Below are 112484 nucleotides of genomic sequence, written 5' to 3'. Positions count from 1 at the left end.
CGGATTAAAATCCGGCCTTCAGCAGTTCCTCGCGCAAGTCGTCGATAATCGCTGGTTCGATGTCGGGGAACTGCTGCTGAATATCGGCGATGGCTTCGGCCACGCTGGGGCCGGCGAAGGTGCCGGAGAAGGGCAGCAGCGGCAGGTTGGCGTCGCTGTCCGGCAGTTCACCGCGGATGGTGCCGGTGATCATGCCCGCTTTTTTTTCCGCCGTGAGGTCGTACTCTCCCACGTTTTTGTCGATCGGTTTCATTGGCCGCCTCGCTGTCGGTGAGTGTTTACCCTGTCTGTTAAAGCATAGTGTTTCAGGCAATGAATACCAATCAATGTATATAATATTAATATAAAACAATGTGATGCGCGTTTTGTCGTTTGACGTTCGCCGGGAGCCAGCGCTATGCTCTTGGCGCTAAAGGAACCTTCCTCACTGACAGGGACAGACGACATGAAAAGACTGAAAAGCGCGGCGCTGTTGCTGCCGCTGTTGGCGCTCAGCGCCTGCACCCATCACCTCAGCAGCGCCGAGCTGCATGCCAAGCACTACATTTATCAAACCCGCGACGACTTCGAGCCGGGGTTCCGCACCGATGTGAACGGCAGTATTAAGAACGCCGTGCCGATGTTCGAACAGTTCTACCAGCTGGGGAAAAAGGATCGCGCGGCAGGCGTGGCGCGCAGCGAAGCGCAGAAAAAGGCCGATTATCTGGCCAGCCCGGAATTCCAGCAGAACATGGAACACAAAACCATTTTCATCAACCGCACTTACAGCGGCTCCGACAACCCTAAACGCCGCCAGGTGCTCTCGCAGGAAGCGGTGGGCGCTTATTGGGACGGCTACGAAGGGCGCTGAACATAATCCCTCACAAATAGAAGGTAATAAAAACTGGTCTTCTGGCGGTTATTTGATTATAAAAACCGCCGCTAAGGACGATGTTCATAGATGAAACCAGGAGTGTTTATGTTGGCAAAAGTTAAGCGTTCGTTCGCCGCCGCCGTCGTATTGATGTTGGCGCTGCCCGCGGTTCAGGCCGCGGATTACCGCGCGGGCGAGCAATACACCCGGCTGGATAAGCCGGTGGCCGCCGCGCCGGCGGTGGTGGAGTTCTTCTCCTTCTACTGCGGCCCTTGTTATCAGTTCGCCGAAACTTACCGCGTGGGCAGCACCGTGGCGCAGGCGCTGCCCGCGGGCGAGAAGGTCACCAAATATCACGTCAGCCTGATGGGCAAACTGGGCAATGCGCTGACCGAAGCCTGGGCGGTGGCGACGGTGCTGGGCGTGGAAGACAAGATTGAAGGGGCGATGTTCGACGCGGTGCAGAAACAGCGCGCCGTCAACAGCGCCGACGATATACAGCGGGTGTTCACGGCGGCCGGCATCGATGCCGCCACCTATGAAAACGCGCGCCACAGCCTGCTGGTCAAAGGGTTGATCGCCAAACAGAATGAAGCGGTGAAAGCGTTTGACGTGCGCGGCACCCCGTCGTTCTACGTGGCCGGCCAATACAAGATAGACAATGCCGGCATGGCCGCCAGCAGTGTTGAAGGCTACGCCAAAGAGTACGCGGCGGTGGTGCGTTACCTGTTGGACAAACAACCATAAACCAGGCCGTCAGGGCCCGGTGTCAGCCGCCGGGTCTATTTCGCCGCGGGTAAATCCAGCGCCTGACGCAGCTCATCACGGGCTTGCCGATACTGCTGCTGGAAATCCTGCTGTTGCGAAAGCTGCTGGCTGATCACGCTGCCGGCGATGCGGCCCATCTCGATATCGGAAGGGTAGTGGATCCCCGCCACCACCCGGTTGTCGCCATATTGCCAGGCGCGCGTCATGATGGCGGCGCGCTTCTCCGGCACCATGTTGGCCAGGGTGATGCCCATCAGCGTGCCCAGCGTGGTGTGGCCGGAAGGCCAGGAGCCGGAGCTAGAGCGCTTGACGATCGGCTCGATGCGGCTGTCCAGCATATGCGGGCGCGGGCGCTTCCAGAAATCTTTCGCCGGATCGACCACCGCCGCTTCGGTCGCGACGATGCGATCGAAGAAGGCGCTCACGGCCGGCAACGCTTCGGCGTTGAACTTCGGCCCCATCACATTGCTGTACACCCAGACGTTCTCTTCCGCATCCGCCTTGGCCTGGCTGGCCATTTCCGGCGTGCGTTTTTGCTGCATGTCGAGGACTTCCCGCAGTTCGCGCTGGGTCTGCGCCGAGTCGTTGGCCGGCGGCGGCGGCAGGATGTGGGTCAGATCCACCTGCTGCGCGGTGGTGAACGGTTGGGCTTCCTCTGCCGCCTGCGCATGGAACGCGGCCAGGGCGCTGGTGGTAAACAAACACAGCGCTAAAACAGATTTTTGCAATGATTTCATCGGGTCATGTCCAGGGTGTCAACGTGAAGGGGGAGCAGCCTGTATCTTTGGCGAGGCCTGTGAAGATGAGATGACGATTTCGTGACGGATTGATGACGACGCGCCGGGCGAACTGTGATCGCGGTGCCAATTCCCCCGCTCGCCATTGATTGTGTGTTAACGGATTGTTATGGTGATTTTCTGTTCAACGGCGCAGCGCCGCCGGCGTTTGAAGGGAGAGATCATGACGGCATTGGCAATGCTCCGCGACGCCGGCTTCGAAGAGTGGCTAGGCAAAATCAACACCGCCTGCGGCAGGTTCTGCGCGAAAACGCTGGGGCCGGGTTTCAGCGGGGCGATGCAGGAGTTCCGCGCCCATGCGCTGCGTCTGAGCGTGGTCGACGTGGCCCAGGCCCGGCTGTATCGCACGCCGCGTGAAATCGCCCGCAGCGACGGCGCGCACTTTTTTACCGTCTTCCAGCTGCGCGGCAGCGCGTTGATGGAGCAGGGCGATCGCCAAACGCTGCTCTCTCCCGGCGACATGACGCTGATCGACGCCTCACAGCCCAGCAGCTTCACCTTCCAGCGCGATTCGCGCCAAATCTCTTTGCTACTGCCGCGCGGCTGCCTGCCGCTGCCGCCGCCTTGCGCGCAGCGTCTGGGGGCGGAGCTGAGCGCGGTGCGCCTCAGCCGCCAGCTGGTGCTGAGCAGCATGCAGGATCCTCAGCTCGCCGCAGCGGAAAGCGAGGCGGTGCTGAATGCGCTGGCGGCGCTGCTGCGCCCGGCTCTGGCGCTTGAACAGGCGCGGCCGGAGGGGCAACACTCGGTCTTTGACAAGGCGCTGGCGTTGATCGACAGGCATATCCAGTCGGCGCAGCTGCGTCCTGAGTGGGTGGCGGCCGAGCTGGGGGTATCGTTACGCAGCCTGTATCGGCTGTTCGCCCGTCAGGGGCTGGTGGTGGCGCAGTACATCAGGAACCGCAGGCTGGATCTGTGCGCGCAGGCGCTGCGCAGCGCCGCCGGGCAGGAAAAGCTGGCCGTCATCGGCCTTGATTGGGGTTTCGCCGATCACAGCCATTTCTCGACCGCTTTCAAGCAGCGTTTCGGCATGTCGCCGAGCGAGTACCGTCGGCAGTATCAGTAAGTCAGGGCGCGGGCCAGGCCCGCGCCGCTGCACTCAATAGCGGATGCAGACCGATTTCGACTCGGTGTAGGCATCCAGCCAATCCGGGCCGAAATCGCGGCCGCTGCCCGACTGTTTGAACCCGCCGAACGGCATGTTCGGGTCGATCAACGTATGGGTGTTGACCCACACGGTGCCGGCCTGAATACGCGGCGTCAGCGCCATCGCTTTTTGCAGGCTGGTGGTCCACAGGCTGGCGGTCAGCCCGAAGTCGGTGTCGTTGGCTTTGCTCAGCGCCTCTTCGGCGCTCGCCACCCGGATCAGGTTAACCACCGGGCCGAACACTTCCTCGCGCGTCAGGTTCAGCCGGTCATCCGGGTTGATCACCAGCGTCGGCGGAATGTAGAAGCCGTTGGCGTCCGGGCCGGCCGCGCCGCCGATAAGCTCGGCGTTTTTCGCCCGGGCGTCGTCCAGGTAGGCCGCCACCTTGTTGCGGTGCGCGAGCGACACCAGCGGGTTGATTTGCGCCCCGGTATCCATCCCCGGCCCGACCGACAGCGATTTCACCGCCTGTTCGAATCCGGCCACCAACCGATCGTAAATCGGCGCTTCGATATAAATTCGCGAGCTGGCGGCACATACCTGCCCCTGGTTGAGGAAGCTGCCGAGCATCAGGCCTTCGATCACCTGCTGCGGATCGGCATCTTGCAGCACGATGGCCGGGTTTTTACCGCCCAGCTCCAGCGTCACGCGGGTCAGGCGATCCGCCGCCGCCCGCGCGATGCTTTTGCCCACCGGCGTGGAGCCGGTAAAGCTGACTTTGGCGATCAGCGGATGTTCGGTCAGCGCCTTGCCGCACACGGTGCCGCGGCCGGTGACCACGTTGAACACGCCCGGCGGCACGCCGGCTTCGCTCGCCAGCTCGGCGATGCGCAGCAGGGTGAGCGGGGTGGTTTCCGACGGCTTGATGACGATGGAGCAACCCGCCGCCAGCGCCGGCATTACTTTCCACATGCCGATCATCAGCGGGAAGTTCCAGGGCACGATGCCGGCGACCACGCCGATCGGCTCTTTGCGGGTATAAACCTGATATTTGGCGCCCGGCGGCATCGGAATGGACACGTCCAGCGTCTGACCGGTGATTTTGGTCGCCAGCCCGGCGGTGTAACGCATCCAGTTCAGGGTGCTGCCGACTTCGAAAGCGCGGGCGATGTTGATGGATTTGCCCTGCTCCAGGGTTTCGAGCTGCGCCAGCTCTTCGGCGTGCTGCTCCACCAGATCGGCGAAGCGCAGCAGGATGCGTTCGCGCTCTACCGGCAGACGCTGCGCCCAGACGCCTTCGCTGAAGGCTTTGTGAGCGGACTCCACCGCCTGCGCCACGTCGTGTTCGTTGGCGTCGGCGGTGGTGGCGATTTGCTGCCCATTGGCGGGATTATACACCGCCAGGCGGCCTTCTGCGGCGGACGCGCGCCACTGGCCATCGATATACAGCCCATGCTGACGATCGAGAAAACGCGACACGCTATCCAGCACGGCTACGGTATTGTCAGACATACATCCTCCGATCAGATTCATCAGGTTATCGTTAACCCTGAGAGTCTAGATCAGCGGTAAAGCGGCGGCTTTGCTCTGCCTGACATTCGATTTGTCCTGCGTGTCATTTTGCCGTGACGGAACAGTAAACTGCGGCCGGCGGGCGCCGGCCGGGAAGGATTACGAACTCAGGGTCGCCAGACGGGTGGCGAAACCGAGGAACAGCAGGCCGATCAGGCCGTTGCCGAGCTTCGCCAGGCCTTTCTTGTGGTTGAAGAAATGCGCCAGCATCGCGCCGGAGAAGATCAGCGTGCTCATGTAGATAAAGCTGACGGCTTCGAGGATCAGCGCCAGAATGGTGAACGACAGCCCGGTGTGCGCGTAGTTGAAATCGATGAACTGCACGAAGAACGACACGTAAAACAGAATAGCTTTCGGGTTGGTCAGGCTCAGCGTCAGCGATTTGCGCAGAATGCTGTGGCCGCCTTCAATTTGCTGCTGTTGCGCCTGCGCCTTCTGCACGAAGGTGGCGTAGAGGATTTTTGCGCCAAGGAACAGCAGGTAAATCGCGCCGAGAAAACGCACCAGGGTAAACAGGAACGGCGTGGTGCGGATCAGCGAAGCCACGCCGATATAGGCGCAGAAGATCAGGATCGCATCGCCGATAAACACGCCCAGCGCCGCGGTATAGCCGGCGCGCACGCCGCGCGATATGCCGGTTTTCAGCACGTACAGCGTATTCGGCCCCGGCAGAATGATGATGAAGACCACCCCGGCCAAATAGGTCCATAAATTCAGGACGCCAAAACTCTCTAACACAATAACCTCTCCATGCGCGCAACTAACAGGCAGAAACACTGGCCACGCCCGTGGCCGGCCGCGATCCTAACGCCGTAAAACCGGGTTGGCAACGTAATAAACTTCATGTTGTTGGTTAAAAATTGTCGAAAGATTGTTGAAAACGTCGGCGCAGAATTAAAAAGCAAGAGTCGGCGTGTTTCGCCAACGACCCGTCACTATGCGGGTTAACACTGAAACCGCAGTGAGGAACGGAGGATGAAAAACGTAATCGACAGCGCCGATCCGCGCTGGCTGGCGATTGTCAGCCGCGACAAGTACGCCGACGGCCGCTTTATCTACGCGGTGAAAACCATCGACGTGTATTGCTCGCCTTCTTGCCCGTCACGCCAGCCGAATACGCGCCGGCCAACGCCACACGCTGGGGATTATCTTTCACGACGCGCTATAGCTTGCGCGCCAGCAGGGTGGCGAAGCGCAGCGAGATGCGGTTGCCGGCGGCGTCGGTCTTGTGCAGTTGGCCGACGTCTTCGTTGTATTTGAGGATCTCCCAGTCGCGATAATAATGCTTCAGCTCACCCGGCCGGAAGGTAAACGGGAACGGCAGCGGGCAGGGATAATCCTCGGTATCCATTGCCGCCACGATCAGGTTATGGCCGCCGCGCACGGTGCTGTCCTGCATGTCTTGCACGATATGCGGGATCTGCTGCCGTTCGAGGAACATCAAGACCACGGTGGACAGGATAAAGTCGTATTCGCCGCTGAAGCGGTGGGTGTTGAGATCCTGCATCCCGGCGCTCAGGCGGGTTAATTGCTCGGCGTCGACGATCTGGTTGAGGCGGGCTATCGACGGCGCGTGTTTGTCCCAGGCGGTGACGTCGAAACCTTTCAGATTGAGGTAGAGCGAATTGCGCCCGCCGCCGCAGCCCAGATCCAGCGCCTTGCCCGGCGCGATGCGCGCCGCCGCCTCGATCACTTCCGAGTGAGTGCGCGTCAGTTCGTATTTCTTGTGGTAGTAATCTTCCGGCGTGCAGTAAAACGCCAGCCGGCAGGTCATGTCGTCCGAGAAGGAAACGATGCGGTGCCACTGTTGGGGGGCGATAAACGGCGGCTGGCTTTCAGGGCTAAACTGCCAGGTCTCGGTGGTGGCGCCGTCTTCGGTCATCATGGCGAACGTCAGGCTGCCGCTCAGCACGGTGAGTTTCGCCCAGGTGCCGCTCTGGGTGTTGTGGCGCTGACGAAAGGCTTCCGGCAGCGTGTCGCTGTTCCATTCCGGCAGGGTTTTATAGCAAAGCAACTGCTGCTCCATAGGGGGCTCCTCTGGCTGGGCAAGCAAAGTGATTTATATGATGCATATAAAATACATCTTTATCGATCGTTTGAACATAGCAGCCTGAAGGAAAGGCGCGGGGAGATCTTTATGCTGGATTGTGCGCGGCGGCTGGGCTAATTTCAGTGCTGTTCATGTCATCACGTTCAGGGAAAAGATGCCGATACGCCGTTTATGCCACCCGAAGCCCCTCCGTTTGCTGAGCCTGGCCGCGCTGCTGGCGCTGGCGGGCTGTACCAGCAAAACCACCACCACCTCGCCGGCGGCGCGCCCCGCCGACGTCAAAGCGCGACTGATGACGCTGATCCCGGCCAATGCCGGCGATCGTCAGGGGTGGGCCACCGATATCACCGCCGCGTTCGCCGCGCAGGGCATCGAGCCGAGCGATGAGAACCTGTGCTCGGTGCTGGCGGTCACCGAACAGGAGTCGACGTTCCAGGCTAACCCGCAGGTGCCGGGGCTGCCGAAGATCGCCTGGAAGGAGATCGACCGCCGCGCCGATCAGATGCATATCCCGAACTTTTTGGTGCATACCGCGTTGAAGATCTCGTCGTCGAACGGCCAGAGCTACAGCGAGCGCCTGGATAAGGTGCGTACCGAAAAGGATCTGAGCGATATCTTCGATGACATGATCGACCGCGTGCCGATGGGGCAGAAGCTGTTCGGTCATTTGAACCCGGTTCATACCGGCGGCCCGATGCAGGTGAGCGTCGCCTTCGCCGAGGCGCATGCCAAAGGGTATCCTTATCCGGTTGATGGTTCGATTCGGCGCGAAGTCTTCAGCCGACGCGGCGGCATGTACTTCGGCATTATGCATTTGTTGGGGTACCCGGCCGATTATAGCCGGCCGATTTACCGCTTTGCCGACTTCAACGCCGGCTGGTACGCCAGCCGCAACGCGGCGTTCCAAAACGCGGTCAGCCGGGCGAGCGCCATTCCGCTGGCGCTGGACGGCGATCTGATCGACTTTGGCAGCGACAAGCCCGGCTCCACCGAGCTGGCGGTGCGCACGCTCGGCAAGCGCCTGAACATGAGCGACAGCGCCATTCGCCGGGCGCTCGAGAAAGGCGACACGGCCGACTTTGCCGATACCGACCTGTATAAGAAGGTCTATGCGCTGGCGGGCGGCAAGCTGCCGCGCGAGATGCTGCCGGGCATCCAACTGGAAAGCCCGAAAATCACCCGTAAGCTGACTACCGCCTGGTTCGCCAAGCGGGTGGATGAACGCCGCCAGCGCTGCATGGCGCGCGCCGGCGGTTAACCCTAAAGAAAACGCCGCCGGTGGCCTGAGTCACCGGCGGCGCGATCGCGCATCAGGCGCTGCGGCGCGGGTTGGTCAGGCCGAAGTTAAAGCTGTTGCAACGGTTGCAGAACTCTTTCATCACCGGCGGCGTGTCCATCATCGGCACTTTCACCTCGATAAACGCCAGCCTATCCTGCCGCGAGGCGTGTTCCAGGGCCATTTCCAGCTGTTGCGTGGTTTCCACTGCCACGCTGAACGGCTGCGATCGAGTATTCAGCACCGCCGGCAGTTTGGCGTAATCCCACGGGCTGATGTCGTTGTAGGACGAGCTTTCGCCGAGGATATAGCGTTCGATGGTGTAACCGTCGTTATTGATCAGGAAGATGATCGGCTTTTGCTCGCAGCGCAGCAGGGTGGAGACTTCCTGCGCGGTCAACTGGAAGGACCCGTCGCCGATGAACAGCAGGTGGCGGCGTTCTGGGGCCGCCATCAGGGTGCCGAGCAGCGCCGGCAAGGTATAGCCGATCGAGCCCCAAATCGGTTGGTTGACCACCTTGACGCCGTCTGGCATGCGCATGCCGCCGATGGCCGCGCCGGAGGTGCCGTTTTCCACCACCACCACGTCATCCGCCCGGATGAAGCGCTGGATACGCCGCCACAGATAGGCCTGGTCGATAGGCGCGTCGCTCGGCGTCGCCAGCTTCTCATGCGGGTTGGGCAGCGGCGCCAGGGGCTGCGTCGGCGCGTCTTCGCTCAGATCCAACAGCGCCTGCAGCAGATCCGCCGTCGACACCGCCGGGTAGGAGGTGTTGTCCAGCTTCATCGAAAACGGCTGGATGTCCACCTGAGCGGCGGCGGGAATGTGCTGCGAGAAATAACCGGTGGTGGAATCCACCAAACGCACGCCGAAGCTCAGCACGCAGTCCGAGTGGGCCATGTGTTCATACAGTTCGGGACGCGACAGATTGCCGCTGTAGCCGCCCATCCAACCGGCGGTGTTTTCCGGGATAATGCATTTGGCGGTGGGCATATTGGTCAGCGGAATGGCGAAGCGGTGAGCGACCGCGATAACCAACTGCTGCAACTGGTAGCGATCCACCATTTGATCGACCAACATGATTGGGCGCTGTGCGCGTTTGATTTTGGTTAACAGCGCCATCGCCGCTAATTGCACATTGTATTTATCGCTCGCTGGTAATTGCGGTGCCGTCGCCGCCGCGGCGATTTCAATTTCCACATCGCATATATCCGACGGCAGCTGTAAATACACCGGTTTCTTCTCTATCCAGGCACGGGAAATAACGCGTGGGATTTCTTGTGCGGCATTTTCTGGCGTAATCAAGGCTTGCGCAACGGTGAATTGTTTAAAGCAGTTCATGACGTTGTCGAAATTGCCATCGCCCAGGGTATGGTGCAAGAGCTGGTGATTTTTCATCGCGTGCAGCGGCGGCGTGCCGGCGATGCAGATAACCGGCGAAGATTCGGCATAGGCCCCGGCGATGCCGGACAGCGCGGCCAGATCGCCGACGCCGTAGGTGACGATCAGCGCGCCGGCGCCTTTCATGCGGGCGTAACCGTCGGCGGCGTAGGAGGCGTTCAATTCATTACAGTTGCCGATAAACGCCAGCCGCTCGTCGTTTTCCAGCAGCTCCAGCAGGCTGAGGTTATAGTCGCCGGGCACGCCGTAAATACGATCGACGTTCAGGGCGTGAAGCTGTTGCAGAATGAATGACCCGATAGTTATTTTCATTGATTGCTCCGAATTATTTATCTTTATTTTGTCAGGCGAAAATCAGCAAAAATAAATTGCTGGCGATGTTGTGTCGTTAGCATTAACAGTTATTTAAAGTGTCGGCTTGTTCAAGACAGGTGTGGCAGCCGGTGAATAGGCGGTTTGTATTCGGCGCTTTACGCGATTGAATAATGTATAAATAGTGTGGTTATTATGTTGGAGGGCAGTGCGGTATTTTTCCCTGGCGGTATATCGACAGAAAAATGTCGGCGTATTGGCATTTATCATGATGCAGGGCGAATCATCCGGTACTTTTGACGCCGCGTTAAATCCCATCGGGTGACGTAACGCTACTTTGCTGGTAAAGAAAGGCAGAAGCCGGCGCAAAGGGGCATTTTGGTGATCTGCCGCACGCTTATTTCACGAAACCATCCTGCAACCAATAAAAAACAATAAATTAACAATATCGCTTTTTTATTCGCGCCGTGTTGTCAGCTTTACTTTACGGGGCTGCAATGCGCGCCGCCTCGGGCCGGCGTAAAAAAGCGTCGTTACGGGCGCTAATAGAACGTGGCGACCATCACATTCCGTGGGGCCGATACGTAAACTTTTCTCTACGTGCGCCTGGATGGCGTATACCTACCAAAGGGCCTGCGTCCCAGCGGGGCTCGTTTGAGGGGGGAAATAGCCATGAAAAGCTATCGACATGTGCTGGTGCTGATCCACGACGAGCGTGATGGGTTGCCGTTGCTGCGCCAAACGGCGGCGATGGTGCGTGGGCTGCCTGTCGCCATCACCGTCGGCCATCTGAACGCCGACTATGCCGAGCTGGAGTACGGCAGCGATGCGTTAATCAAGGATCGCCAGGCGCAGGAGGTGATCGCCGCCAAGGCGATGCTGAGCCGGCTGGTGCGCGCCGTCGATGCGCCGGTGGCGGTGAAGCAGATCGTTACCATTCGGCGCTTTAAGGACGTGAGCGATTTTATTCACCAGGCCGGCATCGATCTGGTGGTGGTCGGGCACCAAAACCGTCTGTTCGGCCTTTATTCCTCGTATTCTCTGGCGTTCGTGAACCGCCTCGATGTCGATGTGTTGGTCAAGCACCTGGCCCGCGAGTAGCGAACGACAAAGCGGACTTTTCCCACGGTTTTGCCGTCCGAAAGGCGCTAACATGCAGATGTCGGTGCAACCCGTTATAAACCAATGCGAATTTTTCGATGCTAAGCTTAACCAAGGCGAAACGGGCGTTGGATAAATTGGATACAGCTTGATCTTGCCTGGGCTATCGGTAAAAATCTTCGGCCGTATTTTTACAGGAGCTTTACCATGTTTCTCAAACGGACTCTGTTGGCATGTTCTCTGGCGTTGATATTTCCTGCACTGCCTTCTTACGCTGAGGTTAGTACAGAAAGTGGCAATACCGCGCAGGCCGAAAAGCCGGGTCTATGGCAGCGCTTTACCCATAACGTGTCGGAGACCTGGAACAATTCGCCGAACCACGATCTCTATATTCCGGCCATCACCTGGCATAACCGTTGGACTTACGATGATGAACATATCGATAAGTACAACGAGCGCCCGTGGGGCGCCGGTTACGGCATCTCCCGCTACGACAGCGACGGAGACTGGCACGGTATCTACATCATGGCGTTCAAGGACTCCTTCAACAAGTGGGAGCCGATCGGCGGCTACGCCTACGAGAAGATCTGGCGTCCATTGGATGACAAGGATTTCCGCCTGGGGCTGGGTTTCACCGCCAGCGTCACCGCGCGCGATAACTGGAAATATATCCCTATCCCGGCACCGCTGCCGCTGGCTTCTATCGGCTATCAGCGGCTGACGTTCCAGGCGACCTACATTCCCGGCACCTATAACAACGGCAACGTGTTCTTCGCCTGGCTGCGCTGGCAGTTCTAAACTTCCTGTATTCCGAAAAACGGCGCGGCGGCGAGATAAAAGGAACTTGTCGCCGCAGGCGGCGTCGGAGAGGTATCCCGGCGCGCTGCGCCGATTGCATGCCGTTCTTACAGGAGTTTTACCACTATGATCACCAAACATCGTTTACTGCTGGCTTTGGCGCTGTCCGCGACCCTGGCCAGCGGCGCCACCCAGGCCGCCGGTCTGATGGATTCTCTCAGCAGCGCGGCGGGCGAACTGAGCAAGTCGGGCGGCGAAAGCGGCAGCGGCATGTCGCTCTCCTCGTTGACCGGCCTGCTGAACGGCGGCGACAAGGCGTTAAGCTCCAGCAGCATGACCAACGCCGCCGGCATCCTGCAGTACTGTGTGAAAAATAACGTGCTGTCGGCTAACGGCGCCGAAGGGGTGAAAGATCAGTTGCTCAGCAAACTGGGCATCACCAGCACTGAAAACGCCAAGAGCCAGGATTATCAGCAGGGCCTGGGCGGCTTGCTGCAGACCGGTGAAGGCAAGAGCCTGGATCTCAACAGCCTGGGCACCTCGCAGATCACCGAGAAGGTGAAACAGAAAGCCTGCGATCTGGTGCTGAAACAGGGCAAATCCTTTATTTCATGATCAACCCACGGCGGAGCGTTCAGCCGTGGGTATTTTGCATAAGCTGGAAAAATGAAAAAAACGTTGATGCTTTCCCTGTTGGCAGGGATGACGATGTTGCAGGGGTGTTCCGTGAAATCCAACGATGCGCCGCCACCGCCGCAGGTGAAACCGATCGGCATGGCGAACCCGGCCGACGTGTATTGCACCAAAATCGGCGGCAAGCTGAACGCCAAAGAAAACGCGGCGGGCCAGTATTCGACCTGTACGCTGCCGAATGGGCAGGAAATTGAAAGTTGGGCGCTGTTCCGCCGCGATCATCCGGTGAAAAAGTAACCTCTGCGGCGCCGGTGACTCTGCCCGGCGCCCGATCAGAATTGCCGATCGCCTATCGACTGCAGCTGCAGGCTGCCGTCCTTTTGCAGCGATAACGGTATGCGCCAATCGCTCCGTTTATCCAGGTTGAACGGCCTGGAGCGGAACATGCAGCCGGTCTTGATGTTCTTGATTTTCATTACGTGTTCCGCATCCGCATTCATTTTAACCTCGAAGCTGCCGGCGGCCGGAATAAAGACTTCCGCCAGCTGCTGCGGCGCGGCGGGCGTTTCCATTTTGACCAACACCGCGAAGTCGTTGCCTTGATTGTCCAGCGTCAGCCGATGCAGGCCGGTTGCGGGCAGGCCGGTCGGCTGATGCAGATAGCCGGCTGACGCGGGCCAGGGTTGGCCGGCATTATCGTGCAGCGGCCCGCCGCATTGCTCACGCGCTTCGCGCTGCGGCATTTCGCGCTTGATGGCGCGGTTGTAATCGGTGGGGGCGGCGAGGCTGAATTCGTCGTCATACTGGTGGGTGAGCAGATAGCGCTTGACGCCGAGCACCCCGAGGGCGACCAGCATGAAGAACAGAAATACCCTCAGGCGATTTTTAAAAATCGGCCCAAACAGCTTCCCAGGTAATTGAAACAGCCACCTTGCGATCGTCAATAACATCGTTTTCCCTTTACGCCCAAGCCGTTACGTCTGCGGTAACTTCGCTTGCCTCAGTATAGCCAAAGCGTTGCCACCGGGCGGCATGCGCCATGAAATTCCTGTTTTTTTATCCTAAGCCTTCTTCCAACAGCAACAGCAGCAGGAAGCCGGCAAAGAACATCGCGGCGGCGAACGGGGTTTCCTTTCCGCCTTCATGCGCTTCGACCAGCAGCTCTTCGGTCACCAGGTAGAGCAGGGCGATCAGGCCAAAGGCCAGAAAGGCGGTCAGCCAAAATGCGCCCAGCATGGCCACCGGGGCCCCCAGCAGGCCGCCGATGGGCAACAGCAGCGCCAGGCCGACTATCGCCGCCATGACGCGCAGCCGCCTGCCGAGAAAGTCTTGCAGATCGCCGACGATCGACAATCCCAGGAACAGCACTTCCAGCGTTAACGCCAGCGTCAACAGCAGGCCGGCTTTGACGCCGGCCGCGAAGGCAATGCCCAGCACCAGCCCATCGATAAAGATATCGACGCCGACCGCCGCGATAAAACCGACCGGCCCCTGCGCTTTTTCGCCCAGCCGCCGAACCAGCAACATTAACAGCACCCCCACAGCGCCGCCCAGCAACACCGCCAAAGGCGACTGCTGTTTGAGATCGGGCAAGATTTCGGTGGCGGCGGCGGCGAACACGATGCCGGCGGTAAAGTGATGGATGACGCGCATCGCGGCGTCGCCGGGGCGGCGATAGAGCGCCACCGCTGCGCCGACGACGGTGGCTGCGGCGGGAAACAGCGTATAAAGCACGGCGGAGGTCATCGCGTCATAATCCCTTATCTGTGATGTCACTTTCAGTCTAGACGAGCGCCGCCGCTTGAGTGTTACCAAAAAAGTGTTTGTTCGATTATGTACGTTTGTGTACATTTATGATCACTTTAGCATCACCGGATTGACATGATGTCCAAACTGTTACCGAATGAGCGCCATCAGGCCATTCTCGACACGCTCCGCCAACAGGGGCGTGTGCTGGCTCTGGAGATGGCGCAGCGGCTGAATACCACCGAAGCGACCATCCGCCGCGATCTGCGTCAGCTGGCGGCGCAAAATCTGTGCAAACGCATCTATGGCGGCGCGCTGGCGCCGACGCCGGCCGAAGGCCCCGTTGCGGCGCGCATTGCGCTCAGCGGTGATGAGAAGCTGGCGCTGGCGCAGACCGCGCTGGGGGTGATCGGCGAAGAACAGCTGATCTTCCTCGATGCCGGCAGCACCCATCTGTATCTGGCGGATCTGTTGCCGCGCGATCGGCGTTTGACGGTGGTAACCAATGCGTTGAGCATCGCCGGCAAAATGCTGGAACGGCCGGGGATCCGCACCATCCTGATCGGCGGCGAACTGGATGCGCAGGTCGGCGGCTGCGTGGACGCCAAGGCGGCGGAAGAGATCGACGGATTTCATTTCGATCTGGTGTTCACCGGCATTTGCGCCTACGACCCGGCCGGCGGTTTCTCCGCGTTGAGTTACCAGGACGCCACGTTCAAAAAGCGGTTGCTGACGCGCGCCGGCAGCGTGGCGGTGCTGTGCACCCGCGACAAACTCAATACCTACGCCCCTTACCCCTTCCTGCCCGCCGGGCGGGTGGATCATCTGGTGACGGCGCGCGGCGCTCACCCGCAGCTTGAGCAGCAGGTGGCGCAGGGCGGCGGCCAGATCTGGCACAGCGATTTATCGACCGGAGAATGATGATGAAAATAGCCCATGTTGCCCTGTGGACCCGTGACATCGACGCGCAGCTGGCGTTCTGGCAGCGCTATTTCAACGGTGAAGCGGGCGAGGAGTACGTCAGCCGCAATCGGCCGGGGTTCGTTTCCCGCTTCGTCAGCCTGGCGGCCGGGCCGACGCTGGAGATCATGCGCGTGCCGACGTTGCTGCCGGCGCAGGCGCAGGAGGAGCGGGTGGGCTGGGCGCACATCGCGCTGTCGCTGGGGGATGAGCGGCAGGTCGAGCGGTTGGCGCAGCGCGCACGGCAGGAGGGCATCTTGCTGTCCGCGCCACGCTGGACCGGCGACGGCTTCTACGAGGCCGTCATTCGCGATCCGGACGGCAACGCGATCGAAATCACCGCCTGATCACTCTTCTTCAATGCTGGCGAACTGCTCGCCCAGATAATCGAGCAGCAGCCGCACCGCCGGCAACAGGCCGCGGCGCGACGGGTAGACCGCATGCACCACGCCGCCCTGCGGCTGCCAGCCCGGCAGCAGCTGCACCAGCTCGCCGCGCAGCATATCGTCGCGCATCATCATCGCCGGCAGCTGAACGATGCCGGCGCCGGCGATGGCGGCGGTGCGCAGCATCAGCATGTCGTCGGTGACCAGCCGCGGCGTGTGCTCCCATTCCACCTGTTCACCCTGCGGGCCGGTCAGACGCCATTGGTGCTGAGCGCGCGCCGGGCCGAGATCGAGCGTCGGGTATTTGCGCAGGTCTTCCGGCGTTTGCGCCGGCCCGAAGGTGCGCACCAGCGCCGGGCTGGCGGCGACGCACCAGGTGCGCTGCGCCAGGATCTTCAGCACCAGATCGCTGTCTTCCAGCGGTGGCGGCCGCACGCGGATCGCCAGATCGAGCCCTTCACCCACCACGTCCACCCGGCGGTTAGTGGCCTCCAGGTGCACCGTCACCTTGGGGTAATCGGCCATAAAGGCCGCCACCATGCTGCCGACGCGGGTGTGCAGGATCGCCACCGGGCAGGACATGCGCACCGTGCCGCAGGGTTCGGCGCGCGTCTGTTCGATCGCCTGCTGTGCCGCTTCCGCTTCCACCAGCATCGCCTTGCAGTGCGCATAATAGGTTTGGCCGATCTCGGTCACCGAGAAACGCCGCGTCGAGCGCTGGATCAGGCGCACGCCCAACCGCTCTTCCAGCAGCGCCACGCGGCGGCTGAGCTTGGATTTGGGAATGCCCAACGCCCGGCCGGCGGGGGCGAATCCCTGGTGATCGACCACGCTGGCGAAGAAAAACAGGTCGTTCAGATCGGTCAGCATCGCATCCCTTATCGTTCTACCAGTAGAACGCTGAGTGTACATCTTGCCTACTACTGCAGCAAACCCCGGCAGATTAAACTTCTGGCATCAACTTAAGGCCGTGAGGTCTGAAACGGGAGTTCAAGATGAAAAACATCCTCGGTATTCACAACAGCCCGGAAGCGCACTGGGTCGGTAACGGTTTCCTAGTGAATTCGCTGTTCTCTTATAACGATTTGGGGGCGGAAATGAGCCCGTTCCTGCTGCTGGATCACGCGGCGCCGACCAAATTCCGCTCCGCCTCCGGCACCCGCGGCGTGGGTCAGCACCCGCATCGCGGGTTTGAAACGGTGACCATCGTCTATCAGGGCGAAGTGGAACACCGCGACTCGACCGGCAGCGGAGGGGTGATTGGCCCCGGCGACGTCCAGTGGATGACCGCCGCCTCCGGCATTCTGCACGAAGAGTTCCATTCGCGGGACTTCTCGCGCAACGGCGGCACCATGGAAATGGTGCAGCTGTGGGTCAACCTGCCGGCCAAGGACAAAATGGCCGAGCCGGGTTACCAGACGCTGCTGAACGCCGACATTCCGGTGGTTCCGCTGGCGGGCGGCGCAGGGCAGGTGCGGGTGATCGCCGGTGACTTCGGCGGCCATGCCGGACCGGCGCGCACCTTCAGCCCGCTCAACGTGTGGGATATGAAGCTGAATGCCGGCCACACCACCACGCTGACGGTGAAAGAAGGCCATACGCTGGCGCTGGTGATGCTGCACGGCGCGATCCTGGTCAACGGCGAAGAAGTAGTGCGCGAAACCCAAATGGTGCGTTTCGACCGGGCGGGGGACTCGATCACTATCGAAGCCAACAACGACGTCACGCTGCTGGTGCTGAGCGGTGAACCGATCGATGAGCCTATCGTCGGCTACGGCCCGTTCGTCATGAACAGCGACGCGGAAATCCAGCAGGCGTTCCGCGACTTCAACAGCGGCAAGTTCGGCAGCATGAAGGCCGAAGCGAGCGTCGGTTGATGCCTGCGCCTGGGGCGGGAAGTGCTCCCTGGCTCAGGCGCTACACTTAAACCTCAATGCCCCGTCACACCGGCGGGGCATTTCATCCGCAATATCAAACCCCACAGGAGTAAAACCATGACTGCAAATTACAAGCGCCTCGACAAAGACCAGGCCGCCGTATTGCTGGTGGATCATCAGGCAGGGCTGCTTTCGCTGGTGCGTGACATCGATCCCGATCGGTTTAAAAACAACGTGCTGGCGCTGGGGGATTTAGCGAAGTACTTCAACCTGCCGACTATTCTCACCACCAGTTTCGAAAACGGCCCCAATGGCCCGCTGGTGCCGGAACTGAAAGCCCAATTCCCCGATGCCCCCTTCATTCCGCGCCCTGGCCAGATCAACGCCTGGGACAACGACGACTTCGTCAAGGCGGTGAAAGCCACCGGCCGCAAGCAGCTGATCATCGCCGGCGTGGTGACCGAAGTGTGCGTGGCATTCCCGGCGCTGTCTGCGCTCAATGAAGGCTTTGAGGTATTTGTGGTGACCGACGCCTCCGGCACCTTCAATGAGCTGACCCGTCAGTCGGCCTGGAGCCGCATGGAGGCCGCCGGCGCGCAGCTGATGACCTGGTTCGGCGTCGCCTGCGAGCTGCACCGCGACTGGCGCAACGACATCGAAGGCCTGGGCACGCTGTTCTCCAACCATATCCCGGACTACCGCAACCTGATGACCAGCTACAACACGCTGACCAACGGCAAGTAACGCAGCGGCCCTTTACCCAACCTTTTGCCTCTCATCACGTTAAGCGCGTGTAAGCAAAGCGCAGCGGGGCGAAAAGGTAGCGAAAAGCGGCTTTCTCATGGGCCGGGGGCGGGGTAGCGTAATCCCGAACCCGGCAAATGAGGCTAATTCAATGAAACAAGCAATCAAGATCCTGGCGCTGCCCTGCATGGGCATGGCGCTGTTGTTCAGTGCGAGCGCGATGTCTGCCCCCGAGGCGCCTGCGGCCAAAGCGTTGCCGCCTGTGGCGGATGAACCGATGCGCATGCCGCCTTTCCCGGGCGGGCACCCGCCCAAGCCGGGGTTCTGCCGCGGCGGTGAGCTGTTCTGCGCCACCTCGGCCAGCGACAATCCGGTGGAAACCATCAACAAACTGACGGCGGTGATCCCGGCGGGCAGCGCCAAACATTACGAAGTGCGCGTCGCGGTGGTGGCGGTGCCTGACGCGCCGCCCGCGCCTTAACACGCCCCGTCATCCCGCTCTGGCCTGGGCGCGCCAGGCGCGTTAGGCTAAGGCGAGCATTTTTCGGGAGGCGGGATGACCCCTTTATCACAGCTGCCTTATCTCCAGCCCGGCGATCGCGCGTTGTTGTTCGACGGCGAATGCAATCTGTGTCATGGGTTGGTGAGATACCTTGTTCGCGCCGATCGGCAGCGGCGCATTCTGTTGGCGACGGTGCAATCCGTCGAAGGGCAGGCAATCCTGCAGGCGCTGGGATTGCCGACCGACCGTGTTGATTCCGTGGTCTATGTGGAACAGGGGCGCTGTTGGCTGCGTTCGGCGGCGTTGTTTCGGGCGCTGCGCCAATTGGCTTGGCCATACCGCGCGCTGGCGCTGGGGCGTTATCTGCCGTCGAAGCTGGCGGACAAGTTGTACGACGCGGTCGCCAGCAATCGCTACCGGCTGTTTGGCCGCAACGACGGCAGCGGTCTGCCGGGTGCCGATCAGCCCGGGCGCTATCTGCCGCGGCGACGGGAACCGCCGGCCTGAGCTTTACGCTTCTTTACCATCCAACCGCTTGAAATATCAGCACTCCAGCTCCATATAATGGGACATTCAGCCAACAAGGAGCGCGTATGGGAATCAGTGAAGAAGAGCACATCCGCCGTTTGACCCAGGAGAAAAACGACATGGGCAATACGGCGAAATGGGTGGCGATCGTTTCCGCCGTCTACTTTGCCTTGATGGTGTTTTATGGCCATCCAACCGGCGTGTTGGCGATGTCGGGCGCGGTATTCATCGTCTCTACCGCCACCTGGTTGAAAAAGCGCCAGAAGGTCAAATCTTACCGCATGGCGTTGGCCAAAATCAGCGACGATCAGTCCTGATAGTCGCAGCGCTTTAGCGTATACACCAGGCTCGGCGCCGCGCCGGGCACGTCATCCAGCGTATCCACCCGCTGCATGCCGATCTTTTCCAGCACTCGCCACGAAGCCTGATTCTCCGCACGCACAATGGCGGAAATCTCCTCCAGCGCCAATCCGACAAAACCGTATTGCAGCGACGCCCGCGCCATCTCGGTGGCCAATCCCATGCCCCACACGCGGGTGTCGAAGCGATAGCCGAGGTTCACGGTGCGCTGCGCCCCGAGCGGTTTCCGGGACAATCCGCCAAAGCCGATAATCCAATCCGGCCGTTCGCGCAGCGCGATCGCCCAGGAACCGTAACCGTGTTGTTGCCACCCGGAAATCCTTTCTTGCAGCGCCGATGCGGCCTGCGCTTCGCTGGTGAGTGGGCCGGCGGGGTTGAAACGCTGCGTTTGCGGATCGCCGAAGATGGCGTAGAAACGCGCGAGATCCGCCATCACCGGTGGGCGCATCTGCAGGCGTTCGCTGAAGAAAGGGGTGGAAGGATTAAAGCTTGTCATCGTTTCTCTCCGCTGGATAAATGAACAGTATTCACTGTAGACCAGATTGGCGAAACGGGAAATCCCCCTCTGCGGGTGAGAGGGGGCGAAGGGGATTACAGGAAGGAGTCGTCGTCGTCGCTATAATCGTCGTCGGCGTAGTCCGTGTCGTCCTGATAGTTGGCGTTCTGGAAGCCGTTGTCCTGGTTGAGGAAGCTGCCGCCATCGCCGTTGTTGAAGGTATCCAGGTTGTTGGAGGCGTCGAAATTGCGCATTGCGCTGTCGTCCAGCGGCGCCGGGGTTTCCTCGATAATATTCACGATTTCCTGCGGCTGAGAATGGCGGAACATGCCGGTCAGCATGTCGGCCAATACCACGCCGCCGGCGACGCCCGCCGCCGTTTGCAAGGCGCCTCCCAGGAAGCCGCCGGCGCGCGAAGGCGCCGCCTGCTGCGGTGGGGCATAGGCCGGTTGCTGAGGCTGTTGCTGCGCGTTGTTCCAGGCCGCCGTATTTTGTTGCTGCGCCTGATACTGTTCGCGCGGGCTTGGCGTACTGCGGCTGCCGCCGCCGAACAGGCCGGCCAGAAAGCCGCCGCTGCTCTGCTGGCTGTTGGCGGTTTGCTGCAGCTGCGCCACCTGGGCCTCCAGCTCTTTGACCCGCTGATCCATCTGCTTGAGCGCCGCTTCCTGAATAATCATTGCCTGCGCCATGTAATAAGGGGCGGAAGGCTGCTCGCGAATATGCTGGTTGATTTGCTGCTCTGCCTGGAGATCCCGTGGGCCCGTCTTGGTCTCGGCTTCTTTCAGGCGGCCAAACAGACCATCGATAAGGCGTTGTTCTTCGGATTGCATAGGAGTACCTCAGGAGATAAATAACGGTGCTGGATGATCACTATCATCGGTATCAATTACCCTAGCGCGTTTACATGAACCAATAAATAAATGGCGGGTAAACCTGCCTATGAATTTGTTACCAATTGCGGCAGCGGGATCAGCATCACCAGCTTTAGACCGGCGTGCTCCGCCGGGTGGAAGGTGAGCTGGCGATAGCGCAGCGCGCCTTGCTGAGGATGCTCGAACGCTCTTTCGCCGCCTTCGCGCGCCATGACGTCATGTTGCTTCCACCAGTGATTAAAGTCCGCGCTGTTGTGCGTCATGTTGCGCACGAAGGCGCGCATCTCTTCGGTGTTTTGATGATGGCTGGTCTCGGCGCGAAACTCGGCCACCACGCGCCGCGCGCGCTCTTCCCAATCGCTGACCAGCGTTTTCGCCAACGGGTGGAAGAACATGAAGTGCAGCAGGTTGGGGCTGTTGGCCACATCCAGCCAGCCGCTGAACAGCGCCGCCGCCTGCGGGTTCCAGGCGACGACGTTCCAGGTCACGTCCAGCAGATAGCAGGGCACCGCCATCTGATGCACGCTTTGCAGCACCGCGTCATTGGCGGTTTCGCGGTGCGCTTCCTGCTCGGGGTCGGCGATTCGCGCCAGGGTAAACAGGTAGTGGCGTTCGGCCGGGCCGAGCCGCAGCGCTTTGGCGATGCGCGCCAGCGTGAAAGGGGAAATGGACACCTCGCGGCCCTGTTCGATCCAGGTATACCAGGTGGCGCTGATGCCGCTGATTTGCGCCAACTCTTCGCGGCGCAGGCCGCTGGTGCGGCGGCGCGAAGAGCTGGGCAGGCCGATCATTTCCGGCGTGATGCGTTCGCGGTGCGCGCGCAGAAACGCGCCGAGGGCTTTTGGCCCGGATAAGGCTTCTGATGACATAGCATGGTACCTATTTATACCAGGATAACTGCTCATATTGTACCCGTATAGTAGCCTGATTATAGTAGCCGAAAGCCTTCAGGCACAGGCGCAAGCCGGATAATAACAGGAGCAAACATGAGCAACAGCAACAGCCATAACGATGCGGTAGACCGGCAGTTCGGCGAGCAGGCCAACGCCTATTTAACCAGCGCGGTGCATGCGCAGGGCAAGGATTTGCAACGCCTGGCGCAGTTACTGGCGCCGCACGCCGAAGGGCGCTTGCTCGATCTGGGCTGCGGCGCCGGGCATGCCAGCTTCACCGCGGCGGCCAGCGTGTCGCAGGTGGTGGCCTACGATCTGTCGGCGCAAATGTTGGCGGTGGTGAGGCAGGCGGCGGCGGAAAAAGGCCTGAACAACATTCAGCAACAGCAGGGCGTGGCGGAGTCTTTGCCGTTTGAGGACGCCAGCTTCGATCTGGTCATCAGCCGCTATTCGGCGCACCACTGGCGCGATGTCGGCCAGGCGCTGCGCGAGGTCAGGCGGGTACTCAAACCGGGCGGCAGCGCGATCTTTATGGACGTGGTCTCGCCGGGGCACCCGCTGCTGGATATCTACCTGCAAACCGTGGAAGTGCTGCGCGACACCTCGCACGTGCGCAACTATGCGCCGGGCGAGTGGCTGACGTTGCTGACCGAGGCCGGGCTGATGGTACGCGAAGTGACGGCGGATCGATTGACGCTGGAGTTCGGCAGTTGGGTGGCGCGCATGCGCACGCCGGCGCATTTCGTCACCGCGATCCGCGCGCTGCAGCAAAGCGTGTCGCAGGAGGTGGCGGCGCATTTCGCCATCCAGCCGGACGGCTCCTTCACCAGCGATATCATGATGTTTGAAGCGACGAGAGGCTGAAAGCAACGGGGCAGCCGATAAAGGCTGCCCCGCGAAACGCTATCGACAAGATGCGCTTATTTTTTGTCTTCCAGCAGGCAGCGGTAGATCAGGCCGCCGATAATGCCGCCGACCAGTGGCACCAGCCAGAATACCCAAAGCTGCTGCAGCGCCCAGGTGCCCTGAAAGATCGCTACGCCGGTGCTGCGCGCCGGGTTGACGGAGGTGTTGGTCACCGGGATGCTGATCAGGTGGATCAGCGTCAGCGTCAGGCCGATAGCCAGCGGGGCAAAGCCTGCTGGCGCGCGCTTGTCGGTCACGCCATGAATAACGATCAGGAAGAAGGCGGTCAGCACCAGCTCAATCACGATTGCGGCTTGCAGAGAGTAACCGCCTGGCGAGTGTTCGCCGTAACCGTTGGAGGCGAAACCGCCTGCCGTGGCGTCGAAACCGGCTTTGCCGCTGGCGATCAAATACAGCACCGACGCTGCGGCGATACCGCCGATCACCTGTGCGATAACGTAAGGGATTACGTCTTTCGCCGCGAAACGGCCGCCGGCGAATAAGCCGACGGTGACCGCCGGGTTAAAATGCCCGCCGGAAATATGGCCGACGGCATAGGCCATCGTCACTACGGTCAGACCGAAAGCGAGCGCGACGCCGAGGAAACCAATACCCAGCTGTGGGAATGCCGCTGCTAATACTGCGCTACCACAACCACCAAACACCAACCAAAATGTGCCAAAAAATTCAGCAAAAAGTCGCTTTGACATAGATTCCATCCTGCGGAATAGACTAACGGGCGTTAGCACTAAAAACTATAGAACAGCTTTTTCAGTTCATGCAGATATTCTATAGAATTTTCTTAATGCACCTTGAATAACGGCGGTATTAAATCCCCGGTATTTTATTTTGTCTATGGGAAAAACACTGTTTTTCACCGCACTGGCGCGCGTTTGCCGATTTTTTTATCTTCGCTATGAGAATTTACCCTAAGCGAAATGACGGGCTATTTCCGGGCATTTTTTTCCAGCGGTTTTCTCCATTCAATACGCTCGGGTTAATTGCTAATTTCTATTTGCCAGCCAATCATATTGCCTGTTTTACATTTGACGAAGCGCCTATTGTCATCTAAGTGTCATGCTAAATTAATATCGTCTTCTGCCTGACAACGCTTCATTCAACCTCGGGTAAAAAAACATGAAAATAAAATCGCTCTCCCTGCTGTTGGCTTCACTGTTTCCTGTATTGGCTCATGCTGCTGATATTGAGGTGGCGCGTTATGTGGTCGGCTTCCCCGGCGGGGAACGCGTCGCCTATCAGGGGGCGTTCGCCAAGCATTTCCCGCAGGGATTGCCGGTAGGGATCGGCTCCGGATTGATGTTCAACAAGAAGCAGGGCGACGATTTGGTGTTGACGACGCTGACCGATCGCGGTCCTAATGCCGATGCCCCGGCGGTAGGCAAGCAAGAGGCCAAGATTTTCGCCAATCCGCAATTCACGCCTCTGTTGATGGACATTCGTATCGGCGGCGGCAAGGCCGTAGCCGAGAATGCGCGGCCCTTGCACGATGAGAAAGGGCCGATCGGCGGGCTGCCGTTGCCGAGCGAGCTGATTGGTTCTACAAACGAAGTGGCGTTGAACGACGCGTTGCAGCCGCTGTCCGGCGATCGCCGCGGGTTGGATACCGAAGGGGTGACCGGTGACGGCAACGGCGGCTATTGGCTGTGTGATGAGTACGGCCCGTTTCTGATCCATATCGACGGCAAAGGTAAAATCCTCGCCAAATATGGCCCAACGCCGCAGGCCGGCGAACAGGCGGTGGCGGGCGGTTTGCCGAACATCCTGAAATGGCGTCAGCCCAACCGCGGTTTTGAAGGATTGACCCGGATGCCGGACGGGCGAATTCTGGCGGCGGTGCAGAGCACGCTGGATGTCGATGGCAAAAGCAAAAACAAGGCGCAGTTTACCCGGCTGGTGAGCTTCGATCCGCGCAGTGGCAAAACCGCCATGTACGGCTATCCCATCGATATCGACAGCTATAAAAAAGCCAAAGACGCCAAAATTGGCGATGTCGTGGCGTTGGACAACCAGCGCATCCTGTTGATTGAACAGGGAACCGGTAAAGATAAGTCGATGATCAACAAGATCTATCTGGTGGATCTCGCGCAGGCCAGCGATCTGAGCGCGTTTGACGGCCAGGGTAAAGCGCTGGAGTTCGACGATGCGAAAGAGCTGGCTAAACGCGGCGTTAAGCTGGCGCAGAAACGGCAAGTGGCGGATCTGCGTCAGTTGGGCTGGCGCCAGGAGAAAGCGGAAGGGTTGGCGCTGATCGACGATCGCACGCTGGCGGTGATCAATGACAATGATTTCGGCTTGCAGGCCACGCTGGTGGATGCGTCGCCAAAGAGCAAGAAAATCGGCGACTATCAGCTGGAGAAAGGAGGGCGGTTGAGCCTCGACGGTGACAAAACCGACGCCCGCATCGAATTGCGCCCGCTGGAGCAGCCGGAATCGCTGAGTGAGCTCTGGGTGCTCACCTTGCCGCAACCCTTGCAGTGACCGACATCGGGGGGCGATTGCGCCCCCGTCAGACCGTTGACAAAGGAGGAAAAAACGTGGTTTTTCCTCCTTTGTGGCCATCAGCCGAAAATCAATAAATTGATTTTCCTTGTTTTTTTATCCGATGCTCTCTGCAACCCGGCAATGGCATGAGGTTTGTCATCAATCTCACAGCGGGGGCGGTGACGCCCCCGTTTGATTCAGGCTTCCGCCTGCCGCTGCGGCGCTTTGCCGCGCGAGATGCTCTCCCACGCCGCCACCACCACCATGATCAGCGTCGTCAGGCCATTGACCATCAGCAGGTCGGTTAAATAGGCGATCGGGGCCAATACCGCCAGCGCCAGCAGCCCGACCAGATGCGACAGCGGGAAGCGGCGATACACCAGCCGTTTGTACAGCGCGTTGGCGAACAGGTAAATCGCCGGGCCGAGCAGCAGCACCGCCGCCGTGGCGTGTTGGATGCGGCCGTCGGGATGGGCGATCACCAGCTCGTTGGCCACGGCGCAGACGATGATCGCCCCCACCAGCGCGACGTGCACATAATGGAAATAAGCGCCCAGCTGGCCGGGGTTTTCCGCCTGGCTGATGGCGTGGCTGCCGGCTTTGCTGCTGGTGTCGAAGTAAACCCACCACATCGCCAGGCTGCCGAGAAAGGCCACCAGCGAAGCGATGAGCACCGGCAGGCTCCAGCTTTCCATTTCGCTCAGGGTGGCGCCGGTGATCAGAATGGTTTCCCCCAGCGCCACGATCACGAACAGCTGGCAGCGCTCCGCCAGATGGTGGCCTTCGATGGTCCATTCGCTGCTGCTGTCCGAGCGCCCCAGCACCGGCAGGCGAAAACCGAACATCGGCGAGACGTACTCGCACAAGACGGCGATCGCCCACAGCGCCAGGCGAGCATGGCCTTCCGCCAGCCCGCCGGCGATCCAGAAGACGGCGGAGATGCATAGCCAGCCGAGAATGCGACGAAAGTTTTGTTTTAACGGATGATCGGGCGCCAGCAGGCGCAATACCGTGGCGGAGCGCCCGACCTGAATGGCGACGTAGAACAGGGCGAAGATCAGACCGCGTTCGCCAAACGCCTGCGGCAACGCGGCGGCGGCGAACAGCCCCAGCAGCATGATCGCGAACAGCAGCAGGCGGATCTGACGGGTATCCGGATTGAACCAGTTGGTGACCCAGGCGGTATATTGCCAGGCCAACCAGATGGCGAACCACAGCAGAAGGGTTTCCAGCGCGCCGGTCAGCGTCAGGTGATGCAGCAGATAGTGGGAAAGTTGGGTCACGGCGAAAACGTAGATCAGATCGAACAATAGCTCGGAGAATGAGACCGACGCGCCCTGACCGTCACGCACGCGCAGCAGGTTTTGCGACATAAGCGTTCTTCCTTAAAAGGGTAAGCCACAAAATCAGCGTAGCTCAGCGCGCTCCGGCGGGTAAAAAATCTTAAATAGACGCGGCGCCCATTCTTTATCACGCGCCGTCTTTAATTGTTCATCAAATAGGGGTAAGGTGAGGTCTATAAAGTCATTCCCGCCTGAAAATACACACCCGCTCTCACTTCCTCCTTATTCTCCTCACAATGATTGATGTTCTTTACGTTGCATGACGTCCGTTTTCATTGGCTAGCGGATAATTAACATCACTGACCACGAGCTAATAAACAAGAACACCTGGAGTCAATCATGAAACTTATCCCAAGCATCGCAGCCGTATTGATCGCCGCCGCTTCATTTTCCACTTTCGCCGCGCCGCTGTCGTCGGTAAAACAGGTCAACAGCGAGCAGGCCGCCAATCTGCAAAGCCTCGGCGTGGTGTCGGTTTCCGGCATTAGCGGCTCACCGCATGACGCCATCACCGCCCTGAAAGAAAAAGCCGCGGCGGACGGCGCCAGTCATTATCGCATTATCGGTCTGGACACCCCCGGGGACTCCAGCAACTGGCGCGGTAATGCGGAAATTTATCGCTAAGCGTTAGCTTTTTCCCCTTTGGCCGCGGCAACGCGGCCAAAAAAATAAACGGTCGTAATAATTATCTGGTAAGTCGGCGTATAAGCGGCTTATTTTCAGGTCATTATTGCGACCGTTTTTCTTTGCGCGCCGCTGATGAGGTTGCATTTAATTACAACTGTGTCCGCCGCTTTCGGAATCATGTTAATGATTACTTAAGAAATTCGGCTCACATTGAGGGCTTAACCCAAGGAGGCCTCAATGTTAAATGCGACCCGACTGCAACTGATGAATCACTTCGCTTACCTGCAGCAATTTATGGCTTCACCGCGCACCGTCGGTACGCTGGCGCCTTCTTCCCCGTGGCTGTGTCAGGCGATGCTGAACCAGGTGGAGTGGACCCGGGCGCTGTCGATCGCGGAACTGGGCGCGGCGGACGGCGTGCTGACCAAACGCATCCTGGGGCGGATGCGCGCCGATGCGGCGCTGGAGGCTTTCGAGATCCAACCCCATTTCGTGCATCGGCTGCGCGGGATTGACGATCGGCGGCTGCAGGTGATGGGCCATTCGGCGACCCGGATGGCCACGGATTACGACGTGGTGTTTTCCTGCCTGCCGCTGCTGTCGATCCCGCTCAGGATCAGCGCGCGCATTCTTCAGCAGGCCCGGCAGCGGCTGCTGGCGCGCGACGGCACGTTGGTGCTGTTCCAATACAGTCACCTGTCGGAAAAATTGCTGTCACGCTATTTTCACTGGAAGCGCCTGCGGGTGGTGCGCAACTTCCCGCCGGCGCTGGTGTATGTCTGTACGCCGCGTTAGCTACAGTTTTTTCTCCATCACTACCACCTCTTCGTCATGCTGCCGCCGGCGCTCCAGAGGTTGCCAACCCCAGCCGGCGTACAGCGCTTCCGATTTGTCGGTGATGAGATGCAGAACCGAGTGATGGCGCTGCCGCGCCGCCTCGACGATCGCCATCTCCAGACGGTGGGCGATGCCCTTGCGGCGGTGATCGGGATGCACGAATACGCCGGCCAGCCACGGGGTGAGATCCTGGCGCTGATGATCGTCGCTGGGCCACAGGCTGGCCATGCCCACCGGGCGATCGCCGTCGATCATCATCAGCGTCAGGTGGTCGTCGCTCGGCCGGCTGCATTGGGCGAAACGCAGCTGGGTGCGCTCCAGCGAGCCGCCGCGCTGTGAACCCCACTGGCCGAATGCCCAGGCGGCGCACACATCGGCAAACTGCGGGCACTCCGACAGCGGAATGATGCGTTGAGTCATGGAGATCTCCCGGTTTTTAGCTGTTTCCCCGTTCTATTTAACCGATTTTTCCGCCATTTTTTTAACTTTTTAAAGCCGTTATTTTAGCGGTTTCGCCGTGTTTGCCGCGCGCCCGGCGCCGTTTCCCGGATTTCTTTTGGCAATGGCGGCGCGGGATTGCAAGTGCTAATGAGAGTGATTATCATGCGCGCACTGTTTCCCCGTTTTGGCTCAATCATGCGCAATTTCCTCATTTTACTGCTGCTTTCTCTGTGGTTCGGCGTGTTCTCCGCCCAGGCGAAGACGGTGACCGATATCACCGGCCGTCAGGTTGTGGTGCCGGACAATCCGCAGCGTATCGTGCTGGGAGAGAGCCGCATGTTGTATACGCTGGCGCTGCTGGAGCCGGGCAACCCGGCGCAGCGTATCGTCGGCTGGCCGGCGGATCTGGCGCGTTTCGATGCGCAAAGCTGGCAGCTTTATACGCAGAAGTTTCCGCAGATAGCCCAGATCCCCGTCATCAGCGGCAATAATTTTCGCCAGGTCAATGTCGAAAGCCTGCTGCAGCTGAAACCGGATCTGGTGATCCTGGCGCGCTATGCGCGTGAAGACGGCGACAACGATCGGTTGGTTTCTGCGTTGAACAAGGCCGGCGTGGCGGTGATCTACGTCGATCTGCGCATCGATCTGCTGAACAACACCGTGCCGAGCGTGCGGCTGCTGGGCGACGTGCTCAATCGCCAGCAGCGCGCCGAACAGTTCATCCAGTTTTATCAGCAGCATATGGCGGTGATTCAGCAACGCCTGGCGGGCTATCAGGGGCCGAAGCCCAAAGTGATGCTGCACCTGCATCTGGGGCGGCGCGAGACCTGTTGCACCACCGCCGCGCACGGCAATCTCGGCGATCTGCTGACCTTTGCCGGCGGCGACAACATCGCCAACGCCAGCGTCAAAGGGGTTTATGGCGAGCTGAACCCGGAAACCATTCTGAGTGCCAATCCCGACGTGTACCTCGCCACCGGCATGGCCGGGCCGCAGGGCAAACGGCTGTCCGATCTGCGCCTCGGGCCGCAGGTCAGCCGACAAGAGGCCGCCGACAGCTTCCGCCGGCTGATCGCCAAACAGCCGATGCTGACCAACCTGCAGGCGGTGAAAAACCACCGCGCCTGGAGCGTCTGGCACAACTTTTACCTCAGCCCGTACCACGTGGTGCTGGTCGAGGTGTTCGCCAAAGCGTTTTACCCGGATCTGTTCGCCGACATCAACCCGCAGCAGACCTTCCAACAGCTGTATCAGCAGTTTTTGCCGTTACCTTTTTCAGGGACCTATTGGAGTCAGTTAGATAATGAATAACAACAAACGTGGTTGGTGGTGTGCATTGCCGTTGGCGGCCTGCGCGACATCGCCGACGTGGGCGGCGGAAAAAACCGCGTCGCAGGAAGAAAGCCTGGTGGTGATCGGCCGCAAAGACGCCGACGGCGTGCAGAGCTATCAGCCGTTGACCAGCGTCACCGGCACCCGCAGCGAAACCAACCTGCTGAACGTGCCGCAGGCGATCGACGTGGTGCCGCAGCAGGTGATTGCCGATCAGGCGGTCAGCAGCCTGGATGAAGCGCTGTATAACGTCAGCGGCATTACCCAGGCCAACACGCTGGGCGGCACCCAGGACGCGGTAATGAAACGCGGCTTCGGCGACAACCGCGACGGCTCCATTCTGCGCGACGGCGTGCGCTCGGTGCAGGCGCGCAACTTCACGCCGACCACCGAGCGGGTGGAGGTGCTCAAGGGGCCGGCCTCGATGCTGTACGGCATGGGGGAACCGGGCGGGATGATCAATATGATCACCAAGAAGCCCCAGCTGCAGCAGCATACCCACGTGGAAGGCTGGGGCAGCAGCTTCAACGGCGGCGGCGGCCAGCTCGACGTCACCGGGCCGCTCGGCACGTCGGGGTTTGCCTATCGGATGATCGTCGATCACGATGAAACCGATTACTGGCGCAACTTTGGCCGCAATCGCCAAACGGTGATCGCGCCCTCGCTGATGTGGTACGGCGAGAACACTACCGTGCGGTTGGCCTATGAACATATGGAATATCTGGTGCCGTTCGATCGCGGCACCATTATCGATTCGCGCACCGGCAAACCGGTGAATACGCCGCGCGATCGCCGTTTCGACGAGGCCTATAACGCCACCCGCGGCGATCAGGACAGCGTCACTCTGCAGATCGATCAAACGCTCAATGAGCGCTGGAAAAGCTCGCTGACCTACGCCTACAGCCGCAACAGCTACAGCGACAACCAGGCGCGCGCCACGGATCTGAACCCGGTCACAGGCGTGTTGGTTCGCCAGGCCGATGCGACCGCCAACGCCGTCAGCCACGCCAACGCGGTGCAGCTGACGCTCAATGGCGACGTGGACTGGGGCAGCATCAACCACCAGATGCTGTTCGGCTTCGATTTTGAAGATAACCGCACCTACCGCGGCGACATGATCCGCGGTAAAAAGAACAGCGATTTCAACATCTATCATCCGGTATACGGCCTGATGCCGCCCTCGACCGCGGTCAGCGCCAAAGACAGCGACCAGCGGGAAAACCTCACCAGCTACGGCTGGTTTATGCAGGATTCCATCCAACTGACCGATAAATGGCTGGTGATGGGCGGGCTGCGCTACGACGCTTTCGACGTCTATGCCGGCAAGGGGCGGCCGTTCCTGACCAACACCGACAGTTCGGACGGCAAGCTGGTGCCGCGCGCCGGGGTGGTCTACAAGCTGACGCCTTACGTGTCGCTGTACAGCAGCTATACCGAGTCGTTCAAGCCCAACTCCTCCATCGCCACCCAAATTGGTTCGCTGCCGCCGGAGCAGGGCAAGTCGTGGGAAGTTGGCGGCAAGCTGGCGCTGCCGAACGGCGTCACCGGCACGTTGGCGCTGTTCGACATCACCAAGCGCAACGTCATGGTCAATGAGCTGGTGGCGGGCGAAACCGTGACGCGCACCGCCGGGCGCGTGCGTTCGCAGGGCGTGGAGCTGGACGTGGCCGGTAACCTCACCGACTCGCTCAGCCTGATCGGTTCCTATGCGTATACCGACGCGCGCGTGGTGGACGATCCGGACAACAAGGGCAAAGAGATGACCAACGTGGCGCGCCACACCGCCTCGCTGTTCCTGACCCAAAACCTGGGCAGCCTGGGCCTGTACAGCGGCGATGAAGTGCGTATCGGCGCCGGCGCGCGCTACGTGGGCCGCCGCCCGGGTGACGCTGCCAACAGTTTCTACCTGGATAACTACACCGTTGCCGATGCGTTCGCCGCTTACACCATGCCGATCAACGGCTATCGGGTGAAATGGCAGCTGAACGTGAAGAACCTGTTCGATAAAACCTATTACCCGTCCAGCGGCGGCAATTTGCGCGTGGCGGTGGGGGAACCGCGTGAGGTGGTGCTGCGCGGCAGTATCGATTTCTGAGCCGCGGGCGGTGAAATTTGCTTAAATAACCGCCCCAACGTTAAGGAGAACCCATGAGCCTGCAAATTCGTTTGGCGCAGCAGCGGGATATCGCGCACCTGATGGCGGTTGAACGCTCGGCGGCGCAGCTGTTTCGCCAGCAGCCGGCGTGGCGCTTTATCGCCGAAGGCGAGGTGATGAGCCCGCAACAGCACGCCGCGTTTATCGCCGAGCGCCGTGAATGGCTGGCCGAAAGCGACAACGGCGAGTGCGCCGGTTTTATCGCCGTGCAGGCTCAGGGGGAAGACTGGCATATCGCCGAATTGTCGGTCGCCGGTGCCTGGCAACGGCAGGGCGTCGGCCGCCGCCTGATCGGGGCGGTGGCGGAAGAAGCCAAACGCCAGGGCGCCGCTCGCCTGACGCTCACCACCTTCATTGACGTGCCGTGGAATGCGCCTTATTACCGGCGGCTGGGGTTCCGGCCGCTCGACGACGCGCGGCTCACGGCCGCCTTGCGGCGGCATCTGGATGAGGATCTGGCGCACGGCTTTGCCGCCGGCAGTCGCTGTGCCATGGAATTTACACTATCGTAAATATTGAAATACAGAGCGGGCAGGGTATGATGCTGCCACCACGCCATCGCACCCGCTCGGTATTTTGGTATGCAATGCACTCAAGTCACCGCATAAGGGACAACCCGTAATGACACAAACCCTGTTCATGATAGGCGCTCGCGGAGCCGGCAAGACCACGGTAGGCAGCGCATTGGCGCTGGCGTTGGGCTATCAGTTCGTCGATACCGATCTGTTTATGCAGCAGGCGGCGCAGATGAGCGTGGCGGAAATGGTCGAGCGCGAAGGCTGGCTGGGGTTTCGTCGCCGCGAGACCATCGCGTTGCAAACTGTGACCAAACCGTCAACTATAGTTGCCACCGGCGGCGGAGCGATCCTGGCGGAGGAAAACCGTCAGTTTATGCGTCAGCATGGCACCGTTATCTACCTGCGCGCGCCGGCCAGCGTGTTGGCGCAGCGGTTGGAAGAGTACCCGGAAGATGCGCAGCGCCCGACGCTCACCGGCAGGCCGATCGCCGAAGAGATGCTCGAGGTGCTGGCCGCGCGTGAAGCGCTGTATCAGGATGCCGCGCATTACGTGATGGACGGCACCGCCGATCCTCAGCGGGTGGTGGAACAAATCCTCGCGGTGCTGCCGCGCGAGACGGTGAAATAACCTTTTCTTCTCTTCGGGCGCTGGGCGCCCGTTTTCTTATTCCCTTTGCCGAGCGGCTGCAAAGTACGCGCCGGGCGTGACGCCGAAGCGGCGGCGAAAGGCGGCGATGTAGGCGCTGACGTTGTCGTAGCCGCAGGCGTCGGCCACCTCGCTGACCGCTTCGCCGCGTGATAATCCCTCCAGTGAACGCAATACCCGCGCCTGTTGGCGCCACAGCGCGAAGCTGATGCCGGTTTCCTGCAGAAAGCGGCGGCTCAGGGTGCGCGGGCTGAGTCCGGCCCAGGCGGCCCAGTCGCGCTGGCTGTGCAGGCTGGCGGGATCGTTCAGCAGCGCCCGGGCGATGTTCAGCAATCGGGCGTCCTGCGGTAGCGGCAATTGCAACGGCGCGCGGCTTGCCGTGTGCATTTCATCCAGCAGCACCTGCAGCAGCCGCCGTTGCGGCGCGCTCATCGGGCCGGCGGGGAACTGCGCGATGCGTTCCACCAGGGCCTGCATCAGCGCGGAGGCGGTGAACAGCTGCGGCTGCTGCGGCATCTCCGGCGCGTTTTCCACCGGCAGATACAGACTCCAGCCCGCCACATCGCCACAGGCCAGCGCCTGATGGGGGCACCCCGGCGGCAGCCAGCCCAGCGCACCGCCGGTGATCGCCCATTGCCGGCCAGGCAGTTCCAGCGCCAGCATGCCGCGCGTCAAGAGATAGATCTGGCCGCCGTCGTGCCGGTGCCAGGGCGTCAGGTGCTTTCTTTCATGTTGAAGGCGTTGGCTGCGGATCTGCGTCATGTTGGCCGTTTAACGTTATTAAAAGTCTTAATGTGGTTATTATGCCATCGCCTGGCCGGGATAGGATCGCCATTCACCCCATTTCGGAGAAACGTGATGACTCAACTTACCCCATTGAACCTGGTGCTCGATACGCTGCAGCAGGTGGTCGCCAGCCCGGAGCATCGGCCGACGCAGCTCGCCGCCCGTTTCAGCGCAGGCTACCGCCAGCAGGTGGATGGCAAAGTGCTGAACTTCGAGCAGTTTGAGCAACATATGGCGCTGCTGAAGCGGCAAACCCGCCGCATGACGCTGGAGGTGCTCGCGGCGGCGGCGCAGGATGAGTCGGTGCTGACCCACCATCTGGTCGAGGTGGAAAAGCGTGACGGCACCTGCAGCCGCGTGCGGGTGCTGGCGCACTTCACCGTGCGTGAAGGCCGCATTTGCGCCTGCGATGAATTGACCGAGCTGCTGACGGGCGCCCCCGGCGATCGCGATCTCGGTTCGCGCGTGCCGGAATGAGGGCGGCTGCTATACTTGCTACTGTGTGAAACACACGGGAGAACGGCATGCGCGAAAATGATCAACCTGCTTATCCACGGAGCGCCCGCGTCGTAGAGGTATTTCGAGGCGACCCGAACCTGCATCTGCGCCGCTTTGAGGTGCGTACCGACGACATTGAGCCGAATACGCTGCTCAGTGAACATGAAACCGAGCAGGAAGCGCTCGACGCCAAGCACCGCTATGAGGACGAGGCGTTAGAGCATTGACCTGCAGCCCAGCGGAAACCGGCGTCAGGCCGGTTTCCTGTTTATCCCCGCCTTAGCACATATTTCCCAGAACAATATTGATAATGATAATCATTTATGTGATTTTTATCGCCCCTATTGGGTGTTTCACTTCTGGGAAAAGAGATGTCCAATTCCGAGTTGCAGGCGCTGTTTCTGCGCCATATGCGGCCGCTGCAAGCCTACTTGAACGCCAAACTGCGCGACCCTCAGCTGGCCGCGGATTTGGCGCAGGAAAGTTTTACCCGCCTCACCGAGCAATACCCGCAGGGCAATATTCTCGATATCGAGGCTTACCTGTATAAAACCGCCAAGAATCTGATGCTTGACCATCTGCGGCAGCAGCAGCGGCGACAGACTGATGCGGTAGAGGATGACATTCTGGCGCAGTATCCCTCCGGCGAACCGGCGCTCGAGCAGTTGGCGATTGACAGCCAAATGCTGCAGCTGTTGCGACAGGCGCTGGCGGGCATGCCGCCGCGCACGCAGCAGATTTTCCGGCTCAACCGGCTCGACGGGCTGACCCAGGCGCAGGTGGCGGCTCAACTGAGCGTATCGCTCAGTACGGTGGAGAAGCATCTGGCCAGCGCGCTGGAGCGGCTGATGACGTTGATGGACGATCAATAATGACAATTTTTTTACGGGTTTATCCACCTTCAGACGTCTTAACCTATAACCAGAAAAAACAGGGGTCTATGCCATCATGAATCCGCTAACCGCGCAGTCGCGGCAACAGGCGGCCGCCTGGGCCGTGCGCCTGGCCGAAGGGGCGCTGGCCGCCGACCAGCGGCGAGCGTTGGAGGCCTGGCTGGCCGATGATCCGCAGCATCCGGCGGCGCTGCGTCAGGCTCGCTTGCTGTGGGCGACGCTGGGGCAACTGCCGCCAGAACAGCGACAGGCGCTGCAGCCGCAGGTAGCGGCGCTGAAAACGCCATTTCGCCGTAGAGGAGCCCGCTGGGCGATGGCGGCGGCGGTGGCGATCGCCGTTTCCTTCGGCGTTTATCGCGGGCCGGATATATGGATCGGCATGCAGGCGGATTATCAAACCGTTCGCGGCGAGGTGCGCGAAGTCACGTTGCCGGACGGCAGCCGGGTGGCGCTGGACAGCGGCAGCGCGATCGCGCTGGCCTATTCCGCCAATGAACGCAAGGTGCGGCTGCTGAGCGGCGCCGCCTATTTTATCGTCGCACCGGTGAACGGGCCGGAAAAGCGCCCGTTCAGGGTAGAGGCGGAAAACGGCGTCACCCAGGCGCTGGGCACCGAGTTCAGCGTGGCGCGCACCGGACAGGGCGTCGACGTCAGCGTGCATCAGCACAGCGTGCGGGTGACGCTCGAGCGCGGTGAGCGCTCGCTGGTGGTCGCGCAACGCCAGGCGGCGCATTACCGCAGCGGCCTGCTGTGGCTGACGCGGCAAACGGCCGGCGATGATGCCTGGCGGCGCGGCTGGCTGGTGATCGACCGCCAACCGCTGACGCAGGCGCTCGCGCAGCTCAACCGCTATCGCGAGACGCGCATCGTGGCTGTCACCCCTGCGCTGAGAGCGCGCACGGTAAGCGGCGTGTTCGCGCTCAATAAACTCGACGATGGTGTCAGCGCCATTCGTCAGGAACTCGCCGCCCGCCAGCTGAATCTCCCCGGCATCACGCTGCTTTACTGAGCGGCGCAGGTGGGCCGGGACACCCGTTTCGCCGCTATTTTTACTTTCTGTAAAAAATCTTTACGGGTTTTCACCCTCCGGAACGTCCTTATGTTTAAACGAGATTGATTTCCATTATCACTTGGTTTGGCATTCTTTCGGGTGGAACACACACGCATGTTTATTCACAAGGGAACCACGCCGGCCGGCCGCTTGGCCACGGCGGTACGCGCTGCGTTGGCGGCGATGGTGCTGACTCAGCCTGTTGTGGCGATCGCCGCGCAGGCTGAAGCGAGCGGCGCGCAGGCCGCACAGCAAAAGAATTTCAACATTGAGGCGCAGCCTCTGCAGAGCGCCATGCTGCGCTTCGCCGAGCAGGCAGGCATGCAGGTGTTTTTCGACGAGGTGAAGCTCGACGGCATGCAGGCGGCGGCGCTGAACGGCAGCATGAGCGTTGAACAGGGCCTGCGGCGCTTGATCGGCGGCAATCCGGTGGCTTTCCGCCTGCAGCCGCAGGGGCAGATCGTATTGAGCCGGCTGCCGACGGCGAACGGCGATGGCGGCGCGCTGGCGCTGGATAGCCTGACGGTGCTGGGGGCCGGCGGCATGAGCGTCAACGACTGGGTTTACGACGAACCGCGCTCAGTCAGCGTCATCAGCCGCGAACAGATGGACAACCGCCCGGCGCGGCACGCGGCCGATATTCTGGAACAGACCACGGGCGCCTATTCCAGCGTCAGCCAGCAAGATCCGGCGCTGTCGGTCAACATCCGCGGCATACAAGACTATGGCCGGGTGAACATGAATATCGACGGCATGCGGCAGAATTTTCAAAAGAGCGGCCATGGACAGCGTAATGGCACCATGTACATCGATTCTGAACTGCTGTCCGGCGTGACCATCGACAAGGGCACCACCGGCGGCATGGGCAGCGCCGGCACGCTCGGCGGCATCGCCACCTTCAATACCGTCAGCGCGAGCGATTTCCTGGCGCCGGGCAAAGAGCTGGGCGGCAAGCTGCACGCCAGCACCGGCGATAACGGCACCCACTTCATCGGCAGCGGCATACTGGCATTGGGCAACGAAGCCGGCGATATCCTGCTGGCCGCCAGCGAACGCCATCTCGGCGACTATTGGCCCGGCAACAAGGGCGATATCGGTAACATTCGTATCAATAATGACACCGGCAATTACGATCGCTACGCCGAGAGCATCAAGAACAACAAAATCCCCGACACAAATTACCGTATGCACTCGCGGCTGGCCAAGGTGGGCTGGAATCTGCCCGCCAATCAGCGCCTGCAGCTGAGCTATCTGCAGACCCAGACTGCGTCGCCGATCGCCGGCACGCTGACCAACCTGGGCACTCGCCCACCCTATGAACTGGGCTGGAAGCGCACCGGTTACAGCGACGTGATGGCGCGCAACGCGGCGTTTGATTACAGCCTGGCGCCGGAAGGCGTCGACTGGCTCGATTTTCAGGCCAAGCTGTATTACGTCGATACTCAGGACGACAGCGACACCTACAGTACCAGCTCGCTGCTGGACAACGGCTACGCGACGCGTACCCGGCTGCGTACCTATGGCGCGCAGGCGCAAAACACCTCGCGCTTCAGCCTGGCACCGGGGCATGACTTCCGCACCAACTACGGGTTGGATTTCTATTACGACAAGGCGACCAGCGACTCTTCTCGTCAGGGCATGGAAGGGGTGACGCCGGCCGGTAACCGTTCGGTCGCCAGCCTGTTCGCCAACCTGACCTACGACTACGACGGCTGGTTGACGTTGGAGGGCGGGCTGCGTTACGACCGCTATCGCCTGCGCGGCCAGACCGGCCTGAGCTATTCGGATTTGGCCAAGGATGGGCAACGCTACACGATTGACAATCCTTGCAAAGCGCTGCGTCTGACCGGTTGTTCAACCACCACCCGCGAAGATTGGGCGGTTGACCGCGATCAGGGCAAGCTGTCGCCGACGCTGGCGGTGGCGGTGCGTCCCGGCGTGGAGTGGCTGGAGCTGTATTCCACCTACGGCAAATCCTGGCGGCCGCCGGCGATCACCGAAACGCTGACCAACGGCAGTGCGCACGGCTCCTCCACGCAATACCCCAACCCGTTTCTGCAGGCCGAACGCTCGCGCGCCTGGGAAGTCGGGTTCAACGTGCAGCAGCCGGATCTGTGGTTTGAGGGCGATCGGCTGGTGGCCAAGGTGGCCTACTTCGATACCAAAGTGGATAACTACATCAATTTGGCGATAGACCGCAATAAACCGGGGCTGGTGCAGCCGAGCATCGGCAATGCCGCTTACGTCAACAACCTGTCGAAAACCCGCTTCCGCGGGCTGGAGTACCAGCTCAACTATGACACCGGGGTGTTCTACGCCGATCTGACCTACACCCACATGATCGGCAAAAACGAGTTCTGCTCGAACAAAGCCTGGCTGGGAGGACGCCTGCGCTATGGCGACGGTTCGCGCCGCGGCAACTTCTATGTTGAACCGGATGCCGCGTCCAATGATGCCGTCACGTGCGACGGCGGCTCGCAGTTCGGCACCGCCGCTTACCTGCCGGGCGATCGCGGTTCGGTGACGCTGGGCGGCCGCGCTTTCGATCGCAAGCTGGACGCCGGGGTGACCGTGCGCTTCGCGCCGGGCTATCAGGACAGCTCGGTGCCGTCCAACTACCCGTATCTGGCCGACTGGCCGAAATACACCCTGTTCGATCTGTACGCCAGCTACAAGCTGACCGACAGCCTGACGCTGCGCGGCTCGGTGGAGAACCTGACCAACCGCGCCTACGTCGTCAGCTACGGCGAGACGCTGGCTAATACCCTGGGGCGCGGCCGCAGCGTGCAGGGCGGGGTGGAGTACCGTTTTTAAGCAGTAAAAGGGCGTTGCTCATCGTTGAGCACAGAGGTCGCCTCGCAAGGGGCGCCGTTCATCAATGGAGATAGAGAAATGGCATTTTCAGTCAATTATGACAGCAGTTTCGGCAGCTACAGCATCCATAACTATCTGAACGAGTGGGCGTCGTCGTTTGGCGATATCAACCACACCAACGGTAATGTCACCGACTCCAACAGCGGCGGTTTCTACGGCGGCAGCCTGTCCGGCAGCCAATATGCCGTGACCAGCACCGCCAATAACATCACCTCGTTCGTGGCGGGCGGCAACCTGACCTACACCCTGTTCAACGCACCGGCGCACACCCTGTACGGCCAGCTGGATTCGCTGTCGTTCGGCGACGGCCTTAACGGCGGCGGCTCTACGCCGTACAACATCCAGGTGCCTGACGTCAGCTTCGGCGGCCTGAATCTCAGCAGCCTGCAGGCGCAGGGCCACGATGGCGTGGTGCACCAGGTGGTGTACGGCCTGATGTCCGGCGATACCGGCGCGCTGGAAACCGCGCTGAACGGCATCCTCGACGACTACGGCCTGAGCGTCAATTCCACCTTCGATCAGGTGGCGGCGGCGGCGGCGGTGGGCGTGCAGCATGCCGACAGCCCGGAACTGCTGGCGGCCTGATCGCGGCCGTTTGCCCGCCGGAGCCGCGCGCCCCGGCGGGCGTTTTCTCGTTTTTAGCCGATGGAAAACGCCATGAAAAACGCCGTCAGGCGCGGAGAAGTGATGAGCGTGCTGGCCGCATACCGGCGCGGATTTTGGGGCATCGCACTGTTTACCGCGGTGATCAATCTGCTGATGCTGGCCCCGGCGCTGTACATGCTGCAGGTCTACGATCGCGTGTTGCCGTCGGGCAACCGCATGACGCTGGCGATGCTGACCCTGATGGTGGTCGGCCTTTACCTGTTTATGGGGCTGCTGGAGTGGGTCCGCAGCCAGGTGGTGATCCGCCTCGGCGCCCAGATGGATATGCGCCTCAATCAGCGGGTCTACGACGCCGCCTTCGAAACCAATCTGAAAACCGGCAACCCGTTGGCGGGGCAGGCGCTGAACGATCTGACCAACCTGCGCCAGTTCGCCACCGGCAATGCGCTGTTTGCGTTCTTCGATGCGCCCTGGTTCCCGGTTTATCTGCTGGTGGTGTTTCTGCTCCACCCCTGGCTTGGCGCGTTGGCCAGCGCCGGGGTAATCGTGCTGGTGCTGCTGGCCTGGCTCAACCAGCGGGTGTCGCAAGCGCCGCTCGCGGAGGCTGGCCGGGTCGCGCTGAGCGCCACGCAACAGGCCAACGGCAACCTGCGCAACGCCGAAGCCATTGCCGCCATGGGGATGCTGACCGACTTGCGCCTGCGTTGGTTGCGGCAGCATCAGCAGTTCCTGCTGTTGCAGAACCGCGCCAGCGAGAAAATCGCCGCCGTCACCGCCTGGTCGAAAACCGTGCGGCTGGCGCTGCAGTCGCTGATGTTGGGCTGCGGCGCGCTGCTGGCGGTCAACGGCGACATTACGCCGGGCATGATGATCGCCGGATCGATCCTGATCGGCAGGGTGCTGGGGCCGATCGATCAGCTGATCGGCGCCTGGAAGCAGTGGTCGTCGGCGCGCCAGTCCCTGCAGCGGCTGGAAGTGATGCTGGCCGCCAACCCGCCGCAGGCGGCGAGCCTGCCGCTGCCGGCCCCCAATGGCACCTTGACCGTGAATCAGCTGGCCGCCAGCGCGCCCGGCGGGAGCGCACCGGTATTGCACGGCGTCAGTTTTCGTCTGGAGGCCGGTGAGGTGCTGGGCGTCATTGGCGCATCCGGCTCGGGCAAAACGCTGCTGATGCGCCAACTGGTCGGCGCGCTGACGCCGCTCAGCGGCGACGTGCGGTTGGACGGCGCGGATATCCGGCAGTGGGATAAACAGCAGCTGGGGCCGCATATCGGCTACTTGCCACAGGATATCCAGCTGTTCGCCGGTACCCTGACGGAAAACATCGCCCGCTTTGGCCAGGTTGACGCCGAGAAGGTGGTGGCCGCGGCCGCGCTGGCCTGCGTGCACCAATTGATACTGCATTTGCCCAAAGGGTATGAAACTGAGCTGGGTGAGGGCGGCAGCGGCCTGTCCGGCGGTCAGCGTCAGCGGGTGGCGCTGGCGCGCGCGCTGTACGGTTCTCCGGCGTTGGTAGTGCTGGATGAACCGAATGCCAACCTCGATCGTGAAGGGGAAGAGGCGCTGCAGCGGGCGATCGAAGCGTTGAAGGCGCGCGGCACCACCATCGTGTTAGTGACTCACAAACCGGCGATCCTGGCGACCACCGACAAATTGCTGGTGCTGGCCGCTGGCCAGGTGCAGCACTTCGGCCCCAGTGACGCCATCCTGAAAAAGTTGCCTGGTTTTGCGCCCGCTGCCGTACCGGCCAACGTCGGCCGCAGCAGCGGTGGCTTCAACGTCAACTACGCCAACTTTGCCAAAACGGCCAGCGGTGAACGAAAAGTATGAGCAATCAGAGTGTGATCCCCGGCGATATCGACGCCCTTTCACGACAGTTCGACGAAGGGCGCCATCTGCGGCTCGGCGGCTGGCTGGTGCTGTTGGGGTTTGGCGGTTTCCTGCTGTGGGGGCTGTTGGCGCCGCTGGACAAAGGCGTGCCGGTCTCCGGCAGCGTGGTGGTGGCCGGTAACCGCAAGGCGGTACAGCACCCGAGCGGCGGCGTGGTGTCGCAAATTCAGGTGCATGAAGGCGACCGGGTCCGCGCCGGGCAGGTGCTGTTGCTGATGGATACCGTCGACAGCCGCACCCAGCGCGATGCGCTGCGCAGCCAGCAGTTGAGCAACGCCGCGCAGCGGGCGCGGCTGCAGGCCGAGCGCGACGGCCTGCAGGCGATCGCCTTTCCCGCGTTGTTGCAAGCGCGGCGGGAGGAGCCGGAGGTGATGTCGTTGATGCTGTTGCAACAGCAGCTGTTCACCAGCCGTCGTGCGGCGTTGCAGAGCGAGCTGGCGGCGATCGCGGAGAGCATCGCCGGATCGCAGGCGATGCTGGAGGGGATCCGGCAGTCTTACGCCAGCAAACAGCGGCAAAAGGCCATGTTGCAGGAGCAGCTGGGCGGCATGCGCAAGCTGGCGGCGCAGGGGTATGTGGCGCGCAATCGGCTGTTGGATCTGGAAGGACAGTATGCGCAGATTGACGGCCAGGCGTCCGAGGATACCGGCAATATCGGCCGCCTGGTGCGCCAGATCCTGGAGCTGAAGCTGCGGGCGATCCAGCGGCGGGAAGAGTATCAGAAAGAGGTCAGCAGCCAGCTGGCCGAGGTGCGGATGAAGCTGGACGAACTGGATAACCGCCTGGCCAAGGCGGAGGCCGATTTGGGCCATACGCAGGTGAAAGCGCCGGTGGCGGGTACCGTGGTGGGGCTGAGCGTGTTCACCGAAGGCGGCGTGATCGGCGCCGGTCAGCAGCTGATGGAGATCGTGCCCAGCGATCGGGGGCTGCAGGTGGAGGCGCGTATCCCGGTCGAGCTGATCGACAAGGTGCAGGTGGGATTGCCGGTCGAGCTGTTGTTCTCGGCGTTTAACCAAAGCACCACGCCGCGCGTTGAGGGCGAGGTGACGCTGGTCGGAGCCGATCGCCTGACCGACGAGAAAAGCGGCGCGCCCTATTACAGCGTGCGCGCCAAGGTCAGCGAAGCGGGGCTGCAACGCCTGAACGGGTTGGAGATCCGCCCGGGGATGCCGGTCGAAGGCTTCATCCGCACCGGCGAGCGTTCGATGATGAACTACCTGTTCAAACCGCTGACCGATCGCCTTCATCTGGCGCTGACGGAAGAGTGAGCATGTCGGTTTCGTCGCTGCCTTTCGCCGCACCCGGTGCCGCCATGCCCTGGCGCCGCTGCCTGGTGCTGGTGCTGACGCTGCATCTGCTGGCCGCGGCGCTGCTCTGGCCCTGGCGAGACAAGGCCGCGCCGCCGTGGGTGCCACCGCCGGCGGTCATGGTGCTGATGGCCGCCGCACCGCAGGCTCCTGCCGAGGTAAAACAACCGCCGGGACAAAGGACGCCGCCGCCTCAGGTTGAACCGCCGGCACCGCCGGAACCCTTGCCGACGGTGAAGGTGCCTGAAGCCGTACGGCCGAACATCGCCGTACCGCCGAAGCAGAAAAAACCGCCCAAGCCGGTGAAGAAAAAAAACCTGCCGCGCACGCCGCCGCAGGAGAAAACGATCGCGCCGCCGAAGGTTCAGGAGCAAAGCGCCGGCGCGCCGCCGCCGGGCCGGGCGGATAAAACGGCCGCGCCGCAAACCCGCCTGATGCCCTATGCGCAGACAGGAGAGGATAGCTGGCGCAGCCGCATCAACAGCCGCCTTAATCGCTTTAAGCGTTACCCCAAAGACGCATTGCGGCTGAAGCGCCAGGGCGTCGGGCAGGTGCTTTTTACGTTGGACAGGCAGGGCCATGTGCTGGCGGTAACGCTGGTCAGCAGCGCCGGGCTGCCGTCGCTGGATCGTGAAATCCAGGCGCTGGTCAAACGCGCTTCGCCGCTGCCGACACCGCCGGCGGACGCTTACGTCAACGGCACGGTGGAATTGACGTTGCCGATCGATTTCAGTTTACATTGAGCGCTTGCCGACGCTGCGGCGTTTTACAATAGACCCTGTATGCTAAGGCAAAGCAATTCGCGGGTGTTTTTTATGCCGAGCCTGTCCAGCGCTGTTCGCCGTTGGGTATAGATCGTTTTCGCTGTAACGCCTCTCTCACGCGCCAACGAAGAAATGGGAATACCTTGCAACGTGGCTAATACGACCTGACGCTCTTTGTCGGACAGTGATGCCGGCCGTACGCCGTGTCGGGCTATCTGTTTCTCTTTGCCATGCATCCAGGCTAAAAGGTTGCGTAGTAATATGTCGATTGGCAGATGAAGGTGGAAAACAATCGGTGATCCTACGTTTTTTGTCAAAGAACACCCATTGGTTGAGGCTGGATCCATCAGTAATGCAGATCGCCAATTCGGATGGCATGGTAGGCGACGATATAGTTGAACGATATTTCTCAGATAAGACACATTGCGCGGGAAAATGTGAAACAGTAACAATCCTGAATGCCCCTTTAGGCTCTGCCCCCGTATAAATGCCGCAGGCGAAGCGTAAGCGCTGAACTTTTCAACATGCGGCGTCAATAACTCTGCCAGCCCCACTTGTGTCAAGGCGCAGCTACTGATAATGCTCAGGCTGCGTGGTGTTGTCACTGCTGCAGCGACGGCGTTAACACGCGTTTTATCCTGTCTCTTTATATGCATTTCGTTTTTGGCTTCTTGGAAAGATATCCGCTATGACATCAATAACGGAGGTTTTTCACTATCAGGCCATTACCTGATTTTCCGCTCGAACCACTGGTCTGCGGCGTTAATATCAGGTGATGACCTGATACCCCATCCATGGTCTGTTTTCTATCATTAATCCCGCTTGGCGCATGCCGCCTGATTAGTCGAGGTGGCATTCTCCTGCAACGTTACGGGGGCTTTGATGACCCGCGAGCGGTTTAAATTTTCGCGAGAATCCATATTCATAGAGGGTGCTGTATGTGCATTGATGTTGTCGTTCCCGTTTTTAATCAGCTGGAGAAAACAATTCTTTTTGTTAATTCATTAGATAATCAAGTTAGCAATAGACTTATTATTGTCGATAACGGTAGCGATGAAGATACGCGGAATTATCTTGGCGGTTTGGATGCGACGTTGATTACTAATGCCATTAATTTTGGCTATACCAAAGGAATGAATCAAGGTTTATTGCAGGTGAAAAACGAGTATGTGCTTTTTGCCAATAACGATGTGATCTTACCTGCCAATGTGCTGCAGCGCCTGCTCGCGCATTTAGAAAATTATGACATTGTCGCCCCGTTAACGAATAAAGCCTCCGGAACCCCTGAGGCCGTTACGCCATTGCTTATTGAGTTCGATTCTCGGACTGGCGACATCGAGCCATTTTCCGAAGCGCTCTACGAAAAAAACAAAATGCGTTCGATGCCAATCCCCAGCGCCTATGGTCACTGTTTATTGATGAAGCGAGATGTGCTCGAAAAGGTGGGGCTGCTGGATGAGTCTTTCGAATCAGGCTACCACACCGATGACGATTTTTGCCGTCGAGCGATTGATATGAATTTAAAAATAGGTCTGGCGCTTGACTGTTTTGTTTTCCATTTTTGTCATTCTACATTCCGTTCTTTAGGTATTGATTCTAAGGATGAAATTGAAAAATCAACGCGCCTCTTCAAGGATAAGTTCAAATGATATTTATCGAAGGGTTGCCGTGCGCGGGGAAAAGCTTATTGGTTAATGCGCTGGCGGCGCAGGGGACGAGCGTCTGTTTTGAGCTGGGGAAGGTGTTGAGTAGGGCGGATTTTCCAGGCAACGGTCTTTCTGTGGCAGAGGTTGAAAAAATCAACGAGTGGTTTATCGCTAAGGAATGTGAACGCATGCGGGGAAAGGCACATTACTTTGATCGTTCATATTTCACCCATCTTTGTTACGCCTATGCCTACGGAAGATTTATGTCGCTCGATATTTTTCCAGCAACGGTGAAAAAATATGCAGAAAAAATCTCTGATGGCGGTTTACCCCTGCCGTGGGGGATTGTTTATGTCGATATAGAAAGCAAAGAGTCGATTGCCAGACAAGAAAACAAGATAGCCACGCGCGTTTCTCGTGGCCTGCCGGCATTCTGGCGAAACGAACAGTTTTTGAATGACACATGCGATGCCTATCAAAATCTGTTTTCTTCTTGTTTTGACATTCCTGTTCTTTCTATAGATGCGAGGCTTAGTACGCAGGCGAAATTGAATCAGTTGAATGAGTGGATGTCAGGCGTGGTGGCGCGGCATGGCGCAGCCATTGATTGCAATGCGTTTATAGAAAAAAGCCTCAGGGATGAAACCAGATGATGATGGTCTATTATTTTTCTTTTGCTCTGATCTTTCTCTTTTTGGTTGTTAATGTGTCACAGTATATCAATATCAGTAAGAGTCAGAGATTTATTAGAAAAGAGATACAGGTTACGTTAACGGGCGAGAGACGAAATCGTCTGATTGTTTTAATTCCGGTTATGGATGAGCATAAAATAATTAATGATACGATCATGTATTTTAATCGTATTCTTTCATCTCATCCAGACAGTCTTTTAGTCTTTGTGACAACCCAAAAAGAAGGCCGCGCGGAGAAGAATAAAACCTATCAGAAAATATTGCCTTATTTATCTGAGAAAACGTTAATCATTCATTATCCCTTCCTTTCGGGAAATAAGGCTCATCAGATCAACTATGCGGTTGAACGGTTGGGACGTATGCAGAAAATGGGTGGGGGGCCAACCTACTATGGCGTGTTTGATGCAGATTCTCGGCCGGATCCTCGAGGACTTGATTATGTTGCTCAGAGTCTCGAGGAAGCAAACGTGTATCAAATGCTGCCGGTGTATTCGACCAATTTTGATGAGCTTTCTCTTTTTGGCAAAGCGTCCGCCATTTTTCAAACGCGCTGGATGATGAGCTACGAGTTGCCGACTCTGTTGAAAAATTACCAGATGCAAAAGGCGACTCACTTATCTTATTGCATTGGTCATGGCTTATTCATACGGCAGCAGTATTTTGAGGAGAATCTCTTTCCGGTTGAAACCGTTACGGAAGATCTTCTGTTCGGTTATCGGGCGGTTATGCACAGTGTATACGCCAAGCCTGTGCCTTATTTTGACTATTGCTCCTCCGTGAGCCGATTTTCTGCCGGCGTGCGGCAGTCAGCGCGTTGGCACGCAGGGGATCTTTCCTCGTTGATGTTGCTGATGGGAGAGAAAAGCAGCGGCAGCGCGAATCGTTTTCGTTGCTTGAAAATGAAGCGTATGTTCACCATGTTACAGTGGCCTCTGGGGCCGGTTTTCACGATCGCCGTATTGTGTGTTCTGCTCGCATTGCAATGCTGGCCGGGTGTTATGGCTCTGTTGATCCTTATCGGCAGCTATGTATTCCTATTGCACTCCCCGGTAATTAAATATTTTTTTCCCCGTCGAAGGGATCTGCCTTCACTTTATGGCGCGCTTTTGGTAAAGAGCGCTGCGAATTGCCTTGGGGCGCTTTATAGTTATTTTCTTAGATTGAATCCGAAAGTGGATTTATGGTTTAAAACCCCTCGTTAAAAGTTTGACTGCGTGAATTTCTGCTTTTTAACAGGTCTGTTTTCGGAATTTTTACGGTGCGGATATGGAATATAAGAAAGACGGTTCTGGCGATGTGACCCTGACGGCGATATTTTTATTTGTTTTCAAACAATGGGCAGAGCACCCTTGGCGAATGATGCTTGTTGTCATTCTGGCGCTGTCTTCTGCGCTGAGCGATATATTGGTTCCGGTATTTGCCGCCGATTTTGTCAACGTTCTGACGGAGGGAGGGAGCCCATTCCTGTCTTTTTTTATGATGATGGGGCTGGGAGCCGCTGGCGCTCTGCTGCGTCAATGCCTGAACTTAAATATTGCTTCATTGACGTTGACGATGATGAGCCTGGCCGGTGCGCGTGCTTTTAAACAAATACAATCCTTGACGGCAGATTGGCACGCCAATGGGTTTGCCGGCTCGACCGTGCGGCAAATTACCCGTGGGATGTGGGCTTTGGTGGCGTTTAATGAAACTCTGCTGGCAGGTCTGTTGCCTATCGGGGCCATGCTGATCGGTAGCACGGTGTCCGTGTGGCTGCACTGGCCAATGGCCGGCGGCGTTTTCGGCATCGGAGGGGTATTGTTCAGTATCGTGGCCGTGTTGTTGACCGTTCTGTATGTTGCGCCCGCAGCCCGCACTGGCAATGCATGGGATAGCCGCATTGGCGGAGCTTTAGCCGACGCACTGAGCTGCAATTCGGTCGTAAAAGCTTTCGGCGCGGAAGTTCGGGAAGAAGAGCGGCTGGCTCGGATCCTGGCCGCCTGGCGTCGTCATACCTCATGGGCCTGGATGCGCAGCAATGTTAATGGCGGCGTGCAGGAAATAATGCTGGTTGCACTGCAAACTCTGGTATTGGGGGTGCTGCTGTTGCTCTGGCGGCGTGGGGTAATCAACGTCGGTGATATCACGTTTATGTTAACGACGTTATTTATGCTGCAGGGGTACCTGCGCCGCATCGGAAGCAATTTCCGCCATCTCCAGCGAGCGATGAATGAATTGGAAGCGATGGTGGCGTTTAAACGCATTCCCGCCGAAGGGCGCGCGGATGACAAGGGAAATGCGGTGACGATCAGCCGCGGCGAAATTTGTTTTTCTGATGTCGACTTCAGCTACAGCGGCTCTGGCGTTCCACGGCTTTATCAGAAGATGAATGTCATTATCAACGCCGGGGAACGGGTTGGGCTGGTGGGCTATTCCGGTTCGGGAAAATCAACGTTCGTCAGGCTGATTCAGCGTCTTTATGAGGTTCAAGGCGGAAAGATCACCATTGATGGGCAAGATATCACTCGAATGCAGCTTGCCTCCCTGCGCCGCCAAATCGCGACGGTTCCACAAGAGCCCCTGTTGTTCCATCGTTCTCTGGCCGAAAACATCGCTTACGCCAAACCTGACGCAACGCAGGACGAGATAGAGCGGGCAGCGAAATTGGCTGGGATCCACACGTTGATCGGCCGATTGCCGGAAGGATACGACACGCTGGTGGGGGAGCGGGGCGTCAAGCTGTCAGGGGGGGAGCGTCAACGCGTGGCGATCGCGCGCGCTTTTTTAGTGGATATGCCGATATTGATTCTCGATGAGGCGACTTCCAGCCTGGACAATGAAAGCGAAGCGCACATTCAACGCTCGATGAATGAGTTGATGAAAAACCGAACGACACTGGTGATAGCGCATCGGCTGTCTACATTGCGTCGAATGGATAGGATCCTCGTTTTTAGCCATGGGCGCATTGTAGAGCAAGGATCACATGATGAGCTTATTGCAATCGAGAGTGGCGTGTATAGGAAATTATTTGAGCGACAGCAGATGACGGAGAAAAATACGCAATCCTCAAGCTAATCTCATGCTGGTGAATAATATTATATTCCCAGGTTCTAGTTTCAATCAATAATAGGCATTTTTATGAGAGCGGTAACCACATGCAGTGAAATAGAAAGCGGATTGACGGTAACTCAGTTCGAATACCAGCAATTAAAACGCTTGGCGCTGACGATAATGGATAAGGTTTCAACGTCATGGCCTGTCGTTTTTATCGGCGTGGGACGTTCCCCGACGCCATTGATGGCATTTCTCGAGTGTTATCTAGGAAAGGCGTTTGTGATTAACTTGCCGCTGAGTGGCTTTCGTCATAATTACCTCGGGGAGAATGTTTCTCTGCTAAGAGAACCGTTGACCGATGATCAGAACAAAGCACTACTGCTTCACTTTCAACGCTTTATTCCAATTGAAAAGGTGCGCAATAGTCACGTGGTCGTGATCGACTTTATCGACTCTGGGGCTTCTTTAGTGGCTGCCACCCATTATATCCGGCATTATCTTCGCCGATACGACGATACCGAGAACATTAGTGCGGTATCGCTGCGAGCTACGGCGCTGCCTGAATGTTTTCGTTCTGCCATGCAGACGTTGGAACTGGACTATGCAGATTTCCCTATTCACGCCGATACTGAAGCGTGCTCTGAAAAACATTTTAAGTTAGGCCGCGGTAATTATTATGACGCTATCTCAGCGGTAAAAGGGGCATTTAAAATATCGGAAGGTCACCTCACGGAGATGTTGGTCGAGAATCATGTGGCGTATCGGGACTATATGCGGCAACTTGCCGAGCATATGTGCAGGGATGGCGATATCGAGGATCCGATTCGCGGGCCTGTGCAAACCGTGATTGACGGTAAGCGAAGCGTTAATAAGAACTGCCATTCCTGGAGTGATGCCAGGGCATTGTATCGTCAATACAGCACTTTTCCCTCGCATGTGAGCTGTCAGTTAAAGGGAAACATCGTCAACTATTCTTACGTGACCGGTGAGACGTTGGAGAGCGTGGTGTTGCGAAAGGATGAACGTGCGCCATTATTACTGACACAACTCGCCAGGGCGCTGGGCCAGCTGCATTGGAATCATGTACTGATAATTAAACATTATGAGAGAATCTGTTCGGAGAGACGAAAGGACAGCATTCCGCGTATCAATAATATCACATATGGTTATTTTTCCCAGATCCATGGCGATGCACACTTGAGAAATATGCTGGTGACGCCGGAGTATAAATTGGTCTTTATCGATAGGATGCGGCAGTGTGGCGATGTATTGTACGACTTCCCCTTTATTCTCTCATTGCTTTGTCTGGAGTTCAGGCAGCGGGATGGTTATTTCTATTCGTTGGTGAGCGTGTTTTTTCAATGTTATGAGAATTATGTTGATGATAAGGCTAATTTTTATCGTGCATTTATGGTTAACTTTATAAATTACGCAAAAATAGCGTATGAAAATTATAATTGCACCATGCCTCCTTTTAATGAATGGAAAGTGGCGCAGGAGTTGCTCGAGGCGGCTAAAGGCTATGGCGATTTTAAAACGTTTTTAATCTCATACTTCGGTCATGATAAAGCGTGACGGCCGCTTTTATCTTTTTTTATTTCATGTTTGATAAGGCTATTTTATGATACGTAAGTGCTTAAGTACTGCGGTTTGCTGTTTTCTTTTTTTGGGTGGCGCACAGGCGTCCGAAATGACGAAAGACGGCGAGCCGAATTCTTTTATGACTCGAAGCCAATTGCCGGACAGCCTGTCGATTCTTCCTTCTCCCCCGAGCAATGACAGCGTGGCCTTTCTTTTGGATAAGGCCGCATACGAACAAGGCCGCAGCCTGGCGGGGAGTGACAGATGGTTGCAGGCTATTAATGATGCGAATTTATCTGACGAAAATATTGGGAAGCCGTTTTCTCAAGCACTGGGAGTTGATATTTCTGAAGATAAAACACCGATTACCTATTTACTGTTAAAAAAAATTCGTACCGATGCTGGGCGATTTGCAGCGGCTTCGGCAAAGCGATATTACATGCGGCCAAGGCCGTTCATGTTTTTCAATACACATACCTGTACGCCACAGGATGAGGGGAAGTTGCGCATGAACGGCTCTTATCCCTCCGGACACACTACGTTGGGATGGACAATGGCGCTGGTGCTGGCGGAAATCAGGCCGGAACGGCAGAATCAATTATTACAACGCGGTTATGAATACGGTCAAAGCCGAGTAATATGCGGAGCGCATTGGCAGAGTGACGTCGATGCCGGACGTATTTTGGGCGCAGCGGTTTTTGCACGCCTGCATGCTGATGAGCGGTTTGTTGCGGCGCTGAATGAGGCAAAAAAAGAAATGCATAATCAGGCTGGGCTTTTGCAGGATACGGAATAATTTCCTGACTGGCCGCATAACCTCTAATCTTTTGCCGCTGGCGTTATGTGGCCGGGTTTTTCCCAGCATGAACTACGCCACGCCCCGTGCGTTGGCTCATCGGGCGCGTCTTACCATGATATTGAGCGATTATGGCCGGCGTGGGCGGTGGTCATGTATAAATGCACAATCCGTTTAGGTATTGTATGGGTTTGCGTTTTTCTTATCTAGTATCATTATCCCGTACGACTCTCCTGGCGTGTTGTTACCAAATGAACCGTGGATTCTCGCACCGATATTCGCTCTCTCCGCATTGCGTTCAGAATTGTTCCGGCATTTCATAAGGATGGTATGCCGTAGTACTACAGGGATAAGAAAATGAGAATGCATTCGTCATTAGTTTTTAGGCTAACGATATTCTTATCGTTGAGCCTGATGCTGATATGGTTGGTTTCAGTCGTGACGACCGTGTTCTTTTCATTAAGCCACGCAGATAGGCATGTTATTGACGAACTTTCGCATTTGGCGTCACTTCGTGTTGAGCTAAGCAACCATCGCTTTGAAGGTGCGGAAAGAGACGCGCAAGATCTGGCAAGGCGTTATGATAGCTTCTGCAAGAAACATGATCTGAATAATAATATATCGGCAAAAAGTGACAGTCGATACTTGCCGATAAATAGCAAGGCCTGCCATCTCAATCATGCGATTCATCGTGATAATTGGTTTATCCAGGCATATGGAACCGCAGGTCAAACCTATTATTTAGACAGTTTTCTCATCAAGCCCTCTCAGGGGATTTCCCTTTACCCGCCAGAGAAAATTACTGACGATTACTTTTCCCAGCGTCGATTGGGGTTATCGCAGTTCCAAACGTATCCGCATCACGATAATATCTATTGGGGAAATCCGGAGTACCTTTCTGGCAGTGGCTGGAGCATTTCGGTAGCGGCAGGCGATAAAGCGGGCGGTCTGATAGGTTATGCCATAAGATTGGATGACCTGTTGTCCTATGGGCATGCGGTGACAGATTTTGACGTCAATATTTGGCTGGATCGCAACCAACAGCCATTACCTTTTTTTCGAGGAAAACTCCCGGCGGAAGAAGAAGAGCGCATTGTCAACGCGCTGCAAACAATACAATTGCGTGACGGTTGGCAACGGATCCCGGGTTACCGGGTATTGCGCATTCAGCTCAAAGGCCCCGGCTGGCAGCAAGTGGTTCTTTATCCCGATCGCGGCATATTGGAAGAGGCAGTTGAACAGGCAAAAACGCAGTTGCCTTTTGCATTGGGCATTTTGTTATTGATAACGTTGGCGCTCTTTTGGATGCTGCGCCGTTATTTGGCACAGCCGTTGTGGCAATTCGTTGACGTTATTTGCCAAACCAGCGCCGAGAATTTTTATCCTCGTCTTCTCGAGCACCGGCGAGATGAATTGGGGCAAATCGCCATCGCTTATAATCGGCTGCTGGACAAGTTGAATCAGCAATACGCGACTCTGGAAAAAAAGGTGGTGGAAAGAACGCGTGCGCTGAAAGAGGCGAAACGTAAGGCTGAGTTGGCGAATAAAAGAAAAAGCCGTCATTTAACCGCAATCAGCCATGAATTGCGCACACCGCTCAATGGAACTTTAGGGGCGCTGGAACTGTTGAGAACCGGGGATATGGATCAACAACAGCAGTGGCTTGCAGATAGCGCACATCAGTGCACGCTGTCTTTAATTGAGATTATTAATCAGTTGCTCGATTTTTCTCGCATTGAAGCGGGGCAAATAGAACTGCAATCCGCCCCCTGCCAACTTCTACCGCTACTCGATCAGGCGATGATGACGATACAGGGGGCTGCTCAGAGCAAAGGGTTGGTGCTGTCGGTCCATTTGGCGGCCAATGTGCCGCACCATCTTTGTCTGGATGCGCTGAGAGTGCGGCAAATTCTGGTGAATTTGCTCGGTAACGCCTGCAAGTTCACCGACCATGGCCATATTGCCATGCAGGTAGAACGCGTCGGCAAGACGCTGGTTTTCAACGTGGAAGATAGCGGCCGCGGTGTCTCTGAGGAACATCTCGCCTCCATATTCATGCCTTTTTACCAGGCGCAGACGCATGCTCAGGGGACAGGGTTAGGGCTTACGATCGCCGCCACGCTTGCCAAAATGATGGGAGGCCGGTTGGACTTCAGCAGCATTTTAGGCCGTGGCAGCCGTGTGGCGTTCCATATGCCGCTGGGGCAGTTCAGCGAGCCCGAGCCGCTGTGCGGCGTTGTTGGCGCTCCGGCGGCGCTGCATCCCCAATTGCTGTCTTGGGGGATATCGTGCCTGACACAAGATCCTGCCGAAGGGGGGCTCAATACCGATCTGGCATTTTTGCCGGGGCGTCTGCATGACGCGGTGAAATGCCTATTGACCGGCAGCGCTCCGCAAAGCCGGAACCTGCTCCCCCTTCAACCCTGGCGTCTGCGCGTGTTGTTGGTGGACGATACGGCCACTAACCGCGACATCATCAGCGTCATACTTGCAAGCCTGGGGCAAGAGGTTCATCAAGCTGAAAACGCCACGCAAGCGTTGCAATTAGGTCGTGAACATCGCTTTGACGTGGTGTTGATGGATCTGCAGATGCCGGACTGCGATGGGCTGACGTTGGCGCGGTTATGGCGGGATGATGCGCAGGTGCAGGACGGCGGTTGCATGATTGTGGCTTTGTCGGCGCATACCGGCGCGGAGGAGAAAGGGCGCGCCATTCGGGCTGGGATGAACGACTACCTGGCAAAACCGGTTACGCTCAGCCAGCTTTCGCAACTGCTTGAACTGGTTGCCGAATATCAAATAAGTCGCGATATTAGCATTATAAATCAATTAGATACCGGAAGACCCATATTGGCGATGGACGACGGGCCGATAGGCGCCACCGTCGTTTGCGAATTACGCAGACTTCTGGTGGAAGCTGAGCAAACCTGTGGCCGAATGACGGATTTTGCGAAAACGTTGCACACGATCAAAGGGATATGCGGCCAAGCTGGGTTGACGCAGGCTACGCAGTTGATCGTTGAATTGGAGCGTCAAATCCTTGCGAAGGAGACGCCGCAGCAAGAACGATTGGTATCTCTGCTCCGATTGATTCGCACTCAACTGAACATTGATTGAAAACCCATAAAAATAGACGGGTACTGGGCCTATTATGAACGCTTATCGTGTGTTGATCGTTGACGATCATCAGTTGATTATTCATGGTGTGCGCACGCTGCTTTCGGCGTATCCACGTTATCAGATAGTTGGATATATCGAAAATGGTCTGTCGGTATATGCGGCCTGCAATGAGTTTATGCCGGACATCGTGGTTCTGGACTTGGGGTTGCCGGGGCTGGGGGGACTGGAGGTCATCGAACAACTTTGCCAGCGCTGGCCAAGGCTGCGCATATTGGTGCTTACGGCAGTGCAGGACGAAATAACGGCCAGCCGGGCGATACGCGCCGGGGCCATGGGATATGTGTTAAAGACCAGTTCTCAAATGGTGTTGCTGAGCGCGATTACCCACGTGGTAGCCCGCAAGTGTTATTTGGATCCTGATTTGGATCCCCTCCTCATTGCTCAATTAAGCAATGAGGAGGGCAGCGGCGCTTTGCTTACGCGAAGAGAACGTCAGGTGTTGCAACTTATCAGCGAAGGTAATGCAAATCGCAATATTGCGGAATTGCTGAATATCAGCATCAAAACAGTCGAAACTCATCGTCTTAACACCATGCGTAAACTCAATGCACACAAGGTAACTGAATTGTTGCAGTCGGCCCGGCGATTGGGGCTGCTGAACGCTGTGTAGGGAAGGGGAGAGGGGAGGCATCTCCCTGGAAAATCGGAATGCTACCTGTCACTGTCTGCGAGCGCTTTCCTCTGCGACGCGATCGCATTTCGCGCGAAAAACCAGTGACAGATCAACCGTAATCCCCCAATATGGATTTTCCATCAAGATGATTACGCGGGTGCCAGTCTATGCTGAAAGTGAATGAGTATTTTGCCGGAAAAGTGAAGTCTATCGGTTTTGACAGTAGCAGCATCGGTCTTACCAGCGTGGGCGTGATGGAAGAGGGCGAATATACCTTCTCCACCGCGCAGCCGGAAGAAATGACGGTGATCACCGGGGCGCTGAAAGTGCTGCTGCCGGGGGCGCCGGACTGGCAGGTGTTTACGCCGGGCGAGAAGTTCTTCGTGCCGGGGCACAGCGAGTTCAACCTGCAGGTGGCCGACGCAACCGCCTATCTGTGCCGCTACCTGAGCAAATAAAGGTTGCTCGTTAGGGGAACGCAGGGCTCAGCGAACGCTGGGCCCTGGTCGTTTCTGAGGCGGGATTAACGCTGGGCTTCGCCGCCGAGCGCTTCGATGGTGTTTTTGATCAACGCCGCCAGCTCGCTGGTCATCAGGATAAAGTCGGCGTCAAAGCGCTGGGCGAAGTCGTCGCGATCGATGTCGTCGTTCTGCTCGCGCAGCGTGTCGGCGAACTTCAGGCGCTTGAGCGAACCGTCGTCCGACAGCATCAGCTGAATGCGCTCCTGCCAATCCACCGCCAGCTTGGTCACCAACTTGCCGGCTTCGATGTGCACCGCGATTTCGTCGCTGATCAGATTCTGTTTCTTGCAACGGATCACGCCGCCTTCTTCCAGAATCGCTTTCAATTCCGCTTCATCCTGAATGGCGAAGCCGGCCGGCATCTCGCCGGAACGCACCCATTCGGTCAGCGTCAGTTCGATCGGGCTTTCCATGGTCAGCGGCACCACCGGCAGCGAACCGAGGCTTTTGCGCAGCAGCGCCAGCGTATCTTCGGCGCGTTTGGCGCTGGCGGCATCGACCATGATCAGATCGTTGACGGTGTCGATCCACATGAAAGTCTGGTTGAAGCGGCTGAATGCGCGCGGCAGCAGGCTGTGCAGCACTTCATCCTTCAGCGCGTCCTTCTCGGTTTTCTTCAGTTTGCGGTGTTGTTCCGCCTCCAGGCGCTCAATCTTGGCCTGCAGCTCTTGCTTGATGACCGGCGACGGCAGGATTTTCTCTTCCTTGCGCGCGCAGATGACGATTTGGCCGTTGACCGCGTGCGTCAATGCATCGCTGTGCGAACCCATCGGGGAGACCCAGCCGGTCTTCGCCATGTCCTGGCTGCCGCACGGCGTGAAGGCGAACGCGCTGAGTTGTTTTTCCATTTCATCCGCGTTTAGCGCCACTTCGCGGCTCAAACGGTAAACCATCAAATTCTTAAACCACAGCATAATGTTATCCCAGGCTGGGCGTGCGTTCGGCACGCTGATTCGTCAAAAGCAGGGCGGCATGATAACGAATTGACGCTGAAAAATCGCCCCATTCTCTCTGAATTGCGTCGCTTTACGCAGCGAGAAAGGACGGGACGGAGGGTGGGAAACAGGTGATTCATTCGCGCGCTTACATTAGGCTGTGGCAACGCTGCGCGGCATCGAGGAGAAAAATACGTGCGCATTGGCATCGACTTGGGTGGAACGAAAATTGAAGTGATTGCGTTGGCGGACGACGGGCGGGAGCGGTTTCGCCATCGTATCGCCACGCCGCGCCATGACTACCGGCAAACTTTGGCGGCGATCGTCGGGTTGGTGAAACTGGCCGAGGATCATACCGGCGAACGGGGATCGGTCGGGATCGGCATTCCCGGCACGCTGTCGCCGTTTACCGGGCGGGTGAAAAACGCCAACTCGGTGTGGCTCAACGGCCAACTGCTGGACGAGGATCTGTCTGCGCTGCTGACGCGAGAGGTGCGCATCGCCAACGACGCCAACTGTCTGGCGGTGTCGGAAGCCACCGACGGCGCCGGCGCCGGCGCGAAAACCGTGTTTGCGGTCATCATCGGCACCGGCTGCGGCGCCGGCGTGGCGCTGAACGGCCAGGCGCATGCCGGCGGCAACGGCATCGCCGGTGAATGGGGGCACAATCCGCTGCCGTGGCAGGATGACGATGAGCTGCGCTACGCCCGCGAAGTGCCGTGTTACTGCGGCAAGCCGGGTTGCATCGAAACCTTTGTTTCCGGCACCGGTTTCGCCACCGACTATGCGCGCCTGAGCGGCAATGCGCTGCAAGGGCATGAGATCATGGCGCTGTGCGAGCGGGGCGATGCGTTGGCGGAGCAGGCGATTGGCCGCTACGAAATGCGGCTGGCGAAATCGCTGGCGCACGTGATCAACATGCTGGATCCGGATGTGGTGGTGCTCGGCGGTGGCATGAGCAACGTGGATCGTCTGTATCGCACGGTGCCGCAACTGGTGAAAGGCTGGGTGTTCGGCGGCGAGTGTGAAACGCCGATCCGCAAGGCCGTTCACGGCGATTCCAGCGGCGTGCGCGGCGCGGCCTGGCTGTGGCCGCAACAGCAGCGCTAAGCGTTGCAACAAAGCGCGAGGCTGCTCGCGCTTTAAACCCTTCGCTGTACAAAAACTGGACGGCGCTTTATGCTTTAGCTAACTTAGCTAAGGAGGACGCGTATGCCGATTCAGGCCAATATGCACGAAGCCAAATCCAATCTGAGCCAGTTGGCGGACAGAGCCGCGGAGGGAGAAACCGTGATTATTGCAAAAGCAGGGAAGCCGTACGTACAGCTGGTCGCCATCAAGGGGGAAGCGCGCCGCCCTGGCGCCGCCAAGGGCAGGTTCACCGTGCCGGCGGATTTCAACGCCGGGGATGCGGCCATTGCGGCGTTGTTTGAGGGCGATGAATGAAGCGCCTGTTGCTGGATACTCACGCGTTGCTGTGGTGGCTGATCGACGACGCCTGCCTGGGCGTGAACGCCAAAAGGCAGATCGCCGATCCGGGCAATGCGGTGTACGTTAGCGCGGCCAGCATTTGGGAGATCTCGATCAAGCAGGCGCTGGGCAAACTGGCGCTGCCGGAAGACATCTTTGCGATCATCGAGGCCGAGGATTTTCTGTCGTTGCCGATGGACGCCTTTCACTGCCAACAGGCCGGGCAGCTGCCGCCCCATCATCAAGATCCTTTCGATCGCATGCTGATCGCACAGGCGCAGGCCGAGGGGCTGACGCTGATTTCCGCCGACGCGGTGTTTCCGCAGTACGGCGTGCGGGTGGCGGACGCCCGCCGTTAAGCCGGCTTTTCCTCGCTTTCGCTGCGCACCCGTTCGATATGAATGGTCAGAAACATCATCTCTTCCGTGGTGAGCTGATGCTGATAGTGCTTTTCGATGTGGCGGTTGATCTTGCCGGCGCAGGCGAATGACTCGCGGTACTTCTCTTTCACCACCTGATACAGCGAGTCGTCGTCGCTGTCGACGTAGTTTTTCCCCAGCAGCCGTTGGGCGAAGAATTTCAAGTGGGTGACGAACCGGTGGTAGCTCAGGGATTCCTCGTTGTAATCAAAGCGGAAATGGTATTTGACCAGGTTGAGGATCTCTTGCATCACGCGGGTAATGTGCAGCGTGTTGTGCATCTCGTCGTTAAGCTGGGCGTTGACCAGGTGCAGGGCGATAAATCCGGCTTCGTCCTCCGGCAACGCGGTATCCAGCCGCTGTGCGATCAGGGCCAGCGCCTCCAGCCCGACGGCGAATTCGGCGGGATAGAGTTTTTTAATCTCCCATAGCAACGCATTTTTGATATCCAGCCCTTGCGCATGGCGCTGCAGGGCAAAGTGGATGTGATCGGTCAGCGTGATGTAGACGATGTTATGCAGCTTGCCCGGCAGGCGTTCGCGGGCGAGAGTAATAATCCTGTCGGCAGTGGTGACGCAGGCCAGCGGGATCTCGGCGAGCAGCTCTTTATAGCGCTCGGCGATTTCTCCGCCGTTATGGGTGAAGACCTTTTCGATCAGGCTTTCGTCCAGCGTATCGCCGGGCTTCTTTTTAAAGCCGATTCCTTTTCCCATCACCACCGTCTCTGCCTGACGGTCGTCCAGCGTAATCACCACGTTATTATTGAGTATTTTAGCGATTTTCATGGTTTTTCCCGGTGTTTCAGCATCCTGAAAACGAAAAAACCTGACGCCCGGAAGCGATCCCGGGCGTCAGGTTTTGCCTGTATTTTATCTTTCTGCCCTGCGGCCTGAGCGGCGGAGGGGATACAGTAACAATCCTGTTATGCTGGCATAATAACCCGTGCCCGCCGCGGCTCAACGCTTTTCACCGCGGAGTGCCGCCGCGGTCACACTTCTGCGCCGCAAGCCGCGGGATCATTCCAGCCTGAAGTGCGCCTCCAGCCGGCTGACGCCGAGCCCGTTGACCTTTTTCACCTTGATCTGCACCGGAATGCGTTCTTTCATCGCCTCGACGTGGCTGATCACGCCGATGGTTTTGCCGGAGGCGTTCAGGCTGTCCAGCGCATCCAGCGCGGTGTCGAGGGTTTCGGCGTCCAGCGTGCCGAAGCCTTCGTCGAGGAACAGCGAGTCGATGCTGGTTTTATGGCTGACCAGATCGGACAACGCCAGCGCCAACGCCAGGCTGACCAGGAAGCTCTCGCCGCCGGACAGGGTGCGGGTATCGCGCAGCGCGTCCGCCTGCCAGGTGTCCACCACCTGCAGCTCCAGCGCATCGCTGGTCTTACGCTGCAGCAGGTAGCGCCCGTGTAGCCGGCCGAGCTGCCGGTTGGCCAGATAGACCAGATGATCGAGCGTCAGCCCCTGAGCGAAGCGACGGAACTTGTCGCCTTCTTTCGAGCCGATCAGCTGGTTGAGGTAGCTCCAGTCGTCGTAGTCTTGCTGGCTGCGGGTGATTTGCTCGAACAGCGCCTGCTGATTGAGGCGGCGGGCGGCGTCGCTTTCCAGCTGATTGCGCAGTTCGCCCTGACGCAGCTGCAACGTTTTCAACTGCTGTGCCAGCTCGGCCAGCGATTGAGTGAGCGCATCGATATCCGCATTGGCCTCATCCAGCCCTTCAGGACGGTGCTGCCGATGCTGCTCCAGCGTTTGCGTTGCCTGTGTCAGCAGGGCGGCGGCCTCCACCTGTCGCTGTTGCAGCCGCTCTTTGCGCTGCTGCAATTCGCGGCGCAGGGCGTCGTCCAGCAGCGCGGCGGCGAAGGCGGTTTCATCGGCGAACTCGCTGTCGGCCAGCGCCTGCTGCCACTGCTGCTGCGCCTGCTGCAGCCGCTCCTGCATCTGGGTGAGCTGTTGTTGCAGCCCGGTCTGCTGGCCGGCCAGGCGTTCGCGCAATTCCTGCGCCTTTTGCCACTGCTCGGCGGCCTGAACGCTGGCCTGTTCGCAGGCGATTTGTTTGGCACGCAGCTGTTCGCGCACCTGAGCCACCTGCTGTTCGCCGAACAGCGCCAGCCGCTGCGCACGCCGTTCAGCGAGGGTTTTCTCGCCTTCTTGCCAGCGTTGTTGCAGCTCTTGCTGCTGTTGCAGGTTGTCGGCGTGGGCTTTTTGCAGCAGCGTAAAGCGTTCTTCGAGCAACGCCAGCTGTTGCTGCGTCTGCTGCTGCTGCGTTTGCAGAGCGATGAGCGCGTCTTTCGCCTGCTGTACCGCCTGCGCCGCCTGTTCATGCTGCTGCAACGCCTGTTGCCCGCGCCGTTCTTCGTCGTCGCAGCCGTTCAGCCAGGCGCTGAGTTGCTCGCTATCCGCCAGCGTAAAGTCGAACGCCAGCGGTGCGCTGAGCTGTCGCCACTGCTGCTGTTGGGCAGCCAGCTGCTGTTCATCCTGCGCGATGGTTTGCTGCTGGCGCTGCAACTGCTGTTGCAGGTTGTCGTAACGGGCTCGCAGCTCGACGCCTTGTTTTTGCAATGCTTCGGTCTGGACTTTCATTTGCTCCAGACGTTGCGCAGTTTCCGACAGTTTTACCTCTTGATATTGTTCTACCGCCGGATGCTCGCATGAGCCGCACAGCGGGCAGGGGGCGCCGGGTTGCAAACGGGCGCGCTCGGCCTCAAGACCCACGATCCGTTGTTCCAGCGCATAGGTTTTTTCAACATCGGCCTGGTGCGCTTTCTGCTGCTTAAATTGCTGACGGATAAGTTCTAGCTGTGGTTCCAGCTGGATCAGTTCATGTTGACCGATGTTTAGCTCTTGCCGCTGTTGTTCCAGCCGTTTAACGATTTGCTGCGACAAAGAGGATAGAGTAAACAGCTGCTGACGCGTCGGGCGCAGATCTGCCAGGGCGCTCAGGCGCTGGCGCAGCGGGGCCAGCGGCGTTTTCGCCTCCAACGCCTGCTGCTGTTGCTGTTGAGCGGCCAGCGCTTCGTTCAGCGCATTCAACTGCTGCTGATGCTGTGCGCCCTGTGCCGTCAGCTGGCTGTGTTGGACGGTGAGCTGCTCCAGCGCTGTCTGCTTTGCGGCGCACTGCTGCGCGGCGGCATCGCCGGCCTGTCGCCGCTCGGTCTGGGTCGATAGCAGTTGGGCTATCTGATGATCGAGCGGGGCGACCTGCTCGTCAATCAGCTGTTGCTGTTGCCGCATATGCTCGGCATGGGTTTGCTGCGCCTGGCGAGTTTTCTCCACCGCCTGCTGCAGCGGGGTCAACTGCGCTGACTGCTGTTCCTGCTGCTGCGCCAGTAGAGCCGCTTGCTGCTGTATCGTCTGCAGCTCGGCGCGGCAGCGATCGCGATCACCGCGCAGCGGCCGCAATTTCTCGGCCGGCTCGCTGAGCGCCAGCCGCTGCAGCTGTGGGGCGGCCTCCGCTTGCTCGCGCTGGGCGGTGTCCAGCCGCAATTGCCCCTCGTTTTGCTGTTGCCGGAGGCGTTGCCATTGCTGTAGCCAGCTCAGCGCCTGTTGCTGCCGCTGGGTTTGCTCGCCGAGGGCGCTTTCCTGCGTGCTCAGCGCCGCCAGCTGTTCGGTCAGAGACTGGCGCTGCTCGTCGTTCAGCAGTTCGATGCCGCTGGCGCGTTGGTGCAACGCATCCAGGTCAGTTTTGGCCTGCTTGTGCGACTCGAACACCTGCTCGGACAGCCGCCCATAGATTTCGGTGCCGGTCAGCTCTTCCAACAGCTCGGCGCGATCGTTGGCGTCGGCGTTGAGGAAGGCGGCGAACTGCCCCTGAGACAGCATCATCGATTTGGTGAAGCGGCCGAAGTCCAGCCCGGTGATGGCGGCGGTGAGCTCCAGCTTGTCGCGCACTTTGTCCGCCAGGATCTTGCCGTCCTCGCGGCGCGCCAGTTCGACCTTCGGCGCCTGCAGGTTGCCGTCCGGCGCATTTTTGGCGCGGCGCTGGCTCCAGAAGGCGCGATAGCCGACGCCCTTGACCTCGAACTCGACCTCCGCCAGCGACTCGGCGGTGTGGCGGGTCATCAGCTCATTCTGGCTCGGCGTGACGTTGAGGCGCGGCGTCTGGTGATACAGCGCCAGGCAAATGGCGTCCAGCAGGGTGGTTTTGCCCGCGCCGGTCGGGCCGGTAATGGCGAACAGACCGTTGCTGGCGAAAGGCTCGGCGGTGAAGTCAATTTTCCATTCGCCCTGCAGCGAGTTGAGGTTTTTTAACCGCAGGCTGAGGATCTTCATGAATTCGTCTCCTCGGCGTTGCGCTGCACCGCCTCGACCACCTGGCAGAACATCTGGCGCATCCGCTGTTGGCGCGTTTCGGGCATCTCAGCCTCCTGCGCCAACCTGCGTTCGAACACCTCGTTGACGCTCAGCTCGTTCAGCGTTTCCTTATCCTGCTGCGCAATCGCCTGGCGGCGCTGCTCTTTGCTGCGCCGCAGCAGCACCACTTCCACCGGCAGCTCATCCGCCAGCAGCTGGATGCGGCGTTGGATATCGCTGAGGTAGTCCTGCGTCGCCACTTCGATATCCAGCCACACCGGCAGCTCGCCGGCATAGTCGGCAAATTGCCGCAGTTGCCGTTCGATCTCGGCCAGATCGCCTTTGATCAGCTGCATGGGCTGGAACTGCGGGATCGTTAACGCGTCAACCCGCTGCAGGGCGCCGTCGGCGAAATCCACCAGGAAGACGCTTTTGGCTTTGCCCAGCTCATCGAAGCTGAGCGGGATCGGCGAGCCGCTATAGCGAATATGCTCCGATTTGGCGACGTTCTGCGCGCGGTGAATGTGACCCAGCGCGATATAGTCGGCGGGCGGGAAGGCCTGCGCCGGGAAGGCGTCTAGGGTGCCGATATAGATGTCGCGCACCGAGTCGGAGGTGGTGACGCCGACGGTGGTCAGGTGGCCGGTGGCGACGATCGGCAACGGCAAGCCCAGCTGGTCGCGGCGCTCGCAGGCCGCCTGATACAGCGTCTGATAATGTTCGGCGATGGCTTCCTGCAGCGCCTGCTGCTTCTGCGCGCCGGATTCGCCGGCGCGGCTGGTGAGCAGATCGCGCGGCCGCAGGAACGGAATGGCGCACAGCACCGCGCCCGGCTGGCCGTCGCGCCGGTTCAGCACCACGATTTGCTGTTCCGGGGCGCCCTGCGCGCTGGCGATCACCGTGGTGTTCAGGCAGGAGAGCAGCTCACGCGATTCGTTCAGCGTCGCCACCGAGTCGTGGTTGCCGCCCAGCACCACCAACTGGCAGCCGGTGCGCTGCAGTTCCACCACGAAGCGGTTGTACAGCTCGCGGGCATAGCTGGGCGGTGAGCCGGTATCGAACAGATCCCCGGCGACGATCAGCGCATCCACCTGTTGCTGTTCGATCTGTTCGATCAGCCAGTTCAGAAAAGCCTGGTGCTCGGCGGCGCGGCTTTTGGTGAAAAAGTACTGGCCAAGGTGCCAGTCAGAGGTGTGGATCAGGCGCATGACACTCCCGGATGCAAAGATAATGGCGATGATTATAAAGGCCGCGGCGGCGGCTGTCCCGGCGCAATGATGATGACAACCGGATGATTTTTCTTTACTGCGGGAAATAATCGCTATGCTTACTGCCTATAACAGCCGGTTTTTTTCATAAAAGTGTCACAAAACTGACGCATAATGGCGCCCGAAAAGTCGCTAACACATTGGCAGGATTGACGATGGCAAGACGCATACTGGTGGTGGAAGACGAAGCGCCGATCCGTGAGATGGTGTGCTTTGTGTTGGAACAAAATGGTTACCAACCGTTGGAAGCCGAGGATTATGACAGCGCCGTGACGCGTCTGTCTGAGCCGTTCCCTGATTTGGTGTTGCTTGACTGGATGTTGCCCGGGGGGTCCGGCATTCAGTTTATCAAACATATGAAGCGCGAAGCGCTGACCCGCGATATCCCGGTGATGATGTTGACCGCGCGCGGCGAAGAAGAAGACCGGGTGCGCGGCCTGGAAGTGGGGGCGGATGATTACATCACCAAGCCGTTCTCGCCCAAGGAGCTGGTGGCGCGCATCAAGGCGGTCATGCGCCGCATTTCACCGATGGCGGTGGAAGAGGTGATTGAAATGCAAGGGCTGAGCCTGGATCCGTCCTCCCACCGCGTGATGGCGAACGATCAGGCGCTGGACATGGGGCCGACCGAGTTCAAGCTGCTGCACTTCTTTATGACCCACCCGGAGCGGGTTTATAGCCGTGAGCAGTTGCTTAATCACGTCTGGGGCACTAACGTTTATGTGGAAGACCGTACCGTTGACGTGCATATCCGTCGGCTCCGCAAGGCGTTAGAAACCAGTGGGCATGATAAAATGGTTCAAACCGTTCGGGGCACCGGCTACCGGTTCTCAACGCGCTACTGATCGCGCCGCGCTGGAGAATATGCCGTGTTAGAACGTCTGTCGTGGAAGAGGCTGGCTCTGGAGCTGGCTCTTTTTTGTTTGCCCGCCTTACTGTTGGGGCTGATTTTCGGTTATCTGCCCTGGTTCCTGCTGGCTTCCGCGCTGGCTGCGCTGGTGTGGAATTTCTACAACCAGCTCAAACTCTCCCATTGGCTGTGGATCGACCGCAGCATGACGCCGCCGCCCGGCCGCTGGAGCTGGGAGCCGCTGTTTTATGGCCTGTATCAGATGCAGCAGCGCAATCGCCGCCGCCGGCGCGAGCTGGCGCTGCTTATCAAGCGCTTTCGCAGCGGGGCCGAATCGCTGCCTGACGCGGTGGTGATGACCACCGTCGAGGGCAACATCTTCTGGTGCAACGGGCTGGCGCAGCATTTGCTCGGCTTCCGCTGGCCGGAAGACAACGGCCAGCACATCCTTAACCTGTTGCGTTATCCGGAATTTAGCCACTATCTGCAACAGCAGGAGTTTTCGCGTCCGCTGACGCTGCAGTTGAACAACGAACACTACGTCGAATTTCGCGTGATGCCGTATTCCGAAGGGCAGTTGCTGATGGTGGCGCGCGACGTCACCCAGATGCGCCAGCTGGAGGGCGCGCGGCGCAACTTCTTCGCCAACGTCAGCCATGAGCTGCGCACGCCGCTGACGGTGCTGCAGGGCTACCTGGAGATGATGGGCGACGAAGAGCAGGACGGTTCGCTGCGCAGCAAGGCGCTCAGCACCATGCAAGAGCAGACCCGCCGGATGGACGGGCTGGTCAAGCAGCTGCTGACGCTGTCGCGCATCGAGGCGGCGCCCAATGTCGACATGAACGAGCGGGTGGATATCCCGCTGATGCTGCGGGTGTTGCAGCGCGAGGCGCAATCGCTGAGCGGCGGCAATCATGAGATCACTTTCCGGGTGAACGAACAGCTCAACGTGTTCGGCAATGAAGACCAGTTGCGCAGCGCGGTGTCTAATCTGGTGTACAACGCGGTCAACCACACGCCGAAGGGCACCCATATCGAAGTGAGCTGGCAACAGACGGCGCAGGGTGCGCAGTTCCAGGTCAGCGACAACGGGCCGGGCATCGCCGCCGAACACCTTCCGCGCCTGACCGAGCGTTTTTATCGCGTCGACAAGGCCCGCTCGCGCCAGACCGGCGGCAGCGGGCTGGGACTGGCGATCGTCAAGCACGCGCTCAGCCATCACGACGCGCGGCTGGAGATCCTCAGCGAACCGGGGATCGGCACCCGCTTTATCTTTACCTTGCCCAATCGGTTGATTGTTCCCGCCGCTTTATCAGAGAATGCGGTGAAAAATTAACGCGAGACACCGGTATGACCCGAATAACCCGAGGGCTGTTGCTTTGCCTGGCGCTGCTGGCCGGACGCGGCGCGCTGGCGCAGCCTGACGGCATGTTGGCGGGCAACCTGTCCAGCGTCGGTTCCGACACGCTGGCGAATCTGATGGCGCTGTGGGCGCAGGATTTCAGCCAGCATTATCCCAACGTCAACTTGCAGATCCAGGCCGCCGGCTCCTCGACCGCGCCGACCGCGTTGGCCGCGGGCGCCGCGCAGCTCGGCCCGATGAGCCGGCCGATGAAGGCGGCCGAGATCTCGGCATTCGAACACCGTTACGGCTATGCGCCGCTGGCGGTGCCGGTAGCGGTGGATGCGCTGGTGGTATTGGTGCATCAGGATAATCCGCTGCGCGGCCTCAACCTGCAGCAGCTCGACCGCATTTTCTCCGCCACCCGGCGCTGCGGCGAAAGCCAGCCGCTGACGCGCTGGGGCGAGCTGGGTCTGCGCGGCGACTGGGCGTCGCGTTCGCTGCAGCGCTTTGGCCGCAACTCGGCGTCCGGCACCTATGGCTACTTCAAACTGCGCGCGCTGTGCGGCGGCGATTTTATGCCGCGCGTCAATGAGCTGCCCGGCTCTGCCTCGGTGGTGCAGGCGGTGGCCGGTTCGCTCAACGGCATCGGCTATGCCAGCATCGGCTTTCGCGCCAGCGGCGTGCGGCTGCTGCCATTGGCGGAATCGGGAGAGGACTATGTCGCGCCTACCGCCGCCAACGTGCGCAACGATCGCTACCCGCTGTCGCGCTATCTGTATATCTACATCAACAAAGCCCCCCATCAACCGCTGGAGCCGCTGACCGCCGCATTCCTCGATCGCGTGCTGTCGACACCAGGCCAAAGCCTGGTCAACCACGACGGCTATCTGCCGCTGCCGCCGGCCACCTTGCAGAAGACCCGTCAGGCGCTGGGGCTGCCACCGCTCGCGCCGGCCATGGCGCAATAAGCGACAAAAAACGGCGTAATTTTCACCTTTTTTTATGGCGAAACGAAGCTCATACCACGCGAGAATCGGCTTTTTATTAGCGATTTCGAGCGGTAAAGCGATATATGCTTCACGTTTTGTGAATTCGTTGTTCAAAAATGATACAAATCATGTAGTGTATATTTATTGATAGCCAATATGATCGACTGGTGGCTAAAGTTTATATGGTCGATAGCTCTGCTTTTCGCCGTGCGTCTTGCCTTGAAGCGCTATAAACGTTTACCTTAGCCTTCGTTGTCGGATTAAACCTCCATTTTTATAACTCCTAAAATTTTGCCCATCTTTATGAGCGGCCACTTTCGAATAGGGACATAAACGCCGGATCGTCTGCGTTTAGGGTGCTTATTTGGCGCGGCGACGATCGGGCATGCCGGCAACCGGGTGGGGCGTCACGCCACCACGCTATCGGACACTATTTTTCATTTGAACAGGCAACACGACATCGTATGAGTCATCGTTTAACGTCAAAAGATATCCTGGCACTGGGCTTTATGACCTTTGCCTTATTCGTCGGGGCCGGGAACATCATCTTCCCGCCGATGGTCGGTTTGCAGTCCGGTGAACACGTCTGGACTGCGGCGCTGGGCTTCCTGATCACCGCCGTGGGCCTGCCGGTCATCACCGTCATCGCGCTGGCGCGCGTCGGCGGCGGCATCGACGCCCTCAGTTCGCCAATCGGCCGCGGCGCCGGCTTGCTGCTGGCGACCGTCTGCTACCTGGCCGTCGGCCCGCTGTTCGCGACGCCGCGTACCGCCACCGTGTCCTTCGAAGTGGGCATCGCCCCGCTGACCGGCGACGGCGCCATGCCGCTGTTCATCTACAGCCTGGTGTACTTCGCGCTGGTGATCGGCATCTCTCTGTATCCGGGCCGCCTGCTCGATACCGTCGGCCATGTGCTGGCGCCGCTGAAGATCGTCGCGCTGGCCGTACTGGGCATCGCCGCGCTGCTGTGGCCTGCCGGCGCGCCGATTCCGGCGACGACGGCTTATCAGAGCGTGCCTTTCTCCTCCGGCTTCGTTAACGGCTATCTGACCATGGATACGCTGGGCGCGCTGGTGTTCGGCATCGTTATCGTCAACGCGGCGCGCTCGCGCGGCGTGAAAGACGCCGGCCTGTTGACCCGTTACACCATTCTGGCCGGTTTGATCGCCGGCGTGGGCCTGACGCTGGTGTACCTGAGCCTGTTCAAGCTGGGTTCCGGCAGCGGCGCGCTGGTGCCTGACGCCACCAACGGCGCGGTGATCCTGCACGCTTACGTTCAGAACACCTTCGGCGGTCTGGGCAGCTTCTTCCTGGCGGCGCTGATCTTCATCGCCTGCATGGTGACCGCGGTAGGCCTGACCTGCGCCTGCGCCGAGTTCTTCGCGCAATACCTGCCGTTCTCCTATAAGACGCTGGTGTTTATTCTGGGCCTGTTCTCGATGGTGGTGTCCAACCTCGGCCTGAGCCACCTGATCCAGATCTCCATTCCGGTGCTGACCGCGATTTACCCGCCGTGCATCGTGCTGGTGGTGCTGAGCTTCACCCTGCGTTGGTGGCACAGCGCGCCGCGCATCATCGCGCCGGTGATGCTTGTCAGCCTGTTGTTTGGTATCCTTGACGCGGTGAAAGCGTCCAGCTTCCAGCAGCTGCTGCCGGCCTGGACCACTCACCTGCCGCTGGCGGAGCAGGGGTTGGCATGGTTGCCGCCTTCGCTGCTGATGCTGGTGCTGGTCGCGATTTATGATCGGGTGTGCACGCGTTCCCAAGTGACCGCGCACTGATAATCCCCCGGCTTAATCTAGGGCCACGGACATGTCCGTGGCTTTTTTACGTTTAAAACTATGGGTCATTTTCATGCAACAACAGTCACCCACCACTGTCCCCGACAATAAGCTGAAACGCGGCCTCAGCACGCGTCATATCCGCTTTATGGCGTTGGGGTCGGCCATCGGCACCGGGTTGTTCTACGGCTCGGCGGACGCCATCAAAATGGCCGGCCCGAGCGTGCTGCTGGCTTACCTGATCGGCGGCATCGTGGCCTTCATCATCATGCGCGCACTGGGGGAGATGTCGGTCAACAACCCGCAGGCCAGCTCGTTTTCCCGCTACGCGCAGGACTACCTCGGCCCGATGGCGGGTTACATCACCGGCTGGACCTACTGCTTTGAGATCCTGATCGTCGCCATTGCCGACGTGACCGCCTTCGGCATTTATATGGGGGTCTGGTTCCCGGAAGTGCCGCACTGGATCTGGGTGCTGAGCGTGGTGCTGATCATCGGCGCCATCAACCTGATGAGCGTCAAGGTGTTCGGCGAGCTGGAGTTCTGGTTCTCGTTCTTCAAGGTCGCCACCATCATCATCATGATCGTGGCTGGCATCGGCATCATCATCTGGGGCATCGGCAACGGCGGGCAACCGACGGGCATTCATAACCTGTGGTCGAACGGCGGCTTCTTCAGCAACGGCTTTATCGGCATGATCCTGTCGCTGCAGCTGGTGATGTTCGCTTACGGCGGCATTGAAATCATCGGCATCACCGCCGGCGAAGCCAAGGATCCGAAAAAATCGATTCCGAAAGCCATCAACTCGGTGCCGTGGCGCATTCTGGTGTTCTACGTCGGCACGCTGTTCGTCATCATGTCTATCTACCCGTGGAACCAGGTGGGCACCAACGGCAGCCCGTTCGTGCTGACTTTCCAGCATATGGGCATCACCGTGGCGGCGGGCATCCTCAACTTCGTGGTGATTACCGCTTCGCTGTCGGCGATCAACAGCGACGTGTTCGGCGTCGGCCGCATGCTGCACGGCATGGCCGAGCAGGGCCATGCGCCGAAGATGTTCAGCAAGGTGTCGAAACGCGGCATTCCCTGGGTGACGGTGGTCGTGATGATGCTGGCGCTGCTGCTGGCGGTATACCTCAACTACATCATGCCGGAGAGCGTGTTCCTGGTGATCGCCTCCCTGGCGACCTTCGCCACCGTGTGGGTGTGGATCATGATCCTGTTCTCGCAAATCGCCTTCCGCCGCAGCCTGAGCAAAGAGCAGGTGAAGCAGCTGGCGTTCCCGCTGCGCGGCGGGGTGTTCACCTCGGTGGTGGCGATCGTGTTCCTGGTGTTCATCATCGGTCTTATCGGCTACTTCCCGACCACGCGCGTCTCGCTGTACGCCGGCCTGGTCTGGGTAGTGTTGCTGTTGGCGGGGTACTGGTTCAAAGTCAACCGCCAGAAAAAACGCGCGCTGCTGGCGACGCAGCAAGACTAAATGGAAAAACACCGGCTGAGGCCGGTGTTTTTTTAGGGGCAGGCGTCAAGAGAAGTCCAGCTTGCGCAGTTTGGAAACGTCGATGGACTGCCTGGCCTGCCACAGGTCGTAAGCATCTTGCATTCCCATCCAGACCTGTTCGGAACTGCCTATTACGATGGACAGGCGGATGGCCATTTCCGGCGAGATATCGGATTTACCGCTGATCAGGCGTTGAACCGTAGACGGCGCGACGTCCAATGCTTTGGCCAGCGCGCGCGCGCTGAGATTCAGCGTTTCCATGGTTTCTTTGATCAACTCGCCAGGATGAGGAGGATTATGCATGCGGTTCATTAGTGATAGTCCTCATAATTCACGATATAAACATCACCCTCGACCAGTTCAAACGTGATGCGCCAGTTACCGGTCACGGTGACGGACCATTGCCCATTGCGAGCGCCCGTTAGCGGATGCAAGAAGAAGCCGGGTAAATCCACGTCATCAATCACTTTCGCTAAATCCAGCACGCTCAGCCGCAGCGCGATTTTTTTCGCCTGTTTGGCGTCGATACCTGCTGTTGAACCGGTTTCGAAAAACTTTTTGAGTCCCTTATGCTTGAAGCTTCTTATCATCCTGATGGCTCCATGAGTGTTGCGCTATACGCATCATAGTAGGGTGTTGCGTATCACGCAACAAATTGGGGCGTTTTTTAACCCACTATGTCTGGCGTTTTTCTTCCGCTTCATCATCCCCGGCGGCGCGCGCTTCGATGCGTATGCCGCCGTCGTTCAGGCGTTCCTCCTCTTCCTCGCCGGCGCAGCGCGCCAGCACTTCGCGAATGTCCTGCAGGTTGCTGCTGAGGGCGCTCAACGAAGGTTGCAGATTGCGGGGCATGCGGCTTTCATCCAGCAAAGCGTTGTGCAGGCAGCCGATAAACAGCAGCGTGGCCATCAGGGTGAACAGCCGATGACGTAACCGTTTCAGCAAGAGCTTTCCCTCTCGGTGGTGAAGGTGATGCCGCATTAACGCCGTTTTCGCCGGGGAAAAGAAGGGGATGGAGATATCTGCTGGCAATTGAAAGCGAATAATTACCAGCAGACACAGTTACGTCAGCCGACGTCAGGAAGCGTTCGCGCTTTGTCGCAGCATGCCGCGCAGGTCGTTGCCGGTCGGCGTCTGATGCACGCGCAGGCCGAACTCGTCGATCACCGCCAGGATATGGTCGAAAATATCCGCCTGAATGCTTTCATACTCCGCCCAGACCGTGGTGTTGGTGAAGGCGTAGATTTCCAGCGGCAGGCCCTCCGGCGTCGGCGCCAGCTGGCGCACCATCAGCGTCATGTTTTGGTGAATGCGCGGGTGAGCGCGCAGGTAGGCTTCCAGATAGGCGCGCAGCGTGCCGAGGTTGGTCAGGCGGCGGCCGTTGAGCGGCGAGGCCAGATCGACGGCGATCTCCTGGTTGTGCTGGCTCAGTTCCTGGGTCTTAACGTTCAGGTAGCTGTGCAGCAGCGGGTTGCGCTGCAGGCGGCGCTGTTCCTCTTCCGACAGGAAGTGCACGCTGCCGGTGTCGATATTCAAACTGCGCTTGATGCGGCGCCCGCCGGATTCCGACATCGAACGCCAGTTTTTGAACGAGTCGGAGATCAGCGCGTAGGTCGGTATGGTGGTGACGGTGTTGTCCCAGTTACGCACTTTGACCGTGGTCAGGCCGATGTCGGTGACCGCGCCGTCGGCGCCGTATTTCGGCATTTCCAGCCAGTCGCCGATCTTCAGCATGTCGTTGGCGGAGAGCTGAATGCCGGCCACCAGCCCGAGGATCGGATCCTTGAACACCAACATCAAGACCGCCGTCATGGCACCCAGGCCGCTGAGCAGCAACAGCGGCGATTTGCCCATCAGCAGCGAGACGATCATGATGCCGATCAGGATCGCCGCCACCAGTTTCAGGCCCTGGAAAATGCCGCGCAGCGGCAGCTGATTGGAAATCGGGCTTTGGCGCAGCAGCGCCAGCAGCGTATCCAGCAGCGAGAACAGCGACAGCAGGGTGAAGGCGAGTATCCACACCTGCGCCGCGGTAACGATCACCGCCTGAGTCTGGCTGCCGCTCTGCAGCCACAGCGTCGCCTGAATGCTGATGATCACCCCTTGCAGCAGCAGCGCCACGCGCTGGAACAGTTTGTATTGGGTGATGGCCTGTTGCCAGACGCGCTGCGACTGCTGGCCGCGGCGCTGAAGGGCGGCCAGCACCACCCGGTGCAGCACCAGGTGGATCACCACCGAGATCAGGACGATCAACCCCAAGACCATCAACAGCGACATCACTCCGCCGAATTCCAAACCAAATTGTTCCAGCCAGCGCGTTATCTGTTGTTGCATTACCGCTCCTTAAAAAATGCGCAAAAAATATCCTGTATGCTCAAAACGCGTTAGCCTAAGGGGTAACGTGCAGGATTTGTGCCTGTTTACCTTTTTTTACATCGAGTTAGCGTTATTTTTCGGTCTCCGCCCCCTGGCTCATCCCTGGGTTTTGCGGTCAGAGAGGAGGGGGAGTTGCACTTAACGTGGCATTGTTCGCTTCTTGAAGAATGCCGTCGATTTCGTTTGGTACAGCAGGAGAACAGTATGCTTAACGCCTGGCATCAACCGGTTCCGCCTTTTGTGGTGAAGCAAGGGCAACGTTTGGATATCACGCTGTGGTTACAAGGGGATGAACTGCCGGAACGGGTGTTTTTGCGCGCCGAACCGGACAATGAAGAGTGGCTGCTGGTGATGAAAGCGCAGCGTCACGAGGGGATGCGGCGCTACCAGGCCAGCCTGACGCTGAATGAGGGCGAGCCGACGCGGCGATACTGCTTCAAGCTGCTGTGGGCCGATCGCCAGCAGTGGTTCGGGCCGCAGGGCTGGTCGCCAACGCCGCCGGGCCAGCTGGCGCAATTCGCCGTCGACGAACCTGACAACGGCCCTGAGTGGGTGGCGGATCAGCTGTTCTACCAGATTTTCCCCGATCGCTTCGCCAGCAGCGGCGGCGAGCACGGCATCCAGAGCGGCAGCTACCGCCATCACGCGGCCGGCGCTGAGGTGATCCGGCGCGACTGGCAGCATCCGCTGGAGGATAGCCACGCCGCTTCGACCTTTTACGGCGGCGATCTGGACGGCATCTGCGCCAAACTGCCGTACCTGCAGCAGTTGGGCGTGACGGCGCTGTACCTGAACCCGATTTTTACCGCGCCGAGCGTGCATAAGTACGATACCGAGGATTATTACCAGGTCGATCCGCACTTCGGCGGCAACGCGGCGCTGCAGCGTTTGCGAGTGAGCACTCACAAGGTAGGCATGAAACTGGTGCTGGACGGGGTGTTCAACCACACCGGCGACTCGCATCCGTGGTTCGACCGCCATCGCCAAGGGCAAAACGGCGCCTGCCACCACCCCGATTCGCCGTATCGCGGCTGGTTCAACTTCTACCCGGACGGCCGCGCGCTCGACTGGAAGGGCAACGCCAGCCTGCCGAAGCTCAACTTCGCCGAGCCGCAGGTGGCGGAAGCGATTTATCAGGGCGAAGGCAGCGTGGTGCGCCATTGGCTGCGCCCCCCGTACAGCATCGACGGTTGGCGGCTGGACGTGGTGCATATGCTGGGGGAGAACGGCGGCGCTGCCGGCAACCTGCGTCACCTGGCGGGCATCTATCAGGCGGTGAAGCAGGAGAATCCGCAGGCCTACGTAGTGGGCGAGCACTTCGGCGACGCGCGTCGCTGGCTGCACGCCGGCGTGGAGGATGCGGCGATGAACTACATGGGCTTCGCGCTGCCGGTGCGGGCTTTTTTAGCGGGGCTGGACGTGGCCTATCACCCGGTGCGGCTGGACGCTGCCGGATGCGCACAGTGGATGGACGGCTACCGCGCCGGGTTGCCGCATGGCCGCCAGCTGATCCAGTTCAACCAATTGGACAGTCACGATACCGCGCGTTTCCTCACGCTGTTGCAGGGGAACGCGGCTCGCATGCAGATGGCGGCGGTGTGGCTGCTGAGCTGGATTGGCGTGCCTTGTCTCTACTACGGCGATGAAATTGGTCTGGACGGCGGCAACGATCCGTTCTGCCGCAAGCCGTTCCCGTGGGACGTCGGCGACTGGGACCGGCCGCTGTTGGCGCTGTTCCAGCGCATGGCGGCGCTGCGTAAACAGAGCCTGGCCTTGCGCCGTGGCGGCTGCCAGGTGTTGTACGCCAGCGGCGAAACGCTGGTGTTCGTGCGCCTGTATCAGCAGGAGCAGGTGTTGGTGGCGCTGCAGCGCGACGGCTGCGGCCAGGCGCAGTTGCCGCATAACCCGCTGTTGGCGCGCGGCCCGTGGCGGCGTGTGGAAGGGCGGGGAGAGTTGAGCGAAACGGCGGGTGGGTTGCGCCTGCAGCTGGCGGAAGAATCGGCCACCGTGTGGCGCTGTGAAGGCTAAGGGAACTGCGGGGGCCGAAGGGCCCCCGCGATTAAGGTGAGTGGGCGTTTACATCAGTAACCGACCGCGGAGCCTGCCGGGCGACGCACGTCGTTGGCGCCGTACAGGTAACCTTCGCGCACTTTGCCGGAAACCGCCGAATCGTTACCGGAGTTGGCCGGGGTGACGCCCGCCGCGCCTGGCAAGCCGACCAGAATCAGTTCGGCGGCGCCCCACGGCGTTTGTTCGCCCATCTTATAGCCCATGCCGCTCAGTAGTTTTAGCGTATCGGCGGAAACGCCGCGCTGTTCGTAGTACACCTCATCCGGCAGCCATTGGTGATGGATGCGCGGCGCGTCCACCGCTTCCTGCGGCGCCATGCCGTGGTCGATCACGTTCAACGCGGTCTGCAGGGTGATGGTGATGATGCGCGAACCGCCAGGCGAGCCCAGCACCATAAAGATCTTGTTGTCCTTGGTCACCAGCGTCGGGCTCATTGACGATAGTGGGCGCTTACCGGGGGCAATGCTGTTGGCGGTGCCCTGCACCAGCCCGTACAGGTTTTTCTCGCCCACTTTCACCGTAAAGTCGTCCATCTCATCGTTGAGGAAGAAGCCGGTGCCCGGCGCGATCACCACGGCGCCGAAGCGGCCGTTGACGGTATAGGTGGTGGAGACCGCGTTGCCGTCGTGATCGACGATCGAATAGTGGGTGGTTTCCGGTTTCTCATGCGGTTCCATGCCGGGCTGCACGTTTTCCGACGGCGTGGCCTTGTCCGCGACGATTTTCTTGCGGATCTGCTCGGCGTAGCTCTTGCTCACCAGCCGGTCGATCGGGTTCTTGATGAATTCCGGGTCGCCGAGGTAGGTGTTGCGGTCCATGTAGGCATGGCGCATCGCCTCGGTCATGGTGTGAATGGCCGCCGCCGAGTTGAAGCCCATGCTTTTCAGGTCATAGCCTTCCACCACGTTGAGGATTTCGCACAGCGTCACGCCGCCGGAGCTGGGAGGCGGCGCCGAGACGAACTTGTAGCCGCGATAGCTGCAGGTGATCGGTGGGGTTTCGGTGACTTTATAGTTGGCGAAGTCGGCCGCCGTCAAAATGCCGCCGCCCTGTTTGGCCGCCGCCTCTACCGCCTGCGGGATCTTGCCTTTGTAGAAGGCGTCGGTTCCCCCTTTGGCGATGGCTTCCAGCGTATTGGCCAGATCGGTTTGCACCAGTTTGTCCCCCGGCTGCAGCGGGCTGCCGTCCGGGCGCAGGAAGATTTTGGCCGACTCGGGATCCTGTTTGAAACGTGCAACGGTGGTGTCGAGAATATCGGTATCGGCGCGGGTCAGCACAAAGCCTTCGCGCGCCAGCCTGATCGCCGGCGCCAGCACCTGTTCGCGGCTCAGTTTGCCGTACTTCTCACGTGCGGTTTCCATCCCCAGCACGGTGCCCGGCACGCCCGCCGCCAGATAGCCGTACAGGCTGGCATCTTTCTTCACCTTGCCGTCGGCATCCAGATACATGTTGGCGCTGGCCGCCGCCGGTGCGGTTTCGCGGAAGTTGATGAAGGTGTCGGTGCCGTCCGCCAGGTGGACGGTCATAAAGCCGCCGCCGCCGATGTTGCCGCAGCAGGGGTTAACCACCGCCTGCGCGTAGCCGACCGCCACGGCGGCGTCGATGGCGTTGCCGCCCATTTTCAGAATATCCACGCCGACCTGCGAGGCCAGGTGCTGCGAGGTGACCACCATGCCGTTTTTGGCTTCCACCGCCGGGTTAGACGCCGCATACAGGCTGCCGCTGACCAGCAGCGCCGCCATGGTCAGGGGTTTGCTCCATTTCTGTAAAAACATAGTTATTCCTACCCTGTCAGTTTTTTATTGTGTTGTGTTTGCTTGCCGTTACTCGCTTGCAAAGCGCGAGCCAGCGTTATTGATAGTAGTCGCAGATGGGCGCACGCGCGGCGATCAGGGTAGGAAATGTGAGCGGAAACAGGGAAATAAAGCACTGAAGGTGGGCATATTGCCCTAAAAAGGGGCACAAAAAAACCGGCCCGTGGGCCGGTTGATTCACTATCAGGCTGAAATTACAGCTTGGCAGCGTTTTCAGACAGGTATTTTGCTACGCCGTCTGGGGAAGCGCCCATACCTGCTTTGCCTTTTTCCCACTGAGCCGGGCACACTTCACCGTGCTCTTCGTGGAATTGCAGCGCGTCAACGGTACGGATCATTTCGTCGATGTTACGGCCGATTGGCAGGTCGTTAACAACCTGAGCACGCACGATGCCGTCTTTGTCGATCAGGAAGGAGCCGCGCAGCGCAACGCCGGCTTCCGGGTGTTCGATGCCGTAAGCTTTCTGGATTTCACGCTTAACGTCAGCAACCATTGCGTATTTCACTTCACCGATGCCGCCTTTGTCGACAGGGGTTTTACGCCATGCGTTGTGAACGAATTCTGAGTCGAAGGAAACGCCAACCACTTCAACGCCACGCTTCTGGAACTCTTCATAGCGGTGATCGAAAGCGATCAGCTCGGAAGGGCATACGAAGGTGAAGTCCATTGGCCAGAAGAACAGCACGGCAGGTTTGCCGTTCAGGTGCTTCTTCAGGTTGAAGTTTTCAACGATTTCGCCGCTACCCAGTACGGCAGCTGCAGTGAAGTCAGGGGCTTGACGAGTTACCAGGACCATAATTACTCCTGTAATAGGTGTTAAAGGGTGGATGTAAAAACAAGGGCCAGTATAGGGGCCGTGACTTGGTGAATAAAGGGTAAAAGACCAATCGATGAGATAGCTTTCACCTATCAAAGTCGTTGATATAATTTATCGAGCTTTAAAAATAACCTTTTCCCACAAAAGGGCAAGCGGCAAAACGTAAATTCTTGCAAGGCGCTGCAATTTCAAACGCTTGGGCTTGACCTCAGAGCGTTTTATCCTTCGCCTGCCGCATCATTTGCGGGTAAAACTGCCAGAACTGTGTTTCAAGCTGATGATAATGCCGCTCGACGTCGGCGAACGAGCCGGCCAGCGCCTCAAGACGCGGACGGCGGCTGGCCATGCCCTGCAGCACTCGGGCGATGAACGGCAATTCGGCGTAGCGTTCCAGCCAGCGCTCCGGCCACAGATAGCCGTTCAGGTTCTGAAAACGCGGCGGCGTGAGCGGCAGGTAAGGTTCGATCTGGCTGCGGGCTTCCTGGGTGAACTGGTGCAGATCGCGCGAAGGCTCCAGCTGCTGCCAGTGGCGCGCCAGAAAATGGTCCCACACCACGTCGAGGGTAATTGGCGCCACGCGGCGGTAGGGGGCGCTGAAATAGTCGCGGCAGGCTTTCACCTGCGGCAGGCTGTCGGTCAGCACGTCGACGCGGCGGTGCATCATGATGCCGGCTACGACCTCGGGCTGGTAGTCGGCGGCGGGGTTGCCGCGCACGAAATCGGCCAGCAGGTTGCCCAGCAGCGAGCTGTCCGCCAGCATGGCCAGGTGAAGATGAGCGAGAAAATTCATCCCTCAACTATACCCGAAGTCAGGCAAATCCTCCTTATTTCTTGCCGCTGACCGCCCCCGGCTTTAGACTAGGCCGCCTGTTTTTTACCAACCAGTCTTAAATTGAAGAAGTGAATACCCATGCGCGTCGCTGATTTTTCGTTTGAACTTCCCGAATCCCTGATTGCCCACTATCCCCAGGCCGAGCGCAGCGCATGCCGCCTGCTGCAGCTGGACGGGCCGAGCGGGGCGCTGACGCACGGCGTATTCACCGATCTGCTGGACAAGCTGGAAGCCGGCGATCTGCTGGTGTTCAACAATACCCGCGTGATCCCGGCGCGCATGTTCGGCCGCAAGGTCAGCGGCGGCAAGATTGAAGTGCTGGTGGAGCGCGTGCTGGACGACCATCGCGTGCTGGCGCACGTGCGCGCGTCGAAAGCGCCCAAGCCGGGCGCCGAGCTGCTGCTGGGGGATGACGAGAGCATCGCCGCCACCATGGTGGCGCGCCACGAGACGCTGTTCGAGCTGCGCTTCAACGACGAACGCGATGTCTTCACCATTCTCAACGCGGCCGGCCATATGCCGCTGCCGCCTTATATCGCTCGCCCGGATGAAGACGCCGACCGCGAACTGTATCAGACGGTCTACAGCGAGAAGCCGGGCGCGGTCGCCGCGCCGACCGCCGGTCTGCACTTCGACGAACCGCTGCTGGCGGCGTTGCGCGCCAAGGGCGTTGAAATGGCGTTTGTGACGCTGCACGTCGGCGCCGGCACCTTTCAGCCGGTGCGCGTGGAAACCATCGAAGATCACGTGATGCACGCCGAATACGCCGAAGTGCCGCAGGAGGTCGTGGATGCGGTGCTGGCCTGCAAAGCGCGCGGCAAGCGCGTGGTGGCAGTGGGCACCACCTCGGTGCGTTCGCTGGAAAGCGCCGCGGCGGCCAGCAAAGAGGCGCTGATTGCGCCGTTCTTCGGCGACACCAGCATCTTTATCTATCCGGGTTACCACTATCAGGTGATCGACGCGCTGGTAACCAACTTCCACCTGCCGGAGTCCACCCTGATCATGCTGGTGTCGGCTTTCGCCGGCTACAAAAATACCATGAACGCCTATCAGCAGGCGGTGGCCGAGCAGTATCGCTTTTTCAGCTACGGCGATGCGATGTTCATCAGCCGTAATCCGCAGGCGGAAAACGAGTCTGTCGGCGGTTAATTTCCCGGGCTGCGCCCACGGCGCGGCCCCGTTTCAACGACATCAGACTGTTTCTCTGATGCTGGAGGCTTTGTGAAGTACGAACTACAAACTACCGATGGCCGCGCACGCCGCGGCCGCCTGATTTTCGACCGCGGCGTAGTGGAAACCCCGGCCTTTATGCCGGTCGGTACCTACGGCACGGTCAAGGGCATGACGCCGGAAGAAGTGAAAGAGACCGGCGCGCAGATCCTGCTGGGCAACACCTTCCACCTGTGGCTGCGCCCTGGCCAGGAGATCATGAAGCTGCACGGCGATCTGCACGATTTCATGCAGTGGCCGGGCCCGATCCTCACCGACTCCGGCGGTTTCCAGGTGTTCAGCCTGGGGGCGATGCGCAAGATCAAAGAGGAAGGCGTGTACTTCCGCAACCCGATCAACGGCGACAAGGTGTTCCTGAGCCCGGAAAAATCGATGGAAATCCAGTATGACCTGGGTTCCGACATCGTGATGATCTTCGATGAATGCACGCCGTACCCGGCGGACTGGGACTACGCCAAGCGCTCGATGGAAATGTCGCTGCGTTGGGCGCAGCGCAGCCGCCAGCGTTTCGACGAGCTGGAAAATAAAAATGCGCTGTTCGGCATCATTCAGGGCGGCGTTTACGAAGATTTACGTGATGTTTCAGTAAAAGGGCTGGTGGATATCGGCTTTGATGGGTACGCTGTGGGCGGCTTGGCTGTAGGCGAGCCGAAAGAGGATATGCATCGCATTCTTGAACACGTTTGCCCGCAAATTCCGGAAGATAAGCCACGCTATTTGATGGGCGTCGGCAAGCCGGAAGATTTGGTGGAAGGCGTGCGCCGCGGCATCGACATGTTCGACTGCGTCATGCCGACCCGCAACGCCCGCAACGGCCATCTGTTCGTGACTGACGGTGTGGTAAAAATCCGTAATGCCAAGCACAAGGATGATACTTCTCCGCTGGATAAGGACTGTGATTGCTACACGTGTCGCCATTACAGCCGCGCCTACTTGCACCATCTCGACCGTTGCAACGAAATATTGGGTGCTCGACTGAACACAATTCATAACCTGCGTCACTACCAGCGCCTGATGGCGGGTTTACGCCAGGCTATCGAAGAGGGTAAATTAGAGCAGTTTGTTGCGGATTTCTATGGTCGGATCGGCAAGCCGATTCCGCCTTTAAACGCTTGATCTAATAATTGATAACTTAATGAGGGAATTTCAATGAGCTTTTTCATTTCTGACGCCGTCGCATCCGCAGGGGCTCCGGCTCAGGGAAGCCCGTACTCTCTGATCATTATGCTGGTGGTGTTCGGCCTGATCTTCTACTTCATGATCCTGCGCCCACAGCAGAAGCGCGCGAAAGATCACAAGAAGCTGATGGACTCCATCGGTAAAGGCGACGAAGTGCTGACCACCGGCGGCCTGATCGGTCGCGTGACCAAAGTGGCCGACACCGGCATCATCGCCATCGCGCTGAACGACACCACGGAAGTGATGATCAAGCGTGACTTCGTGGCGGCCGTTCTGCCGAAAGGTACCATGAAGGCCCTGTAATCTTTTTTCCCTAAGGGAATTGCCGTGCTAAACCGTTATCCTTTGTGGAAGTATCTGATGTTGATCGTCGTGATCCTCGTCGGTCTGCTTTATGCGCTTCCCAACATCTACGGTGAGGATCCGGCCGTACAAATCACTGGCGCGCGCGGCGTCGCCGCCAGTGAAACTACGCTGGACCAGGTCCGTACCGTATTAGAAAAAGACAACATCGCGAGCAAGTCGATTGCGCTGGAAAATGGCGCCATCCTGGCTCGCTTTAAAGATCCTGACGTTCAGCTGCGCGCCCGCGAAGCGCTGGTGACCGAGCTGGGTGACAAATTCGTCGTGGCGCTGAACCTGGCGCCGGCCACGCCGACCTGGCTGGCCATGCTGGGCGCAGAGCCGATGAAACTCGGCCTGGACCTGCGCGGCGGCGTGCACTTCCTGATGGAAGTGGACATGGACACCGCGCTGAGCAAGCTGCAGGAACAGACCATGGATACCCTGCGCAGCGAGCTGCGCGAGAAGGGCATTCCTTACGCGTCTATCCGCAAGCTGGACAATAACGGCGTGGAAGTTCGCTTCCGCGACGATGCGGCCCGTGACCAGGCCATCAGCTACATCGGCCCGCGTCAGCGCGATCTGGTGCTGTCCGCCAATGGCGCCAACACCCTGAAAGCCAGCCTGACGGACGCCCGTCTGAGCGAAGCGCGCGAATACGCCGTCCAGCAGAACATCACTATCCTGCGTAACCGCGTTAACCAGCTCGGCGTTGCCGAACCGCTGGTGCAGCGCCAGGGCTCTGACCGCATCGTGGTCGAGCTGCCGGGCATTCAGGACACCGCGCGCGCCAAAGAAATTCTGGGCGCTACCGCGACCCTGGAATTCCGTCTGGTGAACACCAATGCGGACGCCACTGCGGCGGCCAACGGCCGCGTGCCGGGCGATTCCGAGGTGAAGTACACCCGTGACGGCCAGCCGATCGTGCTGTACAAGCGCGTGATCCTGACCGGTGACCACATCACCGACTCCACCTCGAGCACCGACGAATACAACCAGCCGCAGGTTAACATCTCGCTGGACAGCGCCGGCGGCACGTCGATGTCCAACTTCACCAAGGACAACATCGGCAAGCCGATGGCGACCCTGTTCGTGGAGTATAAGGACAGCGGCAAGAAAGACGCCAACGGCCGTGCGGTGCTGGTGAAACAGGAAGAAGTGATCAACGTGGCGAACATTCAGTCGCGTCTGGGCAACAGCTTCCGCATCACCGGCATCGGCAACCCGAACGAAGCGCGTCAGCTTTCGCTGCTGCTGCGCGCGGGTGCGCTGATTGCGCCGATTCAGATCGTTGAAGAGCGCACCATCGGTCCAACCCTGGGTCAGCAGAACATTACCCAAGGTCTGGAAGCCTGTCTGTGGGGCCTGGTGGCGTCCATCGTCTTCATGGTGGTCTGGTACCGTAAATTCGGCGTGATCGCCACCACGGCGCTGGTCGCCAACCTGGTGCTGATCGTCGGCGTGATGTCCCTGTTGCCGGGGGCGACGCTGACCATGCCGGGCATTGCCGGGATCGTGTTGACGCTGGCGGTGGCGGTCGACGCCAACGTACTGATTAACGAACGTATCAAGGAAGAGCTGAAGAACGGCCGGTCCGTTCAGCAGGCGATCCATGAGGGCTATAAAGGCGCGTTCTCCAGTATCGTCGACGCCAACATCACCACCCTGATCACCGCGGTCATCCTGTACGCAGTCGGCACCGGTTCGATCAAGGGCTTTGCGATCACCACCGCTATCGGTGTGGCGACGTCCATGTTCACCGCGATTGTCGGTACCCGTGCCATCGTCAACCTGCTTTACGGCGGCAAACGCATTAACAAGCTGTCTATCTGAGGAGTGCGTTGTGGCACAGGATTATACTGTTGAGCAACTCAACTACGGCCGTAAAGTCTACGACTTTATGCGCTGGGACTACGTGGCCTTCGGCATCTCGTTGGTGCTGTTGGTCGCGTCGATCGCCACCATGTCGGTGCGCGGCTTTAACTGGGGCCTGGATTTCACCGGCGGTACGGTGATTGAAATCAACCTGGAGAAGCCGGCTAACCTCGATCTGATGCGCGATACGCTGGAGAAGGCCGGGTTCCAGGATCCGATTATCCAGAACTTCGGCAGCAGCCGCGACGTGATGGTGCGCATGCCACCGGCGACCGGCACCGCAGGCCAGGAACTGGGCAATAAGGTGATCGGCGTGATCAACGACTCGGTGGATAAAAACGCCACCGTGAAGCGCATTGAGTTCGTCGGCCCGAGCGTGGGCAGCGAGCTGGCGCAAACCGGCGGCATGGCGCTGCTGGTGGCGTTGATCTGTATCCTGATCTACGTCGGCTTCCGCTTCGAATGGCGCCTGGCGCTGGGGGCGGTTATCGCGCTGGCGCACGACGTGATCATCACGCTGGGCGTGCTGTCGCTGTTCCACATCGAGATTGACCTGACCATCGTCGCGTCCCTGATGTCGGTTATCGGTTACTCGCTGAACGACAGCATCGTGGTCTCCGACCGTATTCGTGAGAACTTCCGCAAGATCCGCCGCGGCACGCCTTACGAGATCATGAACGTGTCGTTGACCCAGACGCTGAGCCGTACGCTGATGACTTCCGGTACTACCCTGATGGTGGTGCTGATGCTGTACATCTTCGGTGGCGCGATGCTGCAAGGCTTCTCGCTGGCGATGCTGATCGGCGTGTCGATCGGTACCGTTTCCTCTATCTACGTCGCGTCCGCGCTGGCGTTGAAACTGGGGATGAAACGCGAGCACATGCTGCAGCAAAAAGTGGAAAAAGAGGGCGCCGATCAGCCTTCGATTCTGCCTTAACCGCCGCAGTATTCAGCGAAATGAGAAGGAGCGCCGATGGGCGCTCCTTTTTTTTGCCTCGATTTCAGCGCGGCTGCACCACCGCCGGCTGGGCGGTCGAAACCAGGCTGTGCAGACGGATATAGCCCAGCTGTTCCGGCGTCAGGCCGCTGAAGCGCAGCTCGAAGTCCTGGCCGGGTTTCGGCAGCAGCGAGTCGGCGCTGGCGATCGGTTGCGACAGCGCCTCGGCGGTCAATGGCCGGCCGGTGGCCGCGTCCAGTTGGCCCCATTCCACCACCGCTTTAAACGGCGGCAGCGTGGCCTGTGAGAGGATGCGCACATGCAATTGCGCCTGGGTGCCGTTGGCTTCGCTCTTGATGTGGCTCAGCGAAACGCTCAGCTCGCCGATGTCGCTTTGCAAACGGGCGGCGCTCCGCGCAGCCGGCAGCAGGTAGACGCCGTTATCGGAGTGCTGATTGAGCTGGTTTTGCCGCTCCAGCGCGGTGGCCTGATCGGTCAATACGCTCATTTTCTGGTTCAGCGCCGCGACCTGATGGCGCAGCTGAGGCACGGCGGCGTTGTGCGCGCAGCCACTGAGCAACGCGGCGGCGGCGAGCAGGGCGATTTTGGGGTAACGGGTTGTCATGACGGCGATTTCCTATGCTGAATCTCCTGTTATCAGCTTAGTCCGCCCGGAGGGGAAAGTCATATCGGCACCGCTTCCCGGCTGCGTGTCGCAACAAATGGCCGACGCCCTTTGTTGTGGCTTCACTTCGGGTTAAACTGCATTTATCTATAAAAAACGTTTATCAGGACGTGTTATGCATTGCCCTTTCTGCGCCGCCGTTGATACCAAAGTCATTGATTCCCGCCTGGTGGGGGACGGTTCGCAAGTGCGCCGCCGCCGCCAGTGTCTGGTGTGCAATGAACGTTTCACCACCTTCGAGGTGGCCGAGTTGGTGATGCCGCGAGTGATTAAAAGCGATGAGGTGCGCGAGCCGTTCAACGAAGACAAGCTGCGTCGCGGCATGCTGAAAGCGCTGGAGAAGCGCCCGGTCAGCTCGGACGACGTGGAAAACGCCCTTAACCATATCAAATCCCAACTGCGCGCCACCGGCGAACGCGAAGTGCCGACCAAGTTAGTCGGCAATCTGGTGATGGACGCGCTGAAAAAGCTGGATAAGGTCGCCTACATTCGCTTCGCGTCGGTGTACCGCAGCTTCGAAGACGTGCGCGAGTTCGGCGAAGAGATTGCCCGCCTGCAAGACTAAAGGATCTTTCATGCATCACGACGAATTTTACATGGCGCGCGCCTTCGAGCTGGCGCGGCTGGGGCGTTTCACTACCGCGCCCAATCCGAACGTCGGCTGCGTTATCGTGCGCGACGGCGAAATTGTCGGTGAAGGTTATCATCTGCGCGCCGGCGAGCCGCACGCGGAAGTGCATGCGCTGCGCATGGCGGGCGACAAGGCGCGCGGCGCCACCGCCTATGTGACGCTCGAGCCGTGCAGCCATCACGGCCGCACGCCGCCCTGTGCCGATGCGCTGGTGGCCGCCGGCGTAACGCGAGTGGTCGCGGCGATGCAAGATCCCAATCCTCAGGTGGCCGGGCGCGGCTTGTACAAGCTGCAGCAGGCCGGCGTCGAGGTGCGTCATGGCCTGATGCTGGCCGAAGCCGAAGCGGTCAACCTGGGCTTCCTCAAACGCATGCGCACCGGTTTTCCCTATGTGCAACTGAAGCTGGGCGCGTCGCTGGACGGCCGCACGGCGATGGCCTCCGGCGAAAGCCAGTGGATCACCTCACCCGAAGCGCGTCAGGACGTGCAGCGGCTGCGCGCGCAGAGCGCCGCGATTCTCAGCACCAGCGCCACCGTGCTGGCGGACGATCCGTCGCTGACGGTGCGTTGGGATGAGCTGGACGCCGAAACCCAGAGCCTCTATCCGCGCGAAAATCTGCGTCAGCCGCTGCGCATCCTGCTGGACAGCCAAAATCGCATTACCCCGCAACACCGCGTGGTGCAGCAGCCGGGCGCCACCTGGCTGGCGCGCCTGCAGGCGGATGAACAGGCCTGGCCGCAAGACGTCGAGCAGTTCATCTGCCCGGCGCACGGCGGCGGCGTCGATCTGGTGGTGATGATGATGCTGTTGGCCAAGCGCCAGGTGAATTCAATCTGGGTGGAGGCGGGGGCGACGCTGGCCGGCGCGCTGCTGCAGGCCGGCCTGGTGGATGAGCTCATTTTGTACATCGCGCCAAAACTGTTGGGCGATAATGGCCGCGGCCTGTGTCATTTGCCGGGCCTTGAGCGTCTGGCCGACGCACCGGAATTCGTCTTTAGCGACGTGCGCCAGGTTGGCCCCGATCTGCGTTTGCGCCTGCGGGCGAAACATTGAATCTCGCGCCCGCGCGCCGGTTTTACAAAAGCGCCGCGCAGGCGATGAAAGAATATGATAGAATCCGCCCCCCTGCGGGGTATTGAACCCATTTTTAAGGAAAGCCCATGAAAGTTATCGAAGGTGTTGTTGCTACTCCAAATGCCCGTGTGGCGATCGCAATTGCACGTTTTAACAATTTCATCAACGACAGCCTGCTGGAAGGCGCCATCGACGCGCTGAAACGCATTGGTCAGGTTGCTGACGACAACATCACCGTTGTCTGGGTCCCGGGCGCTTACGAGCTGCCGCTGACGGCGAGCGTATTGGCCAAAACCGGCAAATACGACGCGGTTATCGCGCTGGGCACCGTTATCCGTGGGGGCACCGCGCACTTCGAATATGTGGCGGGCGAAGCCAGCTCCGGCATCGGCAACGTTGCGATGAATGCCGAAATCCCGGTTGCCTTTGGCGTGCTGACCACCGAAAGCATCGAACAGGCGATCGAACGCGCCGGCACCAAAGCGGGCAACAAGGGCGCTGAAGCCGCGTTGACCGCACTTGAAATGATTAATGTTATCAAAGCTATTAAAGCCTGAATTTAGTTAAGGGGAATTCCGTGAAACCTGCTGCTCGTCGCCGCGCTCGTGAGTGCGCTGTTCAAGCGCTTTACTCTTGGCAGTTGTCTAAAAACGACCTTGCCGATGTTGAACACCAGTTCCTGACGGAGCAGGATGTCAAAGATGTTGACGTCGCCTATTTTCGCGAGTTGCTGTCCGGCGCGGCAGTGAATGCAGGTATGCTGGACGAACTGATGGCGCCTTACCTGTCGCGTCAGCTCGAAGAGCTGGGCCAGGTGGAACGCGCGGTGCTGCGCGTCGCGCTGTTTGAACTGAAAATGCGCGAGGATGTCCCTTACAAGGTGGCGATCAACGAAGCGATCGAACTGGCGAAAACCTTCGGCGCGGAAGACAGCCACAAGTTTGTGAACGGGGTGCTGGATAAAGTGGCGCCAACCCTTCGCAAGAAAAAGTAAAAACATTAAGGCCGGCATTCCCGGCCTTAATTTCTTCTAGTGGAATATCGATATGGCATGCGGCGAATTTGACCTCATTGCCCGCTATTTTGACCGGTTTAAGCGCGTGCGCCGGGATGTACAGTTGGGCATTGGAGATGACTGCGCACTGCTGGCAGTGCCGGAAAAACAGCTGGTGGCCGTCAGTACCGATACGTTGGTCGCGGGCATTCACTTCCTGCCGGACATCGATCCGGCCGATCTCGGGTATAAAGCGCTGGCGGTCAATCTGAGCGATCTGGCGGCGATGGGCGCCGATCCGGCGTGGCTCTCGCTGGCCCTGACCCTGCCGGAGGTGAACGAGCCCTGGCTGAAGGCCTTCAGCGACAGCCTGTTTGATCAGCTCAACTATTACGGCATGCAGCTGATCGGCGGTGATACCACGCGCGGCCCGCTGAGCATGACCTTGACCATTCAGGGCTTGATCCCGGCCGGCCGGGCGTTAACCCGCAGCGGCGCGCGCATCGGCGACTGGATCTATGTGACCGGCACGCTGGGCGACAGCGCCGCCGGTCTGGCGATTCTGCAGGATCGTCTGGCGGTGACGGATAGCGCGGCGCGCGATTATCTGGTCGCTCGCCATCTGCGCCCGCAGCCGCGGGTGTTGCAGGGGCAGGCATTGCGCGATCTGGCCAGTTCGGCGATCGACATCTCCGACGGCCTGATCTCCGATCTGAAACACATCCTGAAGGCCAGCGACTGCGGCGCGCGCATCGTGCTGGATGAGCTGCCGATGTCGCAGGCGCTGAGCAGCCACGCGGATGCCGAGCAGGCGCTGCGTTGGGCGCTGGCGGGCGGCGAAGACTACGAGCTGTGCTTCACCGTGCCGGAGATCAACCGCGGCGCGCTGGACGTGGCGCTGAGCCACCTCGGGGCCGATTACACCTGTATCGGCCAGATTGGCCCGCTGTCTGAAGGCATTCGCTATTACCGCAACGACGAGGCGGTGGTGCTGGACTGGGCCGGGTTCGATCATTTCAACGCGGAGCCGGGCACCCATGGATGAAGCCAAGCGTCGGCTGCGGATGAGCAATCCGTGGCACCTGCTGGCCACCGGTTTCGGCAGCGGTTTGTCACCGGTGATGCCGGGCACCATGGGATCGCTGGCGGCGATCCCGTTCTGGCTGCTGCTGATCCAACTGCCGTGGCAGCTCTACTCGCTGACGGTGATGTTCAGCATTTGCATCGGCGTCTATATTTGCCACCGCACGGCAAAAGACATGAAGGTGCACGATCACGGCAGCATCGTCTGGGATGAGTTCGTCGGCATGTGGATCACGCTGATGGCGCTGCCGGTCAACGATTGGCGCTGGGTCGCCGCCGGTTTCGTCATCTTCCGCATTCTGGACATGTGGAAGCCGTGGCCGATCCGCTGGTTTGACCGCAACGTGCATGGCGGCATGGGCATCATGGTCGACGATATCATCGCCGGCGTGCTGTCTGCGGGCATCATCTACCTGATTGGGCACCACTGGCCGATCGGGCTGTTCTGACAGCCGGGCGCGGTTCTTCGCGCCCGCTTCTCTTATTCAAACCCCGTCACCCGATGCGGCACGTAAGCCGTTTCCAACTCCGCCACCTCTTGCGGCGACAAACTCAAATCGACCGCGGCAATGGCGTCGTCCAACTGCTCGCTGCGTGACGCGCCAACGATCGGCGCGCTGACCGCCGGTTTGTTCAGCAGCCAAGCCAGCGCGATCTGCGCGCGTGAAACGCCGCGTTCTTCGGCGAGGCTAGCGACGCGTTCGGCGATAATGGCGTCGATGCCTTCAGTTTCTTCGTACAGGCTCTTGCCGAACTGGTCGGAAACCAGCCGCGCGGTGGTTTCGCCCCAGGGGCGGGTCAGGCGGCCGCGCGCCAGCGGGCTCCACGGCAGTACGGCGATGCCTTCGGCGGCGCACAGCGGGTGCATCTCGCGCTCTTCTTCGCGCTGGATCAGGTTGTATTGATCCTGCATGCTGACGAAGCGCGTCCAGCCGTGCAGATCGGCGGTATACAGCGCCTTGGCGAACTGCCAGGCGTACATCGAGGAGGCGCCGATGTAACGCGCCTTACCGGCTTTCACCACGTCGTGCAGCGCTTCCAGCGTCTCTTCCAGCGGCGTTTCGTAATCCCAGCGATGGATTTGCAGCAAATCGACATAGTCGGTGCCGAGACGGCGTAGGCTGTCGTCGATGGACTGCATGATGTTGGCGCGCGACAAACCGCGCTCCAGGTTGCTCAGCGGGAAATAGACCTTGGTGGCGATCACCACCTCCTCGCGGCGTGCATAGTCGCGTAGCGCCCGGCCGAGGATCTCCTCGCTGCTGCCGTCGGAATAGCTGTTGGCGGTGTCGAAAAAGTTGATGCCGGCTTCCAGCGCCTGTTTCAACAGCGGGCGGCTGCTCTCTTCCGGCAGCGTCCAGGCGTGATTGCCGCGGCTCGGTTCGCCGTAGGTCATACAACCCAGGCAGATGCGCGAGACGTTCAGATCGGTGTTGCCCAGTTTGAGATACTTCATGCTTGCCTCCCATTCACAGCTCAGACAGTAACTGTAGCGCGGATCCCGGAGGGCGGAAATGAAAACGCCCCCGAAGGCGGAGGCGTTTTATCAGGGCGGGCGGCGATTACTGCGCCAGCCAGGTTTCGATCTGGCGCTGAATGCCGGCGGCGTCCAGCCCCAGATCGGCGCGCAGTTCTTCCTGGGTGCCCTGCGAGACGAAGCTGTCCGGCAGGCCGAGGTTCAGCACCGGCACCGGACGGCGTTTGGCCATCAGCAGTTCGTTGACGCCGCTGCCGGCGCCGCCCATGATGGCGTTCTCTTCCAGCGTGACCAGTGTTTCATGGCTGGCGGCCAGTTCGAGCACCAGCTGCTCGTCCAGCGGTTTGACGAAGCGCATGTCGACCAGCGTGGCGTTGAGCGCTTCCGCCGCTTGCGCGGCCTCCGGCAGCAGGGTGCCGAAGTTGAGAATGGCGATCTTTTCCCCCTGGCGACGCACCACGCCTTTGCCGATCGGCAGCAGGCTGAGCGGCTCCAGCGCCGCGCCGGTGCCGGTGCCGCGCGGATAGCGCACGGCGCTCGGGCCGTCGTTGTAGTGATAGCCGGTATACAGCATCTGGCGGCATTCGTTTTCGTCGCTCGGCGTCATGATCACCATGGTCGGGATGCAGCGCATGAACGACAGATCGAACGCCCCCTGGTGGGTCTGGCCGTCGGCGCCGACGATGCCGCCGCGATCGATGGCGAACATCACCGGCAGGTTTTGGATCGCCACGTCATGGATCAACTGATCGTAGGCGCGTTGCAGGAAGGTGGAGTAGATCGCCACCACCGGCTTGTAGCCGCCGATCGCCAGCCCGGCGGCGAAGGTGACCGCGTGCTGCTCGGCGATCGCCACATCGAAATATTGTTGCGGATAGTCGCGCGAGAACTGCACCATGCCGGAACCTTCGCGCATCGCCGGCGTGATCGCCATCAGTGAGCTGTCTTTGGCGGCGGTTTCACACAGCCAGTCGCCGAAGATTTTCGAATAGGTCGGCAGACCGCCGGCGCTTTTCGGCAGCGTGCCGCTGGCGGGATCGAACTTCGGCACCGCGTGGAAGCTGATCGGATCCTTCTCCGCCGGCGCGTAACCGCGGCCTTTCTTGGTCATGATGTGCAACAGCTGCGGGCCTTTCAGATCGCGCATGTTTTTCAACGTGGCGACCAGGCCCTGTACGTCGTGCCCGTCTACCGGACCGATGTAGTTGAAGCCCAGCTCTTCGAACAGCGTACCCGGCACCACCATGCCTTTCAGGTGCTCTTCGGTGCGTTTCACCAGCTCCTTGATCGGCGGCACGCCGGCCAGCACTTTCTTGCCGCCTTCGCGCAGGGTGGAGTAAAGCTTGCCGGACAGCAGCTGCGCCAGATGGTTGTTCAGCGCGCCGACGTTTTCCGAGATCGACATCTCGTTGTCGTTCAGCACCACCAGCATGTCCGGATTGATGTCACCGGCGTGGTTCATCGCTTCGAACGCCATGCCGGCGGTGATGGCGCCATCGCCGATCACGCACACCGTGCGGCGGCCTTTGCCTTCACGCTCTGCCGCCACCGCCATGCCGAGGCCGGCGCTGATCGAGGTTGACGAATGGCCGACCGACAGCACGTCATATTCGCTTTCGGCGCGCCACGGGAAGGGGTGCAGGCCGTTCTTTTGCCGGATAGTGGCGATCCGATCGCGGCGGCCGGTCAGGATTTTGTGCGGGTAGGCCTGGTGGCCGACGTCCCACACCAGATGATCGAACGGCGTGTTGTAGACGAAATGCAACGCCACCGTCAGTTCGACGGTACCCAGCCCGGAGGCAAAGTGGCCGCTGGAGCGACTGACGCTGTTCAGCAGATATTGCCGCAGCTCATCGCACAGCTTCGGCAAGCTCTCTTTGGGCAGTGAGCGGAGTTCCTCGGGGTTTTCCGCTAGCGCCAGGGTTGGGTATTTGGCTATATCAAGACTCATTCGATACTCATATCAGAGGAGTTAACGTCACACGTTAATTGTCGCGTTCAATAATGAAGCTGGCTAACGCTCGCAATGGCGCTGTGTTATAAGATTGCGCTGCCAAAGTGTCTAATGCAGCTAATGCTTCCTGATAGAGATCCCACGCTTTTGCTTTCGCGCTGTCAAGCCCGAGTAACGCCGGGTAGGTACTCTTTCCGTGTTGTTGGTCCGCTCCCTGGCGCTTGCCGATCTTTTCAGTCTCGCCGACAACGTCCAAAATGTCATCCTGCACCTGGAACGCCAGGCCGACCGCGGCGGCGTAACGATCCAGCTGCGGCAGCGCCGCTCGTCCTGCTTCGCCGGCGCTCAGCGCGCCCAGACGCACCGCGGCGCGGATCAGCGCGCCGGTTTTGTGGCGGTGGATCTGTTCCAGGGCCTGCAGATCGACGCGCTTGCCTTCGGCTTCCAGATCCAGCGATTGGCCGCCGCACATGCCGGCGACGCCGCTGGCTGCCGCCAGTTCGGAGACCATCGCCAGCCGATCGCGCAGCGCCACGTCGGGCATTTCGGCATCGGCCAGGATCGAAAACGCCAGCGTTTGCAGCGCATCGCCGGCCAGGATCGCGTTGGCTTCGCCGAATTTAATGTGGCAGGTCGGCTGGCCGCGGCGCAGATCGTCGTCGTCCATCGCCGGCAGATCGTCGTGGATCAGCGAGTAGGCGTGAATGCATTCCACCGCCGCCGCCGGCGCGTCCAGGTTGGTCAGCGATACGCCGAACATCTGGCCGATGGTGTACACCAGGAACGGGCGCAGGCGCTTGCCGCCCAGTAAGGCGCCATGACGCATCGCCGCCACCATGTTGCCGTCGTTGAACGGCAGCGGGGCGATGAAATCCAGCAGCGCGCGATCGGCGCGCCGGCGGAAAATCTGCAGTTGATCGGCAAAAGCGGCCGATGGGACGATCTCAGACATGTCGGTTACTCGGTATCCGGTGTGAAAGGCGCCAACGCCGCGTCGTCGGCGCTGTCGTTAAGGAGGATCTGCACACGCTGTTCCGCCTGTTGCAGTTTCTGCTGGCCTTGACGCGCCAGCTGCACACCGCGTTCGAACTCGTTCAGCGCGTCTTCCAGCGGCAGTTCGCCTGATTCCAGACGCGTCACGATGCTTTCCAGCTCGCCGAGGGCGCTTTCAAAGCTGGCTGTTTGCTCTGTACTGGCTGATTGTGCTGGTTTTTTCGGCATAATTTTCTTTTTACGTCATCATGTGAACCCTGGCGCCAGAGCCTATCCTAGCGGATCTTGATTAGCAAATCATGGCGCTCATGTGTGGTTTTGTGCGCAGAGCACGGCGATATGGTGATATACTCCGCGCCGTAATTCTTATCTGACAACAAAGACCGCCATGAAGTTTATCATTAAATTGTTCCCGGAAATCACCATCAAGAGCCAATCTGTGCGCTTGCGCTTTATCAAGATTCTCTCGACCAATATTCGCAACGTCCTGAAGCAGTATGATGAAACGCTGGCGGTCGTCCGTCACTGGGATCATATCGAAGTTCGCGCCAAAGATGAAAACCAGCGGCCGGTCATCGCCGACGCGCTGACGCGCATTCCCGGCATCCACCATATTCTGGAAGTGGAAGATCGCGCTTATACCGATATTCACCACATCTTCGAGCAGACGCTGGAAGCCTACCGCGCCCAGCTGGAAGGCAAAACCTTCTGCGTGCGCGTCAAGCGCCGCGGCAAGCAGGCGTTCAACTCGCAGGACGTGGAGCGCTACGTCGGCGGCGGTCTGAACCAGCATATCGACAGCGCGCGCGTTAACCTGACCCGCCCGCAGGTCACGGTAAACCTCGAGATCGAAGACGACAAGCTGATGTTGGTTAAACGCCGCCTCGAAGGCATCGGCGGTTATCCGGTCGGCACTCAGGAAGACGTGATGTCGCTGATTTCCGGCGGTTTCGACTCGGGCGTGTCCAGCTATATGCTGATGCGTCGCGGCTGCCGCGTGCACTTCTGCTTCTTTAACCTGGGCGGCGCCGCGCATGAGATTGGCGTGAAGCAGGTGGCGCACTATCTGTGGAACCGTTTCGCCAGCTCGCACAAGGTGCGCTTCGTCGCCATCGACTTCGAACCGGTGGTGGGCGAGATCCTGGAGAAAGTCGACGACGGCCAGATGGGCGTGGTGCTCAAGCGCATGATGGTGCGCGCCGCTTCGCAAGTGGCCGAACGCTATGGCGTGCAGGCGCTGGTTACCGGTGAAGCGCTGGGGCAGGTGTCCAGCCAGACGCTGACCAACCTGCGCTTGATCGACAATGCGTCCGATACGCTGATCCTGCGTCCGCTGATCTCGCACGATAAAGAGCACATCATCAAACTGGCGCGTGAAATCGGCACCGAGGACTTCGCCAAAACCATGCCGGAATACTGCGGCGTGATTTCGAAGAGCCCGACGGTAAAAGCCGTCAAGGCCAAGATTGAAGAGGAAGAAAGCCACTTCGATTTCAGCATTCTCGATCGGGTGGTGAGCGAGGCGAAGAACGTCGATATTCGCTCCATCGCTGAGCAGGCGCAGGAGCAGGTGACCGAGGTGGAAACCGTCGCAGCCTTCGGCGCCGACGAGGTGATCCTGGATATCCGTTCCAACGACGAACAGGAAGAGAAGCCGCTGCAGCTGGAACAGGTTGAAGTGAAAGCGCTGCCGTTCTACAAGCTGAGCACCCAGTTCGGCGATCTGGATCAGAGCAAAACCTATCTGCTGTACTGCGAGCGCGGCGTGATGAGCCGTCTGCAGGCGCTGTACCTGCTGGAGCAGGGTTTCAGCAACGTGAAGGTTTATCGCCCGTAACGCGGGCCGCGGCGTAAACGAGAGGGGCTGAACCGGTGTTCAGCCCTTTTTTTATCGGCAAGCCGCTCAGTCGCGGAAATCGTACATCCCAGGGATCAGCACCAGCTGCGCGGCGATCTCCGCCGCTTTGGCCTTGCCGAGCAGCAGATCGATCAGCTTCAGCGCAAACTCCATCGCGGTGCCCGGCCCCTGACTGGTGAGCAGGTTGACGCGCGCGTCGTACACCACGCGGCGCTCCATCCATTTATCCGCCGGTATCCGATCTTTCAAACCCGGGAAACCGGTCATGTTGCCGATCGGGAACAGATCGTGGTGCTGCAGCACCAGCGCCGGGGCCGCGCAGATGGCGGCGACGATGTGGCCCTGCAGATGCATCTGCCGCACTTTTTCCACCAGCAGCGGACTGTCGCGGAAGCATTCCGCCCCCTGCAGGCCGCCGGGCAGCACGATGGCGTCGAAAGGCTCATCGACGATCGCCACCAGCGGCGCGTCGGCCAGCAGCTTGACGCCGCGCGAACAAACGATAGTCAGCTCGCCGTCGCCGGCGACGCTGGCGGTAGTGACTTTAACGCCCGCCCGCACCAGCAGATCGATGGTGGTGACGGCTTCGGTTTCTTCGCTACCAGGTGCCAGGCAGACCAGCGCCGATACGCTCATATTCATTTTCCTTTCGTTTAATCAATTCAAACAGCCGCGCATTCTCCGGCAGCGTGAGGCCGTGGCTGCGCGCGCGGCGCAGCAGGTAGCCGGTGATGTAGTCGATCTCGGTATGCCGCTGGCTGCGGATATCCTGCAGCATCGATGAAACGTTGTCGGCGGTGCTGTGGATCACGTCCATCACGTATTGCATCAGGCCTTCGCAGGAGGTGTGGTAACCCTCCATGGCCATCACGCTGGCGACTTCACGACACAGCGTTTCAATCTGCTCCGGGTAGCGCTGCAGATCGCCGTTGCGGCAGCCGTACAGCGCCGTCAGCGGGTTGATCACGCAGTTGACCGCCAGCTTGCGCCAGTTGGCCGAGGCGATGTTGTTATGCCAGGCGACGTCGGGCAGCGCCTGATGCAGCACTTCCGCCAGGTGGCTGAGGTGCTGGGCGGCCGGTGAGGTGGGGCCGATGTGGGTGATGCCGGTGGCGACGTGGATAATGGTGCTGCCTTCGTGGCGCGCGGCGTGGGTGGTGGTGCCCTGCAAGATGGGCTGGCCGTTCGGCGGCAGCTCCTCCTGAGTGCCCATGCCGTTGTGCAGCAGCAAGATGGCGCATCGGGGGCTCAGCTTCGGCAACAGCGCGCTGACCGCGCTGGATACCTGCCAGGCTTTCAGCGTCACCAGCAGCAGCTCGCTTTGCGCGAGGTGCTCCGGATCGTTGGTGGGCAAATTGCGATTAAACGAGACGCCTTCCGGCTCTATCACGTTCACGGCGCAAAAAGGCTGCGGCACTCTTAGCCATCCCTGTACATCGTGGCCCTGCTGATACAGCCGGGAGAGCCACAGTTGTCCGAGCGCGCCGCAACCAAGAATGGTTATTTTCATTCAGTCTCCTTGGAAACACGGGAATACCGCTCAATTACCGTGAATTAACTATAGGCTTTATGGCAGCCTGAAGCGCTATCCCTGCGTGCGTTCAGCAGATTTTGTCTGAGGCGGCAAAGCGGTTATCATGCTCGGCATCAAAATCGCCTAAGCTATTAGGCACTCATTCAGGAGGAAGAAGTATGCCATCTTTCGACATCGTTTCCGAAATTGATATGCAGGAAGTGCGTAACGCCGTTGAGAACGCCACCCGCGATCTCGGCACCCGCTGGGATTTTCGCAACGTGCCGGCCAGCTTTGAGCTAAACGAGAAGAATCAAAGCATCAAGGTTGCCACCGAGTCTGATTTCCAGGTGCAGCAGTTGCTCGACATTCTGCGCGAAAAGCTGAGCAAGCGCAGCATCGACGGCGCCGCGCTGGAGATCCCGGAAGAGTTTACCCACAGCGGTAAAACCTACAGCGTGGAAGCCAAGCTGAAGCAGGGAATTGAAACCAGCGTGGCGAAGAAAATCGTCAAGCTGATCAAAGACAGCAAGCTGAAGGTGCAGGCGCAGATCCAGGGCGAAGAAGTGCGAGTGACCGGCAAGTCACGCGACGATTTGCAGAGCGTAATGGCGCTGGTGCGCGGCGGCGATCTGGCCCGGGGGTGCCTTAACACCACCTCCGGCTATTAACCGCGCGGGGGCCGGCTGGGCCGCCCCCGATTCTTTACAGCGAATTGACCAGCGCTTCCAACTGACCGCGATTGGTCTGCTTGGTATCCACCTTGACGTAGGCGCTGCGCTCTTCCGGCACCACGATCGCCTCGGCCACGCCGGGCTGCGCCTTCAGGCGGCTTTCCAGCGCCGAATCCTTCACCGCCAGTTCCGACAGCGTAATGCGCAGGCTGCTGACATACGGCGGCTCTTTCATGGTGCTGCTGACCAGGAACCAGACGGCGGCCAATACCGCGCCGGCGATAAACACCAAGCCTGCCCCCTGCAAACCGTACAGCCAGCCGCCAAGGCTGCCGCCGATCGCCACGCCGATAAACTGGCTGGTGGAGTACACCCCCATCGCGGTGCCCTTGTAGCCGGCCGGCGATTCTTTGCTGATCAGCGAAGGCAGGATGGCTTCCATCACGTTGAAGGCCATAAAGAACAGCTGCACGCCGGCGATGATGCCCCATAGATGAGCGCCGGAGAGCCACAGCAGCACTTCGGCGCAGAACAGCACCGCCACGCAGCCCATAAATACCTGCTTCATGCGGCGATATTTCTCGGCATAGATAATGAACGGCACCACGGCGGCGAACGACACCAGCATGGTCACCAGGTAGACGATCCAGTGTTCGCTGGCCGCCAGCCCGGCTTTTTCCATCGCCAGCGGCAGCGCCACGAAACTCGACATCAGCAGAATGTGCAGACACATGATGCCGAAGTTGAGTTTCAACAGGCGCGAGTTGCTCAGCACTTTGCGGAAGCTGCCGCGCACGATGCTGGACTCGCGGTTCAGCAGATGGGTGTCGGCGGAAGGCACCACCGCCAGGGTGATGACGATGCCGGCCAGCGCCAGCACGGCGATCATCCAGAACAGCGCGTGCAGGCCGAAGGCGTGGGTGATGATAGGGCCCAGAACCATGGCGATGGCGAAGGTGATGCCGAAGCTGACGCCGATAAACGCCATCGCCTTGGTGCGGTTCTGCTCGCGGGTCAGATCGGAGAGCAGTGCCATCACCGCGGCGGCGATGGCGCCGGAGCCCTGCAATGCGCGGCCGAGGATCACGCCCCAAATAGAGTCGGTGACGGCGGCGATCACGCTGCCGAGGGCAAAGATCAGCAGGCCGCCGACGATCAGCGGCTTACGGCCGATGCGATCGGACACCAGGCCGAACGGGATCTGAAATACCGCCTGCGCCAGGCCGTAAATGCCGATGGCGATGCCGATCAGCGCTTCGCTGGCGCCGTTGAGCGCCATGCCGTAGGTGGTCAACACCGGCAATACCATAAACATGCCGAGCATGCGCAGGGAGAATACGGTGCCCAATCCCCAGGTGGCGCGGCGCTCCTGCGGGGTCATTGAATTATCGTTCACGTCAAACCTCGGTAAAAACCATGCCATCAGACGTTGAGACAGCGCCTGATGGCATGATTTCTGTAAAGCTGCGTCATTTTAGTGTGCAGGGCAGGGGGGGTAAATCGAATGTTGTTTAACAGATATTACAGTTTGGCCGCTTTTCGGCGTGACAAATAAAATGGGCCGCATACGCGGCCCATTAACAGATGATTTGGCTTACCAAACGTAGGTCACCAGCGCTTCAGGCGCCGCCGTGGCGCTGAAGTCGATCGACATCATCACGCTCAGCGAGGTGATGGCGACGATGGAGAACACGAACAGTTTACGCGCCCAGACGCTGTCGTTTTCGGTTTTGTAACCGCGCAGCGCCATGCCCAGCCACCATACGCTCACCGCCGCAGCGACGATCAGGTATTTGTAGCCGGCGTAGCCCACCAGGGTCAGCATCAGCGTGGCGATCATAAACGCCAGGATGTAGACCGTGATGTGGTTCTTGGCGACGGAAATGCCTTTCACCACCGGCAGCACCGGAATGTTGGCCGCCTGGTAATCTTTAAAGCGGAAGATAGCGATCGCATAAGAATGCGGCATCTGCCACAGGCTAAAGATAGCCAGCAGGATCAACGCGCCGGCGTCGAACTCGTTGGTGACCGCGCAGTAACCGATAACCGGCGGCGCGGCGCCCGACAAGCTGCCGATCAGCGTGCCGTAGACCGAGTGGCGCTTCATGTACAGGCTATAAACGCCGACATAAACCACGAAGCCCATCACCGCCAGCCACATGGCCAGCGGGTTGGCCGCGATATACAGCAACGCGAAGCCCACAATACCCAACGCGGTCGCATAAACCAGGGTGACACTCGGCGCGATCAGGCCTTTTACCAGCACCCGATTCTTCGTTCTCTCCATCTTCTTGTCGATGTCGCGGTCGATGTAGTTGTTAAACACACAGCCCGACGCGACCACCAACGAGACACCCACCAGGGTGGCGAGAAACAGGGGATAGTCGATGCTCCCTTTGGAAGCGAGCAGGAATCCCCCAACGACAGAAATTAAATTGCCGAAAATAATTCCTGGTTTAGTGACTTGCAGGTATTGCTTAATCATCACGTGCAGCTCAGCTCTTAATCGACCATCATATTGATGTTGAGGTTGTACATAATCCAGAGTGAACCTACAACAACGATACCGATGATCATAGCGGTGAACAGCAATGCCACCAGGTTCCAGCGCTCTTCCGATGAGGTGTTCATGTGCAGGAAGTAAACCAGGTGAACAATCACCTGGATAACCGCCATACCGACAACAACCGCCAGGATGGTGGAATGAGAGGCAGTGCCGTTCATTACCATCGCAAATGGAATTACCGTCAGGATGATCGACAGGATAAAGCCGATCAGGTATGACTTCACGCTGCCGTGGCTTGCGCCGCCGTGAGAGGTTTCATGGGATGAATGGCTCATTACATAACCCCCAGCAGGTAGACAACGGTAAATACGCAGATCCAGACCACGTCCAGGAAGTGCCAGAACAGGCTCAGGCACATCAGGCGGGTTTTGTTGGTCGCGGTCAGGCCGAACTTGCTTACCTGAATCATCAGCACGATGATCCAAATCAGGCCGGAAGTCACGTGCAGACCGTGGGTGCCGACCAGCGCGAAGAAGCTGGACAGGAACGCGCTGCGATCCGGACCGAAGCCTTCGGCGATCAGGTGATGGAATTCATAGATTTCCATCGCCACGAAGCCCAGACCAAACAGGAAGGTCAGGAACAACCAGGTGTTTACACCGCCAACTTTACCCTTGTTCATGGCGATCATCGCCATGCCGTAGGTGATGGAGCTGAATAACAGCAGGAAAGTTTCGACCAGGACAAACTTCAGGTCGAAGATGTCTTTGCCGGTAGGACCGCCCGCGGTCCCGTTCACCAGGACTGCATAAGTCGCGAACAAGCTCGCAAACAAAATACAGTCGCTCATCAGGTAGATCCAGAATCCGAAGACCTTGGTCTCACCCGCGTCGTGGTGCCCATGCTCTGCATGGGCTGCGTTATGATTGGTCAGAGTTTCAGTTGACATGGTTCACGCCTGCTTTACGGATTTGTTCGTAGTGTTGGTTCTCAATGCGCTCGATTTCATCAACCTGCACATAGTAGTCAACATCGTGATCGAAGCTCTTGCCGATCCAGACAACGATCATACCGATGAAGCCAGCCAGAGCCATCCACCAGATTTCCCAAATCATTGCGAAACCGAATACCAGGCTGAAGAAGGCGATGATAACGCCGGCGCCGGTGTTCTTAGGCATATGAATCGGTTCGTATTTAGCCGGTTTCTTATAGGCTTCACCTTTTTCTTTCATGTCCCAGAACTCGTCACGGTCATGAATCTGCGGTACTACGGCAAAGTTATAGAACGGCGGTGGAGACGAAGTTGACCACTCCAGAGTACGAGCACCCCATGGGTCACCGGTCAGATCGCGGTTCTGTTCGCGGTCACGGATACTGACGAAGATCTGGGTCAGCTGGCACAGGATGCCGCAGGCGATCAGCGCCGCACCGCCGGCTGCAACCAGCAGCAGAGGGTGGAACTCAGGGTTGATGTTCTGGCTGATACGACGGGTCATACCCATAAAGCCCAATGCGTACAGCGGCATGAAGGCGGTGAAGAAGCCGATGATCCAGAACCAGAACGCGCGGATGCCCCATTTTTCGTTCAGCGTGAAGCCGAAGGATTTCGGGAACCAGTAGGTCAGGCCCGCGAAGCAACCGAACACCACGCCGCCGATGATGACGTTGTGGAAGTGCGCGATCAGGAACAGGCTGTTGTGCAGCACGAAGTTCGCGCCCGGCACCGCCAGCAGAACGCCGGTCATACCACCCACGGAGAAGGTGATGATGAAGCCAACGGTCCACAGCATTGCGGAGTTGAGCTTGATGCGGCCCTGATACATGGTGAACAGCCAGTTGAAGATTTTCACCCCGGTCGGGATGGAAATGATCATGGTGGCAATACCGAAGAAGGCGTTAACGTTCGCGCCGGACCCCATGGTGAAGAAGTGGTGCAGCCAGACGATGAACGACAGAATGGTGATCGCGATGGTTGCCCATACCAGTGAGGTATAGCCGAACAGGCGTTTTCTGGAGAAGGTCGCGGTGACTTCGGAGAACACGCCGAATACCGGCAGAACCAGAATGTACACCTCTGGGTGACCCCAGGCCCAAATCAGGTTGATGTACATCATCATGTTGCCGCCCATATCATTGGTGAAGAAATGGGTGCCCAGATAGCGATCCAGGGTCAGCAGCGCGATGGTGACGGTCAGAATTGGGAAAGAAACGATGATCAGGACGTTGGTACACAGCGCCGCCCAGGTGAACACCGGCATCTTCATCATAGGCATGCCAGGGGCACGCATCTTCAGAATGGTGGCGAAGAAGTTCACGCCGGTCAGCAGGGTACCCAGACCGGAAATCTGCAGACTCCAGATCCAGTAATCGACCCCGACGCCAGGACTGTACTCTTTACCCGACAGCGGCGGATACGCCAGCCAACCAGTCTGAGCGAATTCACCGACCCCCAGGGAGATGTTGATCAGCACAACGCCCACCACGAAGAACCAGAAGCTCAGGGAGTTCAGGAACGGGAAGGCAACGTCGCGCGCGCCGATTTGCAGCGGCACCACGACGTTCATCAGGCCAACCACGAAAGGCATCGCCATGAAGAAGATCATGATAACGCCGTGCGCGGTGAAGATCTGGTCGTAGTGGTGCGGCGGCAGGAACCCGGCTTCGCCGGCGGACGCCAACGCCTGCTGGCTACGCATCATGATGGCGTCGGCGAAGCCGCGCAGCAGCATGACCATCGCCACGATGATGTACATGATACCAATTTTTTTATGGTCGACCGAAGTCAGCCATTCGCTCCACAGCCACTTCCATTTGCCGAAATAGGTCAGCAGCGCCAGCACTGCCAGGCCCCCGACGATAATTGCGGCTACGGTGACCATGATGATCGGTTCGTGGTACGGAACCGCATCAAGTGTTAATTTTCCCAACATCAGTTATTCCTCGGCTCCGGCGTGAGCAGCATGTTCACCCATGTCCATACCTTGGCTCATGTCCATGCCTTCGTGCGCGCCAGCGCCCTTGTGCATATCCATGTCGCCCATGAATTTGGCAATTGTTTCTTTGAACAAATTCGGTTTGACAGCGGCAAAGTACTCGACCGGGTTGTTTTCACTCGGCTCTGCCAGTTTGTTAAAGTCGTCGGTGGTGTTCAGGTTTTTAGGCGATGCCTTCACCTTGGCCACCCACTGATCGAAGTCGCCTTCGGTCGGGGTAACGATCGCGGTGAATTTCATACCGGAGAAGCCTGCTCCGCTGTAACTGCTGGAGATGCCCTTGTAGGCACCGGCTTCGTTGCCGATCAGGTGCAGTTTGGTCTGCATGCCGGCCATCGCATAAATCTGTCCACCCAACTGCGGGATAAAGAACGAGTTCATTACCGAGTTAGAGGTGATCTTGAATTCGACTGGAACATCTTTCGGGAAAGCCAGCTCATTAACGGTCGCAATGCCTTGTTCAGGGTAGATGAACAGCCATTTCCAGTCGAGCGACACCACTTCGATCGTCATCGGCTTCTTGTCGGTGACAATCGGCTTGAACGGGTCGAGTTCGTGGGTGGTCTTCCAGGTAATGGTGCCAAGGATGGCGATGATAATGATAGGAATGGTCCAGACGACCGCTTCGATCTTGTTGGAGTGGGCCCAGTTCGGACTGTACTTGGCGTCTTTGTTGGAAGCGCGATACTTCCAGGCAAAGGCGAACGCCATGAAGATAACTGGCACCACCACGATCAACATCAACGCGATTGCAGTGATAATCAGTGTCCGTTGCTCAACACCAATTGCTCCTTTGGGATTCATCAAAACCATATCGCAGCCACTGAGCAATACAGTGCCTGCAATTAATGACAGCATCCCAATACTTTTATTGTATTTCTTAAGTCTCATCTAACGACCTCAATAACAAAGGCTCAATTGTCGTTTCATGTGTGCGGGCATTTTACGGGAAGGTTGCAGTACTGTAAACATGCTTAAGGGAGTGTCAGCGGCTTGTTGACACTTTCTGTTAAGGGGGTCACAGATGTAACCCTGCGTGACAATTTACCAATGACAACAACGCGTTGGCACGCTGAATCGTGACGAGCAGTCCGTATGTTAAGGAAAACTAAAGGTATGATGAATCTGGCGAAGAAATGCGCGGCGGGGAAATACGCAGAAAAGGTTTATTTAATGTAAAATAATTGTGTCTTAAAGGTGAATTTAATTTTATTTCCGAGCGCCGCAGTCGGATAAAAAAATAATTTTCTCGCTGATTATCTTTTTTTAACGAAATAAATACATCCCCGGATCGCTTTTTTTTTCGGCCGGCAAAATCGCCGGCCGGTCGGGTTACGCCAAACGAGCGCGGCGCAGCGCCAGATAATCCAGCATGCTGCCCATCGCGACGCCGAGCAGGCTCAATGCGGTGCCGATCTGCAGCAGCCGGTCGGCCAACAGCGGCGCCTGCGTCCAGTCGAGCGCATTGGCGATCAGCAGCAGCAGCCACACCCCCAGCAGCGAGCAGCCCAGCGTCAGCAGGTGCAGCGCCCAGCGGTAAAACCCTGAAAACTCGGTGCGCGGCATAAAGTCGCCATGCTGCTGGGTGTGTTCCAGCGTTTGGCGGCAGACGCCGAGCAGCAGCAAGCCGGGCAGGGCGGCGGCGATCGAGAACAGGTAGAACAGCGGCCAGCCGTGAGCTTCGACGAACCAGCCGGCGATCGGGCCGACATAAACGCGGCCCACGGCGGACAGCGCCGACAGCAGCGCGAACTGAGTGGCGGAGAACGACCGGTTGCACAGCGTCATCAGCAGCGCGACGAAGGCCGCGGTGCCCATGCCGCCGCACAGGTTTTCGAGGAAAATGGCGCTGCCCATGGTGAGCAGGCTCTTGTCGGTCACCGCCAGGATCCAATAGCCGAGATTGGAGACCGCCTGCAGGACGCCGAACAGCATCAGGGCGCGGAACAGGGTGAGACGCTGCATCAGCACGCCGCCGAACAGAGCGCCGACGATGGTGGCGAACAGGCCGAGGGTCTTGTTCACCAGCCCCACTTCACCGGCGTCGAACCCCACGCCGCGGATCAGGAAGGTAGTGCTCAGGCTGCCGGCGAAGGCGTCGCCCATTTTGTACATCACGATCAGCAGCAGGATCAGCCAGGCGTTGTTGCGGCCAAAGAAATCGCGCAGCGGCGCGACGACCGCCTGTTCCATGGTGCGCGGCGCCGGGATGCTTTCATCCGGTTCCGGCGCCATCAGCGTGGCGGCCACGCCGATCAGCATCAACCCGGCCATCAGCCAGTAGGTGGCTTGCCAGCCGAAATAGCGATCCGCCAGCCACAGCGCCAGGCCGCCGGAAACCAGCATCGCCAGCCGATAACCCAGCACCGATATTGCCGCGCCCGCGCCGCGTTCTTCGGCTTTCAGCAGGTCGGTTTTATAGGCGTCGAACACGATGTCTTGCGAGGCGGAGCAGAACGCCACCAGCACCGCCAACGCCGCCAGCCACCACAGGTGCTGCGCGGGCTGCATAAAGCCCATCGCCACGATCGCCGCCACCAGCAGCAGCTGGCTGATCAGCAGCCAACCGCGCCGCCGCCCGAGGAACGGCGGGGTATAGCGATCCATGAAGGGCGACCAGAGGAATTTGAAGACGTAGGCCTGGCCCACCAGCGAGAAGATGCCGATGGTTTTCAGATCGATGTTTTCGACAGTCATCCAGGCTTGCAGCGTGCCGGAGGTCAATGCCAGCGGCAGACCCGACGCGAAGCCCAGCAGCAGCAGAATGGCGGAGTTACGCTGGGTGAAGATGTTCAGATAGTGTTTCGACATGAGTTCCCTGTCTGCGCCGCCCGATCCGCCGGGCGGCGCCAGGCGCGCCGATTAGCGCGCGTTTTGCTTGATAAAGTCGTTGACGCTGGTGTCCTGCGCCATGTCGGCGATCACGTCGCCCAGCACGGAGTTGACGGCGTCGGTGATCTTGTCGTTGGTCGCCGTGAAGGCACCCTGCACGTTATAGGTCGAGCGGTAGTTTTTCACCTGCTTGTTGCCGTTCTTCGCCTGGGCGATGATCGAGATGTCGGCTTTGGTGGTGATGTTGTAGCGCAGGTTGCCTTCGGATACGTCCGCGTACAGATTATTGACGACCACCTGCAGCGCGACCGGGCCGTCGGCGCCAATCATGTAACCGCGGGCGCCCATTTGTTTCTCCAGCACTTCCTGCAGCAGGAAACGCAGATCGCGCGACGGCGTCAGCGTGACCAGTTGGCCGTCGCGGTTCACCTTGGCCAGCGCCTGATCGGTGCGCTGATCCGCGCCGTTGATGCTGATGGTGATGCCCTGCAGGGTAGGATCCTGCTGCGGCAGAACGATTTTCGGCGTGACGTTCAGGGTGTTGCTGCTGGTCGCACAGCCGGCCAGCAGCAAGGCGGCCAGCAAAGGAAGACAAAGTTTCTTTAACATGTTTTCTGTCTCATTCTCGATGGATTTAGCAATAATCAGAGCGGGATAGCCGACAACGAATTGCCGACATCATAGCATCGCCGCCGTGCGGTGGAAGCGCGGAAGGCGCCTGAGTGACAAATTTTTACCTGCCGTTGATAAAAACACGCTTTTTTGGCTCGCTCAATCGGATAATCCCCCAAGTGGCGGGGATGACGCTCATCCTCTGACCGCAGAAAAGAGAAATTTGTCCAGGCGATGGTCTAAACGGGGGAAAACCGGCTAATATTGAACTAGATGGGCACGGTCCTCTGCCGGTGTTGTAAGGAGATCCTATGATTCGCGAGCAAATAGAAGCAAAGTTAAGGGCGGCGTTTGAGCCCGCGTATCTGGAAGTCGTTGATGAAAGCTATCGTCATAACGTTCCGGCGGGTTCAGAAAGTCATTTCAAAGTGGTATTGGTCAGCGATCGCTTCGTCGGCGAACGGTTTTTGACGCGTCACCGCTCCATCTACGGGGTATTGTCGGAAGAGTTGGCCGATGGCGTACACGCGCTGGCGCTGCACACCTATACGCTCAAAGAGTGGGAAGGGTTGCAGGATACCGTGCCGGCCTCGCCGCCGTGCCGCGGCGCCGGGACGCTGGCCTGAGGGGGAAATTTTCAGGTATCAGTGGAACTTTGCCCTCGAATTAGGGTATTACTACTGACGAATTTTGAAACGGCCTGCGGGCCGTTTCTGTTTTTGACGACGACACGGCCGATGCGCAATATGGCCAATGTTCGGTCTGTTTTGGCGGCCTTTTGGCGATTGAATCGACAAAAGTGTGATTTTTAGCGCGCCTGTGCCGCCTAGCTTTCCTCGACTCGCCATGCATGCGCCGCTATAATGTCGCGTCTTATTTTTCCGGAATGGTTTCGGGACGCTTCTGTCATCAGGGAACTCGGTTCTTATTGTAGCCGTCCTGGTTCTTGGAACGGAGTTGACCGAGCACTGTGATTTTTTTGAGGTAACAAGATGCAAGTTTCAGTAGAAACCACTCAAGGCCTTGGGCGCCGTCTCTCTATTACTGTACCGGCTGATACTATCAAGCAGGCGGTGAAGAAAGAGCTGATCAACGCAGCGAAAAGCGTGCGTATCGACGGCTTCCGCAAAGGCAAAGTGCCGATGAACATCGTGGAACAGCGTTACGGCGCCTCTGTTCGTCAGGACGTGCTGGGCGAAGCGATGCAGCGCAGCTTCGTTGACGCGATCATCAAAGAAAAGATTAATCCGGCCGGCGCGCCAAACTACGTGCCGGGCGAGTACAAAGAAGGTGAAGACTTCACTTTCGCCGTTGAATTCGAAGTGTATCCGGAAGTTGAGCTGAAAGGCCTGGAAAACATCGAAGTTGAAAAACCCGTAGTTGAAGTGAACGACGAAGACGTCGACGCGATGCTGGACACTCTGCGCAAGCAGCAGGCGACCTGGAAAGAAACCGATCGCGCGGCGGAAGCTGAAGATCGCGTGACCGTTGACTTCACCGGTTCTATCGACGGTGAAGAGTTCGAAGGCGGCAAAGCGTCCGACTTCGTGCTGGCAATGGGCCAGGGCCGCATGATCCCAGGCTTCGAAGAAGGTCTGGTCGGTCACAAAGCGGGCGAAGAGTTCTCCATCGACGTGAACTTCCCGGAAGACTACCACGCGGAAAACCTGAAGGGCAAAGCGGCCAAATTCGCTATCGTGCTGAAGAAAGTTGAAGAGCGCGAGCTGCCGGAACTGACCGAAGAGTTCATCAAGCGTTTCGGCGTAGCGGACGGTTCCGTTGCCGGCCTGCGCACCGAAGTTCGCAAGAACATGGAGCGCGAGCTGAAAGGCGCCGTGCGTAACCGCATCAAGTCTCAGGCGATCGAAGGCCTGGTGAGCGCGAACGAAATCGACGTGCCTGCTGCGCTGATCGACGGCGAAATCGACGTGCTGCGTCGTCAGGCTGCACAGCGTTTCGGCGGCAACGAGAAGCAAGCGCTGGAACTGCCACGCGAGCTGTTCGAAGAGCAAGCCAAACGCCGCGTAGTGGTTGGCCTGCTGCTGGGCGAAGTGATCAGCACCAACGACCTGAAAGCTGACGAAGATCGCGTGAAGACGCTGATCGAAGAAATGGCCTCCGCCTACGAAGATCCGAACGAAGTCATCGAGTTCTACAGCAAAAACAAAGAGCTGATGAACAACATGCGCAACGTGGCTCTGGAAGAGCAAGCGGTTGAAGCCCTGCTGGCAAAAGCGAAAGTGACTGAAAAAGCCACTACCTTCAGCGAGCTGATGAACCAAACTCAACAGGCGTAATGCCTGCGTGCCGGGTGCGATGAACGGCGCCCCCGGTTTCGCCTGGCGAACCGGCGCACGATGAAAAAGCCCGCAACCTCAGGTTGCGGGCTTTTCTTTTTGCCACGTTGCTGATTAATCTCAGGTTAAGCGGGGCAATATGCACTATATTTACCCTGTTGCTTGGGGAACTGGCTGGCATGATAACGGTCAGAATAACGGCATCGTTTCCGGCGCGCGGAGAAAATCGGCCTCTGGGCTTGAAATCGCGCCGGGCTCCCCCAATCTGTAAAGAATAATTCTGGGGCTGTTTGCCAAAGTGCGCGGGATGAAATAACCGTCGGGTACGTGTGGCGCGGGTCGAATGCTTGAGCATAGTCATCATGGCCGTTCTCAAGTAGAATCGGCGTATTAGGGTGACACCCTGGCCGCCAAGGCAATTTCTATTAGGAGACGGTAATGTCATACAGTGGCGAACGAGATCAATTTGCACCGAACATGGCGCTGGTGCCGATGGTGGTAGAGCAGACTTCACGCGGGGAGCGTTCTTACGACATCTATTCCCGCCTGCTGAAAGAGCGCATCATTTTCCTGACCGGCCAGGTGGAAGATCACATGGCCAACCTGATCGTGGCGCAAATGCTGTTCCTCGAAGCGGAAAGCCCGGAAAAAGACATTTTCCTCTACATCAACTCGCCGGGCGGGGTGATCACCGCGGGCATGTCGATTTACGACACCATGAAGTTCATCAAGCCGGACGTCAGCACCATCTGTATGGGGCAGGCGTGCTCGATGGGCTCCTTCCTGCTGACCGCGGGCGCCAAAGGCAAACGTTTCTGCTTGCCGAACTCGCGTGTGATGATTCACCAGCCGCTGGGCGGCTACCAGGGCCAGGCGACGGACATCGAAATCCACGCGCGTGAAATCCTCAAGGTGAAAGCGCGCATGAATGAACTGATGGCCGAGCATACCGGCCAGCCGCTGGAGCAGATCGAGCGCGATACCGAGCGCGATCGCTTTATGACCGCGGAAGAAGCCGTGGAATACGGCCTGGTTGACGGCATTCTGACACACCGCAGCTAGAACCACGCGGCGCCGATGGACTATAGTAATCAGAGTGGGCAGGGGCTCGCTCTGTTGTAGCCCCCCGGCGTTCCCGATATGAGTTTGGGCGCACTGCCGCCGTGATTTTCCTGCGGGACAAGACTAAAGAAGAGGTTTGACTGATGACAGATAAGCGCAAAGACGGTTCAGGAAAGCTGCTGTACTGCTCTTTTTGCGGCAAAAGCCAGCATGAAGTGCGTAAGCTGATTGCCGGGCCGTCAGTGTATATCTGCGATGAATGTGTCGATCTGTGTAACGACATTATTCGCGAAGAGATTAAAGAAGTTGCCCCGCATCGTGAGCGCAGTGCGCTGCCGACGCCGCACGAAATCCGCCACCACCTGGATGACTACGTCATCGGTCAGGAGCAGGCGAAGAAAGTGTTGGCGGTTGCGGTGTACAACCACTACAAACGCCTGCGCAACGGCGATACCAGCAACGGTATCGAGTTGGGCAAGAGCAACATCTTGCTGATTGGCCCGACCGGTAGCGGCAAGACCCTGCTGGCGGAAACGCTGGCGCGCTTCCTGGACGTGCCGTTCACCATGGCCGACGCCACCACGCTGACCGAAGCCGGTTACGTGGGCGAGGACGTGGAAAATATTATCCAGAAGCTGTTGCAAAAATGTGACTATGACGTGCAGAAAGCGCAGCGCGGCATCGTTTATATCGATGAAATCGATAAGATTTCCCGCAAGTCCGACAACCCGTCTATCACGCGTGACGTTTCGGGTGAAGGCGTGCAGCAGGCGCTGCTGAAGCTGATTGAAGGCACCATCGCCGCGGTTCCGCCGCAGGGCGGGCGCAAGCATCCGCAGCAGGAGTTCCTGCAGGTCGATACCTCCAAGATCCTGTTTATCTGCGGCGGCGCATTTGCCGGCCTGGATAAGGTGATCGGTCAGCGCGTCAACACCGGCTCTGGCATCGGCTTCGGCGCGACCGTCAAGGGCGAGTCCGAGAAAGCCACCGAAGGCGAACTGTTGCTGCAGGCCGAACCGGAAGATTTGATCAAGTTCGGTCTGATCCCTGAGTTCATCGGCCGTCTGCCGGTGGTGGCGACCCTGAGCGAGCTGAGCGAAGACGCGCTGATTCAGATCCTGAAAGAGCCGAAGAACGCTCTGACCAAGCAGTATCAGGCGCTGTTCAACCTGGAAGGCGTGGAGCTGGAGTTCCGTGACGAAGCGCTGAACGCCATCGCCAAGAAAGCCATGGCGCGCAAAACCGGCGCCCGCGGCCTGCGTTCCATCGTGGAAGGCGCGCTGCTCGATACCATGTACGATCTGCCGTCGATGGACAGCGTGGACAAAGTGGTGATCGACGAGTCGGTGATCGCCGGTCAATCCAAACCGCTGCTGATTTACGGCAAGCCGGAAGCCCAGGCGTCTGGCGAATAATTAGCCAGTTAAACCAGCGCGTTATCAGCAAAATGGGGGATTTCATCCCCCATTTCTTTTTCCTGCATTCTTGCCGTTGAATGTAAGAGATTCATCCCCATATACTCATTAACCAGATTTTATGAAACGTTAGATGCTTGCGTCTCATGAGATTCCCCCTCAACCTGGCGGAAATTAAACTAAGAGAGAGCTCTATGAACCCTGAGCGTTCCGAACGCATTGAAATCCCCGTTTTGCCATTGCGCGACGTGGTGGTTTATCCGCACATGGTGATCCCGTTATTTGTTGGCCGGGAAAAATCGATTCGGTGCCTCGAAGCCGCAATGGATCACGATAAGAAGATCATGCTGGTGGCACAGAAAGAGGCCTCAACGGATGAACCTGGCATTAACGACTTGTTCTCGGTTGGCACCGTAGCGTCGATCCTGCAGATGCTGAAGCTGCCGGACGGCACGGTAAAAGTGCTGGTCGAGGGGCTGCAGCGCGCACGCATCACTACGCTGTCCGACAGCGGTGAGCATTTTGCCGCGCAGGCGGAATACCTTGAATCGCCGGCTATCGACGAGCGCGAGCAGGAAGTGCTGGTGCGCACCGCGATCAATCAGTTTGAAGGCTATATCAAACTGAACAAAAAAATCCCGCCGGAGGTGCTGACGTCACTGAACAGCATCGACGACGCCGCGCGCCTGGCGGACACCATCGCCGCCCACATGCCGCTGAAACTCAGCGACAAACAGTCGGTGCTCGAGATGTCCGACATCACCGAGCGTCTGGAATACCTGATGGCGATGATGGAGTCGGAGATCGACCTGCTGCAGGTTGAGAAACGCATCCGCAACCGCGTCAAGAAGCAGATGGAGAAGAGCCAGCGCGAGTACTATCTGAATGAGCAGATGAAGGCGATTCAGAAAGAACTGGGCGAAATGGACGACGCGCCGGACGAGCACGAAGCGCTGAAGCGCAAGATCGATGCGGCGAAAATGCCGAAAGAGGCGCGCGAGAAAACCGAAGCGGAACTGCAAAAGCTGAAGATGATGTCGCCGATGTCGGCGGAAGCGACCGTGGTGCGCGGCTACATCGACTGGATGCTGCAGGTACCGTGGAACGCGCGCAGCAAGGTGAAAAAAGACCTGGTCAAGGCGCAGGAAGTGCTCGATACCGATCACTACGGCCTGGAGCGCGTCAAGGATCGCATCCTCGAGTACCTCGCGGTGCAGAGCCGCGTCAGCAAAATCAAAGGGCCTATCCTGTGTCTGGTTGGGCCGCCGGGCGTGGGTAAAACCTCGCTGGGGCAGTCGATCGCCAAAGCGACCGGGCGCCAGTACGTGCGCATGGCGTTGGGCGGCGTGCGTGACGAAGCGGAAATCCGCGGTCACCGCCGTACCTACATCGGATCGATGCCGGGCAAACTGATCCAGAAAATGGCCAAGGTGGGGGTGAAGAACCCGCTGTTCCTGCTGGA

The 112484-nt window shown here is 59.1% G+C and carries 113 protein-coding genes (2 of these 113 cut by a window edge); 70 read left to right on the top strand and 43 right to left on the bottom strand.

Annotation, left to right across the window (positions count from 1 at the left end; genetic code table 11):
- A protein-coding gene (locus J9788_RS13945; protein ID WP_182265056.1) for an NAD(P)H-dependent oxidoreductase crosses the window boundary here: on the top strand, positions 1-8 show its 3' end. Its footprint begins 760 nt before the window's first position; 8 of the gene's 768 nt are visible here — the last part of the coding sequence; its start codon lies beyond the left edge, outside the window; it ends in the stop codon at positions 6-8.
- Here J9788_RS13945 and J9788_RS13940 read toward each other — a convergent pair.
- On the bottom strand, positions 5-253 hold the full coding sequence (locus tag J9788_RS13940) for a hypothetical protein (protein ID WP_019454278.1): 249 nt from the start codon (positions 251-253) through the stop codon (positions 5-7). The genes J9788_RS13945 and J9788_RS13940 overlap by 4 nt on opposite strands.
- 192 nt (positions 254-445) lie before the next feature.
- Between J9788_RS13940 and J9788_RS13935 the strand changes: the two genes are divergently transcribed.
- Complete coding sequence (locus J9788_RS13935; RefSeq protein ID WP_182265055.1) at positions 446-850, top strand: Exc2 family lipoprotein; 405 nt, start codon at positions 446-448, stop codon at positions 848-850.
- Positions 851-958: 108 nt separating this feature from the next.
- Positions 959-1600 carry a DsbA family protein gene (locus tag J9788_RS13930; protein WP_182265054.1) on the top strand — a complete coding sequence of 214 codons (642 nt, stop codon included), beginning with the start codon at positions 959-961 and terminating at the stop codon, positions 1598-1600.
- A gap of 35 nt (positions 1601-1635) precedes the next feature.
- Here the strand turns inward: J9788_RS13930 and J9788_RS13925 are convergent, their stop codons facing one another.
- Entirely contained in the window at positions 1636-2358 is a 723-nt protein-coding gene (locus J9788_RS13925) for a phosphatase PAP2 family protein (RefSeq protein ID WP_046897589.1), read from the bottom strand.
- Positions 2359-2581: 223 nt separating this feature from the next.
- Between J9788_RS13925 and feaR the strand changes: the two genes are divergently transcribed.
- Positions 2582-3481, top strand: coding sequence for a transcriptional regulator FeaR (gene feaR, locus J9788_RS13920; RefSeq protein WP_182265053.1), 900 nt, complete (start codon positions 2582-2584; stop codon positions 3479-3481).
- Positions 3482-3514: 33 nt separating this feature from the next.
- Here the strand turns inward: feaR and J9788_RS13915 are convergent, their stop codons facing one another.
- Positions 3515-5014 (bottom strand): aldehyde dehydrogenase family protein, encoded by a 1500-nt coding sequence (locus J9788_RS13915; protein ID WP_182265052.1) that lies wholly within the window; start codon positions 5012-5014, stop codon positions 3515-3517.
- Between the two features lie 159 nt (positions 5015-5173).
- Positions 5174-5812 carry a leucine efflux protein LeuE gene (gene leuE, locus J9788_RS13910; RefSeq protein ID WP_004940625.1) on the bottom strand — a complete coding sequence of 213 codons (639 nt, stop codon included), beginning with the start codon at positions 5810-5812 and terminating at the stop codon, positions 5174-5176.
- 237 nt (positions 5813-6049) lie between these two features.
- Between leuE and J9788_RS25105 the strand changes: the two genes are divergently transcribed.
- Complete coding sequence (locus tag J9788_RS25105; protein ID WP_227414557.1) at positions 6050-6334, top strand: Ada metal-binding domain-containing protein; 285 nt, start codon at positions 6050-6052, stop codon at positions 6332-6334.
- Here the strand turns inward: J9788_RS25105 and tehB are convergent.
- A complete protein-coding gene (gene tehB, locus J9788_RS13895) occupies positions 6237-7100 on the bottom strand; it encodes an SAM-dependent methyltransferase TehB (RefSeq protein WP_182265051.1) in 864 nt (287 codons plus the stop codon). The two genes, J9788_RS25105 and tehB, sit on opposite strands and share 98 nt — an antisense overlap.
- Positions 7101-7278: 178 nt before the next feature.
- On the opposite strand from tehB, the gene J9788_RS13890 reads away from it, so the two are divergent.
- Positions 7279-8382, top strand: coding sequence for a DUF1615 domain-containing protein (locus J9788_RS13890; RefSeq protein WP_046897586.1), 1104 nt, complete (start codon positions 7279-7281; stop codon positions 8380-8382).
- A 52-nt stretch (positions 8383-8434) separates the two neighbouring features.
- Here J9788_RS13890 and J9788_RS13885 read toward each other — a convergent pair whose 3' ends face one another.
- Entirely contained in the window at positions 8435-10114 is a 1680-nt protein-coding gene (locus J9788_RS13885) for an alpha-keto acid decarboxylase family protein (protein WP_046897585.1), read from the bottom strand.
- A gap of 672 nt (positions 10115-10786) precedes the next feature.
- Here J9788_RS13885 and J9788_RS13880 point away from each other — a divergent pair.
- The 4 genes from J9788_RS13880 to J9788_RS13865 all read left to right on the top strand — a co-directional run bounded on the left by J9788_RS13880 (position 10787) and on the right by J9788_RS13865 (position 12943).
- Positions 10787-11215 (top strand): universal stress protein, encoded by a 429-nt coding sequence (locus tag J9788_RS13880; protein WP_046897584.1) that lies wholly within the window; start codon positions 10787-10789, stop codon positions 11213-11215.
- Between the two features lie 207 nt (positions 11216-11422).
- The gene (gene pagP / locus J9788_RS13875) at positions 11423-12013 is read left to right on the top strand and encodes a lipid IV(A) palmitoyltransferase PagP (protein ID WP_033642007.1); all 591 of its coding nucleotides are present in this window, start codon (positions 11423-11425) and stop codon (positions 12011-12013) included.
- Positions 12014-12139: 126 nt separating this feature from the next.
- Complete coding sequence (locus tag J9788_RS13870) at positions 12140-12628, top strand: DUF2501 domain-containing protein (protein WP_182265050.1); 489 nt, start codon at positions 12140-12142, stop codon at positions 12626-12628.
- 51 nt (positions 12629-12679) lie between these two features.
- A complete protein-coding gene (locus J9788_RS13865; RefSeq protein WP_046897582.1) occupies positions 12680-12943 on the top strand; it encodes a DUF333 domain-containing protein in 264 nt (87 codons plus the stop codon).
- A 35-nt stretch (positions 12944-12978) separates the two neighbouring features.
- Here the strand turns inward: J9788_RS13865 and J9788_RS13860 are convergent, their stop codons facing one another.
- Both J9788_RS13860 and J9788_RS13855 read right to left on the bottom strand, forming a co-directional pair.
- A complete protein-coding gene (locus J9788_RS13860) occupies positions 12979-13596 on the bottom strand; it encodes a hypothetical protein (protein ID WP_182265049.1) in 618 nt (205 codons plus the stop codon).
- 106 nt (positions 13597-13702) lie between these two features.
- Complete coding sequence (locus J9788_RS13855) at positions 13703-14392, bottom strand: transporter (RefSeq protein WP_182265048.1); 690 nt, start codon at positions 14390-14392, stop codon at positions 13703-13705.
- Between the two features lie 138 nt (positions 14393-14530).
- On the opposite strand from J9788_RS13855, the gene J9788_RS13850 reads away from it, so the two are divergent.
- Both J9788_RS13850 and J9788_RS13845 read left to right on the top strand, forming a co-directional pair.
- Entirely contained in the window at positions 14531-15313 is a 783-nt protein-coding gene (locus J9788_RS13850; protein WP_033642011.1) for a DeoR/GlpR family DNA-binding transcription regulator, read from the top strand.
- Between the two features lie 2 nt (positions 15314-15315).
- Positions 15316-15699, top strand: coding sequence for a VOC family protein (locus J9788_RS13845; protein WP_046897579.1), 384 nt, complete (start codon positions 15316-15318; stop codon positions 15697-15699).
- On the opposite strand, the gene J9788_RS13840 is transcribed toward J9788_RS13845, so the two are convergent.
- Entirely contained in the window at positions 15700-16608 is a 909-nt protein-coding gene (locus J9788_RS13840; protein ID WP_046897578.1) for a LysR family transcriptional regulator, read from the bottom strand.
- A 125-nt stretch (positions 16609-16733) separates the two neighbouring features.
- Here J9788_RS13840 and J9788_RS13835 point away from each other — a divergent pair, with 125 nt between their 5' ends.
- From J9788_RS13835 to J9788_RS13815, 5 genes are all read left to right on the top strand, one after another.
- Positions 16734-17615 (top strand): pirin family protein, encoded by an 882-nt coding sequence (locus J9788_RS13835; RefSeq protein ID WP_182265047.1) that lies wholly within the window; start codon positions 16734-16736, stop codon positions 17613-17615.
- 117 nt (positions 17616-17732) lie between these two features.
- Positions 17733-18359, top strand: a complete 627-nt coding sequence (gene ycaC / locus J9788_RS13830; protein ID WP_004928476.1) for an isochorismate family cysteine hydrolase YcaC — start codon at positions 17733-17735, stop codon at positions 18357-18359.
- 151 nt (positions 18360-18510) lie between these two features.
- Positions 18511-18840, top strand: a complete 330-nt coding sequence (locus J9788_RS13825) for a hypothetical protein (protein WP_033651052.1) — start codon at positions 18511-18513, stop codon at positions 18838-18840.
- 75 nt (positions 18841-18915) lie between these two features.
- Positions 18916-19368: a thiol-disulfide oxidoreductase DCC family protein gene (locus J9788_RS13820; protein ID WP_182265046.1), complete on the top strand. Its 453-nt coding sequence runs from the start codon at positions 18916-18918 to the stop codon at positions 19366-19368.
- 86 nt (positions 19369-19454) lie between these two features.
- Positions 19455-19706, top strand: coding sequence for an ABC transporter ATP-binding protein (locus J9788_RS13815; protein ID WP_182265045.1), 252 nt, complete (start codon positions 19455-19457; stop codon positions 19704-19706).
- Here the strand turns inward: J9788_RS13815 and J9788_RS13810 are convergent.
- From J9788_RS13810 to J9788_RS13800, 3 genes are all read right to left on the bottom strand, one after another.
- Positions 19697-20245: a GNAT family N-acetyltransferase gene (locus J9788_RS13810; RefSeq protein ID WP_182265044.1), complete on the bottom strand. Its 549-nt coding sequence runs from the start codon at positions 20243-20245 to the stop codon at positions 19697-19699. The genes J9788_RS13815 and J9788_RS13810 overlap by 10 nt on opposite strands.
- Before the next feature lie 95 nt (positions 20246-20340).
- On the bottom strand, positions 20341-21075 hold the full coding sequence (locus J9788_RS13805; protein ID WP_046897573.1) for a DUF2076 domain-containing protein: 735 nt from the start codon (positions 21073-21075) through the stop codon (positions 20341-20343).
- A gap of 107 nt (positions 21076-21182) precedes the next feature.
- Positions 21183-21986, bottom strand: a complete 804-nt coding sequence (locus tag J9788_RS13800) for a helix-turn-helix transcriptional regulator (protein WP_046897572.1) — start codon at positions 21984-21986, stop codon at positions 21183-21185.
- Between the two features lie 117 nt (positions 21987-22103).
- Between J9788_RS13800 and J9788_RS13795 the strand changes: the two genes are divergently transcribed.
- On the top strand, positions 22104-22874 hold the full coding sequence (locus tag J9788_RS13795) for a class I SAM-dependent methyltransferase (protein WP_182265043.1): 771 nt from the start codon (positions 22104-22106) through the stop codon (positions 22872-22874).
- 56 nt (positions 22875-22930) lie between these two features.
- On the opposite strand, the gene aqpZ is transcribed toward J9788_RS13795, so the two are convergent.
- Positions 22931-23626, bottom strand: coding sequence for an aquaporin Z (aqpZ, locus tag J9788_RS13790; RefSeq protein ID WP_033642023.1), 696 nt, complete (start codon positions 23624-23626; stop codon positions 22931-22933).
- A 427-nt stretch (positions 23627-24053) separates the two neighbouring features.
- Between aqpZ and J9788_RS13785 the strand changes: the two genes are divergently transcribed.
- Entirely contained in the window at positions 24054-25415 is a 1362-nt protein-coding gene (locus J9788_RS13785) for an esterase-like activity of phytase family protein (RefSeq protein WP_182265042.1), read from the top strand.
- 200 nt (positions 25416-25615) lie between these two features.
- Here J9788_RS13785 and J9788_RS13780 read toward each other — a convergent pair whose 3' ends face one another.
- Positions 25616-26791 (bottom strand): low temperature requirement protein A, encoded by a 1176-nt coding sequence (locus J9788_RS13780; RefSeq protein ID WP_182265041.1) that lies wholly within the window; start codon positions 26789-26791, stop codon positions 25616-25618.
- A 309-nt stretch (positions 26792-27100) separates the two neighbouring features.
- On the opposite strand from J9788_RS13780, the gene J9788_RS13775 reads away from it, so the two are divergent.
- Both J9788_RS13775 and J9788_RS13770 read left to right on the top strand, forming a co-directional pair.
- A complete protein-coding gene (locus tag J9788_RS13775) occupies positions 27101-27385 on the top strand; it encodes a YdgH/BhsA/McbA-like domain containing protein (RefSeq protein WP_046897568.1) in 285 nt (94 codons plus the stop codon).
- 240 nt (positions 27386-27625) lie between these two features.
- Positions 27626-28183 carry a class I SAM-dependent methyltransferase gene (locus tag J9788_RS13770; RefSeq protein WP_182265040.1) on the top strand — a complete coding sequence of 186 codons (558 nt, stop codon included), beginning with the start codon at positions 27626-27628 and terminating at the stop codon, positions 28181-28183.
- On the opposite strand, the gene J9788_RS13765 is transcribed toward J9788_RS13770, so the two are convergent.
- The gene (locus J9788_RS13765) at positions 28184-28645 is read right to left on the bottom strand and encodes a GNAT family N-acetyltransferase (protein ID WP_094142094.1); all 462 of its coding nucleotides are present in this window, start codon (positions 28643-28645) and stop codon (positions 28184-28186) included.
- A 216-nt stretch (positions 28646-28861) separates the two neighbouring features.
- On the opposite strand from J9788_RS13765, the gene J9788_RS13760 reads away from it, so the two are divergent.
- The 4 genes from J9788_RS13760 (at position 28862) to aroL (ending at position 33299) form a co-directional block, all read left to right on the top strand.
- Positions 28862-29977, top strand: coding sequence for an ABC transporter substrate-binding protein (locus J9788_RS13760; RefSeq protein ID WP_182265039.1), 1116 nt, complete (start codon positions 28862-28864; stop codon positions 29975-29977).
- Positions 29970-32093: a TonB-dependent siderophore receptor gene (locus J9788_RS13755; protein ID WP_182265038.1), complete on the top strand. Its 2124-nt coding sequence runs from the start codon at positions 29970-29972 to the stop codon at positions 32091-32093. Before J9788_RS13760 ends, J9788_RS13755 begins: the two co-directional genes overlap by 8 nt.
- Positions 32094-32146: 53 nt before the next feature.
- The gene (locus tag J9788_RS13750; protein WP_033642031.1) at positions 32147-32665 is read left to right on the top strand and encodes a GNAT family N-acetyltransferase; all 519 of its coding nucleotides are present in this window, start codon (positions 32147-32149) and stop codon (positions 32663-32665) included.
- Between the two features lie 109 nt (positions 32666-32774).
- On the top strand, positions 32775-33299 hold the full coding sequence (gene aroL, locus J9788_RS13745) for a shikimate kinase AroL (protein ID WP_046897564.1): 525 nt from the start codon (positions 32775-32777) through the stop codon (positions 33297-33299).
- A gap of 36 nt (positions 33300-33335) precedes the next feature.
- Here the strand turns inward: aroL and J9788_RS13740 are convergent, their stop codons facing one another.
- Positions 33336-34079, bottom strand: a complete 744-nt coding sequence (locus J9788_RS13740; protein WP_046897563.1) for an AraC family transcriptional regulator — start codon at positions 34077-34079, stop codon at positions 33336-33338.
- A 96-nt stretch (positions 34080-34175) separates the two neighbouring features.
- Here J9788_RS13740 and J9788_RS13735 point away from each other — a divergent pair, with 96 nt between their 5' ends.
- The 9 genes from J9788_RS13735 (at position 34176) to J9788_RS13695 (ending at position 43965) form a co-directional block, all read left to right on the top strand.
- Entirely contained in the window at positions 34176-34580 is a 405-nt protein-coding gene (locus J9788_RS13735; RefSeq protein ID WP_046897562.1) for a nuclear transport factor 2 family protein, read from the top strand.
- Between the two features lie 47 nt (positions 34581-34627).
- On the top strand, positions 34628-34828 hold the full coding sequence (locus tag J9788_RS13730; protein ID WP_015376810.1) for a YaiA family protein: 201 nt from the start codon (positions 34628-34630) through the stop codon (positions 34826-34828).
- Between the two features lie 144 nt (positions 34829-34972).
- Positions 34973-35473 carry an RNA polymerase sigma factor gene (locus J9788_RS13725; protein WP_046897561.1) on the top strand — a complete coding sequence of 167 codons (501 nt, stop codon included), beginning with the start codon at positions 34973-34975 and terminating at the stop codon, positions 35471-35473.
- Between the two features lie 76 nt (positions 35474-35549).
- The gene (locus J9788_RS13720) at positions 35550-36503 is read left to right on the top strand and encodes a FecR domain-containing protein (RefSeq protein ID WP_019454233.1); all 954 of its coding nucleotides are present in this window, start codon (positions 35550-35552) and stop codon (positions 36501-36503) included.
- 156 nt (positions 36504-36659) lie between these two features.
- Positions 36660-39359: a TonB-dependent receptor gene (locus tag J9788_RS13715; protein ID WP_182265037.1), complete on the top strand. Its 2700-nt coding sequence runs from the start codon at positions 36660-36662 to the stop codon at positions 39357-39359.
- 78 nt (positions 39360-39437) lie between these two features.
- Positions 39438-40004, top strand: coding sequence for a heme acquisition protein HasA (locus tag J9788_RS13710; RefSeq protein WP_046897558.1), 567 nt, complete (start codon positions 39438-39440; stop codon positions 40002-40004).
- Between the two features lie 72 nt (positions 40005-40076).
- Positions 40077-41855, top strand: a complete 1779-nt coding sequence (locus tag J9788_RS13705; protein WP_046897619.1) for a type I secretion system permease/ATPase — start codon at positions 40077-40079, stop codon at positions 41853-41855.
- The gene (locus tag J9788_RS13700; RefSeq protein WP_046897557.1) at positions 41852-43183 is read left to right on the top strand and encodes an HlyD family type I secretion periplasmic adaptor subunit; all 1332 of its coding nucleotides are present in this window, start codon (positions 41852-41854) and stop codon (positions 43181-43183) included. Before J9788_RS13705 ends, J9788_RS13700 begins: the two co-directional genes overlap by 4 nt.
- 2 nt (positions 43184-43185) lie before the next feature.
- Positions 43186-43965: an energy transducer TonB gene (locus J9788_RS13695; RefSeq protein WP_046897556.1), complete on the top strand. Its 780-nt coding sequence runs from the start codon at positions 43186-43188 to the stop codon at positions 43963-43965.
- 23 nt (positions 43966-43988) lie between these two features.
- Here J9788_RS13695 and J9788_RS25260 read toward each other — a convergent pair whose 3' ends face one another.
- A complete protein-coding gene (locus J9788_RS25260; protein WP_072056031.1) occupies positions 43989-44222 on the bottom strand; it encodes a LuxR C-terminal-related transcriptional regulator in 234 nt (77 codons plus the stop codon).
- A gap of 702 nt (positions 44223-44924) precedes the next feature.
- On the opposite strand from J9788_RS25260, the gene J9788_RS13685 reads away from it, so the two are divergent.
- From J9788_RS13685 to ppnP, 9 genes are all read left to right on the top strand, one after another.
- Positions 44925-45635, top strand: a complete 711-nt coding sequence (locus J9788_RS13685) for a glycosyltransferase family 2 protein (RefSeq protein WP_046897555.1) — start codon at positions 44925-44927, stop codon at positions 45633-45635.
- On the top strand, positions 45632-46285 hold the full coding sequence (locus J9788_RS13680; protein ID WP_046897554.1) for an AAA family ATPase: 654 nt from the start codon (positions 45632-45634) through the stop codon (positions 46283-46285). Before J9788_RS13685 ends, J9788_RS13680 begins: the two co-directional genes overlap by 4 nt.
- Complete coding sequence (locus J9788_RS13675; protein ID WP_046897553.1) at positions 46282-47526, top strand: glycosyltransferase family 2 protein; 1245 nt, start codon at positions 46282-46284, stop codon at positions 47524-47526. The genes J9788_RS13680 and J9788_RS13675 overlap by 4 nt, the downstream gene beginning before the upstream one ends.
- Positions 47527-47590: 64 nt before the next feature.
- Positions 47591-49378: an ABC transporter ATP-binding protein gene (locus J9788_RS13670; RefSeq protein ID WP_046897552.1), complete on the top strand. Its 1788-nt coding sequence runs from the start codon at positions 47591-47593 to the stop codon at positions 49376-49378.
- 63 nt (positions 49379-49441) lie between these two features.
- Positions 49442-50932 carry a hypothetical protein gene (locus J9788_RS13665; RefSeq protein WP_182265036.1) on the top strand — a complete coding sequence of 497 codons (1491 nt, stop codon included), beginning with the start codon at positions 49442-49444 and terminating at the stop codon, positions 50930-50932.
- A 115-nt stretch (positions 50933-51047) separates the two neighbouring features.
- Positions 51048-51734, top strand: a complete 687-nt coding sequence (locus tag J9788_RS13660; protein ID WP_046897550.1) for a phosphatase PAP2 family protein — start codon at positions 51048-51050, stop codon at positions 51732-51734.
- Positions 51735-52091: 357 nt separating this feature from the next.
- Positions 52092-54851, top strand: a complete 2760-nt coding sequence (locus J9788_RS13655; protein ID WP_046897549.1) for a two component system sensor kinase — start codon at positions 52092-52094, stop codon at positions 54849-54851.
- Positions 54852-54885: 34 nt separating this feature from the next.
- Complete coding sequence (locus J9788_RS13650) at positions 54886-55524, top strand: two component system response regulator (RefSeq protein ID WP_046897548.1); 639 nt, start codon at positions 54886-54888, stop codon at positions 55522-55524.
- Between the two features lie 170 nt (positions 55525-55694).
- Complete coding sequence (gene ppnP / locus J9788_RS13645) at positions 55695-55985, top strand: pyrimidine/purine nucleoside phosphorylase (protein WP_004940463.1); 291 nt, start codon at positions 55695-55697, stop codon at positions 55983-55985.
- A 65-nt stretch (positions 55986-56050) separates the two neighbouring features.
- On the opposite strand, the gene rdgC is transcribed toward ppnP, so the two are convergent.
- On the bottom strand, positions 56051-56962 hold the full coding sequence (gene rdgC / locus J9788_RS13640; protein WP_004940461.1) for a recombination-associated protein RdgC: 912 nt from the start codon (positions 56960-56962) through the stop codon (positions 56051-56053).
- A 216-nt stretch (positions 56963-57178) separates the two neighbouring features.
- On the opposite strand from rdgC, the gene mak reads away from it, so the two are divergent.
- From mak to J9788_RS13625, 3 genes are all read left to right on the top strand, one after another.
- Positions 57179-58093, top strand: a complete 915-nt coding sequence (gene mak / locus J9788_RS13635; protein ID WP_182265035.1) for a fructokinase — start codon at positions 57179-57181, stop codon at positions 58091-58093.
- Positions 58094-58195: 102 nt separating this feature from the next.
- A complete protein-coding gene (locus tag J9788_RS13630) occupies positions 58196-58429 on the top strand; it encodes a type II toxin-antitoxin system Phd/YefM family antitoxin (RefSeq protein WP_004940455.1) in 234 nt (77 codons plus the stop codon).
- Positions 58426-58812, top strand: coding sequence for a type II toxin-antitoxin system VapC family toxin (locus tag J9788_RS13625; RefSeq protein WP_033651066.1), 387 nt, complete (start codon positions 58426-58428; stop codon positions 58810-58812). The genes J9788_RS13630 and J9788_RS13625 overlap by 4 nt, the downstream gene beginning before the upstream one ends.
- Here J9788_RS13625 and licT read toward each other — a convergent pair.
- The 3 genes from licT to sbcD form a co-directional block, all read right to left on the bottom strand.
- Positions 58809-59657 (bottom strand): BglG family transcription antiterminator LicT, encoded by an 849-nt coding sequence (licT, locus tag J9788_RS13620; RefSeq protein WP_042783774.1) that lies wholly within the window; start codon positions 59655-59657, stop codon positions 58809-58811. The two genes, J9788_RS13625 and licT, sit on opposite strands and share 4 nt — an antisense overlap.
- 231 nt (positions 59658-59888) lie before the next feature.
- On the bottom strand, positions 59889-63140 hold the full coding sequence (sbcC, locus tag J9788_RS13615; protein ID WP_182265034.1) for an exonuclease subunit SbcC: 3252 nt from the start codon (positions 63138-63140) through the stop codon (positions 59889-59891).
- Positions 63137-64369 carry an exonuclease subunit SbcD gene (gene sbcD / locus J9788_RS13610; protein WP_046897543.1) on the bottom strand — a complete coding sequence of 411 codons (1233 nt, stop codon included), beginning with the start codon at positions 64367-64369 and terminating at the stop codon, positions 63137-63139. Before sbcD ends, sbcC begins: the two co-directional genes overlap by 4 nt.
- A gap of 215 nt (positions 64370-64584) precedes the next feature.
- On the opposite strand from sbcD, the gene phoB reads away from it, so the two are divergent.
- From phoB to proY, 5 genes are all read left to right on the top strand, one after another.
- Positions 64585-65274, top strand: a complete 690-nt coding sequence (gene phoB, locus J9788_RS13605; RefSeq protein WP_004940438.1) for a phosphate response regulator transcription factor PhoB — start codon at positions 64585-64587, stop codon at positions 65272-65274.
- Positions 65275-65298: 24 nt separating this feature from the next.
- The gene (phoR, locus tag J9788_RS13600; protein ID WP_033642047.1) at positions 65299-66615 is read left to right on the top strand and encodes a phosphate regulon sensor histidine kinase PhoR; all 1317 of its coding nucleotides are present in this window, start codon (positions 65299-65301) and stop codon (positions 66613-66615) included.
- A 14-nt stretch (positions 66616-66629) separates the two neighbouring features.
- On the top strand, positions 66630-67592 hold the full coding sequence (locus tag J9788_RS13595) for a PstS family phosphate ABC transporter substrate-binding protein (protein WP_042783778.1): 963 nt from the start codon (positions 66630-66632) through the stop codon (positions 67590-67592).
- 485 nt (positions 67593-68077) lie between these two features.
- On the top strand, positions 68078-69394 hold the full coding sequence (gene brnQ, locus J9788_RS13590; protein WP_015376824.1) for a branched-chain amino acid transport system II carrier protein: 1317 nt from the start codon (positions 68078-68080) through the stop codon (positions 69392-69394).
- 73 nt (positions 69395-69467) lie between these two features.
- Positions 69468-70874, top strand: coding sequence for a proline-specific permease ProY (gene proY / locus J9788_RS13585; protein WP_046897618.1), 1407 nt, complete (start codon positions 69468-69470; stop codon positions 70872-70874).
- Between the two features lie 45 nt (positions 70875-70919).
- Here the strand turns inward: proY and J9788_RS13580 are convergent, their stop codons facing one another.
- From J9788_RS13580 to J9788_RS13565, 4 genes are all read right to left on the bottom strand, one after another.
- On the bottom strand, positions 70920-71207 hold the full coding sequence (locus tag J9788_RS13580; protein WP_046897542.1) for a HigA family addiction module antitoxin: 288 nt from the start codon (positions 71205-71207) through the stop codon (positions 70920-70922).
- Positions 71207-71485: a type II toxin-antitoxin system RelE/ParE family toxin gene (locus J9788_RS13575; protein ID WP_033651073.1), complete on the bottom strand. Its 279-nt coding sequence runs from the start codon at positions 71483-71485 to the stop codon at positions 71207-71209. The genes J9788_RS13580 and J9788_RS13575 overlap by 1 nt, the downstream gene beginning before the upstream one ends.
- Before the next feature lie 85 nt (positions 71486-71570).
- Positions 71571-71840: a hypothetical protein gene (locus tag J9788_RS13570; protein WP_046897541.1), complete on the bottom strand. Its 270-nt coding sequence runs from the start codon at positions 71838-71840 to the stop codon at positions 71571-71573.
- A gap of 132 nt (positions 71841-71972) precedes the next feature.
- On the bottom strand, positions 71973-73229 hold the full coding sequence (locus J9788_RS13565; RefSeq protein ID WP_046897540.1) for a mechanosensitive ion channel family protein: 1257 nt from the start codon (positions 73227-73229) through the stop codon (positions 71973-71975).
- A 246-nt stretch (positions 73230-73475) separates the two neighbouring features.
- Here J9788_RS13565 and malZ point away from each other — a divergent pair, with 246 nt between their 5' ends.
- The gene (gene malZ / locus J9788_RS13560; RefSeq protein WP_046897539.1) at positions 73476-75299 is read left to right on the top strand and encodes a maltodextrin glucosidase; all 1824 of its coding nucleotides are present in this window, start codon (positions 73476-73478) and stop codon (positions 75297-75299) included.
- A 53-nt stretch (positions 75300-75352) separates the two neighbouring features.
- Here malZ and ggt read toward each other — a convergent pair whose 3' ends face one another.
- The 3 genes from ggt to J9788_RS13545 all read right to left on the bottom strand — a co-directional run bounded on the left by ggt (position 75353) and on the right by J9788_RS13545 (position 78763).
- Positions 75353-77116, bottom strand: a complete 1764-nt coding sequence (gene ggt / locus J9788_RS13555; protein WP_046897538.1) for a gamma-glutamyltransferase — start codon at positions 77114-77116, stop codon at positions 75353-75355.
- A gap of 233 nt (positions 77117-77349) precedes the next feature.
- Positions 77350-77952, bottom strand: a complete 603-nt coding sequence (locus J9788_RS13550) for a peroxiredoxin C (protein WP_004940403.1) — start codon at positions 77950-77952, stop codon at positions 77350-77352.
- A 229-nt stretch (positions 77953-78181) separates the two neighbouring features.
- The gene (locus J9788_RS13545) at positions 78182-78763 is read right to left on the bottom strand and encodes an ACP phosphodiesterase (RefSeq protein WP_046897537.1); all 582 of its coding nucleotides are present in this window, start codon (positions 78761-78763) and stop codon (positions 78182-78184) included.
- Between the two features lie 120 nt (positions 78764-78883).
- On the opposite strand from J9788_RS13545, the gene queA reads away from it, so the two are divergent.
- The 5 genes from queA (at position 78884) to secF (ending at position 84368) form a co-directional block, all read left to right on the top strand.
- Complete coding sequence (gene queA / locus J9788_RS13540) at positions 78884-79954, top strand: tRNA preQ1(34) S-adenosylmethionine ribosyltransferase-isomerase QueA (RefSeq protein ID WP_004940394.1); 1071 nt, start codon at positions 78884-78886, stop codon at positions 79952-79954.
- Positions 79955-80026: 72 nt separating this feature from the next.
- Positions 80027-81151, top strand: a complete 1125-nt coding sequence (gene tgt, locus J9788_RS13535) for a tRNA guanosine(34) transglycosylase Tgt (RefSeq protein WP_016928877.1) — start codon at positions 80027-80029, stop codon at positions 81149-81151.
- A gap of 33 nt (positions 81152-81184) precedes the next feature.
- Positions 81185-81517 carry a preprotein translocase subunit YajC gene (gene yajC / locus J9788_RS13530; protein ID WP_004940391.1) on the top strand — a complete coding sequence of 111 codons (333 nt, stop codon included), beginning with the start codon at positions 81185-81187 and terminating at the stop codon, positions 81515-81517.
- A 24-nt stretch (positions 81518-81541) separates the two neighbouring features.
- Positions 81542-83389 carry a protein translocase subunit SecD gene (gene secD, locus J9788_RS13525; protein WP_072056030.1) on the top strand — a complete coding sequence of 616 codons (1848 nt, stop codon included), beginning with the start codon at positions 81542-81544 and terminating at the stop codon, positions 83387-83389.
- Positions 83390-83399: 10 nt separating this feature from the next.
- The gene (gene secF, locus J9788_RS13520; RefSeq protein ID WP_019454209.1) at positions 83400-84368 is read left to right on the top strand and encodes a protein translocase subunit SecF; all 969 of its coding nucleotides are present in this window, start codon (positions 83400-83402) and stop codon (positions 84366-84368) included.
- A 64-nt stretch (positions 84369-84432) separates the two neighbouring features.
- Here secF and J9788_RS13515 read toward each other — a convergent pair whose 3' ends face one another.
- The gene (locus J9788_RS13515) at positions 84433-84993 is read right to left on the bottom strand and encodes a DUF3251 domain-containing protein (RefSeq protein WP_182265033.1); all 561 of its coding nucleotides are present in this window, start codon (positions 84991-84993) and stop codon (positions 84433-84435) included.
- Positions 84994-85168: 175 nt separating this feature from the next.
- Here J9788_RS13515 and nrdR point away from each other — a divergent pair, with 175 nt between their 5' ends.
- The 6 genes from nrdR (at position 85169) to pgpA (ending at position 89285) form a co-directional block, all read left to right on the top strand.
- Positions 85169-85618 carry a transcriptional regulator NrdR gene (gene nrdR, locus J9788_RS13510; RefSeq protein WP_004940387.1) on the top strand — a complete coding sequence of 150 codons (450 nt, stop codon included), beginning with the start codon at positions 85169-85171 and terminating at the stop codon, positions 85616-85618.
- 10 nt (positions 85619-85628) lie between these two features.
- On the top strand, positions 85629-86738 hold the full coding sequence (gene ribD / locus J9788_RS13505) for a bifunctional diaminohydroxyphosphoribosylaminopyrimidine deaminase/5-amino-6-(5-phosphoribosylamino)uracil reductase RibD (protein ID WP_182265032.1): 1110 nt from the start codon (positions 85629-85631) through the stop codon (positions 86736-86738).
- A gap of 107 nt (positions 86739-86845) precedes the next feature.
- Complete coding sequence (gene ribE / locus J9788_RS13500; protein ID WP_004940385.1) at positions 86846-87316, top strand: 6,7-dimethyl-8-ribityllumazine synthase; 471 nt, start codon at positions 86846-86848, stop codon at positions 87314-87316.
- A gap of 20 nt (positions 87317-87336) precedes the next feature.
- On the top strand, positions 87337-87753 hold the full coding sequence (gene nusB, locus J9788_RS13495; protein WP_004940384.1) for a transcription antitermination factor NusB: 417 nt from the start codon (positions 87337-87339) through the stop codon (positions 87751-87753).
- A 52-nt stretch (positions 87754-87805) separates the two neighbouring features.
- Positions 87806-88798: a thiamine-phosphate kinase gene (gene thiL, locus J9788_RS13490; protein WP_046897533.1), complete on the top strand. Its 993-nt coding sequence runs from the start codon at positions 87806-87808 to the stop codon at positions 88796-88798.
- Positions 88791-89285 carry a phosphatidylglycerophosphatase A gene (gene pgpA / locus J9788_RS13485; protein ID WP_033634010.1) on the top strand — a complete coding sequence of 165 codons (495 nt, stop codon included), beginning with the start codon at positions 88791-88793 and terminating at the stop codon, positions 89283-89285. The genes thiL and pgpA overlap by 8 nt, the downstream gene beginning before the upstream one ends.
- Before the next feature lie 32 nt (positions 89286-89317).
- Here the strand turns inward: pgpA and J9788_RS13480 are convergent, their stop codons facing one another.
- The 4 genes from J9788_RS13480 to xseB all read right to left on the bottom strand — a co-directional run bounded on the left by J9788_RS13480 (position 89318) and on the right by xseB (position 93488).
- A complete protein-coding gene (locus tag J9788_RS13480; RefSeq protein ID WP_182265031.1) occupies positions 89318-90292 on the bottom strand; it encodes an aldo/keto reductase in 975 nt (324 codons plus the stop codon).
- A gap of 106 nt (positions 90293-90398) precedes the next feature.
- The gene (dxs, locus tag J9788_RS13475; protein WP_031300022.1) at positions 90399-92264 is read right to left on the bottom strand and encodes a 1-deoxy-D-xylulose-5-phosphate synthase; all 1866 of its coding nucleotides are present in this window, start codon (positions 92262-92264) and stop codon (positions 90399-90401) included.
- Positions 92265-92298: 34 nt separating this feature from the next.
- A complete protein-coding gene (gene ispA / locus J9788_RS13470; RefSeq protein ID WP_182265030.1) occupies positions 92299-93219 on the bottom strand; it encodes a (2E,6E)-farnesyl diphosphate synthase in 921 nt (306 codons plus the stop codon).
- A 5-nt stretch (positions 93220-93224) separates the two neighbouring features.
- Positions 93225-93488, bottom strand: a complete 264-nt coding sequence (gene xseB, locus J9788_RS13465) for an exodeoxyribonuclease VII small subunit (protein ID WP_033642062.1) — start codon at positions 93486-93488, stop codon at positions 93225-93227.
- Between the two features lie 160 nt (positions 93489-93648).
- Between xseB and thiI the strand changes: the two genes are divergently transcribed.
- On the top strand, positions 93649-95097 hold the full coding sequence (gene thiI / locus J9788_RS13460) for a tRNA uracil 4-sulfurtransferase ThiI (protein ID WP_033642063.1): 1449 nt from the start codon (positions 93649-93651) through the stop codon (positions 95095-95097).
- Positions 95098-95163: 66 nt separating this feature from the next.
- Here the strand turns inward: thiI and yajL are convergent, their stop codons facing one another.
- On the bottom strand, positions 95164-95754 hold the full coding sequence (gene yajL, locus J9788_RS13455) for a protein deglycase YajL (RefSeq protein WP_033642064.1): 591 nt from the start codon (positions 95752-95754) through the stop codon (positions 95164-95166).
- Entirely contained in the window at positions 95717-96628 is a 912-nt protein-coding gene (gene panE / locus J9788_RS13450) for a 2-dehydropantoate 2-reductase (RefSeq protein ID WP_046897532.1), read from the bottom strand. Before panE ends, yajL begins: the two co-directional genes overlap by 38 nt.
- A 182-nt stretch (positions 96629-96810) precedes the next feature.
- Between panE and J9788_RS13445 the strand changes: the two genes are divergently transcribed.
- Complete coding sequence (locus J9788_RS13445) at positions 96811-97302, top strand: YajQ family cyclic di-GMP-binding protein (protein ID WP_209333058.1); 492 nt, start codon at positions 96811-96813, stop codon at positions 97300-97302.
- Positions 97303-97336: 34 nt separating this feature from the next.
- On the opposite strand, the gene J9788_RS13440 is transcribed toward J9788_RS13445, so the two are convergent.
- The 8 genes from J9788_RS13440 to J9788_RS13405 all read right to left on the bottom strand — a co-directional run bounded on the left by J9788_RS13440 (position 97337) and on the right by J9788_RS13405 (position 106245).
- A complete protein-coding gene (locus tag J9788_RS13440; protein WP_028128216.1) occupies positions 97337-98701 on the bottom strand; it encodes an MFS transporter in 1365 nt (454 codons plus the stop codon).
- A 198-nt stretch (positions 98702-98899) separates the two neighbouring features.
- Complete coding sequence (gene cyoE, locus J9788_RS13435) at positions 98900-99790, bottom strand: heme o synthase (protein WP_025301761.1); 891 nt, start codon at positions 99788-99790, stop codon at positions 98900-98902.
- A gap of 17 nt (positions 99791-99807) precedes the next feature.
- The gene (locus tag J9788_RS13430) at positions 99808-100146 is read right to left on the bottom strand and encodes a cytochrome o ubiquinol oxidase subunit IV (protein WP_004940369.1); all 339 of its coding nucleotides are present in this window, start codon (positions 100144-100146) and stop codon (positions 99808-99810) included.
- Positions 100146-100760: a cytochrome o ubiquinol oxidase subunit III gene (locus J9788_RS13425; protein ID WP_046897531.1), complete on the bottom strand. Its 615-nt coding sequence runs from the start codon at positions 100758-100760 to the stop codon at positions 100146-100148. Before J9788_RS13425 ends, J9788_RS13430 begins: the two co-directional genes overlap by 1 nt.
- The gene (gene cyoB, locus J9788_RS13420) at positions 100750-102741 is read right to left on the bottom strand and encodes a cytochrome o ubiquinol oxidase subunit I (protein WP_046897530.1); all 1992 of its coding nucleotides are present in this window, start codon (positions 102739-102741) and stop codon (positions 100750-100752) included. The genes J9788_RS13425 and cyoB overlap by 11 nt, the downstream gene beginning before the upstream one ends.
- Positions 102742-102744: 3 nt before the next feature.
- A complete protein-coding gene (cyoA, locus tag J9788_RS13415; protein ID WP_033642069.1) occupies positions 102745-103695 on the bottom strand; it encodes a cytochrome o ubiquinol oxidase subunit II in 951 nt (316 codons plus the stop codon).
- A gap of 441 nt (positions 103696-104136) precedes the next feature.
- On the bottom strand, positions 104137-105615 hold the full coding sequence (ampG, locus tag J9788_RS13410; protein ID WP_182265029.1) for a muropeptide MFS transporter AmpG: 1479 nt from the start codon (positions 105613-105615) through the stop codon (positions 104137-104139).
- 51 nt (positions 105616-105666) lie between these two features.
- Positions 105667-106245: a lipoprotein gene (locus J9788_RS13405; protein ID WP_042783787.1), complete on the bottom strand. Its 579-nt coding sequence runs from the start codon at positions 106243-106245 to the stop codon at positions 105667-105669.
- A gap of 314 nt (positions 106246-106559) precedes the next feature.
- Here J9788_RS13405 and bolA point away from each other — a divergent pair, with 314 nt between their 5' ends.
- The 5 genes from bolA to lon all read left to right on the top strand — a co-directional run.
- Positions 106560-106874: a transcriptional regulator BolA gene (gene bolA / locus J9788_RS13400; RefSeq protein ID WP_004940361.1), complete on the top strand. Its 315-nt coding sequence runs from the start codon at positions 106560-106562 to the stop codon at positions 106872-106874.
- A 366-nt stretch (positions 106875-107240) separates the two neighbouring features.
- Complete coding sequence (tig, locus tag J9788_RS13395) at positions 107241-108545, top strand: trigger factor (RefSeq protein ID WP_182265028.1); 1305 nt, start codon at positions 107241-107243, stop codon at positions 108543-108545.
- A gap of 438 nt (positions 108546-108983) precedes the next feature.
- Entirely contained in the window at positions 108984-109607 is a 624-nt protein-coding gene (gene clpP / locus J9788_RS13390; RefSeq protein WP_016928858.1) for an ATP-dependent Clp endopeptidase proteolytic subunit ClpP, read from the top strand.
- A gap of 143 nt (positions 109608-109750) precedes the next feature.
- A complete protein-coding gene (gene clpX, locus J9788_RS13385; protein ID WP_004940354.1) occupies positions 109751-111022 on the top strand; it encodes an ATP-dependent protease ATP-binding subunit ClpX in 1272 nt (423 codons plus the stop codon).
- 194 nt (positions 111023-111216) lie between these two features.
- Positions 111217-112484: the 5' portion of an endopeptidase La gene (lon, locus tag J9788_RS13380; RefSeq protein WP_019454189.1), read on the top strand. Its footprint extends 1087 nt past the window's final position; the window shows 1268 of its 2355 coding nt (coding positions 1-1268); it begins with the start codon at positions 111217-111219; its stop codon lies beyond the right edge, outside the window.

The sequence above is a fragment of the Serratia sp. X10 genome (assembly GCF_017811775.1).
GTDB lineage: Bacteria > Pseudomonadota > Gammaproteobacteria > Enterobacterales > Enterobacteriaceae > Serratia > Serratia ureilytica.
Note: the sequence above shows the minus strand (reverse complement) of the source record. Positions and strands in the feature narration are given on the sequence as shown.

Coding starts and splice junctions, on each gene's coding strand:
- ispA (WP_182265030.1), bottom strand. CDS start 93,219: ATGTCTGAGATCGTCCCATCGGCCGCTTTTGCCGATCAACTGCAGATT.
- J9788_RS13685 (WP_046897555.1), top strand. CDS start 44,925: ATGTGCATTGATGTTGTCGTTCCCGTTTTTAATCAGCTGGAGAAAACA.
- aroL (WP_046897564.1), top strand. CDS start 32,775: ATGACACAAACCCTGTTCATGATAGGCGCTCGCGGAGCCGGCAAGACC.
- cyoB (WP_046897530.1), bottom strand. CDS start 102,741: ATGTTGGGAAAATTAACACTTGATGCGGTTCCGTACCACGAACCGATC.
- sbcC (WP_182265034.1), bottom strand. CDS start 63,140: ATGAAGATCCTCAGCCTGCGGTTAAAAAACCTCAACTCGCTGCAGGGC.
- brnQ (WP_015376824.1), top strand. CDS start 68,078: ATGAGTCATCGTTTAACGTCAAAAGATATCCTGGCACTGGGCTTTATG.
- J9788_RS13855 (WP_182265048.1), bottom strand. CDS start 14,392: ATGACCTCCGCCGTGCTTTATACGCTGTTTCCCGCCGCAGCCACCGTC.
- xseB (WP_033642062.1), bottom strand. CDS start 93,488: ATGCCGAAAAAACCAGCACAATCAGCCAGTACAGAGCAAACAGCCAGC.
- ampG (WP_182265029.1), bottom strand. CDS start 105,615: ATGTCGAAACACTATCTGAACATCTTCACCCAGCGTAACTCCGCCATT.
- J9788_RS13695 (WP_046897556.1), top strand. CDS start 43,186: ATGTCGGTTTCGTCGCTGCCTTTCGCCGCACCCGGTGCCGCCATGCCC.
- J9788_RS13665 (WP_182265036.1), top strand. CDS start 49,442: ATGAGAGCGGTAACCACATGCAGTGAAATAGAAAGCGGATTGACGGTA.
- J9788_RS13815 (WP_182265045.1), top strand. CDS start 19,455: ATGGGAATCAGTGAAGAAGAGCACATCCGCCGTTTGACCCAGGAGAAA.
- J9788_RS13680 (WP_046897554.1), top strand. CDS start 45,632: ATGATATTTATCGAAGGGTTGCCGTGCGCGGGGAAAAGCTTATTGGTT.
- J9788_RS13575 (WP_033651073.1), bottom strand. CDS start 71,485: ATGATAAGAAGCTTCAAGCATAAGGGACTCAAAAAGTTTTTCGAAACC.
- J9788_RS13825 (WP_033651052.1), top strand. CDS start 18,511: ATGAAACAAGCAATCAAGATCCTGGCGCTGCCCTGCATGGGCATGGCG.
- J9788_RS13860 (WP_182265049.1), bottom strand. CDS start 13,596: ATGTTATTGACGATCGCAAGGTGGCTGTTTCAATTACCTGGGAAGCTG.
- J9788_RS13565 (WP_046897540.1), bottom strand. CDS start 73,229: ATGCAACAACAGATAACGCGCTGGCTGGAACAATTTGGTTTGGAATTC.
- J9788_RS13675 (WP_046897553.1), top strand. CDS start 46,282: ATGATGATGGTCTATTATTTTTCTTTTGCTCTGATCTTTCTCTTTTTG.
- J9788_RS13810 (WP_182265044.1), bottom strand. CDS start 20,245: ATGACAAGCTTTAATCCTTCCACCCCTTTCTTCAGCGAACGCCTGCAG.
- J9788_RS13550 (WP_004940403.1), bottom strand. CDS start 77,952: ATGGTCCTGGTAACTCGTCAAGCCCCTGACTTCACTGCAGCTGCCGTA.
- J9788_RS13785 (WP_182265042.1), top strand. CDS start 24,054: ATGAAAATAAAATCGCTCTCCCTGCTGTTGGCTTCACTGTTTCCTGTA.
- bolA (WP_004940361.1), top strand. CDS start 106,560: ATGATTCGCGAGCAAATAGAAGCAAAGTTAAGGGCGGCGTTTGAGCCC.
- J9788_RS13750 (WP_033642031.1), top strand. CDS start 32,147: ATGAGCCTGCAAATTCGTTTGGCGCAGCAGCGGGATATCGCGCACCTG.
- ribD (WP_182265032.1), top strand. CDS start 85,629: ATGCATCACGACGAATTTTACATGGCGCGCGCCTTCGAGCTGGCGCGG.
- pagP (WP_033642007.1), top strand. CDS start 11,423: ATGTTTCTCAAACGGACTCTGTTGGCATGTTCTCTGGCGTTGATATTT.
- J9788_RS13625 (WP_033651066.1), top strand. CDS start 58,426: ATGAAGCGCCTGTTGCTGGATACTCACGCGTTGCTGTGGTGGCTGATC.
- J9788_RS13480 (WP_182265031.1), bottom strand. CDS start 90,292: ATGAAGTATCTCAAACTGGGCAACACCGATCTGAACGTCTCGCGCATC.
- ppnP (WP_004940463.1), top strand. CDS start 55,695: ATGCTGAAAGTGAATGAGTATTTTGCCGGAAAAGTGAAGTCTATCGGT.
- ggt (WP_046897538.1), bottom strand. CDS start 77,116: ATGTTTTTACAGAAATGGAGCAAACCCCTGACCATGGCGGCGCTGCTG.
- J9788_RS13650 (WP_046897548.1), top strand. CDS start 54,886: ATGAACGCTTATCGTGTGTTGATCGTTGACGATCATCAGTTGATTATT.
- J9788_RS13700 (WP_046897557.1), top strand. CDS start 41,852: ATGAGCAATCAGAGTGTGATCCCCGGCGATATCGACGCCCTTTCACGA.
- J9788_RS13730 (WP_015376810.1), top strand. CDS start 34,628: ATGCGCGAAAATGATCAACCTGCTTATCCACGGAGCGCCCGCGTCGTA.
- queA (WP_004940394.1), top strand. CDS start 78,884: ATGCGCGTCGCTGATTTTTCGTTTGAACTTCCCGAATCCCTGATTGCC.
- J9788_RS13710 (WP_046897558.1), top strand. CDS start 39,438: ATGGCATTTTCAGTCAATTATGACAGCAGTTTCGGCAGCTACAGCATC.
- clpP (WP_016928858.1), top strand. CDS start 108,984: ATGTCATACAGTGGCGAACGAGATCAATTTGCACCGAACATGGCGCTG.
- J9788_RS13720 (WP_019454233.1), top strand. CDS start 35,550: ATGAATCCGCTAACCGCGCAGTCGCGGCAACAGGCGGCCGCCTGGGCC.
- J9788_RS13765 (WP_094142094.1), bottom strand. CDS start 28,645: ATGACTCAACGCATCATTCCGCTGTCGGAGTGCCCGCAGTTTGCCGAT.
- tig (WP_182265028.1), top strand. CDS start 107,241: ATGCAAGTTTCAGTAGAAACCACTCAAGGCCTTGGGCGCCGTCTCTCT.
- J9788_RS13800 (WP_046897572.1), bottom strand. CDS start 21,986: ATGTCATCAGAAGCCTTATCCGGGCCAAAAGCCCTCGGCGCGTTTCTG.
- proY (WP_046897618.1), top strand. CDS start 69,468: ATGCAACAACAGTCACCCACCACTGTCCCCGACAATAAGCTGAAACGC.
- J9788_RS13740 (WP_046897563.1), bottom strand. CDS start 34,079: ATGACGCAGATCCGCAGCCAACGCCTTCAACATGAAAGAAAGCACCTG.
- J9788_RS13805 (WP_046897573.1), bottom strand. CDS start 21,075: ATGCAATCCGAAGAACAACGCCTTATCGATGGTCTGTTTGGCCGCCTG.
- J9788_RS13840 (WP_046897578.1), bottom strand. CDS start 16,608: ATGCTGACCGATCTGAACGACCTGTTTTTCTTCGCCAGCGTGGTCGAT.
- J9788_RS13515 (WP_182265033.1), bottom strand. CDS start 84,993: ATGACAACCCGTTACCCCAAAATCGCCCTGCTCGCCGCCGCCGCGTTG.
- rdgC (WP_004940461.1), bottom strand. CDS start 56,962: ATGCTGTGGTTTAAGAATTTGATGGTTTACCGTTTGAGCCGCGAAGTG.
- cyoE (WP_025301761.1), bottom strand. CDS start 99,790: ATGATTAAGCAATACCTGCAAGTCACTAAACCAGGAATTATTTTCGGC.
- phoB (WP_004940438.1), top strand. CDS start 64,585: ATGGCAAGACGCATACTGGTGGTGGAAGACGAAGCGCCGATCCGTGAG.
- J9788_RS13770 (WP_182265040.1), top strand. CDS start 27,626: ATGTTAAATGCGACCCGACTGCAACTGATGAATCACTTCGCTTACCTG.
- clpX (WP_004940354.1), top strand. CDS start 109,751: ATGACAGATAAGCGCAAAGACGGTTCAGGAAAGCTGCTGTACTGCTCT.
- aqpZ (WP_033642023.1), bottom strand. CDS start 23,626: ATGTCAAAGCGACTTTTTGCTGAATTTTTTGGCACATTTTGGTTGGTG.
- dxs (WP_031300022.1), bottom strand. CDS start 92,264: ATGAGTCTTGATATAGCCAAATACCCAACCCTGGCGCTAGCGGAAAAC.
- J9788_RS25105 (WP_227414557.1), top strand. CDS start 6,050: ATGAAAAACGTAATCGACAGCGCCGATCCGCGCTGGCTGGCGATTGTC.
- J9788_RS13715 (WP_182265037.1), top strand. CDS start 36,660: ATGTTTATTCACAAGGGAACCACGCCGGCCGGCCGCTTGGCCACGGCG.
- J9788_RS13890 (WP_046897586.1), top strand. CDS start 7,279: ATGCCGATACGCCGTTTATGCCACCCGAAGCCCCTCCGTTTGCTGAGC.
- J9788_RS13660 (WP_046897550.1), top strand. CDS start 51,048: ATGACGAAAGACGGCGAGCCGAATTCTTTTATGACTCGAAGCCAATTG.
- J9788_RS13845 (WP_046897579.1), top strand. CDS start 15,316: ATGAAAATAGCCCATGTTGCCCTGTGGACCCGTGACATCGACGCGCAG.
- ycaC (WP_004928476.1), top strand. CDS start 17,733: ATGACTGCAAATTACAAGCGCCTCGACAAAGACCAGGCCGCCGTATTG.
- pgpA (WP_033634010.1), top strand. CDS start 88,791: ATGGATGAAGCCAAGCGTCGGCTGCGGATGAGCAATCCGTGGCACCTG.
- J9788_RS13725 (WP_046897561.1), top strand. CDS start 34,973: ATGTCCAATTCCGAGTTGCAGGCGCTGTTTCTGCGCCATATGCGGCCG.
- J9788_RS13755 (WP_182265038.1), top strand. CDS start 29,970: ATGAATAACAACAAACGTGGTTGGTGGTGTGCATTGCCGTTGGCGGCC.
- J9788_RS13705 (WP_046897619.1), top strand. CDS start 40,077: ATGAAAAACGCCGTCAGGCGCGGAGAAGTGATGAGCGTGCTGGCCGCA.
- J9788_RS13735 (WP_046897562.1), top strand. CDS start 34,176: ATGACTCAACTTACCCCATTGAACCTGGTGCTCGATACGCTGCAGCAG.
- cyoA (WP_033642069.1), bottom strand. CDS start 103,695: ATGAGACTTAAGAAATACAATAAAAGTATTGGGATGCTGTCATTAATT.
- panE (WP_046897532.1), bottom strand. CDS start 96,628: ATGAAAATAACCATTCTTGGTTGCGGCGCGCTCGGACAACTGTGGCTC.
- J9788_RS13835 (WP_182265047.1), top strand. CDS start 16,734: ATGAAAAACATCCTCGGTATTCACAACAGCCCGGAAGCGCACTGGGTC.
- J9788_RS13580 (WP_046897542.1), bottom strand. CDS start 71,207: ATGAACCGCATGCATAATCCTCCTCATCCTGGCGAGTTGATCAAAGAA.
- J9788_RS13930 (WP_182265054.1), top strand. CDS start 959: ATGTTGGCAAAAGTTAAGCGTTCGTTCGCCGCCGCCGTCGTATTGATG.
- sbcD (WP_046897543.1), bottom strand. CDS start 64,369: ATGCGCCTGATCCACACCTCTGACTGGCACCTTGGCCAGTACTTTTTC.
- J9788_RS13545 (WP_046897537.1), bottom strand. CDS start 78,763: ATGAATTTTCTCGCTCATCTTCACCTGGCCATGCTGGCGGACAGCTCG.
- nrdR (WP_004940387.1), top strand. CDS start 85,169: ATGCATTGCCCTTTCTGCGCCGCCGTTGATACCAAAGTCATTGATTCC.
- J9788_RS13870 (WP_182265050.1), top strand. CDS start 12,140: ATGATCACCAAACATCGTTTACTGCTGGCTTTGGCGCTGTCCGCGACC.
- yajL (WP_033642064.1), bottom strand. CDS start 95,754: ATGAGCGTATCGGCGCTGGTCTGCCTGGCACCTGGTAGCGAAGAAACC.
- J9788_RS13820 (WP_182265046.1), top strand. CDS start 18,916: ATGACCCCTTTATCACAGCTGCCTTATCTCCAGCCCGGCGATCGCGCG.
- J9788_RS13630 (WP_004940455.1), top strand. CDS start 58,196: ATGCCGATTCAGGCCAATATGCACGAAGCCAAATCCAATCTGAGCCAG.
- J9788_RS13405 (WP_042783787.1), bottom strand. CDS start 106,245: ATGTTAAAGAAACTTTGTCTTCCTTTGCTGGCCGCCTTGCTGCTGGCC.
- J9788_RS13595 (WP_042783778.1), top strand. CDS start 66,630: ATGACCCGAATAACCCGAGGGCTGTTGCTTTGCCTGGCGCTGCTGGCC.
- J9788_RS13655 (WP_046897549.1), top strand. CDS start 52,092: ATGAGAATGCATTCGTCATTAGTTTTTAGGCTAACGATATTCTTATCG.
- malZ (WP_046897539.1), top strand. CDS start 73,476: ATGCTTAACGCCTGGCATCAACCGGTTCCGCCTTTTGTGGTGAAGCAA.
- thiI (WP_033642063.1), top strand. CDS start 93,649: ATGAAGTTTATCATTAAATTGTTCCCGGAAATCACCATCAAGAGCCAA.
- J9788_RS13940 (WP_019454278.1), bottom strand. CDS start 253: ATGAAACCGATCGACAAAAACGTGGGAGAGTACGACCTCACGGCGGAA.
- J9788_RS13795 (WP_182265043.1), top strand. CDS start 22,104: ATGAGCAACAGCAACAGCCATAACGATGCGGTAGACCGGCAGTTCGGC.
- J9788_RS13885 (WP_046897585.1), bottom strand. CDS start 10,114: ATGAAAATAACTATCGGGTCATTCATTCTGCAACAGCTTCACGCCCTG.
- J9788_RS13865 (WP_046897582.1), top strand. CDS start 12,680: ATGAAAAAAACGTTGATGCTTTCCCTGTTGGCAGGGATGACGATGTTG.
- J9788_RS13670 (WP_046897552.1), top strand. CDS start 47,591: ATGGAATATAAGAAAGACGGTTCTGGCGATGTGACCCTGACGGCGATA.
- licT (WP_042783774.1), bottom strand. CDS start 59,657: ATGAAAATCGCTAAAATACTCAATAATAACGTGGTGATTACGCTGGAC.
- J9788_RS13915 (WP_182265052.1), bottom strand. CDS start 5,014: ATGTCTGACAATACCGTAGCCGTGCTGGATAGCGTGTCGCGTTTTCTC.
- J9788_RS13775 (WP_046897568.1), top strand. CDS start 27,101: ATGAAACTTATCCCAAGCATCGCAGCCGTATTGATCGCCGCCGCTTCA.
- ribE (WP_004940385.1), top strand. CDS start 86,846: ATGAAAGTTATCGAAGGTGTTGTTGCTACTCCAAATGCCCGTGTGGCG.
- J9788_RS13445 (WP_209333058.1), top strand. CDS start 96,811: ATGCCATCTTTCGACATCGTTTCCGAAATTGATATGCAGGAAGTGCGT.
- J9788_RS13430 (WP_004940369.1), bottom strand. CDS start 100,146: ATGAGCCATTCATCCCATGAAACCTCTCACGGCGGCGCAAGCCACGGC.
- J9788_RS13425 (WP_046897531.1), bottom strand. CDS start 100,760: ATGTCAACTGAAACTCTGACCAATCATAACGCAGCCCATGCAGAGCAT.
- yajC (WP_004940391.1), top strand. CDS start 81,185: ATGAGCTTTTTCATTTCTGACGCCGTCGCATCCGCAGGGGCTCCGGCT.
- tehB (WP_182265051.1), bottom strand. CDS start 7,100: ATGGAGCAGCAGTTGCTTTGCTATAAAACCCTGCCGGAATGGAACAGC.
- J9788_RS13925 (WP_046897589.1), bottom strand. CDS start 2,358: ATGAAATCATTGCAAAAATCTGTTTTAGCGCTGTGTTTGTTTACCACC.
- J9788_RS13935 (WP_182265055.1), top strand. CDS start 446: ATGAAAAGACTGAAAAGCGCGGCGCTGTTGCTGCCGCTGTTGGCGCTC.
- J9788_RS13880 (WP_046897584.1), top strand. CDS start 10,787: ATGAAAAGCTATCGACATGTGCTGGTGCTGATCCACGACGAGCGTGAT.
- J9788_RS13780 (WP_182265041.1), bottom strand. CDS start 26,791: ATGTCGCAAAACCTGCTGCGCGTGCGTGACGGTCAGGGCGCGTCGGTC.
- J9788_RS13760 (WP_182265039.1), top strand. CDS start 28,862: ATGCGCAATTTCCTCATTTTACTGCTGCTTTCTCTGTGGTTCGGCGTG.
- J9788_RS13850 (WP_033642011.1), top strand. CDS start 14,531: ATGTCCAAACTGTTACCGAATGAGCGCCATCAGGCCATTCTCGACACG.
- J9788_RS25260 (WP_072056031.1), bottom strand. CDS start 44,222: ATGCATGGCAAAGAGAAACAGATAGCCCGACACGGCGTACGGCCGGCA.
- feaR (WP_182265053.1), top strand. CDS start 2,582: ATGACGGCATTGGCAATGCTCCGCGACGCCGGCTTCGAAGAGTGGCTA.
- thiL (WP_046897533.1), top strand. CDS start 87,806: ATGGCATGCGGCGAATTTGACCTCATTGCCCGCTATTTTGACCGGTTT.